The sequence below is a fragment of the Rhodococcus quanlei genome, from assembly GCF_055231015.1.
In genome coordinates this window covers 115,343-217,900 of sequence record NZ_JBUYWD010000002.1, presented here as the reverse complement: position 1 = coordinate 217,900, position 102,558 = coordinate 115,343, and the positions used below count along the sequence as shown (strand labels likewise).

Genomic DNA, 102,558 nt, shown 5'->3' with positions numbered 1-102,558 from the left:
CGCCCCGCGGGGGCCCCCACCCCCTCCTCCCCCCCCCCCCCGCTTCGTGTTCGAGTCCTACTTCATCGGTGAGCCCGAACGGGTTCACCCGGGCTGACTGTCAGACGAGCTCTTCGTTGTCCGAGACGACCGTTGCATTCATCTCGCGAAGGCGATCCGCGTGCTCGTTGGCGTGGTGATTGCAGAAGAGCAATTCGCCTCCCGTGGGAAGAACCGCGCGTACGCGGGCTCCGGCTCCGCACCGGTCGCACCGGTCGGCTGCAGTCAACTGGGGGGTGGTCAGTGTTCCGGGCATGACTCCTCCGTACTGGCTCTGGGCGTTCGCCTGTTGCCTGGGGCCTTGGTCCGCCGTGCCGGGGTGGCACGGTAGATCTACTCTGTCAGACGTTCGGGCTTCACGCGTTGTTCCCGTCGGCGTTTCTCTCCGTTCCCACTGTATGGAAACTCGCAGTACAAACGAAAATGCGACGAGGTGCGTTCGCTCACAGCTGATTCGCAGCGAACCGGGACCGCTACAGTGCATGTGTGAACCAGCGCACAGAAGACCGGTCCGTCCTTCTGCACATCTGCTCCGATGTGGAGTGGGCGGAGGCGGCCGAGTCGGGCACGCGCGTCCCTTCCTCGTTTGCGACGGAAGGTTTCGTGCACCTTTCCGCGCCGTCACAGGTACACCTGCCCGCCAATCGGTTGTTCTCCGGACGGACCGATCTCGTGCTGTTGCGGCTCGACCCGGACCGGCTCGGGGCGCCGGTGCGTTGGGAACCAGGAGTGCCGAGTGACCCCGATTCGATGCGCTTTCCCCACCTGTACGGCCCGCTGCCGGTCGACGCGGTGACATCGGTGGAGGAGTACCGGCCGGACTCGTCCGGCCGGTTTCCTGCCTGGTCCTGAAACGACGTTCGCCCCACCGACAGATCGGCGGGGCGAACGGGTGACGTGCTGGTCGACTCCTAGTCGAGGTAGTCGCGCAAGACCTGGGAACGACTCGGATGACGGAGCTTCGACATGGTCTTCGACTCGATCTGACGAATACGTTCACGTGTGACGCCATAGACTTGCCCGATCTCGTCGAGCGTGCGTGGCTGACCGTCGGTCAGGCCGAACCGGAGGCGAACGACACCTGCCTCACGTTCGGAGAGTGTTTCGAGGACCGACTGCAACTGGTCTTGGAGCAGCGTGAAGGACACGGCGTCGACAGCGACTACGGCCTCGGAATCCTCGATGAAGTCACCGAGTTGGCTGTCGCCCTCGTCACCGATGGTTTGGTCGAGAGAAATGGGCTCACGGGCGTACTGCTGGATCTCCAGCACCTTCTCGGGTGTGATGTCCATTTCCTTCGCCAGCTCTTCGGGAGTCGGCTCGCGGCCGAGATCCTGCAGGAGCTCACGCTGGATGCGGCCCAGCTTGTTGATGACCTCGACCATGTGAACCGGGATACGGATGGTGCGGGCCTGGTCGGCCATGGCGCGGGTGATCGCCTGCCGGATCCACCACGTCGCGTACGTCGAGAACTTGTAGCCCTTCGTGTAATCGAACTTCTCGACTGCGCGAATGAGACCCAGGTTTCCTTCCTGGATCAGGTCGAGGAACGCCATACCGCGTCCGGTGTAGCGCTTGGCCAGCGACACCACGAGACGGAGGTTGGCCTCGAGCAGGTGGTTCTTGGCGCGGTTCCCGTCGCGGCAGATCCAGCTGTAGTCGCGACGCTGGGCTGCGGGGAGCTTCTCGCCTGCGTCCGCGATCTCCTGCATCCGCTGAGTGGCGTACAGACCGGCCTCGATGCGCTTCGCGAGCTCGACCTCTTCCTCCGCGTTGAGGAGCGCGACCTTGCCGATCTGCTTGAGGTAGGCGCGCACGGAGTCGGCGGAGGCGGTGAGCTCGGCGTCCTTGCGTGCCTGACGCAATGCCTCGGATTCTTCTTCGTCCCAGACGAAGTCTCCGGAGGCCTTGTCCTTCTCGGTGGGCTCGGACGTGCCGTCTTCCTCGTCCTCACCGACGGCAACAACTTCCACGACATCGGACGCGGCGGCCGCCAGATCGCTCTCGCTGGCGTCCACGTCCTCGATGTCGGTGTCGGCGCCCTCGGCATCGGGTGCGGCCTTCTTGGCGGGTGATTTCTTTGCAGCAGCCTTCTTGCCGGCTGCCTTCTTGGCCGGCGTCTTCTTCGCTGCCGCCTTCTTGGCGGGGGCCTTCTTTGCCGCCGCCTTCTTGGCAGGTGCCTTCTCGGCTGGGGCAGTACCGTTCACCGCGCCTGCGGTAGGTGAATCCGGCACTGACTCGGCGGAGTCAGCAGACTGACGTGTATCCGTGGCTGCCACGTACGCCCTTTCGTGACGGTGTCGTGCGGCGTCACGCCAGAGTGATGATCCGGCGGAGAGGTCTGTTGGTTTCGCCGGCGCGGAGCCGGGCCCCACCATTGTAACGACCGAATCGAAATAGTTAGGGGGCGATACCCTTATCTGCTGCCATTGCCGCTCCGACAATGCCTGCGGTGTTGAGCAGAGCAGCAGGTACAACCTCGGTTCGATTCGTCAGATGCGGAATCCATTTTTCGTGTTTGCGGCTGATTCCACCGCCGGCGATGAAGAGGTCCGGCCACAGCAGTGCCTCCATTCGCTCGAGAACTCGCGTCACTTCCCTCGACCACGCCTTGTAGCCCAGATTCTTCGCGACTTTGACCGACGACGCGGCGCGGTGCTCCGCTTCTTCGCCGTCGACCTCGAGGTGACCCAGTTCGGTGTTGGGCATCAGGTCGCCGTTGTGGAGGACGGCGGATCCGATTCCTGTGCCGAAGGTCAGCAGGATGACGACACCGTCGACGTCTCGCCCTGCTCCGTGCGCATCCTCGGCGATACCAGCCGCGTCGGCGTCGTTGAGAACGACGATGTCCCGGTCGCCGAGTTGCTCGGAGAACAGTGCTTTCGCGTCGGTGCCGATCCACCCTTTGTCCACGTTGGCGGCGGAGAATGCCACGCCGGACCGCACGACGCTGGGCAGGGTGATTCCGACGTCTCCGTGCCAGCCGCCGCGATCGACGATCTCTGCGACGATCCCGGCGATGGCCTCGGGTGTGGACGGCGTCGGTGTGGCGATCTTGATGCGGTCGCCGATCAGCGCACCGGTGGTGAGATCGACGGTGCCACCTTTGACGCTGCTGCCGCCCACGTCGATCCCGAAGCCTGTTTTCGTCATGTAGTGCGCTCCTCGTCGTTCGAACGGATCGTCGCGGCAGATCTGTTGCGTGCAACCCTAGCCCGCTCGACCGTGCCCGGTGGGCGGACGGGAATCGGGAACTCCATCGGTGGTGAAGATCGCGATGTGTGTGTTGCGATGGACGGGTGAAGGGACAAGAGAGCGTCGGCAACAATGTGGAGAGCGTCTCGGCGGACGCCGTCGGAAGTGGCGTGGTGGAGGGTGTTGCTGATCCGGTGGATGCGGAAAAACTGCTCGAGGTGGCGCTCGCCATAGCGTGGGAGGCGGCCGGGTACGTGCGGTCTCGCCGTCCAGAGGTGTTCGGCAGCGTAGGCGCGTCGGCGGAGGCGAACGAATCCGTCGAGTCGAAGAGCACGCTCACCGACCCGGTGACCGTTGTCGACACGGAGACCGAGCACTTGATACGTGATCGGCTCGCGCAGTTGCGCCCGAACGACGCCTTTCTGGGCGAAGAAGGCGGGGGAGCGTCGGAACGGGTTGCCGGTGTGCGCTGGGTGGTCGATCCGATCGACGGCACCGTGAACTTCCTGTACGGAGTTCCCGCCTATTCCGTTTCCATCGCGGCCCAAGTGGACGGCGTGTCGGTGGTAGGCGTGGTGGCGGACGTCGCCGCGGGTACCTGCTATCACGCCGTACAAGGGCAGGGAGCATCGTTGACGGACTCACTCGGAATCGTGCATCCGTTGAGATGTAATCCGGTGTCGAGTGCATCGATGGCTCTGCTTGCCACGGGTTTCGGGTACGCCACTGAGCGGCGACGAACTCAGGGCCGTTTGATCGCCGAGATTCTGCCGCAGGTGCGGGATGTGCGACGCATCGGTTCGGCTGCACTCGACTTGTGCATGGTGGCGGCCGGGCGCGTCGACGCCCACTACGAGCACGGGCTCAACCCATGGGACTGGGCCGCCGGTTCACTCATTGCGTCCGAGGCCGGAGCCCGGGTTCGGGTGCCTGCTGCGGATTCGGACGGCGATATCGGTGAGATCGTGGTGGCCGCCGCGCCGGGTATCGCAGACGAGTTCGATGCGATTCTCGGCCTCGCAGGTGCACTCGAGCCGATCCCGGAAGGCTGATCGGCGACTTTCTCGGAGCAGACCTGGTCGACCGACGTGTTTCAGCAGGCTGCGGTGCGCGCAGCCTCGAGGAGTTCGATGTCCAGTGCGGCAGGGTCGGCGCCGGGAGCGGTGTCTCGGAGAGAACGCAGCACTTCCTCGGCGTCCGGGTTCGGTGAAATCGACCGGAAGTAGGTGCCGAGCGCCAGGTCGACGGTGGTATCCGTGCGTTCGTCCTGGATGAGTTCCGTGCACGGCGCCACCAGCCAGACCGCGCTTGCGGCGGCCAAGCCGTTCGGTCCGAACCGGAGTTGACCCACACACTGCATGTTCTGGTCGACGTACACGGGATCGTTACCGGCCTGAACGTCGGGGGCGCTCGCGAAGCCGTAGTCGTTCAAGCGTGCGGCGACTTGTGTCGCCTGACCGGATTCGCCGTTCGCGTTGAAGACGCGGACCTGTGCATTCGACAGCGCGGCAGGTTCCACGTCTTGTAGTACATCGCTGTCGACCTTGTCGCCGAGCGGCGCGGGAGCGGGGTTGTCGTCCTTCGGGTTGTCCGCTGGTGGCTCGTTGCACGCGACCGGTGCCGCCGTGCCTTCTGTCTGGGCCAGCACACCGATCCAGACGAACGTCCCCAACAACGCGAGAACAGCGAGAACTACGATGATCGGCATCGATCGGCGTCGGCGGAACGGACGTCCGCGGTCATCGGTGGAACTACCGTCGGTGATCAGTGAAACCACGGGTGCCTCGACCTCTCCTGCTGCGCCTGCAATTCGTGCGCACCGAATCGTGTGATCGCGTATCGGTGTCCGGCCACAGCCTATGCGGCCCAGATTCGCGACTCAGCCTAGAGGGCCTGTGCCCGACTGCGCGCAGACGCACCCGGATGAGGAATGTCACAGCTTGCTGTGTTGTTGGTGACAATTAGCAGACAATTTGCGCGATCCGCCGATTCGGTTACCGAAATTGGCCTTCTTTCGGCTACTGTCTGGCGGCCCGAGTCGTTCGGCACCGTGTACGGCGAGGGTGGATCGACGAGACGAATGAGGCGTAGATCATGGTATCCGGATTCGATTTCGGGCACTTTTTCGGCAGCTGAAGCGTTGAGCAGCGACAGGGTGTGGTCTGCACCGAAGGCGGTTTCGTGCGGGTAGTCGACCGACTGACGGATTCGATGCCCGCGCAGGCCGGGTTACACGGAAGAAGATGAGGGGAAGACGAGATGGCTACTGATTACGACGCACCGCGTCGGACGGAGTCGGACGAGGTTTCGGAAGATTCGCTGGAGGAGCTGAAGGCGCGGCGCAACGAGGCGCAGTCTGCTGTTGTCGACGTCGATGAGTCGGACACCGCAGAGTCGTTCGAGCTTCCCGGTGCCGATCTTTCCGGCGAGGAGTTGTCTGTTCGGGTCGTTCCGAAGCAGGCGGACGAATTCACCTGCTCGAGCTGCTTCTTGGTCCATCACCGCAGCAGGCTCGCCAGCGAGGCCGGCGGACAGCCGATCTGCTTGGATTGCGCCGCCTGATTTCGATCGGCGCGAGCCGATACGAGTACGTCAGGCAGGGGGGCGTGCGTGACCGAGCGCGGCGAGGAGTTCAGCAGGACGCCGCGTGCTGACGAGCCAGTAGGGGGTTGGGTCGTCAGGGTCGTCGAGCACGAGGAGGACCATCGTCTTGACCCAGGTTCGGTGCTGCACGAAGGCGGCCGGATCGAGCTGGCGACCGAGCGCGGCACTCTTGGCCGAGGCCGGCACTTCGGCGGCCCGGGCGATGACGTCGACGGGCAGATGCGCATCGCCGACATGGAGGTGCCGCCCATCTGCTTCGTCGACGACCTCAACCCTAAGTCGAGACAACCAGATCATTCCCCAGATCGGCAGTGGCAGCAGCAGTAGATAGGGGAGCCAGGCTCGCAGGCCGGGAGCGCCCATATGGATCTCGGCGGCGAGCAAACCGGCCACGAACAAGCCGGGCAGCCACCACCACATCGGCACCCACAACCGCTCGGAATGGACGGTTGTCGGGGTGCTGCTGGTGGGCATGACTTCGGGGCTCGGTGATTGTGGCACTCACCCAGGATAGTCCTAGGTCGCCCGTGTGGAGCTGAGAGTAGGCTCGGTGCACGTGACGGACGTATCTACCACTTCCCTGCACCCCGACGGTCGACACTCGTCCATGGTGCAGTCCATCCCACTTCAGCGGCTTGATCCGGGCCTTCCCGTACCTGTGCGTGCGCACGAGGGTGACGCGGGCGTGGATCTGTACAGCGCTACCGATGTGACGATCGCGCCGGGCAGGCGCACGCTGGTCGGTACCGGAATCGCGGTAGCGCTTCCGGTCGGGACCGTGGGCCTCATCCACCCCAGGTCGGGTCTCGCGGCAAAGTCGGGGCTGTCGGTGGTGAATACGCCTGGCACGATCGATGCCGGTTATCGGGGTGAGGTGAAGGTGTGCCTGATCAATCACGATCTGGATCAGACGATCGACATTCGCCGGGGTGACCGCATCGCCCAACTCCTCGTACAGCGAGTGGAACTGGTTGATTTCGAGGAAGTGGACTTCCTTGACGAGACGACCCGCGGTTCCGGGGGATACGGATCGAGCGGGGGGCACGCGAGTCTTGCCGAACACACCACAGAAGGAGCGTGATCATGTTCGGACGCCGAAAGAAGAAGGACGCGCACGAGGGTTACGCCGAGGGTGGTTTCTTCGGCGACGAGTCGGGTTCGGACGAGGACCACTACGCCGATGGTGATTATGCCGACGGCGGCTACGCAGACGCCGACTACACCGATGGTGACCATGAGGATCTCGACTACGTAGAGGATTCGGACGCCGGTCCTTACGACAGTGGGGACTTCGAGCCCGACGCGGACCTGTCGGTGGGAGTGAACGGACAGCGACTCGACCTCGGTTCGGTGCTCGTACCGATGCCGCCCGGGTCGCAGTTGCAGGTCGAGATGGCACCGAACGGAAGCCCTCAGGCGGTGCACGTGGTGACGCAGCACGGCCGGGTGACCGTGGCGGCCTATGCGGCCCCGAAATCTCCGGGCCAGTGGCGCGAGGTTGCCGGTGACCTGGGCGAGTCGCTGCGGGGCGACAATGCAAGCGTCACGATCGAGAACGGTCCGTGGGGGCGCGAGATTCTCGCGGTGACCCCCAACGCCGACCTACGATTCATCGGCGTCGACGGATACCGATGGATGGTCCGCTGCGTGGTGGCCGGACCCAGCGGGTCGAATGCAGCAGACTCGTCGCTGGTGGCAGCCGCCCGGGAGATCTTGCAGGACACCGTCGTCAAACGTGGGTCCGATCCGCATCCAGTGCGGACTCCGCTGCCGGTTGTGCTCCCGGACGCTCTTGCCGAGCAGTTGGCGCAAGCCCAGCAACAGCAACAGATGGCCCAACAGCAGCCTCAGTCGCAGATGGGGCAGCAGCCTCAACAGCAGGGAGTTCCACCGCAGCAGCCCCAGCAGCAGCAGCGGCGTGGGGAGTCCGGTTCGGCAATGCAGCAGCTGGGGTGATCCGCTAGATCAGGTCGGTGAGTGCGTCCAGCGCAGCCCTTCCCAGAGTGGAAGGGTCGGAACCTATCTGGTCGAGCGTCAGGCGGGACAAAGCCGCTCGGGGAATCCGGGCGGCCCACTCCTGCGCCACACTCAACGGGTGGACGGCGTCGTCCACGGCGGCGGAGATCCCCACAGGGACCCCGACGTCCGCCAGTTCGGCAGCGTCGAGGGCGAAGTAAGCGGCGGCTTCGTCCAACGCGCTGGGCAGGTGAGGCCACTGTGACTTCCAGGATTTCGCCAGTTCGTCTCCGAGCCACGACGGGCTCGATTCGGTCATCTCAGCGGTCACGGCGTCCAGCCCGAGTTCACGTAGTCGCCCGGCTGTGAACGCGGCGCTCGCCGCGGCCGGAGCATTGTGCGGTGAGCCCGTCCAGGCCGGTAGTGCCGCGAGCACACCGACGGTGGTGTGCGGGTGTTGCCACGCCCACTTCAGGGCCACAGCGGCGCCGATGGATACGCCGCCGACGAGGATGGCCCCCGAGCGGGCAGTCGCGGTGCGCATCGCGTCGCGGTAGCTCTCGACGACTCGGAGCGGGTCGGGTTCGACGGCGATCACGTGGACTCCGGCAGCAGCGAGCGACGGAGTGAATGCTCGGGCGACGAAGTCGGAGTCCGAGCCTGTTCCGGGCAGTACGACAGCAGTGGACGGCAAGGGCGACGTGGGCGGAATATCAGGCGGCGATGTAGACACGAAATCGATCTTGCCGGGTGTTGCAGATCACGTGTGCGCGGGGAGGTTGATCGTGCCCACGGCAGTGTGGTTGTCGGCGACCAATGGGTCTACAGTGGCGATCAGACAAGCCCCTACGACGCGGCGCGAACACTCGTACCGCACTTGCTCCAGGAGCGCGCAATGGCATCCGCCACGGCAGGATATTTCCGTCGGCTCACTCGCAGGTTGACCGAGGACCTCGAGGAGCTGGACGCCGAAGAACTGGTCGAAACCTCGCAGGCATCGGGCGCCCAGCACGCCTGTGACTGCAGTCGCGGCGAAGAGGTGACGATGGTCGGCCGGCTCCGGAGCGTCGAAGCCTGTCCCAAGTCGGGAAATGCCAGCATCGAAGCCGATTTCTTCGACGGAACCGAAGAAGTGCAGTTGGTCTGGATAGGCCGTCGCCGCATTCCCGGCATCGAGACCGGAAAGACGCTTCTCGTGCGCGGCCGCATCGGTGACCGCGGTGGCCGCAAAACGATCTTCAACCCCTACTACGAGCTGCGCGAAGAGTCGTAGCCTCGATGTGTGGCACCCTTTATGGGTGACCGAAAAGAAGAACGAATCGATCCTCGAACAGATGGGTGGGTTGAGCGGGCTCGCCTATTCCACGCTCCCCATCCTGGTGTTCGTGCCGGTCAACAGCATCTGGAATCTGACCGTCGCCATTTGGGCCGCGCTCGGCGTGGCCGGGGCGATCCTGGCGTGGCGACTGATCCGGCGGGAACCGATTCAACCCGCGATCTCCGGATTCTTCGGGGTCGGCATCTCCGCGTTCATCGCCTACCGCACCGGTGACGCCAAAGGCTACTTCTTGTACGGCATCTACATGAGCCTGCTCTACGGTGGCGTGTTTCTCGTGTCGATGTTGGTTCGATGGCCGCTGGTGGGCGTCATCTGGGGCTTTCTCAACGGTCACGGCAATGCGTGGCGGCAACATCGCGGTGCCGTCCGTGCGTACGACATCGCCACTGCCGCCTGGGCCGTGGTGTTCGCGGCGCGGTACGTGGTGCAATCCCAACTCTACGACTCGGATCTGACGGGCTGGCTGGCCTTCGCTCGGATCGCGATGGGCTGGCCCCTCGCAGGTGCGGCATTTCTGGTCACGGTGTGGGCGGTGCGGCGCGCGGACCGAATCACTGCTCCGCATACGGTCGACCACGCCGATGCCGACGCCGATAACGGCACCGAGAGCGCCACCGAAACCGAGGGAGTGTCAGGCAAGGCCGACGGCGGCGCGTAGTTCGTCCTCGACCTCGACGGATGCAACGAACAACAGTTCGTCACCGCCTTCCAGAGGGTCGTCCTGCTGAGGCACGATCACCCGGCCGCCGCGCAGGATCGTCACGAGGGCAACGTCTCGGGGGAGGCTCAGTTTCCGAACGGGTTTTCCTGCCAGCCCCGTGTTGTCGGGGAGGGTCACCTCTACGAGATTCGCCTGGCCTTGCCGCAGCGTCATCAGTCGAACGAGATCGCCGACCGACACCGCCTCCTCGACCAGGGAGGCCAACATCCGGGGTGTCGACACTGCCACGTCGACGCCCCACGATTCGTCGAACAGCCATTCGTTGCGGGGGTCGTTGACGCGCGCGACGACTCGCCGTACGCCGAACTCGGTTTTGGCGAGAAGGCTGAGCACCAGATTCGCCTTGTCGTCGCCGGTGGCGGCAATCACCACCTCGTACGTCTGAAGCTCGGCGTCCTCGAGATTGGTCAGTTCACAAGCATCTGCGTGGACCCAGTGCGCTTCGGGTACGGATTCCTGTTCTACATGTTCGAGTTTGCGCTCGATCAACATGATCTCGTGGTCACTACGGACGAGTTCGCGCGCTATGGAACGGCCGACGGCACCGGCTCCGGCGATCGCAACTCTCATGGGATCGTTCCCCCTGCAGTTCGGTAGGTGGGGTGGAAGGTGGGTGTTCGTCCGGTTCAGTCGTCGCTCGGCGGAGGATTACTCGCCAACGCCAGTGCTTCTGCCACCGTCCCGGACACGGCCGCGATGTATACCTGATCATCGGCCTGGATGACCGTCTTGCGATCGGGGAGTACGCCGGAGCCGAATCGGATGATGAAGGCGACACGCGATGCGGTAGCCGACTCGAGTGCGGTGACGGGCTTGCCTGCCCACTCTTCGTGGAGATCCAGTTCGGCCACGGCAACGGTCCCGGAAGGGTCCCGCCACTTGGCGGTCTGGCTGTCGCGCGTGAGGGTGTTCAGGAATCTGTCCGTCGACCACGGCACGGTTGCGACGGTGGGGATTCCGAGTCGCTCGTACACTGCGGCTCGCTTCGCATCGTAGATCCGCGCGACCACTCGCTCCACGCCGAACGTCTCTCGTGCCACGCGGGCGGCGATGATGTTCGAATTGTCTCCGGACGAGACAGCCGCGAACGCATCTGCCCGCTCGATGTCGGCCTTGACCAGAACATCTCTGTCGAATCCCATGCCGACGACTTTCTTCCCGGAGAAGTCGGCGTCGAGACGCAAGAACGAACCGGCATCGCGGTCGATGACCGCGACCTCGTGCCCGATCCGCGTCAGCGCGCTCGCCAGGGCTGCGCCGACCCGCCCGCATCCCATGATCACCACATACACCTGTGCACTCCATTCTCGATGGGCGATACCGGGAAGAACGCTACCGGCCCGAAGGGAAAGGACAAGCATGGTCCGGCCGTGAAGGCGACATTCCGTCGCCCGTCGAGTTGTTCGGCAAGGAGACGGATACGCTTTGTCGGTGTCCAAGCTCTCGACCGCCACAAAGCGGCTATTACTGGGCAGACCGTTCCGGAGCGACACGCTTGGGCAGCGGCTGCTGCCCAAGCGGATTGCACTACCGGTCTTCGCGTCCGATGCGATTTCGTCGGTGGCCTATGCGCCCGAGGAGATCTTTCTCGTGTTGTCGGTGGCGGGGATCTCGGCATTTGTCTACGCGCCGTGGGTGGGGCTGGCTGTCGCTGCGGTGATGATCGTGGTCGTCGCCAGCTATCGGCAGAATGTACATGCGTATCCGTCCGGCGGCGGCGACTACGAGGTTGCCACAGTCAACCTCGGCCAGTCGGCCGGCCTTACGGTGGGCAGCGCGTTGATGGTCGATTATGTGTTGACGGTGGCCGTGTCGATTTCGGCTGCCGCATCCAACATCGGATCGGCGATACCGTTCGTGGCCCATCACAAAGTGCTGTTTGCGGTCGTGGCGATCGCGCTGCTCGCGGCTGTGAATCTGCGGGGAATCCGCGAGTCGGGGGCGGCATTCGCGGCGCCCACGTACGCATTCATCGGTGGCATGGCGGTGATGCTCGGCTGGGGCTTCTTCCGCATCTACGTCCAGGGAGAAAACCTGCAGGCCGAGTCCGCGAGCTTCGAACTGCACGCGGAAGATACGCATCTGTACGGAATCGCGTTCGCCTTCCTGATCGCGCGCGCGTTCTCGTCGGGGTGTGCCGCACTCACGGGCGTCGAAGCAGTCAGCAACGGAGTTCCCGCATTCCGTAAGCCCAAATCGAAGAACGCGGCAACGACGCTACTCATGCTGGGTGCGTTGGCGATCGTTCTGCTGATGGGCATCATCATGTTGGCCCAGAAAGTGGGGATCAAGTATGCGTACGATCCGCAGTCGCAGCTGTCGAACACCCCGGAGGGCTATCAGCAGAAAACTCTGATCGCGCAGCTGGCGGAGACGGTGTTCGGTGGATTTCCGGCCGGGTTGTACTTCATCACCGTGGTGACTGCGCTGATTCTCGTCCTCGCGGCGAATACTGCGTTCAACGGTTTCCCGGTCCTGGCTTCCGTGTTGGCGCAGGACCGTTTCCTGCCACGCCAATTGCACACGCGTGGTGACCGACTTGCCTTCAGCAACGGGATTCTGTTCCTGGCGGGTGCGGCAATCGCCTTCGTGGTGATCTTCGGTGCCGAGGTGACCCACCTGATTCAGCTCTACATCGTGGGGGTGTTCGTCTCCTTCGTGCTCAGTCAGACAGGCATGATCAAACACTGGACCCGACACTTGAAATCGGAGACTGACCCGGATCAGCGATGGAAGATGACACGTTCACGAATCATCAACTCCATAGGGTTGGGAATGACCGGAGCGGTATTGATCATCGTGCTCGTCACCAAGTTCGCTGCGGGGGCGTGGATCGCGATCGTGGCGATGATCACGATCTTCGCGGTGATGAAACTGATTCGCAAGCATTACGACAGCGTTGCCGCCGAACTCGAGAAAGCGGAATGGGACGGGGTATTGCCGTCCCGCACTCATTCGATCGTTCTCGTCTCCAAGCTGCACATGCCCACCCTGCGGGCACTCGCGTATGCGCGGGCCACGCGACCGGACACGCTCGAGGCCATCACCGTGAACGTCGACGAGCCCGATACCCGAGAGTTGGTGCGTGCCTGGGAGAAGAGCGATGTCACCGTGCCATTGAAGGTTGTGGAGTCGCCGTATCGTGAGATCACCAAACCAGTCCTCGATTACGTGCGCCGAGTGCGTCGTGACTCGCCGCGGGACGTGGTGACCGTCTTCATTCCGGAATACGTCGTCGGGCATTGGTGGGAACAGATCCTGCACAACCAGAGCGCGCTGCGTCTCAAGAGTCGCCTGCTGTTCCAACCAGGGGTGATGGTGACGAGCGTTCCGTGGCAGTTGAGTTCGTCGGAGAAGACCAAACCGTTGACTGTCGATCACACTGCGGGATCCACCCGTCGCGGGTACGACGCGAACGATATGTGAGGCGAAAGTACGGTGAGTGAGAACTGGCTGGGGGAGACGTTCGAGATCGATCTCGGCAAGCCCGGACACGGGGGCTTCGTCGTCGGCCGTCACGAAGGCCGTGTCGTGTTCGTCCGGCACGGGCTTCCCGGCGAGCGGGTGCTCGCCCGAGTGACCGAGGATCGCGGAGCCTCGTTCTGCCGCGCCGACGCCGTCGAGATCGTCTCCGCCTCGGCTGATCGGGTGCCACCACTGTGTCCGCAATCAGGACCACACGGAGCCGGATGCTGCGATTACTCCCACGCTTCACTACCCGCGCAACGAGCGATGAAGTCGGCTGTCGTCGAGGAACTGCTCAGCAGGATCGGGAGTGTCGAGCGAACGGTCGCGGTCGAGGAGTTGCCGGGGACCGGAAACGGGAGTGGATGGCGTACCCGCGTTCGGCTCGCGGTGGACGCCGACGGACGGCCGGGCTTCCACCGCCATCGCAGTGCCGAGATCGTGACCGACCTTTCGTGCCCGCAGATGGCGGCGGAGGCGTACGTCGGATTGAGGGGCATGGACTTTCGTCCCGGAGCCGAGGTGGCAGTCGTGATGGATTCTGCCGGAGACCGGCACGTCGTCGAGATCGCGCCACCGAAGATGTCGAAGGCCGGCAGGTCGAGCGGCGGGCGGCGCGGTGCCATGGCACGCCGGGCAGCCCGTGGCGGACCGCGTGGGGAGCGGGTGGTCTCGGGGACGGGGCGTCCGGTCGAGTACGTCGGCGACCGGGCATGGACACTGTCGGCGACCGGTTTCTGGCAGGCGCACCGCGGCGCGGCGGGCACGTACTCCGATCTGGTGACGGAATGGGCGCGAGTGTCGTCCGGCGACGTTGCCTGGGACCTGTACGGGGGCGTGGGAGTGTTCGCCTCCGCGCTTGCGGATCGCGTCGGTGTCGACGGTCTGGTGGAGTCGGTCGAGTACTCGGACGGTGCAGTCGTCGACGGCCGCGCATCGCTGAGCGGCCTCACGCAGGTTCGTTTCCGCGCCGGGCGAGTGGAGCGAGTGCTCGGCGAGTTGCGGACAGGCGCGACTGTGGCGGTTCTGGACCCGCCGAGGGCCGGCGCCGGACGAGAAGTGGTGCACACAGTTTCTGCATCGGATGTTCCCCGGGTCGTCCACGTCGGCTGCGATCCGGCGTCGTTCGCCCGTGACCTGGCGCTCTACCGTGAGTGCGGATACGAAGTCGAGGAAGTGCGGGCATTCGACGCGTTCCCCTTGACGCATCACGTCGAATGCATGGCTCTGCTCACCCGTTGATTCCCTGCGCCTCCGACGCTGCAAAATAATTGCTTAGCGAATGCAACTAGGTATATAGTTGCTTGCTGCAAGTACTTATATGCCCGGCAGGGAGTCGCGTTGTCCGTTCAGCCAGATACAACCCAAGCGCTCGTCGACGCCGTGTTCATGTTGGGTCGATCGTTGCGGAGCCTCCTTGTTCACGAGGGGGGTGCAGTGTTGCCCTCTGCGCTGATCGGCGTGCTCGTCGTTCTCGCGCGCAGGGGGGAGTGCCGGCAAAACGAACTGGCATCGGAGTTGTTCGTGAGTCAATCGTCGCTCAGTAGGCAGATCTCCGAACTCGTCGAATGCGGATACGTCATCCGGGAAACGGACCCGGAAGACAGACGTGCGTCCAGAGTGCGGGTGTCAGCCACGGGGACCGAAGTCCTCCGGGCAACCAAAGAACGTCGCGCAGCGCGTCTGCGCGAGATGCTCGAAGGCTGGTCGCAAGACGACGCGAAAGCGGCCGTGGATGCGGTCAACCGACTCAACGAAACCTTCAGCGCCGCTCAGCATCCACGTGAGTTCGCACACCACACAGATCTCGGGAGATAACCGCTCATGTCAGTGTCCACTGGACAGAATCCCAACGAGGACGCGGTGGCCGGAGAGGCCGGCGCAATGAGTCACCGCGAGATCCTCGAAGCCCTCACAGGATTGATCGCGGCACTCTTCACGGCCCTCCTGAGCACGACCATCGTTGCCACCGCCCTGCCGACGATCATCGGTGACCTCCAGGGCACCCAGACGCAGTACGCGTGGATCATCACCAGCACGTTGCTGGCGACCGCAGCGTCGACGCCGATCTGGGGCAAGCTTGCCGACCTGTTCAACAAGAAGACGTTGGTGCAAACCGCGATCGTGATCTTCGTTGTCGGTTCGATGCTCGCCGGACTGTCGCACAACGTGTCGCTGCTGCTGTTCGCGCGCGTGATCCAGGGCATCGGCATGGGTGGCCTGACGGCCCTCGTCGTCGCCATCATCGGCAGCATCATCCCGCCACGTGACCGTGGTCGATACCAGGGGTATACGGGTGCGGCCATGGCCGTTTCCATGTCGGGTGGGCCGATTCTGGGCGGGATCATCGTAGACAGTCTCGGTTGGCGTTGGACCTTCTACGTCTGCGTCCCACTCGCGGTGATCGCACTGGTCCTGTTGCAGCGCACTCTGCACCTGCCGACCGTGCGCAAGAAGGATATCTCCATCGACTGGCTCGGAGCCCTGCTGCTCACCGCTGGTGTCAGCATCCTCCTGATCTGGGTGTCGTTCGCGGGGAAAGCCGACTACTACGCGTGGGCTTCCAAAGAAACCGCCATGTTGGTCGGCGCAGGAGTCGTTCTGCTCCTGTTGACCGTGCTCGTCGAATCCAAGGCGAAAGCACCCATCATGCCGCTGAATATCGTCACCGAACGCACCACCGGCCTCGCGATCATCGCATCGATCTCGGTGGGCATCGGACTGTTCGGTGCTACGACCTTCCTCACTCAGTACTTCCAGACGGCTCGCGGTCACACTCCGACCTCCGCGGGTCTCCTCACTATTCCGATGGTGGCGGGCATGCTGATCGCGTCTGTGGTGTCCGGGCAGTTGATCTCCAAATTCGGAAAGTGGAAGCCGTTCATCATCGCCGGTGCGATTCTCCTGGTTGGCGGATTCGGACTGCTGTCGACGGTCGATCACGCAACGAATCTGGCCTTGGTGGGTGTGTTCATCGCGATAGTGGGACTCGGCACCGGCATGTTGATGCAGAATCTGGTCTTGGCCGTACAGAACACGGTGAGTGTCTCCGATGTCGGGGCAGCCAGCAGTGTCGTGGCGTTCTTCCGCACCTTCGGTGGCGCAATCGGCGTCTCGGTACTGGGGTCGATTCTCGCGACGCGTGTCACCGAACTGTCCGCTCGGGGTTTCGCCGAACTCGGCATCGACCCCAGCGAGTCCGGGGGCGGCAGCCTTGACCTCGAGGCCCTTCCCGGGCCCGTTGCCGAGGTAGTGCGCTTCAGCTACGGCGATGCCACCGGCCGAATCTTCTTCGTTGCCGCGCTGGCTGCGCTCGTCACTTTGGTCGCCGTACTCCTCATTCCGAATCGCCCGCTCCGCACGACGATCGACATCGAGAAGGCTCCATCGGCCGATGCGCAGACGCCGATCGAACCAGGGAAGTAGAGGTCACGACTTTCGGTTGTACAACCGCATGGTGAGGGGGCCGAAGATCAGGATGAATCCTGCGCACCACACGAGCACCAGCATCAGCTGATCGGAGTCGATGACGCCGTCCATCAGACCTCGGATCGTGGTCACCAGATTGCTGATCGGATTCACGTCGACGAAGGCCTGCAGCCACCCGGGCATCGTGGCGGGATCGACGAAGATGTTGCTGGCGAACGTGAGCGGAAACAAGATGAACATCGACACACCCATGACGGCCTGCTCGGTGCGCATGAGCATTGCGAACATCGTCCAGACCCACGACAGGCTGAACGAGAACAACAGCAGCAGGGCGATCGACACAACTACTCCGACCGGGCCACCAGAGGGGCGGAACCCGATGATCAGGCCCAAGATCAGCACGATGATCGACGCGATCGTATAACGGACGACATCGCCGAACAGTGCACCCACGAGCGGTGACGGTCGCCAGATCGGCAGCGACCGAAACCGATCGAAAACGCCCTTCTCGATGTCCTTGTTCAGCGTGAGGCCCGTGTACATGGTGATCATCACCACGGTTTGCACAAGAATTCCGGGGAGGAGGAACTGGATGTACGCATCAGTCGAGCCTGCCAGTGCGCCCCCGAACAGATACGTGAACATGAGGGTGAACATGATCGGAAACATCGTCACGTCGAACAATTGCTCGGGTACGTGCTTGATCTTCAACAGTGCACGCCACCCGAACGACAACGAGGTCGACAGTGCAGACGGCCGCGAGGGGCGCGGTCCCGGCAAGTGCAGCACATCGGCGACGGCGGGTGCCGGATCCTCCGTCCGGTCTGCGGTGGTACTCATGCGTCCTTCTTCTCGGTGGGTTGTCCGGTCAGGGAGAGAAACACCTCGTCGAGGCTGGGTTGTCCCAGTGCGAAGGTGCTGATCGAGATGCCGGCCTCGTCGAGTGCCGGTAGGGCGCGGCTCACCTTCGCTGTGTCCTCGATCCGTGCAGTGAGAGCGGTAGGGTCCGATTCTTCGATGACCGGAACACCGAGCACCTGTCGGAGCACGAGCGCCGCATCGGAACGCACTGCCGCATCTGGCACGCGCACATGCAGTGAACCCGCGCCGACCGAGGCCTTGAGTTCGCCCGGCGTGCCTTCGGCAATGGTCCGGCCTTTGTCGATGACCGCGACACGATCGGCCAGCTGGTCGGCCTCGTCGAGGTACTGCGTCGTCAGCAGAACGGTGGTGCCGCCGGCGACGAGCGATCGGACGATCTCCCACACCTGGTTGCGGCTACGTGGATCGAGCCCGGTGGTCGGCTCGTCCAGGAAGATCAGTTCCGGCGTCACGATGATGCTCGCAGCGATGTCGAGTCGGCGGCGCATGCCACCCGAAAAATTCTTCACCTGACGGTTACGGGCATCGTCGAGCCCGAACGCCGCCAGCAGTTGATCCGAGCGGCCGCATGCCGCGGCGCGCGAGTACCCGTAGAGGCGACCCAGAAGCTGCAAGTTCTCCGTTCCAGTCAGATCCTCGTCCAACGAAGCGAACTGTCCGGTCAGCGCCACCTTTCCGCGCACGGCATCAGGGTCGGCAGCCACGTCGTGGCCGAGTACGGTTGCGGACCCGCCATCGGGCGGCAGCAGCGTTGCCAGCATCCGAATCGCTGTGGTCTTGCCGGCACCGTTGGGGCCGAGTACGCCGTAGACGCCACCGCTCGGCACTTCGAGATCGAGTCCGTCCACGGCAAGTGTGCTACCGAATCGTTTGACCAGTTGGTGGGTTCGAATCGCCAAGGACGCGTCTGTGCGCATAATGCCTGCTTCCGATCTACCGGGTCGCTGCCGGTTCAAGAATGACCGACTCCGCGGCAGCGAGCAAGTGATTTCAGCGAGCTCCGGCCTGGACCAACGTGCGCATGGTGAGCTCCATCTGCTCGTATGCGCCGGCGGCGATACGCTCGATGAGAGCGAGTTTGAGGTCGGGACTGCGCGTCGCGAGATTCGCATACTCGTCGCGCGTCAGGACCGCCGCTGTGACAGGAGTGTCGGCGCGGAAGTCGTTCAGGAACCGAGTTTCGAGAAGCAGAGTCATCTCGCCGAAAGTCATTCCGGGAGAGAGCGTCATGATTCTGTGAGTGACTCCGGTGGAGTCGGGCAACACGGAACTGACCCGACCGCTGAGTATGAGGAATAGGCCGACTGCCTGGTCCCCACGGCGCACGATGTACTCGTCGCGCCCGAATTCCCGGATCGCGAGGCTGTCGGTGATCTGCTCGAGTTCGGCAGCTGTCAACTCTTCGAGTACCGGGTGCTCGTGCAATTCGACCGAAGCCGACGAACCGAAAGTCGGGCAATGCATTTCGAGGAGGACATCTTCGCACCACTGCAGCGCGGAATCGAGGTCGACGAACACCCTGCCGTGTCTCCCGGAGAGGTCGGATTGCGCGTTCCCCAGGAGCCCGGACGGGTCGACGAGCGCGACCGCGCAGCTGTGATCCGACAGATCGCTGCGCAGCATTTCCAGCATCCGGCGGGCAACGTTGCTGACCTCGTCCACTTTCCTGACGTCGATGACAACGACTTCGACGCCGTCCTCGATGGCGCCGATCTCGCGCACCGCAGTTTCGGCACCTGCGAACAGCAGGTCGCCGTGCAGTTCGTACACGCGGCTGTTCTTGGCTACCTCGTCGAGGACCTCGCGCTCGGCTTTGGAACGCCGCAGGCGAGAGGGTGCCTCGGAGACGCTGTATGCCGCGCGGACGGCAGCCCGCGCGGCGCGTGGCACGTGCAGGAAGTGGAGTTCGAGTTCCTTGGACAGCGCCACGCATGCTGCTGTTCCACGCACACTGTTTCCGTGCGGGTCGAGGCGCGGTGAGAAGACTGCGATACCGATCTGGCCGGGAAGGACTGCCAGAACGCCGCCGCCCACGCCACTCTTGGCCGGTAGTCCGACGTCTGTCAACCATTCGCCCGCGGAGTCGTACATCCCGCACGTGGCCATCACGCTGAGGACGTGTTCCACGAGCTCCGGCTCCAGCGCCTGCTCGCCGGTCACCGGATTCGTGCCGTTGTTCGCAAGGGTGGCCGCCATGACGCTCGAGTCTCGACACGTGACATCGAGGGAGCACTGCCGAAAATACAGGTCGACGACGTCGTTCGGACTGTCCGTGACGATGTCGACGGACCGCAGCATGTGCCCGATCGCCCGGTTACGATGGCCGGTTCGGGCCTCGGACCGGTAGACGGCGTCGTTGAACGCGAGGTCGCGTCCGGCGTACGCGGAGTATGCCGCTCGAATCTTGTCGAAACGGGTGGCGACGTCGTTGCCGGGGATCAACGAGGCCGCTGTGATGGCGCCGGCGTTGATCATCGGGTTGCGTGGACGTTCCGTGTCCGGGTCGAGGCTGATCTCGTTGAACGGCTCGCCCGACGGTTCGACATCGATCTTCTCGGACACTGCGGGGATGCCTCGTTCCTGGAGTGCGAGGGCGTACGTGAACGGCTTCGAGATCGACTGGATCGTGAAGGGGACGTCGGTGTCACCGATCTCGTAGATGTGTCCGTCCACGGTCGCGACACAGATTCCGAAGGAGTCGGGGAGTACCGCAGCCAGCTCGGGTATGTAGTCGGCGACCTGTCCGCTCAGATCGTGACGTGTTTCGTCGAAGACTTTCCGGATCAAGGCGCTCACCACATCGACCATGGTTCAACCGTAGAGGTCGGTTCTCCTGTCGGGTGTGTAACGAGGGTCTGTCATGTGTCTATGTCCATACGGTGTGACGTTCGATCCGATCGCTCCGTAGACTGGTCGGGTCGGTTCGCCTCGAAACCGCACCGGTTGCTCGAAGCATGGTTCGTTCGATGCACGGTTTGTCCGAAATCACGGAGGGAGCGATCTCGTTGGGTGTTCTTGCCCGAGTCCAGACGCCTGACGATCTGCGGTGCCTGAGTCCTGTCGAGATGAAAGAGCTTGCGGGCGAGATCCGCGAATTCCTGGTCCACAAGGTCTCGGCCACCGGTGGGCACCTCGGTCCCAATCTGGGCGTGGTGGAGATGACGCTGGCATTGCATCGCGTCTTCGATTCGCCGAACGATCCGATCATCTTCGACACCGGGCATCAGGCCTACGTGCACAAGATCCTCACAGGGCGGAAGGGCGAGTTCGATTCGCTGCGCAAGCGGGGCGGCCTGTCGGGTTACCCGTGCCGCGGGGAAAGTGAGCACGACTGGGTCGAGTCGTCACACGCTTCTGCGGCCATTTCGTATGCGGACGGGTTGGCGAAGGCCTTCGAGCTCACCGGTCAGGACCGGCACGTGGTGGCGGTCGTCGGCGACGGTGCCCTCACCGGCGGAATGTGCTGGGAAGCACTCAACAACATCGCAGCCGGGCGTGATCGCTCTGTGGTGATCGTGGTCAACGACAACGGGCGTTCGTACGCGCCGACGATCGGCGGGCTGGCAGACCACCTGGCTGCGCTGCGCATGCAGCCCGGTTACGAGCGGGTGCTCGACAAGGGGCGCCGCATCGTCAAGAAGCTTCCTGGCGTGGGTCGTGCCGCGTACTCGGTACTGCACGGCATGAAGGCCGGCCTCAAGGATGCGGTGAGCCCTCAGGTCATGTTCACCGATCTCGGTATCAAATATCTCGGGCCGGTCGACGGACACGACGAAGTGGCGATGGAGGCCGCCTTGCGGCGGGCGAAAGCATTCGGCGGTCCGGTCATCGTCCACGCTGTGACCAGGAAAGGCATGGGCTACGCACCCGCCGAGAATCATGTCGCAGACCAGATGCATGCAACGGGTGTGATCGATCCCCTGACGGGGAAGGCGACCACCGTGTCGGTGCCGGACTGGACGTCGGTGTTCACGGCGGAACTCATCGAGCAGGCCGCCGAGCGGAAGGACGTCGTCGCGATCACCGCGGCGATGGCCGGTCCGACAGGGCTGGCCGCGTTCGGCGAAAAGTTCCCCGACCGGCTGTACGACGTGGGTATTGCAGAACAGCACGCAGTCACCTCCGCGGCCGGACTGGCTCTGGGTGGGCTTCATCCCGTCGTCGCCATCTATTCGACCTTCCTCAACCGCGCGTTCGACCAGCTGCTCATGGACGTGGCGCTGCTCGATCTTCCGGTCACGCTCGTTCTCGACCGCTCCGGTATCACCGGTTCCGACGGCGCGAGCCACAACGGAATGTGGGACATGTCACTCCTCGGCATCGTGCCGGGTATGAGAGTTGCGGCGCCCCGTGATGCCGTCACGCTCCGCGAAGAGCTGGGCGAAGCTTTGGCCGTGAAGCACGGGCCGACCGCCATCCGGTACCCGAAGGGTGCCGTGTGTGGCGATCTGATCGCCCTGCGCAGGCTGGGCGACGGTGTGGACGTGCTGCGGGACGCGAGCGAGGGGGCCAAAGATGTTCTGATCGTCTCGGTCGGCGCGTTCGCGGAGTTGGCGCTCGCGACTGCCGACCGTCTCGAGCAGCAGGGAATCTGCGCGACTGTAGTGGACCCCCGTTGGGTGCTGCCGGTCGCGGACTCAGTGGTCGAGTTGTCCCGTGAGTACTCGATGGTCGTGACGATCGAGGACAGCGGGCTGCACGGTGGTATCGGCTCGACCGTTTCTGCTGCGCTCCGATCTGCAGGAATAGATGTTCCGTGCCGCGATGTCGGAGTCCCGCAACAGTTCCTCGATCACGCGTCGCGGTCCGAGATTCACGCAGAACTCGGGCTCACAGCACAGGACGTGGCCCGCCAGATCACGGGATGGGTTGCCGGCATCGGCGCACCCGATGCGGGAGCGGTGGACCGCGCGGACGAAGTCGAGAAGTCCGGCGCGGACGAAGTCGAGAAGTCCGGCCGCTGATCAGCCCGCTTCCTCGAGCGTGCGTCCTTTGGTCTCCTTCACGAACTTCGTCACGAATCCGACGGACAGCAACGCCATCGCCGCGTAGAGGCCGTAGGTGAGCGACAAGTTCCAGTCGGCGAGCGCCGGGAACGTGGCGGACACGACGAAGTTCGACAACCAGTTCGCGGCAGTGGCAACACCCACAGCGACAGCGCGGATGCGGTTCGGGAACAGTTCGCTGATCAAGACCCACACCACAGGGCCCCACGACAGGGCGAAGAAGAAGACGAACGCGTTGGCGGCGATCAGGGCAATGGTGCCGTTGGTACCGGAGAGTGTCGCCACCGATTCGCCCTCGGCGTTTCGGGTGATCTCGGCCGAATGGAAGCACACGGCGGCAGTGCCCAGTGAGATCGCCATGCCGACCGAACCGATCAACAGGAGTGGTCGACGACCGATTCGGTCGATCACGGCAATTGCCACCAACGTGCCCACGATGTTGACGACGGCACTCACCACGCTGATGAGCAGGGACCGGTCCTCGCCGAAGCCCACGGACTGCCACAGAGTGCTGGAGTAGTAGAAGATCACGTTGATTCCGACGAACTGTTGAAGGGCCGCCAACCCGATTCCCACCAGCACCAGAGGCCGGACCCCCAGTTGCTTCGAGAAAAGCGTCTTCAGACTGGGACGGGTGCGGTCTTCGCCGAGAGATGTGCGGATTTCGTCCATTCGCTTCGTGACGACGTCGTCCGATCCGCCCTCGAGGTCTGCGATGATCCGGCGCGCTTCGGGTACGCGATCGTTGGCCACCAGAAAGCGGGGTGATTCGGGAATCGTCACTGTCATGACGAGATAGAGGAGGGCGGGGATCGCGGCCACCGCGAGCATCCACTGCCATGCTTCGACGCCGAACAGGTCGTTTCTCGCACCGCCGGCAGCAGCGGACAGTGCATAGTTCACCAGTTGCGACACCGCGATTCCGAGAACGATCGCCAGTTGGTACATCGATCCGAGCCGCCCTCGCATCGACGCGGGTGAAATCTCTGCGGTGTAAGCGGGGGCGATGACGGACGCGAGTCCGACTGCGATGCCGCCGACCACCCTCCAGAGGGTGAGATCGACGATTCCGAACGGAAATGCGGACCCGAGCGCCCCGATCATGAACAGGACTGCGGCAATCCTCATCACCCGGATGCGTCCCAGCTTGTCGGCGAGGCGTCCCGCCAGCCAGGCGCCGGCAGCGGCACCGACCAATGTCAGCGAGACGGACAGGCCGGTTGCGCCGGCACCGATGTCGTACCGGTCGCGGATCGCGCCGACTGCCCCGTTGATGACGGCGGTGTCGTACCCGAAGAGGAATCCGCCCAATGCCGCAGTGGCCGCGAAGAGGACCGCGTGTGCCACATCGGCGTTTGCTGAACTCGGACCGATTTCTCGTGATTCACTGAACGCCATCGTGTCTCCGTATCCCGCTGTTGGGCGCTACCTCGGCAGCCAAACGGGACGCTACGCCCCATCAGTCGCGCACACGGGTATTTACGCAGAGATGTGTCAGGCGCCGGAATGTGTCAGGCGCCGGCCTTCTTCGCGGCTTCCGACAACCGTGGAGTGATCTTGTCGAGGACCCACGGTGTCGCTAGGACACTGGTCTGGCTCAGCCCGGCAACGACCTGAGTGTCGGTGAGGGGAACCACCGTGCCCCGTTCGAGTGCACCGAGGTTCCTGTACGCAGGGTTCGAAGTCAGGGTGGTCTCGTTCGGAACGAACGCCACGACAACGTCGGCGTCGATATCGGCAATGTTCTCGACCGAGATGTCTGCGAAGAACTTGCCGCCAGCGTCCTCTGCCAGCTTCTCGACCCCCGGAGCGTTCTCGAAACCCAATTCGGTGAGTGTCTGCACGCGGGGATCAGTGGGCATGTACACGCTCACCGTTCCGGTATTGGGGTCGATGCTGACCACAGAAATGGTCTTCCCCGTGAACTCCGGGTGTTCCGCACCGGTATCGGAGAGCGTCTGCTCGAGTTCTGCGACGAGTTGATCGGCCTCGGCGCTCTTGCCCAACGCCGCGCCGACGATGGTGGTCTGATCCTGCCACGTCGTCTGCCACGCCTTGTCCGGGTACGCGACGGTGGGCGAAAAGGCGGACAGTTGATCGTAGGTGTTCTCGTCGAACCCCTCGTAGGGGGCCAGGATGACGTCCGGCGCCAACTCGGCGACCTGCTCGACAGGCACCGACGTCTCAGCGTCGAGCAATGTGGTTTCACTGGGATCGAAGTGGTCTTGGAGCCACGGCATGACGCCGTTCTCCTGCGCGCCGTAGGTGTAGCGGGGCATGCCGATGGGGGTTTCACCCAGTGCATACACCACGTCCTGGGCGTTCCAGCCGAGTGTGACGATACGCTCGGGCGCCGACTCGATGGTGGTGGAGCCGAAGGTGTTCTCGATGGTCACGGGAAACCCTTCGCCCGACGGTGAAGTGTCGGAATCGGACTCGCCGTTGGAGGAACATCCGGCCAGCACTGTCGCCGCCGCGATTGCGATTGCTGCGGTGCGTTTGGTTGCTGCTCTGGTCACGATTCGACTCCTCGACTGCCCGAAAACTAGTTGAAGGTGAGCCTAACCTACCGGCATTTTCGTGCCACCCCGAAACGACGAATGTCACATCGGTTCGGCGCAGCCGAACCGATGTGACATTCGTTAGAAGCGGGAGGGGCTTACTTCACGCTGGCGACGCCAGGCTCGAGGAAGCGCTTACCGTTGACGGCCTCCGAGGTGCCGGTGCGGTCCAGGTACGGGGTGATGCCGCCGTTCCAGAATCCGAATCCACCACCGAGGATGAGGCACAGGTCGATGTCCTCGGCTGCCGCGACCACACCCTCGTCGAGCATGATCTGGATCTCCTCTGCGAACGCGCGACGCGTACGCTCGAGAACTTCCTCGGCGGTCGAGGGCTTGTCGCCCTGCTTCCACAGGGCCGCGACCTCGGGGTCGACTTCCTGCTTGCCGCTGTCCCAGCTCCAGACCGCCGACTTCTTGGCCTCGACGAGTGCCTCGAGTCCGGGGGAGTTGTGGAACCGCTCCGGGTACGCCTCGGCGAGCGTCTCACCGGTGTGCAGCGCCACGGCCGGACCGACGAGTCCGAGAAGCGAGAACGGCGTCATCGGCATGCCGAGGTCGGCGATCGCGTTGTCGGCGACCTCGAACGGGGTGCCCTCGTCCACCGAGTTCATGACCTCACCCAGGGTGCGGATCAGGAGACGGTTGAACACGAAGCCGGGCAGGTCGGCGGAACCGACAGCCGACTTCTTGAGGGCCTTGGCCGTCGCGAACGCGGTTGCCAGGGTCGCGTCGTCCGTCTTCTCGCCCTTGATGACCTCGAGGAGCGGGAGAACAGCGACCGGGTTGAAGAAGTGGAATCCGACGACCCGCTCGGGGTGCTTCAGGTCGGCAGCCATCTTCGTGATCGACAGCGAAGAGGTGTTGGTCGCCAGGATGGTCTCCGGGGCGATGAACTCCTCGAGCTCGGCGAAGATCTTCTTCTTCAGATCCAGGTTCTCGAAGACGGCCTCGATGACGAAGTCGGTCTTCGCGAACGCGGACTTGTCCAGCGAGCCGGAGACGAGACCCTTGAGGCGGTTCGCGGCGTCGGCGGACAGCCGGCCCTTGCCCTGAAGCTTGTCGATCTCGGAGTGGACGTAGCCGACACCCTTGTCGATGCGCTCCTGATCGATGTCGGTGAGGATCACCGGCACCTTCAGCTGGCGCACGAACAGCATGGCGAGCTGGCTGGCCATCAGGCCGGCACCGACGATGCCGACCCCGGTGATCTTGCGGGCCAACGACTTGTCCGGCGCACCGGCAGGACGCTTGGCGCGCTTGTTCACCAGGTCGAAGGCGTACAGGCCGGCGCGGAGCTCGTCCGTGAGGAGCAGGTCGGCAAGTGCCTCGTCCTCGGCGGCGAATCCCTTGTCCAGTGAAGCGGAATCCGTGATATCCGTGTTCTTGGCCAGCTCCAGCAGTTCGACGGTCTTGACCGGACCTGGAGCAAAGTTCTTCGTCTTGCCTTCGACGACGGCCTTCGCGCGGACGATCGCGTCGTCCCACGCCTGACCCTTGTCGATCTCGGGACGTTCGGGGGTGATCTCACCGGCGAGAACCTTGGCTGCCCAGGCGAGGGACTGCTCGAGGAAGTCGGCGGAACCGAACACGGCGTCGACGACACCGAGCTCGAGGGCCTTCTTCGGGGCCAGCGTCTTGTTCTGGTTCAGCGAGTTCTCGATGATGACCGTGACCGCATTGGACGCGCCGATCAGGTTGGGCAGCAACTGAGTTCCGCCCCAGCCCGGTACCAGACCGAGGAAGGCCTCGGGCAGTCCGAGTGCTCCGGCACTGGACGACACCGTGCGGTAGTGGCTGTGCAACGCGACCTCGAGGCCACCACCGAGGGCGACGCCGTTGACGAACGCGAAAGTCGGGATGGTGGACTCACGCAGGCGCCGGAAGACCTTGTGGCCCAGCTGCCCGAGTTCGAGCCCCTGCTCGCGGCTGGTGATGCTGGGCACACCCTTGAGGTCCGCGCCGGCGGCGAAGATGAACGGCTTTCCGGTGATCGCGATGGCGGCCGGCTTCGCGTCGAACGCCTCGTCGAGGGCCGCGTTCAGCGACTCGAGTCCGGCGGGTCCGAAGGACGACGGCTTGGTGTGATCGAACCCGTTGTCGAGGGTGACCAGTGCAACCTGGCCGTCGATGCCGGGTACGGAGACGAGCTTGGTGTACGCGTTGGTCACCACTTCGTCGGTGAATGCATTGGCGATGTCGGACATGGTTACTTGGCTCCCGAGTTGTAGTCGGCGTGGTTCGGGTTCTCCCAGATGACGCTGCCGCCCATGCCGAGACCGATGCACATGCTGGTCAGGCCGTAGCGGACGTCGGGACGCTGCGCGAACTGGCGTGATAGCTGGGTCATCAGGCGTACGCCCGAGGACGCGAGCGGGTGGCCGCATGCGATGGCACCGCCCCACTGGTTGACGCGCGGGTCGTCGTCGGCGATGCCGTAGTGCTCGAGGAAGGCGATGACCTGGACGGCGAACGCTTCGTTGAGCTCGAAGAGTCCGATGTCCTCGATCTTCAGGCCGGTGCGGGCCAGCAGCTTCTCCGTGGCCGGAACGGGTCCGTACCCCATGACCGCCGGGTCGACACCCTGGTAGGCGAAGCCGACCATACGCATGCCGATCGGGAGGTCGAGCTCCTTGGCGGTGTCCTCGCCGGCGAGGATCGCGGCGGTCGCACCGTCGTTGAGACCTGCGGCGTTGCCTGCGGTGATGCGGCCGGCGGGACGGAACGGCGTCTTCAGGCCGGCGAGGTTCTGGGCGGTGGTGCCAGGGCGGGGCGGCTCGTCCTCGGTGGCGAGTCCCCAGCCTGCGTCGGAGCGAGTGGCAACGGGCACCAGTGTGTCGGCGATGTGGCCGGCCTGCTTGGCGGCGTCGTACTTGTTCTGGCTGTTCACCGCGTAGGCGTCGGTGCGTTCCTTGGTGATGCTCGGGAACCGGTCGTGCAGGTTTTCGGCAGTGTTACCCATGACGAGAGCGCTCTGGTCGACCAGGCGGTCCGCAAGGAAACGGGGGTTGGGGTCGGCGCCCTCGCCCATCGGGTGGTGGCCCATGTGCTCGACGCCGCCGGCGACGACGACGTCGTACTGGCCGAAGCCGATGCCGGACGCGGTGGTGGTGACAGCGGTCATTGCGCCGGCGCACATGCGGTCGATGGCGAAGCCGGGCACGGTCTCGGGCAGGCCGGCGAGAATTCCTGCGGTACGGCCGATGGTCAGGCCCTGGTCACCGGTCTGAGTGGTGGCAGCGATGGCGACCTCGTCGATGCGGGCGGGGTCGAGCTGCGGGTTGCGGCGCAGCAGTTCGCGGATGGTCTTGACGACCAGGTCGTCGGCGCGGGTCTGCGCGTACATGCCTTTCGGGCCGGCCTTGCCGAACGGCGTGCGGATGCCGTCGACGAAAACGACGTTGCGCTGGGTGGATGAAGCCACGCGAATTCCTCCTGGTGGAGCTGATTTGGTTCCGGATCACGGCTAGGCGTCCGGCCTCTCGGCTCAGACTACTCCTTGCATTACCCGTGGGTAACTTAACGGTCGTTCTCGGACGACGACGGTCCGACTCGCCGCCGTGGCCAGGAGACTCGGCTCACGCCGTGGCGAGTGCAGCGCTCAGGCGTGACACGGTCAACTCGCGCTGCCAAGGCCGGGCACCGCCTGCAGTCAGGATGTCGTCGATCAGCGAGTCGGCGGCACCGTCTTCGGGTGACGGCCAATCCCAGCACAGACGGCGTACCAGTTCGGGGGTCACCAGATTCTCCACCGGTACCGCCACCTGTCCGCTCAGGTCGGTGAGCGCGGCGCGAGCAGCGGACAGACGTTCCGACGCCTCGGGATCCATCCGTGCCCATTTGTTGGCCGGCGGCGGGCCGGTGATGGCGGGCCGCTTGGTCGGTAGTTCGTCATAGGGCAGTGCACGTGCGGATTCGAGCGCATGCAACCAGTGCCGTGAATGCCGCCGTTGCCGTGGGCCGCCGAAGACCGGCAGTGCCCGCAATTGCTCGATGGTGACGGGATTCTCGCGCGCGGCGGCGATGATGGCCGAATCGGGAAGGACCCGACTGGGGGAGATGTCACGTTTGCGTGCGAGGTCTTCGCGCGCCTGCCACAGCGAGCGTGCGAGTGCGAGCTGGCGCGTGTTTCCCAGGCTGGTGATGTGCGAGAGTCGGCGCCAGCGGTCGGGCTTGGGTTTGGGTGGACCGGCAAGGCGGACGTGTTCGAACTCCTGGGCCGCCCACTCGGTCTTGCCTTGGCGCTCGAGCTCCGCGGTCATTTCCGTGTGTAGTTCGACCAGAACTTCCACATCGAGGGCCGCATAGTTCAGCCACGAGTCCGGAAGCGGCCTTTTCGACCAGTCCGCGGCGCCGTGCCCCTTGCGTAATTCCAATCCCAACGTGCGTTCCACGATCGCGGCCAGGCCCACCCGATCGAATCCCGCCAGCCTGCCGGCGAGTTCGGTGTCGTACAGGCGGGTCGGATGCAAGCCGAGTTCGGCAAGGCAGGGGAGGTCTTGGTCGGCAGAGTGCAGGATCCACTCGAGTGGGTTGATTGCGGCCGCAAGCGGTGTGAGGTCGGCGGTTGTAGGAATCGGGTCGAGTAGAACCGTGCCCGACCCGGCGCGACGCAGTTGGACCAGGTAGGCGCGCCCCGAGTAGCGAAATCCGGAGGCACGTTCGGCGTCCACCGCCAAGGGGCCTGTTCCCGCGGTCAGCGCGGCAGCGGCTTTGGTGACGCCCTCGGCCGTGCTCACCACGTCGGGCACACCGTCGCGAGGAGACAGGAGGGGGGTCGCGGCGGGGGTATCTGGGTCTGCCGGAACATCTGGGTCGTCGGTGGCTTCGGGCATGGTCACCGACTCTACGTCCGTCTGCGGTGGTCGGAGGAACTGAAGCGCCGGAACACCGCCAATCGGTTGCGGGCTAATTGAAATATGTTCTAATAATGCGTTCCTGCGTCCGAAACATCGCATTCACCGAGGAGTGTCATGAGCCTTGCGCCCGTTGGCGAGCTTCCCGAGGGGCGGATGGTCGACCTGCCGGGGCGTGGCAGCACTTTCGTGGTTGATACCGGACCACGAGAAGGGCCCACGCTGGTCCTTCTGCATGCCCTCGCGTGCACGGGGAGGCTCACGTGGTACCCGGCATTGACAGAACTTGCCAAAAAGGCGCGCGTGGTGGTGTTCGACCAGCGATGGCACGGGCGAGGTATCCGCTCCACTCGGTTCGAACTCACCGATTGCGCCGACGACGTCGTGGCTCTTGCGGACGCACTAGGTGTCGACCGAGTCGTGCCCGTGGGATATTCCATGGGTTCGCTCGTGGCCCAGTTGGCGTGGAAGCGCCATCGCGACCGTGTGGATGGATTGATTCTCTGTGCCGCGACGGCGCATTTTCAACGGGCTTCCCGAGAGAAGGTGGCCATGACGGCGATCAACGCCGGAATGGGTGCGCTCCGCCCGAAAGCAGGCCCCGTACGGGAGCGCACCGACTCCCGAAGTGACCGTGTGTGGGCACTCCGGGAGTTCACCTCCACGAGTTACGGCGCGATGGGCAGGGCCGTTGCCGAGATAGGCAAGTTCGACTCGACGCACTGGGTGGGTGATATCGACGTCCCCACCGCAGTCGTCGTGCCGTCCCGTGACCGCATCATCGCGCCGCGTCGTCAACGCTGGCTCGCACGCCAGATCGACGGCTGCGCCACCTACGAAATCGAGGGTGGCCATTCGGCGTGTGTGATGCAGGCTCGTGAGTTCACCGAGGGCCTTTCGGCAGCGACGACGTCGGTGCTCACGCGCATACGCTCGGCGGACAGGCCCAGCGAAGTGCAGTTATGACTCTGCGTTCGCTTTGGCAGCCTGGTGCAACTCGTCGAGGGCCTGAGGGAAAGAATCCGCGAGATCCCACAGTTCGGGGACCAGTTCGCGGCAACCGACCAGGCCGACGTCGAGCTTGCCGTCGAGCGACATGACGGAGATGTTGAGACCGGCTCCGTGGAACGCTGGGCCCAGCGGATACATCCCGGTGATGCGCGCGCCCAGGAAATACAGCGGGACCGGGGGTCCTGGAATGTTCGAGATGACGAGGTTGTGTACCACGGGATGCCGCTCGGCAAGACCCAGTGAGGCGTACAGACGCATCGCAGCACCGAACACCGCTGGGCCGGCGAACTGTGACCAGTCCTGCAGCAGGTTCGCGCCGAGCGCCTCGTTGTGTTTCTTGACGATCGGGTTCCGCTCGCCGATGGTCTTCAGTCGCTCGACAGGGTCCTCGATCTGAGTAGTGAGTTCGGTGAACATCCCGGACACCTGGTTTGTGCCCGGACGGTCGGATTTGCTGTGAACCGACACAGGCACCATCGCCACCAACGACTTGTCCGGAAGTTCGTCGCGGCTGTGAAGGTAATCGCGGAGAGCCCCTGCACACAGGGCCAGCACCACATCGTTGACCTTTACGCCGAATGCGTTTTTGACGTCCTTGACCTTCTCGAGATCGAGCTGCGCGTAGGCAATGTTGCGGTGGCCGGTGATCGTGCCGTTGAAGGACGTGCGGGGTGCTGTGAACGGCGCAGGCATGGCTTCTCCGCGCCGCGCTCGGCTGATCCACTCGGGGAGAACGGCGAGGCTGCCGGGAACGAGACGCGCAAGCCGCGCGGGGCGCGAAGCGACGGCGAGCAGTCCGCCCAACGCGATGTCGAGGCTGCTCGCCTTACCCGCTCCCTCCGGGGCGTCCGCGGGGTCGCTCCGCGGCGCATCGGGTTCGAGACCGCACAGTTCCGACATCATGTTTGCGCCGGTGACACCGTCGACCCCTGCGTGGTGCATCTTCGACATCACTGCGACGCGACCGCTTTCCAATCCTTCGATCACCCACATCTCCCACAACGGGCGGGAACGATCCATCGGTTGGCTGGCGATGTGTCCACACAGGTCGGCAAGAGCTTCGCGTCCGCCAGGTGCAGGGACAGCCACGAGGTGGCAGTGTCGATCGATGTCGAAATCCGAGTCCTCGACCCACACAGGATGGTCCAGATTGAACCGTGAATCCTGCAGTTTGCGACGGAATGCCGGCATCGCCTTGGTGCGTGCCGCGAGTTCCGTTTTGAGTTTGTCGAACTGGTATCCGCCGGGCATGGTGGATTCGTCGAGTTCGATCAATCCGCAGACATGCATGAGTTGGCTGGAAGTTTCCAGGTAGAGGAAGGTGGCGTCGAGACCGCTGAGTCGCTGCATGAAACCGATACTAGAACACGTTCTAGTATCTTGGGAATGTGAACGAGAAATTCACGTGGTTCCTAGTGGAATGGAGTTTCGCACATGACTCGATCTTTCGTGCTCAGGCAGGCCGCGGGCGTGTTGCTGGCCGCCAACGCCGTGCGCCCGATTCCGGGTATGCCGCTGTCCGTACCTGTGTTCATGTCCGGATGGCTGACGACGGAACTGGCCCCGCAGTTGCTGGCGCTCACTGCCGCGGATGCGGCCACACACGTCGCGCGCAAGGGCGTCGGCTCGCGCAGTACGAAGGTCGGGATGGCTTTGTCCGCTGCGTCCGTTGCGGCATTGGCAAGTGTTGTGGCTACCGGACGAGGTGCAGGTCGCGAAGCCGAAGCGGCATTACAGCAGTCACTGGGGGAGGACTACGCGCAGCGCGACCGTGGGATCGTCGCTGTGGGCCGTCCGGTGTGGAGACAGATACTCGATCCCTTCTGGATGCGGCGCAAAGGTGTGACGCAGGTTCGCAACGTCCGGTACGCACCAGGAGGCCGACGGTCTCGGTTGAACATCTACCACCGGGAAGACACACCGGCAGATGCGCCGGTCCTCTTCCACGTTCACGGTGGTGGCTGGGTCATCGGTAACAAGGATCAGCAGGGCATTCCCTTGATGCTGGAGATGGCGTCCCGCGGATGGGTCTGCGTGTCCGTGAATTACCCGTTGTCACCGCGCGCGGTCTGGCCCGAGCACCTCGTCGCACTGAAGCAGGCGTTGGCGTGGGTTCGGAAGAACATCGGTACCTACGGCGGCGACCCCGGTTTCGTGGCGGTCACCGGTGGTTCCGCGGGAGGTCATCTCACGGCGATGTTGGCACTGACAGAGAACGACCCGGAACTGCAACCGGGATTCGAGGAAATGGACACGTCGGTGCAGGCGTGTGTCCCGCACTACGGCGTCTACGACATTGCGGGGGATACCGGAATCAAACCAGTTCTACAGCGAGTGCAGTCGGGCATCATGCCCATGCTGCTCGGCAAGGGGGCGAAGTTCCCCGAGGCCTACCGCAAAGCTTCCCCGATGGCGCACCTGCGTTCCGACGCGCCACCGTTCTTCGTCATTCACGGGCGCAGCGACTCGCTGATTCCGGTGGCCGAGGCGCGCGCGTTCGTGAAGGCGCTGCGGGAAGTGTCGAACAATCCGGTGGCATATGCCGAATTGCGGGGAGCGCAACACGCGTTCGACGTGTTTCCGTCGATTCGCAGCGTAGCTGTCGTTGCGGCGGTTGGACGTTTTCTGGAGTGGGCGCATCGAGGCCCTACCGAGGTCGGAGTTACCGAGCGTTCAGTCACCGAGGCTGTGTAGCGCGGTCACGCCGGCCGGTGGGAGGCCGGCCGCGTAGCCCAGCACCTCACAGAACGCTTCGACATGATCGGTGAGGTCGGACGACGTCGCAGTCCAGGAGGCGCGCAGTTCGAGTTGATGTGCGCGTGGCGGACCGGCGATGTCGCCGTACCGCACAGAACTCGTCGCCGTCACGGTTCCACCGAGCGCAGTGACCGGCTCCGGTCGTGCTTCGAGCGCGTCCACCAGCCAACTCCACGCCACCTCGGGCAGCAACGGGTCCCCGGCCACCGACGCATCGAGGTCGGCTTGGATGTACGCGACCAACCGCATCGTGCCGTTCCAGGCTTCGTCGCCCTCGGGATCGTGGAGCAGGATGAGGCGGCCGAACGCATCGCCTTCCGAGTGCTCGGGGATGCTTGCCGACTCGTCGTGCGTCACCTCGGCGCCGATGGCATAGCTGTAGGGGGCCAATCGCTGGGGCGGACGAATGGGGCCGAGGTCGATGTCACCACGTACCCGCGCCGCACCCATCGAATCGACGGCGGCACGGAACTCTGCAGGCGCTGCAGTCGATCCGGAAGTCGTCACATTTTCGGACGGTAGACCCGAAATCGGACAAGTCGGCGGAGGCGCGCCGAGGTGCCGAACCGGAGCTGCTTGTGGTCATGGCAGCATGAAGGACGGTCCGAACTAGCCCGTGGGAGTGCAACAACTGATGAGCGGTATGGAGAGTACGAACGCAGGTATGCCCGAGCGGGTCGGCTACGCCGCCCGGAGGGTGTTGGCGGATGCACCGTTGCTGGCGGCGGCGGCGGGGCGCGAGCCGGCGCACCGGCCGGTGTGGTTCATGCGTCAGGCAGGCCGCTCCCTACCCGAGTATCGCGAGATCAGGTCCGGAATCGGAATGCTCGAGTCGTGTTTCGACCCGGGGCTCGTGTGTGAGATCACCATGCAGCCCGTGCGCCGTCACGGCGTGGACGCTGCGATCCTCTTCTCCGATATCGTGGTTCCGCTGAAGGCAGCCGGTATCGACCTCGACATCGTGCCGGGCACTGGTCCGGTGGTGGAGAATCCGGTCCGGTCCATCGCGGATGTGCAGGGCCTGCCGCGATTGGGGGCGGAGGAGGTCGGCGCCATCGCGCAGGCGGTGCGGTTGCTCACGGCCGAGCTGGGTGACACCCCGTTGATCGGCTTCGCGGGAGCCCCGTTCACGTTGGCCTCTTATCTCGTGGAGGGCGGACCCAGTCGCAATCACGAGCGCACCAAGGCGTTGATGCACTCGGACCCCAAGACATGGCACGCATTGCTCGGAACGCTCGCCGACACGGCGATCACCTTCCTGCAAGCACAGCTGCATGCGGGCGTCGACGCTGTGCAACTGTTCGACTCCTGGGCCGGAGCGCTCACGCTCGCCGAGTATCGGGAGTTCGTGCTCCCGCACTCCGAGCGTGTGTTCGCCGAGGTGCAGAATGCCGGCGTGCCACGCATCCACTTCGGAGTCGGCACCGGCGAACTGCTGGGGGCCATGGGGGAGGTCGGCGCCGACGTGGTGGGGGTCGATTGGCGCGTCCCGCTCGACGAAGCTGTGCGCCGAGTCGGCCCCGGCAAGGCGCTGCAGGGCAATCTCGATCCGGCTGTGCTGTTCGCCGGCCCCTCAGCGGTCGAGAAGCACACCCGCAGGATCGTTGCCGAAGCAGATCGGGCGCTGGCCGCCGGTGCCACCGGCCATATCTTCAATCTCGGACACGGAGTGCTGCCCGACACCGACCCTGGTGTGCTCACGGGAGTAGTGGACCTGGTGCACTCGTTGTGACCGTGCGCGTCGCCGTCGTGGGCGGTGGGATCAGCGGACTGGTCGCGGCGTATCGACTTCGGCAGCAGCTCGGCCCGGACGCCGAGATCCTTCTCGTGGACGCGTCAGGCCGCCTGGGCGGGAAGCTGCGCACGCTCGATTTCGCTGGTGGCGCGTTCGACGTCGGCGCAGAAGCCTTCATCGTCCGGCGCCCCGAGGTGCCGGCGCTCGCGGCCGAACTCGGCCTGTCGGATCATATCGTTCATCCGGGTGGGCGTCGGCCACTGATCTGGTCGGGTGGGCGAGTGAACGCGCTGCCGCAGGGAACGCTGATGGGTGTGCCCGCCGATGCCGATTCGGTCGCCGGTCTGGTCGACGACGCGACAATGGCAAAAATCGGCGCCGAGCAGACGCGAAGCTTCGAATGGGTGCGGGGCTCGGACACCTCCGTTGCCGAACTGGTCGCCGATCGTTTCGGGGAACAGGTGGTGCGCCGGAGTGTGGACCCGCTGCTCGGGGGCGTCTATTCCGGCACCGCCGAGACGATCGGAGTTCGTGCTGCTCTGCCCGCCCTCGCTGCGGCGCTGGACGATGGAGCGCCGAGTCTCTCGACAGCGGTGCGCAGCGCGCTTCCCGCTTCGAGTGATGGGCCAGTGTTCGGTGCTTTCCGGGGCGGCTACGCAGAACTGACCGACGCGCTGCTGACCGCCACGGCCCCTCGGATCGTGGAGGCCCGTGCACACGGTCTACGGCGGGATGGCAGTCACTGGCATCTCGATCCCGTCGGTCGCCTCGACGGGGTGGTTCTTGCCGTGACCGCCCAGACGCTCGCCGAAATCCTGTCCGACGTCGCGCCCACCGCGGCGGACGGCGCCGGACGTATCGGCACCGCAGCGTCTGCGGTCGTGGCACTGTCGTTCCCGGGGGAGACGGACCTACCGGAGAACTCGGGCATTCTGGTCGCAACCGACGAGCCTCTCGAGGCGAAGGCTTTCACCTTGTCGAGCCGGAAGTGGCCCCACCTCGCGGACCGGTCCGTTGCCACGGTGCGAGTGTCGTTCGGGCGTTTCGGCGATACCGCAGCGGTGCAGTCGTCGGACGCGGATCTCGTCGCGGCGGCGCGACGCGACCTGGCGACGGTCTGTGGAGTCGATGACACGCCACTGGCAGCTGTCACCGCGCGCTGGCGCGACGGTCTGCCACAGTACGGCCCAGGCCACGTTGAGCGGGTTGCGCAGATCGAAGCGGACCTCGCCCGATGTGACGGGCTCGAGATCGCCGGAGCGATGCTGCACGGCGTCGGGGTGCCAGCCTGTGTGGGGGCAGCGACGGCGGCGGCGACACGACTGGTGAGGCAAGTGGCAGGATAGGGTCATGGCACGCCTTGACTACGAAACCCTGAACTCCGAAATCCGCTACTTGATGTTCTCTGCCTTCCAGGTGGAGCCGGGAGCCCTCGGCGACGACCGTGATGCCGCGATCAAGGAGGCGAAAGCCTTCTTCGAAGGTCTCGAGGACAAAGGGGTCGTGGTCCGCGGCCTGTACGACGTTGCCGGTTTGCGCGCCGACGCCGACTTCATGTTCTGGAACCACTCCGGCAGCATCGAGGCCCTACAGGCCGCGTATGCGGATTTCCGGCGGACGACGGCTCTCGGCCGTGCCAGTGCCCCGGTATGGAGCAACGTTGCCGTTCACCGGCCGGCCGAGTTCAACAAGAGTCACATCCCGTCCTTCGTCGCAGGGGAGGAACCCGGCGCGTACATCTGCGTGTACCCGTTCGTCCGCTCGTACGAGTGGTACCTGCTGCCCGACGACGAACGGCGCAAGATGCTCGTCGACCACGGCAAGGAGGCGCGCGGGTACCCCGAAGTCCGTGCCAACACCGTGCCGGCGTTCGCGCTCGGGGATTACGAGTGGATCCTCGCGTTCGAGGCCCCGGAGTTGCACCGCATCGTCGATCTCATGCGGGATCTGCGCGCTACCGAAGCCCGCATGCATGTTCGTGAGGAAGTGCCGTTCTTCACCGGCCCACGGGTCGACGTGGAGAAGCTCGTGAACTCACTGCCCTGAGAACTCACTGCCTGACTCGGTGTCGTATCAGGCTTGCGACTCTTCCAGGACGAGGCTGATCGAGTTGATGCAGTAGCGCTGATCCGTCGGTGTGGGGTAGCCCTCACCTTCGAAGACGTGGCCGAGGTGGCTGTGGCACTTCTTGCACAGCACCTCGACGCGTCGCATTCCCATCGACGTGTCCTCACGGACGATCACCGCGTCGGAATCGGCCGGATCGAAGAACGACGGCCATCCGCAATGCGAATGGAACTTCTCGGTGCTGCGAAACAGTTCGGCATCACAGGCTCGGCAACGGTAGACCCCCGCTGTCTCGGTGTCCGTGTACTTGCCGACGAACGGACGCTCGGTCCCGGCTTGACGGAGTACCGCATACTCCTCGGGACCGAGTCGCTGACGCCACTCGTCCTCGGTGCGGACGATCTCGGGTTCTGTCTGCTCGGGGCGTGTGCTCATGTTTCCACGCTAACCGTTCCGTTTCACTTCGGCTGCTACGACTTCGCGGCAGCCACCTCTTCGGGCTTCTCGGTGTCCGTCGTGGACCGTCCGGCGGAGCTGTCGGCTGCGGTTGTGGCCAGGAACGGTGGATCGATGCTGACACCTTCCCGCAGCGTGCCCGCACGGCGCGCGAGCAGGTAGCGGTAGGCGAGGACGCAGAAGATCACGATGAGGAGCAAGCTCCAACCGAGGGTGGTCTTCATGTATTCCGCGGCGCGCCCGGCGGTGATGAATCGGTTGGAAATCCAGCTGTCGTAGCTCAAGAAGCCGTAGACCGCCAACCATGCGGGCCAGTTTCGCATCACGGAGTTCTTCAGAACCACTGACATCAGAAGCGGGAACAGCATCATCGAGTAGTACATCTGGCCGAGCGAACCCAGAAGGAACGACGCGGTCAGTACGAGCCCGGTCGTGGTCGCGACGAAGAACAACTCGTCGTTGCGGTAATACCGGTACAGCAACCACAACGACGCCAGCACGATGGCAGCGAACCCGAGACGCATCGCCCACACCAAACCGGTGGGCAGTCCGTAATACATGCCGTTTCCGACGATCGCGCTGTTGAAGTAGTCACGAGACTCGGCCAGATAGGGGACCGTCTGGCGAACGAAGTCCATCGGGTCGGCGGACAGCGGCCATGCAATTACTGTCAGGACGAGTGGAATACCGATTGCGGTGACGAACACCTTCCACTGTCCGCGCACCAGCGGAAGGATCAACAACGGCGCGAGAATGGGTTTGACGGCAAACGTGAGCCCGATCGCGGCACCGGACCAATAGTCCCGGCGACGCAGCAGCAAGGTCAGGAACGCCATCTCGCCGAGCAGAACGAGCCCGTTGATGTTGGTGAAAACCAATGTGTTCGTCACCGTTTCGGAACTGAACGCGGCCAGTAGCAGAATCGGCGCGGCAACCGACTTGATACCCAGGTCGAACATTCGCAGCAGCAGGTACAGCGCGATCAGAATGGCGACGGCGTTGGCGATGATGAACAACCAGCGGGACTTCTCGGGATCGATGATCGCGATCGGCGCCATCAACAGTGTGCCCGACGGCGGATACAGATAGTGCGGATCAACCCAATTGAAGTTCGCCGTATACACCGGCCGGCCGTTGAGGAACGCGAGGGCGGCGTTGTACACCGGACGGTAATCGTCCGTGATGTACCCATTGACGGCCTTGACGACCACGCGGTGCAACACCGTCATGATGGCAATCGGCCACAACGCGAAGTTGATGACCTCTGAGGTGGTGATGCCGGTGCGCGGCTCGAGCTGTCGAAGGAACACTACGGCACGGTACACCGAAACGTCGGTGCTGGTGAGCGGCGACCCACTGTACGAGTCAGGCGGGGCAGGCGTTGCCGTCGGCGGGTAAGGCTCCGGTGTCGACATACGCGGCGATCGAATTGCGTGCGCACGAGGTGCTCGTGACCGGATGGCCCGCGCCCTGCCATGTGACGGTGGCCGTCGGCGCCCCGGCCGCCTCGAGCGCGCCTGTTGCGGAATCGACGGCGCCGTTACCGGTGACCGGGTCCGCCACGCCGGTCAGAACGAGCACGGGGAGCGACATGTCGGTCGGCAGGGGAAGGGGTGGCGTTGCCGGCCAGGCGCCGCACGCCAACATGCCGACGGCGCCGGCTGCGCCGAAGAGGGGGTAAGCCTCTCCCCAGCTCTGCTCGAGTTCTCGTACGTGCGCCGGTGCGGGCCAGTGCTGCCCGTCGGAGCATCGGGCGATGAGCTGGCCGTCGCGGTGAACTGTGGAATGCGATTCGGATGCCAGCCGCAGGAGCGGCACTACATCGCCCTGGGCCGCCGCCGACACAGTGTCCGCCAGAGCCTGCACTCGCGCAGCGTCGTCGGACGTGGGCGAACCGAGAGTGGTCGCTATTGCAGTCAGAATGTCGTTGGCGGAGAGCTCGGGAACATCGCCGGCACGAGCTCGGTTCACGAGGTCGATGATTGCGGCGCGGGGATCGGCACCCAATGAGCAGTTCAAGGCTGTGCATTGGCGCGCGAAGGCGTCGACGGCAGCCTCACGGCCGCGAACGCGGTCCTCGGTGACCGTGACGGCGTCTCCATTCGGTGCGGTGGGCGAATCGAGCACGAGCCGTCCCAGGCGGTCCGGGTACTGCGCGGCGTAGCTCATGGCCACGGCAGCTCCGTTTCCGGTTCCGAGAAGACCGATGGTCGGCACGTCCCACAGCTCGCGCAGCGCCTCGATGTCGTCTGCCGCATGCGCAGCATCGAACGCGAGTTCTTGTGGCTGTAGATAATCGGTGCACGCAATGGTCACTTCACGGCCCATCGCAGCCATCTTGTCGATGCGATCGCCCTCGCCGACGGAAGGATTCAGGGTGTTCAGACTTCTGCGTTCCAGGTCGGTGAGGCAATCGATCTCCAGTGAGGTGCCGATTCCTCGACGGTCGACGGCAACCACCGGCCTCGTCGACAACAGGTCGCCGATGTCGCTGACGACGAGCGCGGCCAGTTGAGCCGTGGACGCGCGATCCGACCCGGAAGTGAAGACGAGGGGAGCCGCATCCGCAGGAGTGCGATCGTTGCGTGCCCGCAGCGCACCGACCTGGAAGGTTCCGGGCACCCCACCCGACTTGTCGATGGGTGCCTCGTAGTGTCCGCACTCGAGTACGGCTCCTGCCGGAACCGGGCCGAGTCCGACTCGATCGAGGGTCGTCTGAGTGCACTCGGTCCAGTTGACGTCGGACTTCGGGGGTTCGAGTGGTGGGGGCGGCGCGTCCGGGTGGGGGACCTCGGTGGATGTAGGTGCGCTTCCTCCTCCTTCATGCTCCACAGCGACGTGTGGCCGCGTGGACGGCCCGGCACCGCACGCAGTGCACACAGCGAGAACGATCGCGAGCAACCCCAGTCTGCGCATGCCGCACAGCCTGCCAGGTACACGTGACAGGCGGCACGCGTGGGCTCATCCCGGCTGCGATCGCACCCAACGGAACAACAGTGTGCCGTCGTCCTCTGCGAGTAGATGCGCGCGAGACATGGGAACGAGATGCGGCGATGGGGACGTCGAGATCCGCGGCGCAGCTCCACCGACCAATACCGGGGAGAGGGTCGTGCAGAGTTCGTCGATCCCGTCCTCGGCGCACAGGCGTCCGAACAGCCCTGGACCGCCCTCGCACAGGATTCGGTGCAGACCTCGTTGCGCAAGGATTTCCAACAGTGCGGCGGCGGTCACCTGTGGACCGGCGGTTCGAACGACGTCGGCGCCTGCCGACTCGAGATCGACCAGCCGTTTCGTGTCGGCGTTCGCGCCGGTCACCACGATGGTGGGGACGTCCGTTTCCGTAAAGAGTCGGGATCGGAGATCGAGGTCGCCGTGGCCGCTGACCACCACGACAGGCGGGGTGTGCGCCCTTCCGTCGTTGCGTCGGCGCGCTCGTGCTTCGTCGTCGAGTGCGACACCACCGTAATCCTCGGTGCGCGCGGTACCCGCACCGACGACGACCGCGTCCGCGAGCTCTCGGAGGATCCGGAACACTCTACGATCGGCCGCGCTGCCCAGGCCGCCGCTTCTTCCGTCCACAGTGGCGGCACCGTCGATGCTGGAAACGAAGTTCGCGCGTACCCACGGCCGGTCGGAGGTGGACGGATAGCTGTACAGCCCGCGTAGGTCGCCGTCCGTAAGGGCTGGTTCCACCAGTTCGTTCGACTCTGCGGATGTGAAGTAGGTCCCATTATCGACACGGCGCACATGAGACATCACAACACGTGGATACCCTCGATGCATGTTTGAGCGTCTCGTCGATCGAAGCCCCGTGGTGCCTGCCGACCAATTGGTGGATCAAATGGTGCCCCCGGCGATGTTCGACGAGGTGAGTTTTGCGTCGTACATTCCCGATCCTGCCGAGCCCAGCCAGGCTGCTGCGGTCCAGAAGGCAGAGGAATTCTCCAAGAAGGTCGCGAAGATTCGAGGCGGCGGTCGTCGCGGCCTGTTCGGTAAGAAGGCACCTTCGACGGGTATCGGCCTCTACCTCGATGGTGGGTTCGGTGTGGGCAAGACGCACCTTCTCGCATCGATCTATCACAGCGTGCCTTCGCCGAAGGCGTTCGGAACCTTCGTCGAGTTGACGCACGTCGTCGGTGCGCTCGGCTTCAACAAGGCCGTCGAACAACTGTCCAGCCACAGTGTTCTCTGTATCGACGAATTCGAACTCGACGATCCCGGCGACACGATGTTGGTTTCTCGGCTCCTGTCGGAACTGTCGGCTCGTGGTGTCTCGATCGTTGCCACGTCCAACACCTTGCCTGGACAGCTCGGTGAGGGACGATTCGCGGCGCAGGACTTCCTGCGCGAGATCAAGAAGCTCGGCTCCATTTTCGAGACGCTGCGCGTCGACGGACCCGACTACCGCCATCGTGACTTGCCGCCGGCCCCCGACCCGATCTCCTCGGATGCGCTGAAAGAGCGTGCCGAAGCGGTGTCCGGCGCGACACTCGACAACTTCGACGAACTCTGTGCACATCTGAGCACCTTGCACCCGTCGCGCTACAACAAGTTGGTCGAGGGGGTTACGGCAGTGTTCCTCGACGGGGTGCACCCTGCGGAGGATCAGTCGGTCGCGCTGCGGATCGTCGTTCTCGCAGACCGTCTGTACGACGCGAGCATTCCGGTGACTGTCTCGGGATCGCGACTGGACGAGATTTTCACTCAGGAGATGCTGTCCGGCGGGTACAAGAAGAAGTACCTGCGTGCGATGTCACGTCTGCTGGCACTTTCGCGTTTCGAAGTTGCGGCCTGAGACAACTGTCGTAGTCGCCTACTGCGCGCGTAGATCGCGGTGCATGACGAAATCGTTGTGTGACTGCGCACCCACCGAGAACGTTCTCGTACCGACCTGCTCGAAGCCGTGCTTGATGTAGAAGCGCTGGGCACGCTGGTTGAGTTGGTTCACCCCGAGCCACAGGGATGCGCGCCCGTCGACGATCGCGCGCTCGACGATGGCTTCGAGCAACGCCGACGCCACGCCGGTTCCGTGTTTACCCGGAATGACGTAGAACTTGCTGATTTCCGTCGTCGGGCGGAGCGGCAGAAGCTCAGCCAGTTCGGGATCGTTCGGTTTGCCGTTCACCAACATTGCGTATCCGACGATCGCACCGTGGTTGGTGACCTTCAGGACGGTGCGGGACGGGTCGGTGAGGTATTCGGAGAATCGCTCGGCCGACAGGACCTCGTCGATGAACGTAGCGATGTCGTCCCGCGTGGCATGAGGAGGACACGCCAACGGGAAAGTGGCGGCGGCGACATCTGCGATCGCTTCCGAATCCCAGATCCCAGCGGGATCCACCTGCACAGTCATGTGTGTCTCACCGTGCCTTTCGTCTGTCGCATCAGATCGTGTCGTTCGACATCCGTGCCTGCTTCTCATTGTCCTCATGCCGCACCGGTGAACGGGTGTGATCGGCAGGACTTCGTTGGGTCGATGTCGTGTCCCCGGAAGGTCGGGTTACGAAGATCGGCGCCAGTGCGAACAGCGCAACAGTGAAGACGAGCGGTAGGACGAAGGCGATTCGGAGATCGGTGAGCGCCGCGAGAGCCCCGACGACGCCGCCGCCGACGAGTGTTCCGAGGTAGTTGAACAGATTGATTCGGGCGATCGCCGCGTCGACATGGCCGGGAGTCGCCCGGCTGCCTACCGCACTGAAACACAGGGGCGCCACCACAGCCACACCGAACCCGACGACGAGGAAGCCGCTGATCGCGGTGGCGGGGGACTGGGCAATTACGACCAGTGTGAGACCCGCCGTACCGATCAATGCGCCTGCTCGCACCACCGTCTTCTCGCCATGTCTGCGCACCCACCAGTCGCCGGTGGTGCGCGAGAGCAAAGCAGCACATTGGTAGGCGGCGATTCCGAGTGCTGCCGTTCCCGCGTCCGAGAGCAACACATTCGTGAGATAGAGGGCGGACCAGTTCCCCACGCTGAAGTCGACCGCGTAGAACATTGCCATCGCCGCACCGAGCGCAAGGAGTGCGCGCGCCGGAACGGTGGAACCGCCCGACGCACCTGCCTGGGCAGGTGAGCCCGGGGCGGCACCGCTGGTAGTGGGCAGAAACCTCGGCGCGATGACCGCAAGGGTACCGGCGACTACGAGCCCCGCCGCGACCTGTGTCGCCGTCAGTGACATTCCCAGTCCGACAGCCGCGGACACGAACAGAGCGCCGATGATGGCGCCCGCACTCCACGCTGCATGGAACGACGACAGAATGACCCGTCCGTACGCGTGCTGAATGGCCACTGCCTGCATGTTCGCAGCTGCGTCGATGATTCCGACGCCGAGCCCGTAGAGGCCGAGCAGTACGAAGAACGTCGGTGTCGACTGTGCGAGGCCGATTGCCCCGCCTGCACTCGCAATCACGACGAGGCCGGTCACGAGCGCAGACTTGCTCGAACTCCTCCGCACGATCTGTTCGGCCAGAATGCTGCCGCCACCGGCGATCAGGGACACGGTGACTACAGCGACTACGATGAGACCGGCTGCGAGTTGGAAGCGGGATTCGTAGCGCGGAAGTTGTGCGAGGAGTGCGGCGAGCATAAAGCCTTGCGCGGCGAATGCCACGGTGACGGCGGTGCGAGCGCGGCGCTGTGGGGTGAGGTCGGTCATGTTCCTCGGTATTCGACTCGGCGGTGGGCGGTCCGGGATGATTCTCCGCTACACTTAAGCACTATGTCGCGCATTCTCGTAGTTCGCCGCCGTAGCGGGGTCTGATTCGGACCGACCCCTCGCTGCGGGTCGAGCTACGCGTTGGTCCTCCCTTACTACGGAAGACCACTTCGATGAGCACTACGACTCTGGCGCGCACCTTTCCAACCCGGCACCGTTCGATGGCCGGAATGTACTGGTCCGAACCCGGCACTGCCTACGCATCGCCGTCGGGCCCGGTTCGGCTTCGAAGCTTCACGTCGCGACGAATCGGACTCGGTCGTTTCGAATTCAGCGCCACCCTTGCCGTTGCACACGCGATCCGTCAGTGCGTGGTCGAAGCGACCGGCCCCGTCTCGGCAATGACCCAGATGCTCGCCGACGCCGGCATCAATCTCGAGATTCGCGAGTTCCATCAAGTCCCTGCCGATGCCGGAACGCGAACTTTCGTCATGATCGAACGCGCCGGGGGTGGGAGTGCAGGTGAGCGGAGCTACTGGGGAATGGGTACCGGTGCAGACGCCACCGAGTCCGTGTGCCGGGCGATGATCGCCGGAGCAAATCGCGCGATGGAAACGACCCCATCCTGAAACGACGAGAGAGGCACCGCTCCGATAGTCGGGACGGTGCCTCTCTCGTGTGAAAGTGGTGCGCGATACTGGGATTGAACCAGTGACCTCTTCCGTGTCAGGGAAGCGCTCTCCCGCTGAGCTAATCGCGCGGGATGGAGACGAATCTCCTGCATCGAATGGAGCGGACGACGGGATTCGAACCCGCGACCCCAACCTTGGCAAGGTTGTGCGCTACCAGCTGCGCCACGTCCGCGTGTGAAGAGCTTGTATCTGGCTCTTCGGGTAAAACTGCAATCTTGGTGCGCGATACTGGGATTGAACCAGTGACCTCTTCCGTGTCAGGGAAGCGCTCTCCCGCTGAGCTAATCGCGCGAGGTGGAGACGGGAATCGAACCCGTGTGCACGGCTTTGCAGGCCGTTGCCTCACCACTCGGCCACTCCACCGTGAAGGTTGAGTCCAACCTCTCGAGCGGACGACGGGATTCGAACCCGCGACCCCAACCTTGGCAAGGTTGTGCGCTACCAGCTGCGCCACGTCCGCATGCACCAACTGCTCGGAGCAATTGCTCTCCGTGGTGCGGTTGAGAACACTAGCGGACCATGACGGATAGTTACAAATCGGCAGGTCAGTAAGCGCCTGGGTGAACAACACCTGAAAGGCAGCGATGTGAGTCGGACCGTTCCGTGCTCGGGTATTGCCCCGGCCAGGCTTCGGGAGAGGTGCGTTCGCGAATGCCAGGTAGGTGATTCGTGTTCGCTGCTCGAGTCGTGTTAGTGTTCCAACTCGTTCGAGCAACGATCCAGGTTGCTCGACGGTCCCGTGGCTCAGTGGAAGAGCGTCCCGTTCACACCGGGGAGGTCGCTGGTTCGATCCCAGCCGGGACCACCAGCAACCCCTCTCGTCTGCATCAGTGCAGCGGAGGGGTTTTCGTTTCTCCGCAGGCGACAGGGGAGAGTCGCCGGTAGTCTGAATTCGTCGGTCGACCATGGATACGGAACGGAACAGGTGGGCGCCCTGAGTACCGAGGAGATTCACTCCGAAACGGCCGGAGAGGACAAGTCCGAGACGAACCGGTTCGCCGTCGTCGCGGATCGCTGGCGCCGGTCTCGTGAGCGCATCGCCGAGAACAAGCATCTCGAACTCACCTATCGCATCGTGGTAGGAGCGGTCGGAGGGTTCGTCCTCGCCGCAGGGATCGTCGCCATTCCCTACCCGGGTCCGGGGTGGTTGATCGTGTTCACCGGACTGGGCATTCTCGCGTCCGAGTTCGAGTGGGCACACCGACTGCTGCGCTGGGTCCGGGTCCGGTACGACGCCTTCATGGCCTGGTTCGGCCGGCAATCCATCTGGATTCGGTCTCTCGGCGCGATCTTCACATGTGCCGTTGTCCTGACCACACTCTGGGTTCTGGGGGCGATAGGGCTGTTCGCCTCCTGGGTGGGCCTCGACCAGGAATGGCTCCAAGGTCCGTTCTGAGCAGCGCCCGTTCCGGCCGGTTCCGGACCGGCGCGAGTCCGCGCGTGCGGACACGTGTTCGTGGAAGAGAGCCCGGCCGATAGCATGGTCGTGCACACCTGTCCGTCGGCAGAACATCCGGCCGGTACCACCTCATCTCATCTAGGAGCACATCGCCGTGACCACGCCCGCACCCGAAGCCTCAGCCGCGCTCCTCAGGGTGCCAGCAGGGACGACGGCCGGTACCGCGGTCCGCGAGGCCGGCTATCCATCGAAGGGCCCCGATGTCGTGGTCGTGGTCCGTGATGCGGAAGGGCAGCTGCGTGACCTGTCCTGGACACCCGACGCAGACGCCGAGGTCGAGCCGGTTGCCGCCGGCACCGAGGACGGCCGCAGCGTGATCCGGCACTCGGCCGCCCATGTGTTGGCGCAGGCCGTGCAGCAGGAGTTTCCCGATGCGAAGCTCGGTATCGGCCCCCCCATCAAGGACGGTTTCTACTACGACTTCCAGGTTGCCGAGCCGTTCACCCCGGAGGATCTGGCGCGTCTCGAGAAGCGGATGAAGAAGATCGTCAAGGACGCGCAGCGGTTCTCTCGCCGTGTCGTGGAGAGCATCGAGGACGCCCGCACCGAGCTGGCGGAGGAGCCGTTCAAGCTCGAACTCATCGATGACAAGTCGGGCATCGACGATCCCGAGGTCATGGAAGTCGGCGGCGGCGAGTTGACGATCTACGACAACCTCAACCCGCGCACCGGTGACGTGGTCTGGAAGGACCTGTGTCGAGGTCCGCACATCCCGACGACCAAGCTGATCCCAGCCTTCAAGATCACCCGCAGCTCGGCCGCGTACTGGCGAGGAAATCAGGAGAACGCGCAGCTGCAACGTGTGTACGGCACCGCCTGGGAGTCCAAGGAGGCTCAGGACGAGTACCTGGAGTTGCTGGCCGAGGCGGAGCGTCGCGATCACCGGAAGCTGGGGTCCGAACTGGACCTGTTCAGCTTCCCGGACGAACTCGGCTCCGGGCTTCCCGTTTTCCACCCGAAGGGCGGAATCATTCGCCAGGAGATGGAGGACTACTCGCGTAAGCGCCACGTGGAGGAGGGGTACGAGTTCGTCAACACCCCCCACATCACCAAGGGGCATTTGTACGAGGTTTCCGGCCACCTCGATTGGTACCGTGACGGAATGTTCCCGGCGATGCACATCGACGAGGAACTCGGCGAGGACGGCACCGTGCGCAAGCCGGGCCAGGAGTACTTCCTCAAGCCGATGAACTGCCCGATGCACAACCTGATCTTCCGCACTCGTGGTCGCTCGTACCGGGAGTTGCCGTTGCGGCTTTTCGAGTTCGGTTCGGTGTATCGGTACGAGAAGTCGGGGGTCGTTCACGGCCTCACCCGTGTGCGCGGCATGACGCAGGACGATGCCCACATCTACTGCACCCGCGAGAACATGCGCGAGGAGTTGACGCGGACGCTCCGGTTCGTGCTCGGGTTGCTCGCGGACTACGGCCTCGACGATTACCACCTCGAGTTGTCGACCAAGAACCCCGACAAGTACGTCGGTGACGACGCGACGTGGGAGGAAGCAACCAACACACTGGCGGAAGTTGCGCAGGCTTCGGGACTGACGTTGGTGCCGGACCCGGGCGGGGCCGCGTTCTACGGACCGAAGATTTCGGTGCAGGTGCAGGATGCGTTGGGTCGTAGTTGGCAGATGTCGACCATCCAGCTCGATTTCAACCAGCCGGAGCGATTCGAACTCGAGTACACCGGTAGCGACGGCGCCAAGCATCAACCGGTCATGATTCACCGGGCCTTGTTCGGTTCGATCGAGCGGTTCTTCGGGGTGCTCACCGAGCACTACGCGGGTGCGTTCCCGGCGTGGCTGTCGCCCGTGCAGGTCGTGGGTATCCCCGTGGCCGAGGCGTTCGAGGATCACCTCTTCGGTGTGGTGAAGCAGCTGAAAGCTGCCGGAGTGCGCGCGGAAGTGGATGTCAGCGACGATCGGATGCAGAAGAAGATCCGGACGCACACCACGCAAAAGGTGCCCTTCATGTTGCTCGCCGGCGAACGTGATGTCGAGGCAGGCGCCGTCAGCTTCCGCTTCCGCGACGGGACTCAGGTCAACGGCGTTCCCGTCGACCGGGCGGTCTCGATCGTGACCGAGTGGATTGCGAAGCGGGAGAACATGTCTCCGACGGCAGGCGCGTTCGCGTCGGAAGAGGCGTGAGCAGATGGCCGATTCAGAGGACGCGTCGGATTCGCTCGTGGACCGTGGACCGGGCGCTCCTGACCATTTGCAACGTATCTGGTCGCCGCATCGGATGTCGTACATCGCCGAAGCACCCCGGACCCAGGGGGCGACCGGTGAGCCGTTCATCGACATTCCGAAGATGTCGGACGAGGACGGGCTCGTCGTTGCGCGCGGCGAGCATGTCTACGCGGTTCTCAATCTGTATCCGTACAACCCCGGACATCTCATGGTGGTGCCGTACCGCAAAGTGGCCGCTCTCGAGGATCTGACCGACGGCGAGAGCAGCGAACTGATGGCCTTCACCCAGCAGGCGTTGCGTGTCGTCAAGGGCGTGTCGAACCCGGACGGTTTCAACGTCGGGCTCAATCTCGGCGCGGCGGCAGGTGGATCACTGGCCGAACACCTGCACCAGCACATCGTGCCGAGATGGGGTGGTGACGCCAACTTCATCACCGTCCTCGGTGGTGTGAAGGTCATGCCCCAGTTGTTGCGCGAAACGCGCGCGCTGCTCGCGAAAGCTTGGCATGCGTGAGGAGCCGGGAAGGGCGCAACGGCGCCATCCACACGGAATCGATGAGATGAGCTGCGAATCTTCGCAGCCGAAGGGGGCAGGTCGGTGCTGAGCATCTTTGGTCGTGACGCGGTGTCGAAGGTGACCGCGCCGATGGGTCACGCGCTCGTCAAGACCGGGCTGACGCCCGACGCGGTGACAGTCATCGGCACGGTCGCGACCATCGCCGGTGCGGTGACGTTGTTTCCGACCGGCCATTTGTTCATCGGGACGTTGTTCATCTGGCTTTTCGTGATGTTCGACATGCTCGACGGTGCGATGGCGCGGGCCCGCGGTGGGGGTACGCGGTTCGGTGCCGTCCTCGACGCCACGTGTGACCGTCTCGCGGACGGTGCCATCTTCGCCGGGCTCGGATGGTGGGCAATCTTCCACGAGGAGAACCGGCCGTTGTTCGTGGCCACCATGATCTGCCTGGTGACCTCACAGGTCATCTCCTACGCGAAGGCCCGCGCAGAGGCGAGTGGGCTTTCCGCGGACGGCGGCCTGATCGAGCGACCGGACCGGTTGGTCATCGTTCTCGTGGGCGCAGGTCTGACTGGACTCGGTTTGAGCTGGGCCATTCACATAGCGATGTGGGTCCTGGCGGCGGGCAGCGTCGTCACGGTGTTCCAGCGCGTTCTGGCTGTCCGGTCCTCCCCAGGGGCGCGGGATCTGATTCCGACGTCGAAGACGACGGGCGACGGCGAGGCGACGCGGTCGTGAGCCTGTCCGCGCAGATGAGCGACCTCGGCTATGCCGCCGGTTGGCGCCTGGTACGCGCACTTCCGGAAAGCGTTGCCACCGCGCTGTTCGATCGCGGCGCAGATTTTGCCGTACGTGACGGGGGGCCGGAACAGTTGCGCTGCAACCTTGCCCGCGTGCTCGGAGTGGCCCCGGCCGAGGTTCCGGACGAGTTGATGCGTGCGTCGATGCGCTCGTATGCGCGGTACTGGCGAGAGGCATTCCGGTTGCCCTCCATGGATCTCGTGGAGACCGCACGCAGCCTCGATGAACTGATCGAGGGGCGTGGGCATCTCGAAGAGGCGATGGCGGCGGGCAACGGCGCGATCCTGGCATTACCGCACAGTGGCAATTGGGACATGGCAGGCGTGTGGTGTGCCCAGCGGTGGGGCAGATTCTCCACCGTCGCCGAACGATTGAAACCCGAATCGCTGTACCAGCGTTTTCTTGCCTACCGCGAAGGTCTGGGGTTCGAGATTTTTCCCTTGAGCGGTGGCGAACAGCCACCGTTCGTCGAGCTGGCGGCGCGGCTGCGAGAGAACAAGGTCGTGTGCCTGCTCGGGGAACGCGATCTGGCTCGCAAGGGAATCCCGGTCACGTTCTTCGGAGAGCAGACCCGTATGCCTGCCGGCCCCGCGAAGCTGGCGATCGAAACGGGTGCGGCGCTTCTACCGGTCCATTGCTGGTTCACCGACGGCGGATGGGGATTCCGGGTCGATCCGCCTCTCGACACCACGGATGGGGTGGACGCGACGACGCAACAGCTGGCTCACCGGTTCGAAGCGAACATCGCCGAACACCCTGCGGATTGGCACATGCTGCAACCGTTGTGGCGCTCGGATCTGTCGGAGGAACGGATTTCCCGTATGGAGGGTCCGTGAATATCGGCATGATCTGTCCCTACTCGTTCGACGTGCCCGGTGGCGTCCAGGCTCACGTGGTGGATCTTGCCGAGGTGCTGATCGAGCGTGGACACCGAGTGAGCGTGCTGGCGCCGGCGTCGGAGGGCGTCGAATTACCCGACTTCGTGGTCTCGGCGGGAAGGGCGCTTGCTATTCCGTACAACGGGTCCGTGGCACGGCTGAGCTTCGGTCCGACCGCCAGTGCGCGGCTGCGGCGCTGGATCGCGAACAACGACTTCGACGTTCTCCATATCCACGAACCCAATGCCCCGAGCCTGTCGATGCTGGCGCTGCGTGTGGTGCAGGGGCCGATCGTGGCGACCTTCCACACCTCGACCACCAAGTCGTTGGTGCTCAGTACCTTTCAAGGTGTCCTGCAGCCGTACCTCGAGAAGATCAGCGGCCGTATCGCTGTCTCCGAACTCGCCCGACGATGGCAGATGGAATCGTTGGGCTCGGACGCCGTGGAGATCCCGAACGGCGTGGACGTGGCTGCTTTCGCCCATGCGCAGCCGTTGTCCGGCTACCCGCGTTCCGGTCCGACGATCTTGTTCCTCGGTCGCTACGACGAACCGCGCAAGGGAATGGCCGTTCTGATCGGGGCGCTGCCGAAACTGACCGAGAGGCACCCAGACCTGGAAGTGCTTGTCGTCGGCCGTGGGGACGAGCAGCGACTGCTCCGTGACGCCGGTGATCTGGCGTCGCATTTCCGGTTGCTCGGTCAGGTCACCGACGAGGAGAAGGCTTCGGCGCTGCGCAGTGCCGACGTGTACTGCGCCCCCAACCTCGGTGGCGAGAGCTTCGGCATCGTGCTGGTCGAAGCGATGGCGGCGGGAACGGCGGTGGTCGCCAGCGAACTGGACGCGTTCCGGAGGGTGCTGCGCGATGGTACGGCCGGTGAACTGGTTCCCGTGGACGACTCCGTTGCGTTCGGTGACGCGGTGTTGCGGCTGCTCGACGATCCCGAGTACCGAAACAGACTCGTCGACGCAGGCACTGCAGTGGTCGGCGAGTACGACTGGCCGGTCGTCGCGGAGCAGATTCTGAGGGTGTACGAAACCGTCACCGTGGGAGCCGGTCGCGTTCGAGAGGTGCGGTCGTGACCTTCTCGGCGTTGACGATCTTCGTCATGGCGATGGTCGCTGCCGTTCTGTTGGTCGTCGGCCTGTGGGCGTACAGCACGGCGAATCGTCTCGATCGCCTGCACGTGCGTTCCGATCTGTCCTGGCAGGCTCTCGACGCCGCACTGGCACGCAGAGCCGTGGTGGTTCGCGCAATCGCGGCGGGTCTCGAATCTCGAGATTCACGCCGTCTGGTCGCGCTGGCGGACCGTGCGGAACGCGCTGACCGAGTTGCCCGGGAGGTTGCAGAGAACGCTGTGTCCGGAGCTCTTGCAACGATGGATTTCGACGACGTGCGCCCACAGTTGCTGGCCGAATTGGCCGATGCCGAGGCGAGAGTGCTCATCGCCCGCAGATTCCACAACGACGCTGTTCGGGACACGCTTGCCTTGCGCACCCGGCGCCCGGTGCGATGGTTGCATCTGGGTGGTACAGCTCCGCTACCGACATACTTCGAAATCACGGAACGCACCACCGCTGCGGCGATGTCGGACGGGGTCAGTCTCGACGCGACGCGGACTTCGGCCCGTGTGGTGATCCTGGACCACGACGGACGGGTGCTGCTTCTGCGTGGACACGATCCGGCAGACCCTGGCACGCACTATTGGTTCACGGTCGGCGGCGGAGTCGAGAAGGGTGAGAACCTGCGTGCCGCTGCGGTACGTGAGGTGCGCGAGGAGACGGGACTGACGGCGCAGGAATCTGCGTTGCGGGGTCCGATGTGGCGGCGGGTGGCAACCTTCTCGTGGGACAACCGAATGATCCGCTCGGAGGAGTTGTTCTTCGCACTCGGCACCGACGGATTCGAACCCCACGGTGACGGGTTCACAGAACTCGAAAAGCGCACGGTGACGGCACACAAGTGGTGCTCTGCGGCCGACGTCGAGGCGTTGGTGGTTGCAGGAGAAGCCGTATACCCCCAGGATCTGGCAGTCCTCCTGGTCGAGGCCGGGGAGATTTGCGCCCAGGCGCACGAACCAGAGGTACGCGCGATCCGGTGACGGCAGGCCGGCAAAGCTGGCGGCCGCCCGACGAACCTGACGGGCAGGCCAGCAAATCCGGACTGGCTACGGCGGCGGTAGACGCGTCGTCATAGAATCGATCATTGCAACGCGGGCAGTTGGCCTGCGTGTGCGAGTTTCACGAGTCATATTTCAGCCACTACCCAGGAGTTTGCTGTGAGCACCCCCGAGACCACCCCCACAACCGGTACTGCGCGCGTGAAGCGTGGCATGGCCGAGATGCTCAAGGGTGGGGTCATCATGGACGTCGTCACTCCCGAGCAGGCGAAGATCGCCGAAGACGCGGGCGCGGTGGCGGTCATGGCGCTCGAGCGTGTTCCGGCCGACATCCGTGCGCAGGGCGGTGTCTCTCGGATGAGTGATCCGGACATGATCGACGGCATCATCTCGGCAGTGAGCATCCCGGTCATGGCCAAGGCGCGCATCGGGCATTTCGTCGAGGCGCAGATCCTGCAGAGTCTCGGTGTCGACTACATCGACGAGTCCGAGGTTCTCACGCCTGCGGACTACGCGAACCACATCGACAAGTGGAACTTCACCGTGCCGTTCGTGTGCGGCGCGACCAACCTCGGCGAGGCGCTGCGCCGCATCACCGAAGGTGCCGCGATGATCCGTTCGAAGGGTGAGGCCGGAACCGGAGACGTCTCCAACGCCACCACGCACATGCGGACCATCGGCGGTGAGATCCGCCGGTTGACATCGTTGAGCGAAGACGAATTGTATGTGGCGGCAAAGGAACTGCAGGCGCCGTACGACCTGGTGGTCGAGGTGGCGAAGGCAGGAAAGCTACCCGTCACGATGTTCACCGCGGGTGGAATCGCCACACCTGCAGATGCTGCGATGATGATGCAGCTCGGTGCTGAAGGCGTCTTCGTCGGCTCGGGCATCTTCAAGTCGGGCAATCCCGCCGAGCGTGCCGCGGCGATCGTGAAGGCGACCACGTTCTTCGACGACCCGGACGTGCTTGCGAAGGTGTCGCGCGGCCTCGGTGAGGCAATGGTCGGCATCAACGTCGACGACATCCCCGTACCGCACCGCCTTGCAGAACGCGGTTGGTGAGCCGGCGCCTGCGTGAAGCAGGAGGTCCGCCCCGAATGCCGGACCGCCGACCGCTAACCTGGATCCACTAGCGGAGGAGGATCCATGGCGCGTATCGAGGACGTTCTCGAATTGGAGTCGCTGGAGAGAGATATCTTCAGAGGCGCCGTACACCCGACCATTTTGCAGCGAACGTTCGGCGGCCAGGTCGCCGGTCAATCGTTGGTCTCGGCTGTACGGACGGTCGACGACGCGTTTCGGGTCCATTCACTGCACGGCTACTTTCTTCGGCCGGGCAATCCGACGGAGCCGACGGTCTTCGTCGTGGACCGCATTCGGGACGGCCGGTCGTTCTGCACTCGCCGTGTCACGGGAATTCAAGACGGCAAGGCAATCTTCACGATGTCGGCCTCGTTTCACACGAGCGATGAGGGAATCGAACATCAGGACGCCATGCCGAAGGTGGCTGCTCCGGAAGACCTTGCGGACACCCGCGATTCGGAAGAAGTCGCGAACAGCGAGTTCTATCAGGAATGGAAAGAATGGGACGTTCGCATCGTGCCGGACGACGACACCCGGAAAATACCGGGCGTCGCGGCGCAGCAGCGTGTCTGGTTCCGGTATCGAAACGCGCTGCCGGATGACCAGGTGTTCCATATCTGCACGCTGGCGTACATGAGTGATATGACATTGTTGGGCGCGTCGAAGGTCCCGCATCGTGGTGTCGTGACGCAAGATGCTTCGCTCGATCATGCGATGTGGTTTCTGCGTCCGTTCCGTGCTGATGAATGGTTGCTGTACGACCAGACCTCGCCGTCGGCAGGTCTCGGTAGAGCGTTGACGCAGGGTCGGATCTTCGACCGGAACGGAAACCTGGTTGCCGCAGTGGTGCAAGAGGGACTCACACGCCTACCGCATCAACCTGAATCGAGCGTGAACGAGACGGGAAAGAACGCATGACACGCCCGCTGATCGGTGTGCTTGCGCTGCAGGGAGATGTGCGCGAGCACCTGGCCGCATTGAACGATTCCGGTGCGGATGCGATCGGAATCCGTCGGCCCGAAGAACTCGAGAAGGTGGACGGGATCGTCCTACCCGGTGGCGAGTCCACCACGATGAGCAAGCTCCTCGAGATCTTCGAACTGTTGACGCCACTCCGCGAGCGTCTTGCGGACGGCCTACCAACCTACGGTTCGTGTGCCGGAATGATTCTGCTTGCGAGTGAGGTGCTCGACACGAGACCGGACGCGAGGCATCTGAACGCGATCGACATGACGGTGCGGCGCAATGCTTTCGGACGACAGGTGGATTCCTTCGAATCCGACCTGGAATTCGCGGGAATCGACGGAGACCCGGTGCGGGCGGTCTTCATCCGTGCGCCGTGGGTCGAGCGAGTGGGTGACGACGTCGAGGTGCTCGCTCGCGTTCCACACACGGCCGGCGCTGCCGCGGACCGGATCGTCGCGGTGCGCCAGGGTTCGGTGGTGGCGACATCGTTCCACCCGGAGGTCACCGGGGATCGGCGGGTTCACGGATTGTTCGTGGACATGGTGCACGAGCGATCCTGACCGCCTCGTCAGTCGAGGGGACTCAGATGGACGAGCCCGTTACCGTCCACGGACCAGCCGGGGTTGTGGCAGATTTCCCACAGGACTCCGTTCGGATCGGCGAAATGCCCGTGATAACCGCCGAAGGCGGCCCGCTGCGGCCGCTTGACGAGACTCGCTCCAGCCTCGACTGCGTTTGCCACTACCGTATCGACGGCCTCGGGGGAATCGACGTTGTGTGACAGGGTGACTCCGGCAACCCCAGTCGGGGCGGAGGGGGCCGTATCGGGTGAGTCGGTGGTCGCCGGATCCTCGAGATCGCGGCCGAACTCGAGTGCATCGAACAGTGCGAGTACCAACCCCGGACCCACCTGGAAGAAGATGATCTCCCCAGGAACGTCGGCGAGGGGAGTCCAGTCGAGCCCATCTCGGTAGAACCGACGCGCAGCGGCCAGGTCCGGTGTCGCGAGCGTGATGAAATGCAGCCGCTGATTCTCGAATGTGTCCGCACTTTCGAATCGACCTGTACTCATGGGTCCGAGTATGTCGGTTCGACCTCCGTCAGTGCGCCGATTCGGCCGCTATCAGCGAGTTGAGCAGAGCCGCGCCGGTACTCGCGGAGTCGACGGTGACGGCGAACGTGCGACCGCCGCGTTTGGTCATGACGATGCCTTCGCCGGAGCGAACCAGAATTGCGGTCCCCTGGGGTGAGGCTCGGTAGCCCCACCCTCCCCAATGTGCGGGACTGATGTGATCTGCCGAGGCCGTGGCGATCGTGTTCAGCGGCACCAGTTTCCAGCGCACGCCCCAGGACGAGATGGACAGCCCACGCCGGTCGATTCGAACCGTGATCGCGGTGAACGCGCCACCGACAAATACCAGGGCTGTGAACAGCACGGTCATCCACCAGGCTCCCATGAGGCCGGACACCGTCGCGGCCAGGGCCATCGGGAGGGTGAGTGCGCCCGCCCAACGACCGTGTACGTGGCCGGTCCAGACGGCGCGTTCGGTGGTGGACAGGGGAGTGGCCAAGACCGGAACTGCAGCGTCCGAGGTCTGTGCGGGACGCGGCGCATACTTGTACGCCGTTGCCGCCAAGGGGATCCCGAGCAGCGGGATGAGGATCCATGCTCCGATTCGTGCGTCTTCCGGTCTGCCTGCGTTCTGGGTGAGTGCGACGCTCAGTATCCAGGTCGACGCCATGGTCCACGAGACCATCACAGCGGCAGGGAGCCAGAGTGCGGCGTTCGTGCTCGACCGAGCGGCCACTACCGCCGCGGCGACGGTGGCGAACAGGGACACGCCGAGTGCGAACCAGAAGTATGTGTTCGGGCTGCCATAGCGGTCGGGTTCCGCGCCCGACCAATGCACCGCCATGGACGGAGGTAGGGTCTCTGCCCAATTCACGCGGGCGAGTATCAATGCGAGCAACGGTAGTGCGGTCAGCGTGGCAATCGTGATCAGGCGGTTTCGGGGGGTCATGATCCAGCGGTCTCCCTTATCGTCTCGAGCATCGTGTCGGTGTCGAGGCCCTGTCTTCGGGCTTCGCGCACGAAAGCTTTCGCAGTCTCGGCGAGCGCCGTGCGAGCAGAGTTGGTGTCGGTGCGGATCACAGCACCGCGGCCACGGCGCAACTCGATCAGACCCTCGTCTCGAAGCACGGCATAGGCGCGCAGGACCGTGTGAAGGTTCACGTCGACCGAGTCCGCCAGCGCGCGAGCAGAGGGCAGACGGTCTCCCGGCTTCACGTCGCCACGTATTAGCGCTCCTCGAACGTTCGCGGCGATCTGCTCGCCCAATGGGACGTTCGAACCGTGGTCGATCCGCATCAACATGTTTGCATTATATGCAAACAAATGCTGCAACTGATCAAGTGGGGGTAGACGTGCGTCCAGGCGGCACCTTCGTACGCGCTGAAAGTGCGGGTAGCATCAACAAGTCTGTAAACGCGCATACGGCGTGTGGAACACAGCGGGAAAGGGGCTTGAAACGCATGAGCGGCCACTCCAAATGGGCCACCACCAAGCATAAGAAGGCCGCAATCGATGCCAAACGTGGCAAGGCATTCGCGAAGCTGGTCAAAAATATCGAGGTGGCGGCTCGTACCGGCGGTGGCGACCCGGCGGGCAATCCCACTCTGTACGACGCCATCCAGAAAGCGAAGAAGACGTCGGTCCCCAACGACAATATCGAGCGGGCGCGCAAGCGTGGTGCAGGTGAAGAAGCCGGCGGTGCCGACTGGCAGACCATCATGTACGAGGGCTACGGACCCAACGGCGTCGCGGTACTCATCGAGTGCCTCACCGACAACCGCAACCGTGCGGCCGGCGAGGTTCGCACCGCGATGACGCGCAACGGCGGCAACATGGCCGACCCGGGCTCCGTCGCCTACCTGTTCACCCGCAAGGGGGTCGTCACCCTGGAGAAGGGCGAGCAGTCCGAGGATGATGTCCTCGGCGCAGTTCTCGATGCCGGCGCGGAAGAGGTCACAGATCTCGGTGAGAACTTCGAGATCGTGAGCGAGCCAGGCGATCTCGTCGCAGTTCGGACGGCGCTGGTGGAAGCGGGCATCGACTACGACTCCGCTGAGGCGGACTTCAGGGCCTCGGTGGAGGTTCCCGTCGACGTCGACGCTGCCCGTAAGATCTTCAAGTTGGTGGATGCCCTCGAGGATTCGGACGACGTCCAGAACGTGTACACGAACATCGACCTTTCCGACGAGGTGCTCGCGGAGCTCGACGAGGACTGATCTCGATGTGCGAGCGGGTGGATCGCTGGGCGGTTCACCCACTCGCCGCTCCGGCCTCGGCTGCATCGTCGGTGGCCGCGTGTTGATTCACGATATGGTCCGACCCCACCGCTAGGCTGTCGAACAACTGTTCGGAGTCGAGAGGGGTTCGTGTGCGAGTGTTCGGGGTCGATCCTGGACTGACGCGGTGCGGCTTCGGTGTCGTCGACGGTGGCAAGGGCCGAACCGTTTCGCCGGTGGCCGTCGACGTCGTCCGGACACCCGCCGATCTCGACCTCGCTGTGCGGTTGCTGCGGATATCCGAGGCCGCCGAGTCGTGGATGGACCGATATCAACCCGATGTGGTTGCCGTGGAGCGGGTGTTCTCGCAGCACAACGTCCGGACGGCGATGGGCACGGCACAAGCTGGCGGCGTAGTGGCACTGGCCGCGGCGCGCAGAGGGATCCCGGTGTGCTTTCACACCCCGAGCGAAGTGAAAGCCGCCGTGACCGGAAGTGGTTCCGCTGACAAGGCGCAGGTGACTGTCATGATCACGCGGATTCTCGAGTTGGAGACGGCGCCGAAACCGGCGGATGCTGCCGATGCTCTGGCTCTGGCAGTCTGTCATTGCTGGCGCGCGCCCATGATCGAACGGATGGCGAGGGCGGAAGCCGCTGCGGCCGAACAGAAGCGTCGTTATCAGTCACGGCTGGCCCAGGCACGCACTCGAACGAAGAAGGCAGGTACACGATGATCGCCTCCGTACGGGGAGAGGTGCTCGACATCGCTCTCGACCACGTGGTGATCGAGTCGGCGGGTGTCGGGTACCGAATCAACGCCACCCCCGTCACGCTCGGTTCGCTGACGCGCGGGTCCGAAACCCGGCTCGTCACCGCGATGATCGTGCGCGAGGATTCGATGACCCTGTACGGGTTTGCGGACAGTGAGTCGAGAGAGCTCTTCGGCCTACTGCAGACGGTGTCGGGTGTCGGTCCGCGGCTGGCGATGGCCACGCTGTCGGTTCTCGAACCAGACGCGCTCCGCGCGGCCCTTGCCGAAGGCGACGTGTCGGCGTTGACGCGAGTGCCGGGAATCGGCAAACGCGGTGCCGAACGAATGGTGGTGGAGTTGCGTGACAAGGTCGACGCACTCGTTCGGTCCGACGGGTCCGCTACTTCCGGCGGGCCGGTTCCGTCCGGGGCGATCACACCTGGGTCGGTTCGTGAACAGATTGTGGAAGCACTCGTCGGGCTCGGCTTCACCCTGAAGCAGGCAGAACCGGCAACAGACGCCGTGCTCGCGAACGAACCGGAAGCCGATACGTCCCGTGCCCTGCGCTCGGCCCTGTCGTACCTGGGTAAGTCGCGATGAACGTACCGGCCGAAGAACCCGACGCGTCCGCGAGCGAATCACAGGTCTCACCGGACCTGGTCCCGGGAGACGGGGACATCGAAGGCAGTCTGCGCCCGAAGTCTCTCGGCGATTTCATCGGCCAACCGCGAGTGCGTGAGCAATTGCAACTCGTCCTGTCCGGCGCAAAGCAGCGCGGCAGTGCTCCCGACCACATCCTGCTGTCCGGTCCGCCTGGCCTCGGCAAGACGAGCATGGCGATGATCATTGCCGCCGAACTCGGCACCTCCTTGCGGCTGACCTCCGGTCCGGCGCTCGAACGGGCTGGTGATCTCGCAGCGATGCTCAGCAATCTCATGGAGGGCGACGTGCTCTTCATCGATGAGATTCACCGCATCGCGCGGCCTGCCGAGGAGATGCTGTACCTGGCCATGGAGGATTTCAGGGTCGACGTCGTGGTGGGCAAGGGGCCGGGTGCGACGTCCATTCCGCTCGAGGTCGCACCCTTCACGCTCGTCGGTGCCACCACCCGGTCGGGTGCATTGACGGGGCCGTTGCGTGATCGTTTCGGTTTCACGGCCCACATGGATTTCTACGAACCGACCGAATTGCAGGAGATTCTGCTTCGGTCGGCGGGAATTCTCGGGGTCGAACTCGGAGACGCCGCCAGTTCGGAGATTGCCGGTCGATCCCGTGGCACGCCCCGTATTGCGAATCGCCTGCTGCGACGGGTACGCGATTACGCGGAGGTTCGCGCTGACGGCGTGGTCACCCGCGAGGTGGCGCGTGCCGCTCTGGCCGTCTACGACGTCGATCAGCTCGGTCTCGACCGCCTCGACCGGGCAGTCCTGAGTGCATTGGTGCGCAGCTTCGGGGGTGGCCCAGTCGGTGTCTCGACGCTGGCGGTGGCCGTGGGGGAGGAGCCGTCCACGGTGGAAGAGGTATGCGAGCCGTTTCTGGTTCGGGCAGGGTTGGTGGCCCGCACGCCACGGGGTCGGGTGGCCACCGCCGCCGCCTGGTCGCAGCTGGGTCTCACCCCGCCTCCGGACGCAACAGCCAGCGGAATCGACGTCCGTGTCAACGAGCCACAAGCACCGTTGTTCTGAGGGATGGCACACTGGTGTACTGCGTCGGTCCATCCGGGACCGAAGTGGCGACGATTTCCGCGACTCTCCTGAGGTTGACACAAAGATGGACTATCTTTTCCCGCTCCTGATCCTTGCCCTGCTCGTACCGATGTTCCTGGGCATGCGCCGGCAGAAGAAGGCGATGGCCGAGGCCGCCGAGCTGCAGGATTCGCTGCAGGTAGGCGATCGGATTCTCACCACAGCAGGCCTTCACGGGACGGTTGCAGGATTGACCGACACCACGATGGACCTCGAGGTAGCTCCAGGCGTGGTCACCACGTGGTCTCGAGCCGTCGTCCGCGAGCACCTGGTGGACGAGGACTCCGACGAGCAGGACGGTTCGGACCCACAGACCGGCGCCGTCGTCGAAGAGAACGCCTCGTCGGCCCTGGAACACGGTTCCGACGTAGGAAGTTCGCGCTCGGCGAAGGAATGATCGACTCGGGCCCGTAGTGGCCTGACCCCTCGATAGACGGGTAAGTCCCGCTAGACGCGTAATTTCCATCGAACTGTAAGTACCGAGGAGACATAGAGATCGTGGCACCTTCCAGCGGATCGGTGCATCCCGCCCGGTACCTCACCGTTTTTGCGGTGTTGATCGCGGCGTTGTATGCCCTGGTGTTCTTCACTGGCGACAAATCCCCGACGCCGAAACTCGGCATCGATCTGCAGGGCGGAACGCGTGTCACGCTGACCGCACGCACCCCTGACGGGAGCGCTCCGACAGAGGAGAGTCTTCGCCAGGCGCAGCAGATCATCGAAACACGTGTGAACGGTCTCGGCGTCAGCGGATCCGAGGTGGTGATCGACGGTGACAACCTCGTGATCACGGTGCCGGGCGACGACGGCGACCAGGCGCGAACTCTCGGCCAGACTGCGCGGTTGTACGTCCGGCCTGTGCTGTCGGTTCGGGCTCCCGGTACGGCGGCGCCCGCTCCAACTCCGGCACCTGCGCCTGGCGGAGCACCCGCGCCGGGCGAAGCACCCGTACCCGGCGAAGCACCTGCACCGGCCGCCGAAGCTCCTGCACCCGAGGCTGGGGGAGCGGATGCGCCGCAACCACAGAATCGTCCCTTCCCGGCGCAGGACCCGAACACCCCGGAGCCGAGCCCCGCACCAGGGGACGAGCAGGCGACGGGTGAGCAGGCGACGGGTGAGCAGACGCCCGATGCGTCCGACGAAATATCGCAGGCACGCGAACTGCGCCAGAGCACCGATCCGGCGGTTCAGCAACAGGCCATGGCCTCACTGGACTGCTCGGTTCCCGATCCGCTGCGAGGCAACGACGATCCCGAGCTTCCGCTCGTCGCCTGCGACACGGAAGGGACAGCGGTGTACCTGCTCGGCCCGTCGATCATCGACGGTCAGCAGATAGACGACGCCAGCTCCGGATACAACATGCAACAGTCGAGGCACGAAGTCAGCCTGTCGTTCGATTCGGCGGGAAGTGAGACCTGGGCGAAGTTCACCCGGGAGAACATCGGGAAGCAGGCTGCGTTCACGCTCGATTCCAAGGTCGTCAGTGCGCCGCAGATTCAGGGAGCAACTCCCGTGGGCAGTGCCACCTCGATTACCGGTACGTTCAACGCAGATGAGGCCAGGGAGCTGGCGAACACGCTGAAGTACGGCTCGCTGCCACTGTCCTTCGCGGCATCGGAGGCCGAGACCGTGTCGGCAACACTGGGGCTGGCATCGCTCGAGGCCGGTCTCATCGCCGGGCTCGTGGGGTTGATCTGCGTCTTCCTGTATGCGCTCTTGTATTACCGGATGCTCGGTGTACTCACAGCGTTGTCGTTGGTGCTGTCGGGACTCGCGGTGTACGCGATCATGGTGTTGCTCGGCCGTTACATCAATTTCACCCTGGATCTGGCGGGCATCGCCGGCCTGATCATCGGTATCGGTATGACAGCAGACTCGTTCGTCGTGTTCTTCGAGAGGATCAAGGACGAGATGCGTGAGGGTCGCAGCTTCCGCTCGGCCGTTCCGCGCGGCTGGGCGCGAGCCCGGCGGACGATCCTGTCCGGTAACGCGGTGAGCTTCATCGCCGCAGCCGTTCTGTACGTACTGGCAGTCGGACAGGTTCGCGGGTTCGCATTCACACTCGGCCTCACCACGATCCTCGACGTCGTCGTCGTGTTCTTGGTGACCTGGCCGCTGGTCCATCTCGCGTCCCGCTCCGCGTTCTGGTCGAAGCCGGGAGTCAACGGGCTGGGCGCAGTGCAGCAGGTTGCCAGGGAACGCAAGGTTGCCGGCGCGTCGGCGAAGGAGTCACGAGCATGAGCGAACCGACCACGACAGAGTCCGGAAACGGCTCCGGGTCCGTCTTGACGGATACCGGTGTCGACCAGCGGTCCATGCCTCGACACAGTGTGCTGTCTCGCCTGTACACGGGTACAGGAGCGTTCCAAGTAGTGGGCCGACGGCGCTTCTACTACCTGTTGACCGCCTCGATCGTGTTGATCGCGATCCTCGGCATCGCGATCCGCGGATTCACCCTGGGAATCGATTTCGAAGGTGGGTCGCGGATCCAGTTCCCGGCCGGTGACGATATCGACACCAGCCAAGTCGAATCGGTGTTCTCGGACGCGCTCGGCTTCGAGAGCGAGGCCGTGCAGGTGGTGGGCTCAGGAGCCACCGCGACCGTGCAGATTCGGTCCGAGACACTCGACAACACTCAGATCCGCACACTGCAGGACGCGCTGTTCGCAGAGTTCGAGCCCGAGGGCGTCGACGGTGTGCCCGACAAGAACTCGATCAGTTTCGCCGACGTCAGCGAAACCTGGGGTGGCCAGGTCACCGACAAGGCGCTGATCGCCCTTCTGGTGTTCCTCGTCATCGTGAGTGTGTACATCGCGATCCGATTCGAACGCGACATGGCGATTGCGGCGATCGCGGCGTTGTTCTTCGACATGATCGTCACTGCCGGTGTGTACGCGATCGTGGGTTTCGAGGTCACTCCCGCCACCGTGATCGGCCTCCTGACCATTCTCGGCTTCTCGCTGTACGACTCGGTGGTGGTATTCGACAAGGTCGAGGAGAACACGAGAGGGATCTTGCACTTGCACCGTCGCACGTACGCGGAGCAGGCCAACCTCGCGGTGAACCAGACGTTGATGCGTTCGATCAACACCACGGTGATCTCGGTTCTTCCCGTCATCGCGTTGATGGTGGTGGCGGTGTGGATGCTGGGTGTGGGAACCCTGAAGGACCTGGCTCTCGTGCAGTTGGTCGGCATCGTCGTCGGCGCGTACTCGTCGATCTTCTTCGCTACCCCGTTGCTGGTGTCGATCAAGGAGCGGTGGGGGCCGGTGGCAGGTCACACACGGAAGGTGCTCGCCAAACGAGAAGCGGCGAGCGCGGCGTCACCACTGGCATCCGATTCGGTAGCAGTGGCAGGGCACGGGCCGTTGCCCTCTTCGGGCGCACCCTTACCGGGTGCGCGACCAACCGGGAAGCGACACAAGAGAAGGCACTGATACATGCCCGAATCACAGGTCGAGCCGACCCCGGCCACCGATTGCCGACGCGGGCGGCGGATCGCAGCGCCGGCGGTCGGGGTGTTGGCGACAGCACTCGTTGCGAGCGCGGTCGTGTCGTGTTCGTCGGAAGGTGAGCAGATTCCGTCGATCGGCTACGCGATCGACAACACCATCACGACGTACAACGCGGGCACCGTCGACGGCGCTGCTTCGGGCGCCAGGCAGGCGTTCGGGCGGGTCCTTCCAGGGTTCACGTTCACGGGCCCCGAAGGTGGACCGATCGCGGACACGGACATCGGGACGGCCAGACCGGTCCCCGGCGAGACCCTGACCGTCTCGTACACGATCAACAAGTCAGCCGTGTATTCCGATGGCGTGCCGTTGACGTGTGACGACCTTGTGCTCACCTGGGCAGCGAACAGCGGAAACTTCACGGCGGACGGACAACAGTTGTTCGACGCTGCGAGTACGGCTGGTTACTCGGATATTCAGCGTGTCGACTGCCGTCCTGGTGCGAAGGAAGCCTTGGTGGTGTTCGAACCGGGTAGGTCGTTCGTCGATTGGCGATCGTTGTTCGGTGCCACCGCGATCATGCCCGCGCACGTGGTGGGTACTGCGACGGGAACCGATGTGGTCGCCGCCGTCCAGAACTCGGACATGGAGGCATTGGCGAGGATTGCCGACTTCTGGAATACCGGGTGGAACCTCGTCCCGGGTGAGCTGGACCTGGCGCTGTTTCCTTCGTCCGGTCCGTACGAGATCGAGTCCTACAGCGAGGACGACGGTCTGGTGCTGACCGCGAACGAGCTGTGGTGGGGAAACAAGCCCGAGACGTCACGCATCGTCGTGTGGCCCAAATCCGACCAGCTGAAGTCCCACATCGACAACGGTGACGTGCACGTGGTCGACGTTGCCGCCGGTTCGGTCGACGGACTCGATCTCGACGGATTCGACGTGATCGAAGTGGTGTCCCGGAATCTCGAGCAGTTCGTACTCTCGACCGAGGGGGACCTCGCGTCGGCTGCGGCACGGCGTGCATTCGCAGCGTGCATTCCGCGCGACGACCTCGCCGCCGACTTCGGTTCGCCGGCAGGTGCCGAAGAACTGAAGATGCGGGTCGACGGCCCTGTCGATGCGCGCTTCACAGCACCCGACACGCTGATCTATCCCGCGGTGGCGGCGACTGCCGGAGGTCGGTATCGACAGCCCGATCCCGACGCGGTGCGCAGAGAACTCGATTCGGCGGGCCTCGACGGTATGACCGTTCGTGTCGGATACCTCGCGCCGGATGCGCGCAGGGCCGCAATCGTCGAGGCCGTTTCCGCAGCATGCGGTCCGGCCGGCATCACAGTCGAGGATGCGAGCTCTCCGGACTTCCGTCCCACCATGTTGCGGGAAGGACTGGTGGACGCGGTACTCGGCGGAACGGCGGGGGTGCAAGGTGCAGGTGGTACGGCTGCGCCGACGACCGCTGCCTACGCGCTGCGTACCGGGAGCGGATCGAACTTCGGGGGATACGGAAACGGGCGGATCGATCAGATCGTCGACCAGTTGGCCGTGGATGGCGGCACCGAAACGCGACTGAACATTTCGACCGAAGCCGAGAACATTCTGTGGAACGAGGTTCCGACCGTTCCTCTGTTCGAGCAACCGAGAATCAATGCCTTCGGGAACGGTATGAGCGTGGTGCTGCCCAATGGAACGCGAGCGGGCGCCGGGTGGAACATGGACAGATGGGTGCTGCGCGGATGAGTGAGTATACGGCGGGACGCACCACCACCACCGCCGCCGAGGCGGTCCGCCGCTTGACCCACTGGGTCGACGACTTCCCCGACGCAGGGGTACGGTTCGCCGACCTCACGCCGGTGTTCGCGAACGCCGACGCATACAGGTCGGTCGTGGACGAGTTCGCCGCGTGCGCTTCGCAAGTTGATGCGATCGCCGCGATCGACGCCCGCGGATTTCTGTTGGGCGGCGGCGTCGGCCTCGCGTTGGGTGCGGGCGTCGTGGCCGTACGAAAGTCAGGCAAGCTGCCACCACCGGTTATCGCGGAGTCGTACTCTCTCGAATACGGATCGTCCACCCTCGAGATTCCAGCCTCTGCGGTCGACTTGCGGGGTAAGCGTGTCCTCGTCGTCGATGACGTGTTGGCCACCGGAGGAACCCTGGCTGCCACTGCTCGCCTGGTCGAATCCGCAGGTGCACAGGTGGTCGGTGTGTGTGTCGTCCTCGAGATCGCTGCGCTCGGTGGACGTCGACACCTCGAAAAGTATCCGCTGTTCTCCGTGTCGACAGTGTGAGTATTAATGTTGATTCCGTAAAACGTCAGCGGTAGCACGAACGCGCCGGAGCCATTCGTGTGGAGGAGGTGACGGTATGGCCCACAACCCCGTGTCGCAGAACCGGGATTCGCGCGAGACCGAACCCCGGAACGGGGCTGCGTCGAAGCCACCTGGCTCGGCAGAGAACTCGAACGCCGACGTGGCGAAAAGTGGTCAGAGTGTAAGTGTGTCCACATCGGCTTCGCGACGTGTTCGGGCCAGGTTGGCGCGCAGAATCACAGGTCAGCGCAACACCACGATCCGTCCGGTGCTCGAGCCGCTCGTCAGTTTGCACCGCGAGTTGTATCCGAAAGCGGATCTTGCGCTGCTCCAGCGTGCGTACGATGTAGCCGAGGAGCGGCACGCGAGTCAGCGACGCAAGTCGGGCGACCCGTATATCACTCATCCGCTGGCGGTGGCGAGCATCCTCGCCGAGCTCGGCATGGACACCACCACGTTGGTGGCGGCATTGCTGCACGACACCGTCGAGGACACCGGATACTCGCTCGACCAGCTGACGCGTGAATTCGGCGACGAGGTCGCCCATCTCGTCGACGGTGTCACGAAACTCGACAAGGTGGTCCTCGGTAATGCGGCCGAGGGGGAAACCATCCGCAAGATGATCATCGCGATGGCACGCGATCCGCGGGTGCTGGTGATCAAGGTTGCCGACCGTCTTCACAACATGCGAACGATGCGTTTCCTGCCGCCCGAGAAGCAGGCCCGAAAAGCACGCGAAACGCTGGAAGTGATCGCGCCGTTGGCTCATCGTCTGGGCATGGCGACGGTCAAGTGGGAACTCGAAGACTTGTCATTCGCGATCCTCCACCCCAAGAAGTACGACGAGATCGTGCGTCTGGTCGCAGATCGGGCGCCGTCGCGTGATACCTACCTGGCAAAGGTTCGAGCCGAGATCAACACGACCCTCAGCGCTTCCCGCATCAGCGCGGTCGTCGAGGGGAGGCCGAAGCACTACTGGTCGATCTATCAGAAGATGATCGTCAAGGGGCGGGACTTCGACGACATCCACGACCTCGTCGGAGTTCGGATTCTCTGTGACGAGGTGCGGGACTGCTACGCCGCGGTCGGCGTCGTGCATTCGCTGTGGCAACCGATGGCAGGACGCTTCAAGGATTACATCGCGCAACCCCGCTTCGGTGTGTACCAGTCGCTTCACACCACGGTGGTGGGGCCCGAGGGAAAACCACTCGAGGTGCAGATTCGTACCCACGAAATGCATCGCACCGCCGAGTTCGGCATCGCAGCGCACTGGCGGTACAAGGAAACCAAGGGCCGTCATTCCGGTGACGTCGCCGAGGTCGACGACATGGCGTGGATGCGGCAATTGCTCGACTGGCAGCGCGAGGCCGCGGATCCCGGCGAATTCCTCGAGTCCTTGCGGTACGACCTGGCAGTCAAGGAGATCTTCGTCTTCACACCCAAGGGCGATGTCGTCACCTTGCCGACCGGCTCCACACCGGTGGACTTCGCATATGCGGTGCACACCGAAGTGGGGCACCGGTGTATCGGTGCGCGTGTGAACGGCCGGCTCGTCGCACTCGAACGGAAACTCGACAACGGCGAAGTGGTCGAGGTGTTCACGTCGAAGGCGGCGAACGCGGGCCCGAGCCGTGACTGGCAATCGTTCGTGGTCTCTCCCCGCGCCAAGACCAAGATTCGGCAGTGGTTTGCGAAGGAACGGCGCGAGGAAGCGCTCGAGCACGGTAAAGAAGCAATTGCAAAAGAAGTGCGACGTGTCGGCCTGCCGTTGCAGCGGCTGATGAGTGCGGAGTCGGTGGCGTCGATTTCCCACGAGCTTCGATATGCGGACGTGTCTGCGCTGTACACCGCGGTGGGCGAGCATCATGTTTCGGCGCAACACGTCGTGCAGCGTCTCGTGGCGCACCTCGGCGGAGTCGGTGACGTCGAAGAGGAGTTGGCGGAGCGTTCCACCCCCTCCACGGTTCCGATGCGTCCGCGCACGCCAGGTGATGCGGGCATACTCGTACCGGGAGCGCCGGGCACCGTCGCCAAACTCGCCAAGTGCTGCACGCCGGTGCCCGGTGACGAGATCATGGGATTCGTCACCAGGGGCGGATCCGTGAGCGTGCACCGCACGGACTGCACCAACGCCGATTCGCTGCAAGAGCAATCCGAACGCATCATCGAGGTCGAGTGGGCGCCCTCACCGTCGTCGGTGTTCCTGGTGGCCATTCAGATCGAGGCACTCGACCGGCATCGACTGCTGTCCGACGTGACCAAGGCGCTCGCCGACGAGAAGGTCAACATCCTGTCGGCATCGGTGACCACCTCCGGTGATCGAGTGGCGGTCAGCAAGTTCACGTTCGAGATGGGCGACCCGAAACACCTGGGGCATGTCTTGAACGTGGTCCGGAACGTCGAGGGTGTGTACGACGTGTACCGCGTGACGTCCGCAGCCTAGGTCAGCGCACCCTGCTGGACACCACGACCGCAGCGACGAAGGGCTGCCTCCGATGGTCTCGGAGGCAGCCCTTCGTTTGGGATCAGGCGTGTCGGGGTCAGGTGACCGTCACCGTCTCGATCTGGACGTCCATGTTCGGCTTGCCGCCTCCGGCCGCCATCGACCCGTCGTCGCCCTCTGCTGCGACCTTCTCTATGGTTGCCAATCCGGCTTCGTCGATGGTGCCGAACACCGTGTAGGTGGGCGGAAGGAACGAATCAGCGTAGACCAGGAAGAACTGGCCGCCGTTGCTGCCGGGTTGCCCGGTGTTTGCCATTGCGATGGTGCCACGCGGGTAGACCACGGGCTGTCGGAGCTGGGGGTCACCGGCCGCAAATGCGGTCTCCGGGTACTCGGTGTCGTACTGGTAGCCGGGGCCGCCGGTACCGGTGCCCGTCGGGTCCCCGCACTGCAGCACCTGGAGACCCTGCCCGGTTACCAGGCGGTGACACGGGCTGTCGTCGTAGTAGCCCTGCTCGGTGAGAGAGACGAAACTGTTGACCGTGCACGGCGCCTGGTCCCGCGACAACTCGAGGCCGATCGGTCCCACGCTCGTGGCGAGATTGATGTTCACGGTGCCTTGCGCGGCAACATCGGCGGCAGGCGGGGGAGTGACGTCGCGAGCGGGCGGTGCACCCCCGGTGGCGTAGTCGCACGAAACCGTGGCAGCAGCGGGCTCCGGAACCGGTGGTAGCGAGCCGAACTGCGACTTGTCGATAGCCGGTTGCTCGGCCGCACTCGGCGTGGTCGACGCGGGTGTGGTGCTCGACGTGTTCGCCGCCGAATCACTGGAATCGTCGGAACAAGCGGTCAGAGCCAAGGCCAGGCCGAGGCCGGCAGCTAGGAGGGCGGTGCGTTTCATCAGTCCATCCTTACAGAGGTGATGTCGATCGGAAGGTTGGGTTTACCGCCTCCGGCCGCCATCGACCCGTCGTCGCCGGCCGCCGCGACCTTCTCGATCGTGGCGAGCCCGGTGTCGTCGATCGTCCCGAAAGTCGTGTACTGCGGCGGAAGCTGCGAATCCCCGTACACGAGGAAGAACTGACTTCCGTTACTTCCCGGCTGGCCGCTGTTGGCCATGGCAATGGTCCCGCGTGGGTAGGTGACGGGTTGCTGAAGGGCCGGATCGGACGGCTCGTACTGATCGGTCGGGAATTCGTTGTCGAACCCGTATCCCGGCCCGCCGGTGCCGGTGCCGGTCGGGTCACCACACTGCAGCACTTTCAGGCCGCCGGTGACCAGACGATGGCACGGAGTGTTGTCGAAGTACCCCTGGCCCGCAAGACTCAGAAAACTGTTGACCGTGCACGGGGACTTGGCGTTGTCCAGGATGAGGCCGATATTTCCCTGTGTGGTCTCCATGCTCACACTGACCTCTTCGACGGTGGTGTCGATACCTTCGGTGCGCGGCGGGTCGACCTCCTTGGCGGGCGGTTGCCCGGAATCCGGGTACGAGCACGAGACCGTCTCGGGTAGCGGCTCCGCCCGACTGGTCGGCATCACGCCCGCCTCAGGAGAAGCGGACACGGTCTGCTCGGAATCGTCACCGCGAGTGAGTGTGAACGCAATGGCGCCGACGGCGACGACGACGACAACGCCCACCACAGACCCGGCAATGGCCAACTGTTTGCGCTTGCGTGTGCGTTGAGCCCGGTGCTCGAGTTGCCGCTCGAGTTTCCGTTTGGCGGCTTCCCTGCGTTGCTCGTTGCTCGGCACTACGCGGTCCTCCCATGATCGCTCGGTGTCAGGTGTTCGGGTTCTGCGCCGACCCCGGCACATTCGCCGTCCGAGTCTGCCATCCGAACCTGAGAACCGGTTCTGCGGGCGGCAGCATAGGCTGTATCGACGGTAGAACAACCGACCACGAAGACGATCTAGGAGCGACGCTGGTGCTCGTCACAGGATTTCCGGCCGGGATGTTTCAGACGAACTGTTACGTCCTCGCGCTACCGAACGCCGCGGAATGCGTGGTCGTCGATCCAGGCCAGGATGCGACGGAACCGCTGGTCGAGTTCCTGACGCAGTCGAATCTGACGCCCACTGCCGTGCTCTTGACGCACGGACACCTCGACCATGTGTGGTCCGTGAAACCTGTCTGCGACAAATACGGGGTTCCGGCCTACATTCATCCGGAGGATCGCTACATGTTGTCCGATCCCGGCCGTGGAATCGGGCCGACGATGAAGCAGTTCATCGAGGGTGTCGAATTCACCGAACCGGATACGGTTGTCGAATTGCGGGATGGGGATCGGCTCGAACATGCGGGTATCGATTTCGATGTAGCTCATACGCCTGGGCACACCGGTGGTTCGGTGGTCTTCACGACCGTGGCACATACCGAGGACGGACCACTGGAGGTGGCATTGACCGGCGATACGCTGTTCCAGGGGTCGATCGGCCGCTCCGACCTCCCGGGTGGGAATCATGCGCAGCTGCTCGAGTCGATCGCCGAGAAGTTGCTGCCGTGCTCCGATGCCACAGTGGTCCTGCCCGGGCACGGCGGTTCGACGACCATCGGTGCCGAGCGGCAATCGAATCCGTTTCTGCTCGACCTTCAGACCACAAACTCGACATTCAGACCAAGAACGAGGGGAAACTAGGCGATCGTGAGCAAAGCCAGCACCTTTTCTGCGCCCAAGGGCGTTCCGGACTACGTTCCGCCTCTCTCGGCCGAGTTCGTGGCCGTACGTGACGGTCTGACTCGCGCAGCGCGGCTCGCAGGGTACGGGCACATCGAATTGCCGATCTTCGAGGACACCGGATTGTTCGCGCGCGGTGTCGGTGAGTCGACCGATGTGGTGAGCAAGGAGATGTACACATTTGCCGATCGGGGAGATCGTTCGGTGACGCTGCGCCCGGAGGGTACTGCGGGCGTGATGCGTGCCGTCATAGAGCACGGCCTCGATCGCGGACAGCTACCGGTGAAGCTCAGCTACAACGGTCCCTTTTTCCGGTACGAGCGGCCGCAGGCGGGCCGCTATCGCCAGCTTCAGCAGGTGGGTGTCGAGGCGATCGGGGTGGACGACCCAGCGCTGGACGCCGAGGTCGTAGCGGTCGCCGATGCAGGTTTCCGGAGTCTGGGACTGGAAGGCTTTCGGCTCGAGATCACTTCCCTCGGAGACGAAACTTGTCGTCCGCAGTATCGCGAACGACTGCAAGAGTTTCTGTTCGCGCTGCCGCTGGACGAAGAGACGCGGCGGCGTGCCGAGATCAACCCGCTGCGGGTACTGGACGACAAACGTCCCGCGGTGCGTGAGATGACTGCCGACGCCCCGCTGATGCTCGACCACTTGTCGGATTCGGCGAAAGGCCACTTCGACGAGGTTCTGGCGCATCTGGATGCCTTGGGTGTCCCGTACGTGATCAATCCGAGAATGGTGCGCGGCCTCGACTATTACACGAAGACGACCTTCGAATTCGTGCACGACGGCCTCGGTGCACAATCCGGAATCGGCGGTGGCGGCCGTTACGACGGATTGATGGCGCAACTCGGAGGGCAGGAGCTCTCCGGTATCGGGTTCGGGTTGGGCGTCGACAGGACCATTCTCGCGCTCGAGGCGGAAGGGAAGTCGGCCACCACAACGGCTCGCTGCGAGGTGTTCGGAATCCCACTCGGATCCGACGCCAAAGCCGAGCTCATGGTGATCGCGCACCGGCTGCGCTCCGAGGGAGTTCGGGTGGATCTCGTCTACGGAGACCGCAGTGTCAAGGCAGGAATGAAGATCGCCGATCGTTCGGGCGCGCAGATCGCGCTCGTGCTCGGCGAGCGGGAACTGACAGAGGGTGCAATCGTTCTCAAGAACCTCGGCACGGGTGAACAGCACACGAGCGCACTCGCCGACGTGGTCGGCGAGGTGAAAGCGATCCTCGGTGGTTGACGGGAGCGATCAGGTCTCCCTCGACCTGGTGCCGATGTCGCTGATCGCCCCACGGCTGAAGAAGGTAGCCGTGGGGGCGGTGCTCCTCGGTGCGGCGATCGGCGCGATTGTGGCACTGTTCACTCAGCCGTGGGTTGGGATCTCCGTCGGCGTGATTGTGGCGTTGCCCACGGCCTTGCCTGCCGTCATTGCGCTTCGGCGGGGAATTACGCTGCAGGATAACGTGATCCGATCGACCGGAGGTTTTCGTTCACGGCATGTCGACGTGGCGGCAGCGATCGGTGCCGAACTTCACGTACGGAGTGGGCGAGTGAGCGAAGTGAGCGTTCGCGTCACCGATTCCGAGGGTTCCGTTGCCGTTCCTCTTGCGTTGTACACGAATGACGGCGGGCGTGAGCTCGAGATCCTCGGACTCCGTGGCCTCGCAGATGCGTTGTCGCGCAGTGAATCGGTGCCTGCCGTTTCGATCGCTTCGGCGCTGATCGAACAATTGCGGGCCGAAGCGCGCGATGCCGCGCTCGGAGAGCGGCCGCTGTACCGGGCCGTCGACTTGGTGAAGTCGACGGGTGGTTCGTCACGGGCGGTTCTGACGGATCACGAGGTGGCCGAGCTGACCGAGTGAGCAATCGATGGTAGGCAACGAAACATTTCGTTGCCTACCATCGATTTGCCACTCGGCTCAATGGTCAGGACGGGGCGCTGAAGGGGTCCTCGTCTTGATCCTCGCCGCCGATGACTGCCGGCGTGACCATCGGCAGGTCACTGACGAAAGCGTTCTCGTCAACGGCGTTCACAAGGTAGTTCGGCGTGCTGCGGCCTGATTCGTCGTCTCCACCGCCGCGTGCTCCCGCACCCATGGCGCCCATGCCTCCCATCGGTACACCACCCATTGTCCTGCTGGTCGCACCGCTGGTGATCGGTCCGCCTGCAGGGGTCGAGGATGCACCGGCAACCGGTGCGGCAGCGGCCGGTGCTGCGGGTGCGGAGGGACCGCGAAATGCTGCGGCTGCGCCGCCGGCGATCACGCCGCCGCCGATGCCGCCCAGGGCACCACCCGCCGAACCGCCACCGCCAACTCCGGCGGACGACGGGGTTGTGCGCGACAGTCCGTCGGCACCGGTCGGCAGATCCGCCGACACGCCCGCGGCGTGGGTGCTGGCTATGTCCTCGATACCGCTGGTAATGGTCGAGACCATTGGTTGGCCGACCTTCTCGATCACCGTGCTGGCGAGGGCGAACGGCGATTGTCCACCGATGGCTCCGGGAACCGCGGGTGGTGGCGGTACGGGAACCTCGGCAGCGAGCCCGTTCATCGTGAGTGTCTGCTCGCTGAGTTCGGTTCGCGTGTTGGTGACGACGCCGATAGCAGCTTTGAGATGCTCAGCAGCCGAGGCCAGGAGCATGGCTTGACCGGGCGGGGTCATGATCATCGGGGCGGCAGCAGTGGCAGTGGCTGCAAACGATTGGGAAATCGTTGCCAGATTGGCGTTTCCGCGCGCAACGGATGCCGCGGCGCTCTGTGTCGTGGTGGAGATCTGGTCTCCGCGTTCACTGAGCTCTGCCCCGGAGACCTGGGCTTGCCGGCCTTGTGCCTGGGCCGATTGTGCTGCGTCGCTCTCCCAGACTTGGTCGAGGACCTTGAGTCCGGTCATGCTCAACGACATGGCCTGATCGATCATTCCGGAGGATGCGGTGAGAATCGCTGTCGGATCGAACGCTCCCAGTGAGCCCGTGCCGAACGAACCGGCGAGATCCGTCAACGGTTTGAACAACTCGTCGATTCCGGGCAATGCCGGTATGGGCAGCCCCTGAAGGATTGCCTCGATCGGGTTGGGCGGGAGAGGTGGCAGTTGCGGCAGCGGCGGCAACTCCGGTCCGGCAGGGAGCCCGGCACCGTCGACTGGTGTGTCGAGCAGAGGGCCCAGCGGCGAGTTCTGTAGCGCTTCCATGGGAGTGGCGGGCAGCGGCGTGTTCAATGCCTCGCCGACAGGGCTTCCCTGAAGAAGGTCCATGACCGTCTGCGGAGGGGCCGAATACGGATCGCTCATGCTGTGCCTCCGGTTCCCTGTGTTGCGTCGAGACCCTGGCCGACCGTACCCAATGCGGAGGATGTGGCTCCGTCGGTGGAATCGTATGATTCGGCGGTCGCGTGGGCGGCGGCAGCGGTTTGTCCGTAGTGATGGGCAAGTGCCGCAACCTGTTTCGCGTGAATGGTCTGCGCATTTGCGAACGAGGCCAGGAAGTCGGCGCCGATCGGCCCGAGAACGGGTGCGAGTGCAGCCATATTGGCGGCAAGGTCTATGGCGCCTGCGCTACCGACCTGCTCTGCTGCCTGCGCGGCCGTGTTGCCGTAATCCCGAATGCCGTCAGTGACGACGAATAGTTCGCTCAAGTTCATCCCCCCGAGGTGGAAAGCGTGCCCCGTGACTCTATCGCACTCGCCTCGGATCGGTACGGGAGTACCGCACGGCGTGCCGCATGTTCATGGCCGCTCGCCGGTGACATGCGAGGTCGAGGAGATGTTCCCATCGGAAGTGGACTTCCTGTACGTCTGGCGATTTCCGATCACCGGAACGGTTTGATCGTGTGCTGTTCGCGAGATCTTCGTCGACGCCTGTCCGGCCGTGGGCGAGAGCTGCAGTGCCGCTGGATTGGGTCGGACGCGTACACCGAGAGCTGCGCATGGAGGGTGTCGCTACGCGACATCTGCTTCTGCCCTGTTGCGCTCGAATCCGGACCTCGGCCGGGTCGATCCCAAATTTCAACGAGTCATTGACTCGAACGGGTGTTCGATTTAGGGTGTGTGTATGGGGTCGGGGGATGCACGCCACGGGGTAGACGAGCAGTTGCGGGCGGATGCGCTGCGGTTGGCGACGAATGCGCCGGAGTCGTGGCAGTTGGCGGATCGGCAGTTGTGTGAGTCGGTGTTGGAGTTGTCGGCCGAGATTGCGCGTTTGGAGGCGCGTCGGGTGCGTCTGGTGGCGGAGGTCGGTGCCCGCTGTGAGGTGGATGTGCTCGGGTATCGGAGCACCACAATGTGGTTGGCGTGCAACACGTTGTTGGAGGTGGGGGCGGCAGGGAGGTTGATCGCGTTGGGGGCGGCGTTGCGCGATCATCGGGAGGTCGGGGCCGCCGTGGATGCGGGGGAGATTTCGCTTGCGCATGCGGGGTTGATCGTGCGGTTCTGTGAGAAACCGCCGGCCGCGATGCCGGCGGAAGCGTTACCGGCGTGTCGGGATGCGTTGTTGGCGGCGTTGTCGGGGTTGTCGACACCGCGGCCCGCCACTGATGGCACCCGGGATGCGCGGTCTCCGGCGCGCCGTCGGGCGGATGGGTTCGCCGAGCTGCTGCGCCGGTATCTGGCCTCCGGTGCGGGACCGGTCGAGGGTGGGCAGAAACCGCACATCAGTGTGACCGTGAAGGCTGCGGATCTGGCCGGGCACCCGGCCCCGGAACAGGAAGCATCAGACCGGTCGGCATCAGACCGGTCGGCATCAGACCGGTCGGCATCAGACCGGTCGGCATCGGACCCGCCACCGGACGAGAGCGCGTATCGGGATCTGTTCGCCGATTTGGATCGCGATCATGTGGGGTGGGCGTCGTGGATGGGCCCGATCACGGTGAACACGGCACGCCTGTTGTCGTGTGATTGTGTGCTGTCCGCCGTGGTCGTCGACCCGCATGGTGCACCCCTTGATCTGGGGGACGCGGTCCGCACGGTGACCGGTAAACAACGCCGTGCTTTGGTGGCCCGTGATCGTGGGTGCGCGTTCCCGAATTGTGGGGCACCACCGTCGTGGTGCGAAGGCCATCACATTGTTCATTGGGTCGATCACGGGCCCACCGATATGGACAATCTGGTGTTGTTGTGCGGATTTCACCGTGTGTCCTGAATACGAGAGTGAGGTTCTGATGTAGAAGCTGAATCTTGCTGTTGTAGTGCTGTATCGAAGATGAAGGAAGGTCCTTCGGGGTCGCCCGGCAGAGGGTGGTTCCAAACCGCCATGAGCTGCTGCGGTGAATGAGCCGTGGTGGTGAGCGTCATGGAAAAGTCGCCGCAATGACGGCGGCAGGTGAGGGTCGAGAAGGCGAACGTGAGTGAACCACTGACGACGTGTCGTAACGCATGAGATGACATCAAAACCGGAAACTGGTGATTTTTCCGGGATGAGCCAAGGGGTCATCTGCCTCCTGCCTCGGTGGTGTCCGGCATATAGGTGGCGCGAGCTCGACCAGACGGCTTCGATACGGAACAGGAGAACTCCTCGCCCCGAACCGGCGAACGTATTGCGTTCGGCGAGAAGGACACAGTCAAGACGTGAAGAGCGTTGAGGCGGTCGGTGATACCGACCTGCGGGGCAGGAGGGCGGACCGGCTCGTAGTAGTGGTGAAGCGCCTGTAATGGGAGTGGAGCGAAGGGGTCGGGTCGTCGTGTGTCGATTACTGATCAACCAGCTGTTGTTGGGAGGAATCCGATGATCGAGACAAGGTCTGGGGGCAAGGCGTTTGATATTTCCAAGCACCTGGTCTGGGCTGCATATCAGAAAGTGAAGGCCAACAAGGGGGCTGCTGGGATCGACGGGCAGTCACTGGCAGATTTTGCGCAGGACGAGAAGGACAACCTGTACAAAATCTGGAATCGGATGTCGTCGGGATCTTATTTCCCGCCGCCGGTCAAGGCGGTGGAGATCCCGAAGGTAGGTGGGAAGGGTGTGCGGGTGCTCGGCGTGCCGACGGTCGCGGACAGGATTGCTCAGACGGTGGTGACCATGACGCTCGAGCCGGAGGCGGAACCGGTGTTCCACCCCGACTCGTATGGCTACCGCCCCGGGCGGTCTGCGTTGGACGCGGTCGCAACCTGCCGTCAGCGGTGTTGGGAACAGTCCTGGGTGATCGATCTGGACATTCAGGGGTTCTTCGACAACGTGCCGCACGAACCGATCCTGAAGGCGGTAGAGCATCACACCGACCTGCCGTGGGTGCTGTTGTATGTGCGGCGGTGGCTCACGGCACCGATTCAACAGTCGGACGGGACGTTGGCGTCCCGGGATCGCGGGACCCCACAAGGATCTGCGATTTCCCCGTTGTTGTCGAACCTGTTCATGCACTATGCATTCGACCGGTGGTTGCATGACGGCCAGGACCGGGTCAGGTTCGAGAGGTACTGCGACGACGCGATCGTCCATTGCGGCAGCGAGAAGCAAGCGAAGTTCATACGCAACCTGATCGCTGCCCGGTTGTGGAAGTTCGGGTTACGACTACATCCTGAGAAGACTCGGATCGTGTACTGCGCCCAGGACGGGAGACCTCGCATCGCTGGTGCGTTGGTCGAGTTCACGTTCCTCGGCTACACGTTCCGCCCGCGGTATGCGCGCATCCATAGCGACGGTTGGAAGGTCGGTTTCCTTCCGGCGGTCAGCAAGGCTGCGTGCAAGTCGATGGGTTCGGTTATTCGTGGGTGGCGTCTGGGTCGCCGTACCGACCTCTCTTTCAAGCAGGTCGCGCGAGGATCAATCGAGTGGTGGCGGGCTGGATCAACTACTACGGGCGCTTCTACAAGTCCGCGTTGATCGGCTTCCTGGCCGAAGCACTCAACCGCCATCTGGTGAGTTGGGCGTGCCGGAAATACAAGCACCTGCATCGCTACAAAGCGAAAGCGCGACGCAGGTTGGCGGAGATCGCCTCCGAGTATCCGGGCATGTTCGTCCACTGGCGACACGGGGCATTGCCCTCAGGCTCGACGTCGGGAGCCGTGTGACGGGAGACTGTCACGCACGGTTCTGAGAGCGCCGGGGGGTGAAATTCCCCCCGGCGACTCACCACCGGTTGTTGCATCACTCCGGGTGGGACGTTCGGATGGGTACCGATCGGCATCCCTGGTTCCTGCCGCCTTCACCGTTTGGGACGCGACCGCAGCCGCTGCCGTCGAACCACCGCGCCACCGTCAGCAAACGCGCCGGCCCCCAAGCGGCCTGACCGTGCCTGACCCGAGTAGCGCCGACCACCAGCACCACAGGCCGGCGCTACTCGGCGCGGCGTTGTTCAGGCATGAGGGGCCAGTGCATTGACAGGCATTAGAACGTATGTTCGCATTAGGTCATGCGATGGAACGGGCAAGCGATCGGCCTCGACGATGGTGCGTTGCCCGGTCTCGATCGTTCCGGTTTGGTGCAGACCGTGCGTACCCCCGATTTCGACGGGGTCACCTTCCACGAAGTGCTGTGCAAGAGCGCGCTCAACAAAGTTCCGGACGCAGCAGCCCTTCCATTCCATTTCACCGTCAACACATTTCGAGGCTGCTCGCACGCATGCAAATACTGCTTCGCGCGGCCCACGCACGAATATCTCGATCTCGATGCAGGGTCGGACTTCGACAACGAGATCGTGGTGAAAACCAACGTGGGCGCGGTGCTCCGGAGGGAACTCTCCCGGAAGTCGTGGCAGCGTGACCACGTCGCGCTGGGGACGAACACCGATCCCTACCAGCGTGCAGAGGGCCGCTACCGATTGATGCCAGGAGTGATTCGAGCACTCGTGGAATCGGGCACGCCGTTCTCGATACTCACCAAAGGGACGCTGCTTCGCAGGGACATCCCGCTTCTGTCGTTGGCCGCGCAGCAGGTTCCGGTGAGTATCGGGGTGTCACTCGCGATCCACGACGAGGACCTGCAGAAGTCCCTGGAACCCGGGGTCCCGTCCACACGCGCGCGACTGGACCTGATTCGCGCCCTGCGTGATGCCGGCCTGCCGTGCAATGTCATGGTCGCGCCCGTCATCCCGTTTCTCACCGACTCCGAACGGCACCTCGACGGACTACTCGGTGCCATTGCCGACGTCGGTGCCGATTCGGTTACCGCGTTTCCGATGCACCTGCGGGGGAGTACCAAGGGGTGGTTCCTGACGTGGCTGGCAGCGGAACACCCCGCCCTGATTCGGCAGTACCGGCAGCTGTACGGTCGCGGCGCCTACGTCAGTACCGAATACAAGGCGTGGTTGAAGCGGCGCCTCGATCCATTGATCGTCAAGCACGGACTCGTGCCCAGCGTCGAGTCGGAGGCGCCAGCACAGCGGCAGCGTGCTGTGGAGGGCGCTGGCGCACCCGGCCCACGGGGCGCACAATCTGCCCGTGCCGAGACACTCACGTTGTTCTGACGTCCTTGGCCGGTACGAGAATCCAGGTCCACTCAGGAGTCGCTGAGTGTGTTTAGGTACTCGGCGAAATCCGCGATGGCCTGAGGATTCTGTGGGCCTTCGGTCAGTTGCGGGTACGTAAGCACGAAGAAGTTGCCGTTCTCGACTGCCGTCGTGCTCGCCATCAGCGGGTGGCTTCGAAGGAATTCTTCTTTCTGCTCTGCAGAAGTACTGCCGTAGTCGTTGATCAGTATCACGTCAGGATTGCGGTCGGCGGCCGCGGCGAAGGAGACATCGGTCCAGCTGTCGTCGATGTCATCGAAGATATTCTTGCCGCCCGCGCGTGTGATGACGTCATGTGCCGCTGCGTTGGTACCGACAGTGAGTGGCTGAGTAGTGCCGTCGTCGTACAGGAATACCGTGGGTGCCGGCCTGTCGGCGGGGATTGTCGCGCGGGCATCGGAGATCGTCTTCTTGTAGTCGGCTATCAGCTGGTCGGCCCGCTCGGGTACCCCGAAGATCGTTCCGAGGTTGTCGATGTCGGTGTAGAGCGCTTGGATCGGATCCATGATGCCGCGAGCGGTACTGTCGCCTTGGCGGCAAGACTCGGTGAGAACGTAGCTGGGGATGCCGACGTTCGCCAGCACGTCCGGTGTGACACCACTGGATTCGGTGAATCCGTAGTTCCAGCCCGCGAAAACGAGGTCGGCACTTGCGCCCTGGACGAGTTCCTTGTTGATCTTGGTGCCGAGCAGCGGCACCGCTTCGAAACTGTCCTTCCATGGGGACGCGGCGGCATTACCGTCCTTCGAGTCGCTGAGAATGTAGCCGGCCATGTGGTCTTCGAGGCCCAGCGCGAACATCATCTCCGTCATGTTGATGTCGTTGACCACCACGTTGTCCGGTGGCGCGTCGAAGGTCTTCTCGACACCGCAGTTGGTGACTGTGACCGGATATCCGGCCGCTGCCTCGGTGGAGGTGTCATCGATCTGGGCGCCGCATCCGGCAAGCAGGACGGCGGACACAGTGAGCGCGGAGCAGGTCAACGCGTTGCGGATTCTCATGCGGTGGTGATCTCCTCGAGATGGGTGGCAGGGTCGTCGGACATCGTGTTCGGCGAGTACAGAAGTTGCGGTGCACCGGTATGGGGATGAGTGATCACGTGCGCTTCGACGCCGAATACGTCGCGTACGATGCTCGGCACCAGCACTTCACGTGGGGTTCCGGAGGTGACAATGGTGCCCCGATCGAGGACATAGATCCGGTCGCAGAACATCGCTGCGAGGTTGAGGTCATGCAGCGCAGCGAGCACCGTGATTCCCAGGTCGCGGACTTTACGTAGAACGTCGATCTGATGCTTGATGTCAAGATGGTTCGTGGGCTCGTCGAGAACGAGGACCTGCGGTTGCTGGGCGAGAGCTCGGGCGATCAGGACGCGCTGCCGTTCGCCACCGGACAGCTCCAGGTAGGAACGCGACGACAAGTGGGCGGCCCCAGCAGTTCGCAGAGCCTCGGCGACGATCGCGTGGCAATCGTGGCTGTCGCGACCGAGCGCGCTGGTGTGCGGCAGGCGGCCGGTGGCCACGACCTCGTCGACGGTGAATCCGAATTCGACTGTCGCCTGTTGACTCAGCGCGGCGAGGCGCAGGGCGCTCTGTTTCATCGTCATGCTCTGTACGTCGGCGCCATCGAGCAGTACACGGCCTGCAGTGGGCCGCAGAGCGCGGTATGCGCACCGAAGGATTGTCGACTTGCCACTGCCGTTCGGTCCGACGAGTCCCACGAGTTCGCCGCGACGTGCCGCCAGGTCCACGCCCCTTATCAAGGTGCTCGCGGCGACCTCGACGGTCAGGTCCTCGATCGTCAAGTCCATGCGGAAGGTTCCTTCTGTCGGCATCGTGGTTCAGTCGACGTCTGTGTGTCGGTGGGGGTCGTTATGCGGCGGCCAAGCCCCGTCGTCATGTGTTGCCGAACGTGTAGCGGCGGGCACGCATGAGGAGTACGAACGTCGGGACACCGACAAACGCGGTGATCGCGCCGATGGGGAGCTCCGAGGGTGCGACTACGACGCGGCTGATCACGTCGGCCCACACCATGAAGACGGCTCCCAACAGAGGAGCAATGATGAGCACTCTGGTGTGGTCTGCGCCGACGATCATGCGTGTCACGTGCGGAACGACGAGGCCGACGAATCCGATCGCTCCGACGATCGCGACAAGAGTCCCGGTCATGGCCGCGCACACGACGAACAGCTGCACACGGAACCGCTGCGCATCCAAACCGAGGCCGCTGGCCACATCGTCACCCATGACCAAGGCATTGAGCTTTGTGGACCACACGAGGAGCAATATCGCACCCATGACCACAACGCCGGTGGTGACAGGTAACGCCGACCATCTGGCCGGCGCCAGACTGCCGAGCAACCAGAACATCACCGACTTGGCATCCTCGCCGCGCGGGGAGACGAACACCATGACAGTGGTGATCGCGGAGAACCCGTAAGCCAAGGCTGTACCGGTGAGCACAAGACGCAGGGGCGACAGACCCTCGCGGGTGCGTGCAGCGACATAGACGAGCACGGTCGCCACCAGGGCGCCGATAAAGGCGGCTAACGAGATTGCGGCGATTCCCATCGCGGCGAACACCCCGAACAAGATCACCGACGTCGCGCCGACCGCAGCGCCGGAGGAAATGCCGAGCACAAAAGGGTCGGCGAGCGCATTGCGCACCATTGCCTGGACCGCCACACCCACCATGGACAATCCCGCACCGACCACGATCGCCAGCAGGACGCGGGGCAGCCGTGTATCGGCGATGATGCGATAGCGGGTGACCTCGTCAGGCTCGATGACACTGCCGGTGACGTAGGCGGACAGGTAGTGCACGGTGTCCGACCATGGGATCGGGACCGTTCCGATCCCGACCGCGACCAGTGCGGAGACGACCAGCACGGCGGTGACGCCCGCAGCGATCACGGTGGTGCGGACGAGTGGTGCAGTGGACGCGGCACGTATGGGCCCACGCACCGCTTGTGGCGCTGTGTCGAGCGTGTTCATCGGTGTCCTCGCCTGTTGAGGACCTCGAAGGGGCACTCAGGCACCGCGCGGAAGGCGCACAGTAACGCACCATCGGCGGGGACCCTGGCTTGTGCCTCGAAGCCGTCGGTCACCACACGCATCTCTCGTGTGGTGTGCTGGCAGGTCTTCGGACTTACGGGCGTGTGCGAAGGCACTGCCTACTGGTCGCCGCTTCCCGGGTTCACCCGCACATACGCGGATGTGTACCCAGTGCTGTTGACGACGGTCGTTCCCGAATACCGCTGCGGGCCAATTCCGGATTCTCACCGGATTCCCTGTTACCCCACCATTCCGCGCAACCGAAGAAGGGTGGACCAGCAACAACCCGGATGCTAGCAGTAGCGCCGGATTCCGGGGCAGGTGCAGCAGGATGCCGTCGAAACGCCGACTTGTCGGCGAGCCCGGAGACCACGGACCATAATCGGGTGGGCGTTTCCGATCGCGCCGTACGTCTCCGTAGGATCACAGCCGAAGAAGTAGCTTGCTCCACGTTTCGAAAGGAATCCCGTGCTACGCACACATCTCGCCGGTTCTCTGAGAGCCGAGCACGCCGAGCAAACCGTGACCCTGACCGGTTGGGTTGCCCGGCGCCGCGATCACGGTGGAGTGGTGTTCATCGACCTGCGCGACGCTTCCGGTGTCTCGCAGGTCGTGTTCCGTGAAGGACCTGCGGCGGAGCAAGCGCATCGACTTCGTGCCGAGTACTGCGTGAAGATCACGGGCACGGTGGAGTCTCGACCGGAAGGTAACCGGAACTTCGAGATTGCGACCGGCGCCATCGAGGTGAACGCCACGGACCTCGAGGTGCTCAACGAAAGCGCGCCGTTGCCGTTCCAGCTCGACGATCAGGCAGGCGAGGAAGCGCGACTCAAACACCGCTACCTCGACCTCCGTCGCGAAGGCCCCGGCCAGGCCATTCGTTTGCGTTCGAAGGTCAACGCCGCAGCGCGCGGGGTTCTGGCCCACCACGAGTTCGTCGAGGTGGAGACACCCACGCTGACTCGTTCCACCCCCGAGGGTGCTCGCGACTTTCTGGTGCCCGCCAGGCTGCAACCGGGGTCGTTCTATGCGCTCCCGCAGAGTCCGCAGTTGTTCAAGCAGTTGCTGATGGTCGGTGGAATCGAGCGGTACTACCAGATCGCTCGCTGCTACCGCGACGAAGACTTCCGGGCAGATCGTCAGCCCGAGTTCACTCAGCTCGACATCGAGATGAGCTTTGTGAACCAGGACGATGTGATCCTCCTCGCGGAGGAAATTCTCGCTTCGGTGTGGCGTCTGATCGGCCACGAGATCGCCGAGCCGATCCCTCGGATGACCTACGCGGAAGCCATGCGTCGGTACGGTTCGGACAAGCCTGACCTCCGATTCGACCTCGAGTTGGTCGAGTGCACCGAGTACTTTGCGGAGACACCGTTCCGTGTGTTCCGCGCGCCGTACGTCGGTGCGGTCGTCATGCCCGGTGGAGCGAGTCAGCCACGCCGCCAACTCGATGCTTGGCAGGAGTGGGCGAAGCAGCGCGGAGCGAAGGGGCTCGCCTACGTTCTGGTGGGCGAGGACGGCGAGCTCGCCGGACCGGTCGCAAAGAACCTTTCGGCGGACGAGCGTGCGGGCCTCGCCGCGCACGTGGGCGCGAAGCCGGGCGATTGCATCTTCTTCGCCGCCGGCCCCACCAAGGCGATGCGGGCGTTGCTCGGCGCTGCACGCGGTGAGATCGCCCGTAAGCAGGATCTCATCGACGAGAACGCGTGGGCGTTCGTGTGGGTGGTCGACGCCCCGATGTTCGAACCTGCAGCGGACGCCACCGCCAGCGGGGACGTGGCACTCGGCTGGAGCGCGTGGACCGCGGTCCACCACGCGTTCACCTCTCCCAAGCCGGAGTCGCTCGATACCTTCGACACGGATCCCGGATCGGCTCTGGCCTATGCGTACGACATCGTCTGTAATGGCAACGAGATCGGCGGTGGCAGCATTCGTATCCACCGTAAAGACGTGCAGGAGCGTGTATTCGGTGTCATGGGTATCTCCGAGGAGGAGGCCCGGGAGAAGTTCGGGTTCCTCCTCGACGCGTTCGCGTTCGGTGCACCGCCGCACGGTGGAATCGCCTTCGGTTGGGACAGGATCACCGCACTACTCGCCGGAGTCGATTCGATTCGCGAGGTGATCGCCTTCCCGAAGTCGGGCGGCGGCGTCGACCCGCTGACCGATGCGCCGGCGCCGATCACGGCAGCGCAACGGAAAGAGTCCGGAATCGATGCCAAGCCGGTACCGAAGGAACAAGCGCCGAGCACCGAAACGGGAGATGCTGGACCCACTGAATCGGCATCCGCGAAGGCAGACACAGGCGAAGGTGCGGCGACCGGCAAGTGACGTGAACTGATCGATCGCCCACGTCCCGGATGTGAGTCATGTCACATTCGTGGCGGTGGTCGACGATCCGAACTGGGAATCGATCGCCCGCGCCTGACAGGCCGACGGGGAAGGTCGATGACGTGCGTCACCAAAAGGTAGGTTGGTTACCGATGATCGCAATTTTGGCAGACCCCGTTTCCGAGGTAGTTGCCGCAGCCGAGAAGCTGCTCACCCGGCGCACCGGCGCACCCGTGACCCTCGTGGATCCCGTCGATCTCGGGGGTAGTGGCCCCACCATCGTGCTGCGGGTGAGAGTCGCCGAGAATCCGTTCTCGCTGCCGAGAACTCTCGTCGTGAAGCAAGTGCGAGACGGGGGTCATACCGACTCGTGGATGCCCGACGGCGAGGGGCCGCCCGATGATTCCCATACCGCCTTTCTGCGGGAGGCCGTCTCTTACCAGTTCGCCACCGCACTGCACACCGATGTGCGGCCGGGTGCCGAGCTGTTGGCATCCGACCTCGACGCGCGCATCCTCGTGTTGAGTGATCTCGGCGATGCGACATCGATCAGCTCGCTGCTCGAACATTCCGATACGGACACGGTCACGAACACACTCATGGCGATGGCGCAGGCTCTGGGGCGGATGCACGCTGCGACCGTCGGACGCGAAGAGGACTTCACCGCATTGCTTCGCAGGGCGGAGGTCGAGCAATGCGACGACTTCGTGGCCGGCCAGGTGGGTCGGGCCGTTGCCGAGGTGCCCCGACTCTTGCAGGATCACCTCGGAATCGAGGTTCCCGCCGATGCGGTCGAACAAGTCACGCAGGCCGAGAAATTGTTCGACAGCGGACGATTTCGGGCGTTCAGTCCCTCGGATCTGTGTCCGGACAACATCATCGTCAACGACGAGGGTGTTCGGTTCCTCGACTACGAGTGGGGTGGATTCCGGGACGCGATGCTCGATATCGCGTACGCACTCGTGTCGTTCCCGGGCTGCTTGTGCAGCATCGACCTCTCCGAGGACAGAGCACAGGCGATGACCGAAGCCTGGCGCGCCGAGGTTGTCGGCATGTGGCCTGCCTTGGCCGATGACGAGTTCCTGGATGCTCGCATCGTCGAGGCCCAGTTGGTCTGGGTGTGGATCAGCACCTACCTGTTCTTGCGCGACGATCACACGTTGATCTCGGAGGTTCGCGAACACGCTCTCTCCGCTCCGCGAACGGTGGCACTGAGTCGCCGTTGGGAGCAGCTGGCACGTGCGGCGCAGGGGGCCGGAAACGCCGTCATCGCCGAACACGCGGAAGCGGTTGCGGCCAAGCTGGCGAGTCCTGCTGGCTGACCTCCAGACCATCAGCCGGCTCGAACGTCAACGCTGGTTGAATGCTTGCATCAGGGCTTTTCCATCCCAATCGCCTGTCGGAGCGTTCAGGCCGAACAGGGTGGCAACAGTCGGTGCGACGTCGATGGTGCGGGCCGAACCGGCAACCGTCTGTCCTCTCCGCACGAGGGGACTACCCCCGCTGACGAAGAAGGGGATCGGCATCGTCGCGCTGTGCCCGTGGTTGCCGGGAATGGGGTTGGACAGCGGTGTGGGGTCACTGAACCGCCACCCGGGTCGACAGAATGCGACGACGTCGCCGGCACGGTCTCCGAGGTCATGGTCGGAGGCTGGTACGGCGGTGTCCACGCCGTCGATGCCGGCGACGATCTCGCGGATTCGTGCTACGGCGGCACCGCGGTCCGCGGGGGCACCGGTCCAGTAGACAAGGTCGGCGCCACCGTTCTGGCATACCTGCACCCGACCGGCAAGCGTGGGGTCGGCGTTGAGGGGATGGTCCAATCCGATCAGCTTTGCGGGCTCCGACCAATCCATCGAATGATCGGCGAGCACGATGACCACCGAACGCGACCACGCATCAGTGTTCTGGAGGTGGTGCACGAATCGTTCGACCTGCCGATCGGTGTTCCGCAGAGCCGCGTTCCGGGCAATTCGCAGGGAGACACCCGACAGGTCGATGTGCCCGACCCGGTCCACGTCACCCAGGTTGGTGAAAGTGAACCGCGGGGAATGATCCTCGATCGTCCGGATCAGCGCATCCATCGTGAAGGTGTCGGGTGCGTGTTCGGTGCCGGGAATCAGGGGTGCAGGTTCCCAGACCACGGAAGCTCGCGATCCGAACAGTCCGTGCAGATATTCTTTCGACAGCACGCTGGCCGTGACGAATCCCAGCTCGTCGCGGATCCGATCGAGCATGGTCGGCGCCCACAGGTCCGTCGGTCGGTCGAGGTCACGGGTCCCGCCTTCCGCTGGGTCGAAGATCGCATTCGCCGGCACCCCGTTTCGCGACGGCAGAACACCCGTCATCATCGCCGCGTGGTTGGGGAGGGTCTCGGCAATGGTGATAGCCGAGGCGTCCGTGAAGGTGGTGCCCGCTGTCGCCAGACGCGTGAGCGTCGGAGTGAGGTCCGTCGTCAGTTCGTCAGGCCTCATACCGTCGACCACGACGACATGAACATCGATTCCAGGATCCGCAGGCGCGGCAAATGCGCGCGATGCAGCCGCACCTGTCATCGCGGTGGCGGTAAGGGCAACCGCGCCGCCGACCAGGACCTGGCGGCGAGTGGGCTGGAGCGAGTTCATGTGTTATCCGTTCACCGATTCGGGGAGGGCCGGTCAGGGGAGTGGGGGTGCAGGCTCGACGTGGCCACCGTTCGCGGCTGTCCGGTAGCCCGCGGCGCGGTGTACGCCCGTGGCCGGGTCGGTCCGATCGTCGAGAAAGTACCAATCCATCTGGGTCGCCTGTCGATCTATGGCGAGCACGGCATAACCGTGGGAATCGAGTTCGTTGTAGCGGATGTGATGGTTGGTCGCTCGGATCGCTTCCTCAGCGGCCAGCGTCGCGGTCCGGGGCGGTGTTCCCAGGATGTCGTCGATGTTGTTGGAGGTCACCGAGGGCACGACGAGTTCGGTGCCGACGATAGGACTACCTGGGTATGCCGCGGGATTCACCGGAAGGTCGCACGCCCAGGAAGAGTGAATGTCACCGGTGATGAAGACCGTGTTCCGGACGTCGTTCGCGAGCAATGCGTCGAACAGGCGTGTGCGGTCGGCGGTGTACCCGTCCCACTGGTCGACGTTGTACGGGATGCCGCTGGTCGGCACACCGAGCAGTTCGGTCAGTGCGGCCGTGGTGCGCGGCTCGAGGGGCGGAAATACAACCGGTGTGATCATCACCGGGTTCCCGACGAGTTTCCATTGCGCATCGGACGACACGAGTCCCTTGCGGAGCCAGTCCATCTGCTCGGCCCCGGTGATCGATCGGTCCGGCGAGGCGGCTTTGCGTGAGGTCATCGATACCTGTCGACTGCGGTAGGTGCGTAGATCGAGCATCGAGAGTTCGGCGAGGGTTCCGAACTGGAACCGGCGATAGAGACGAGGCTCGGACTGAGTGCCGGCGGAACGGACAGGCATCCATTCGAAATAGGCCTGCGTGGCAGCTGCGCGGCGATCGTGCCAGGAGCCCTCGGTGGCCGGTTCGTGATTTTCGGCGCCACCCGAGTACGCGTCATTTGCCGATTCGTGGTCGTCCCACGTGACAATCCACGGCATCTTTGCGTGGAGAGCGGTCAGGTCGGGATCCGTCTTGTACTGCGCGTGCCGGATTCGGTAATCGGCCAGCGTGACGATCTCGTGGACCGGGTCGTGGGTGCGCACAACACCGGTGCCTGTTCCGTATTCACCGGTTTCGTACTCGTAGAGGTAGTCACCGAGATGAATGATCGCGAACAGATCGTCGCGCCGGGCGAGATGACGATAGGCGCCGAAGTATCCGGACTCCCAGTTCGTGCACGAGACGACTCCGAACCGGAGGCTGTCGATGTCGGCGTCGAGAGCCGGTGCGGTCCGAGTGGAGCCGATCTCGGAAACGACCCCGTCGAACTCGAAGCGGTACTGATACTCGGTGTTCGGCGACAGTCCGGTCACATCGGCTTTGACGGTGTGGTCGGATGCTGCAGTGGCGCTCGCGCTGCCCGAGCGGACGATGTTCGAGAAGCCGCGATCGGTGGCCATTTCCCAGCTGACCGTGACGGCCGGGCCACGGCCCGATCCGGGGACGGCGTCCGCGGTGGGGGTGACTCGGGTCCAGATGATGACAGCGTCGGGAAGTGGATCACCGGACGCGACGCCGTGCGCGAACGGGTCGCCTCCGGCGGCTCGAGCTCCCGCAGCACCGGCGCCGATCAAACCTGCCCCGGTAGCGACTCCGACCCCGGTCAGAGTGGCACCGGCCCGCAAGACGGTGCGTCGGCGAACGGAGGGTCCGGAGGGCGTAGGTGACGAGGGCATGTCGGAGATCACGGGTCCATATAAGAGGTCGACCAAGTCGTTTGTCCAATTCGGCGCGCGGCGTGCACGGAACGTTTGCCGATTGTTCAGATCGCAGCATGTGGAAGCGGATGTATGTTCCCCGCAGCGCCGGATGCGAGGCGAAACGTTGTAGCGTCGAACGCGTGAGCGATCTGTTCGGTTCGGTGGCGGGCGATGACGAGACACTCGGTGGCAGTGACAGTGGACCTCTGTCCGCCGACGCAGCCGCTCGGAGTCGCGTTTCTCACGATGCGCCGCTGGCAGTACGCATGCGCCCGCGCACCCTGGGCGAAGTCGTCGGCCAGCAACACCTGCTGGCACCGGGGACTCCGCTGCGACGTCTGGTCGAGGGCTCTGGCGCCGCGTCGGTCCTCCTGTACGGTCCGCCCGGAACGGGCAAGACCACGCTCGCGTCGCTGATCTCGGGGGCAACCGGCCGAAGGTTCGAAGCTCTGTCGGCGTTGTCCTCTGGCGTCAAGGAGGTGCGCGGGGTCATCGAACTCGCCCGGCGCAGACTCCTGGTGGGCGAACAGACTGTGCTGTTCATCGACGAGGTCCACAGGTTCTCCAAGACCCAACAGGACGCGTTACTCGCTGCCGTCGAGAACAGAATCGTGCTCCTCGTTGCCGCGACGACCGAGAATCCGTCCTTCTCCGTGGTGTCGCCGTTGTTGTCGCGGTCGTTGGTTCTGCAACTGACGTCGCTGACAGCCGAGGAAATCCGGGATGTGATCGAACGGGCTCGTATCGAGGAACGCGGGTTGGATGGGGCGGTCACGATCACGGAGGATGCGCTCGACCATCTGGTGCGCCTCGCGAGTGGCGACGCACGCCGTGCTCTCACCGCGCTCGAAGCTGCCGCCGGTAGCGCTCTGGATCGGGCCGAACGCGATGCGCAAAGCGGACCCGCCGTCGTTGATCTGGACACCGTGGAAGCGAGCGTCGACAAGGCTGCCGTGCGCTACGACCGAGACGGCGACCAGCACTACGACGTGATCAGCGCCTTCATCAAATCAATACGCGGTTCGGATGTCGACGCTGCATTGCACTATCTGGCCCGCATGATCACCGCCGGCGAGGACCCACGATTCATTGCGCGCCGACTCGTGGTGCATGCCAGTGAGGACATCGGTATGGCCGATCCGACGGCGTTGCAGACGGCCACTGCTGCCGCTCAGGCCGTGCAGTTGATCGGCATGCCGGAAGCGCGACTGGCCCTCGCTCAGGCAACCATTCATCTGGCCACCGCACCCAAGTCCGGCGCCGTGATCGCGGCACTCGGGGCGGCGATGAGCGATGTCGCGGCGGGGAAGTCCGGCCTCGTTCCGCCACATCTGCGCGACGGTCATTACCAGGGCGCGCAGGCGTTGGGTAACGCAGTCGGTTATCGGTATCCGCACGATCATCCGGACGCAGTCATCACCCAGCAGTACGCTCCAGACGATTTGGTCGGCGTGAACTACTACGAGCCGACCACCCACGGCGGCGAGCGTGAACTGGCCGGTCGTGTACCGAAGTTGCGACGCATCGTGCGGGGTGGAAGGGACTGATCAGGCACGTACACAGCGGCCTATAAGCTTGTGAGCGGCTGGCGTGGCGAAACCGCGGCGCTGCCGGTTGCCCCGACCGTCCATATGTGAAGGACCCAAGACGTGCAGACTCACGAGATCCGCCGGCGATTCCTCGACCATTTCGTCAAGGCCGGCCACACCGAGGTGCCCAGTGCCTCGCTGATTCTCGACGACCCGAATCTGCTGTTCGTCAATGCCGGCATGGTGCAGTTCGTCCCGTTCTTCCTCGGGCAGCAGACGCCTCCGTACTCGACGGCGACGAGTGTGCAGAAGTGCGTGCGAACCCTCGACATCGAGAACGTCGGCGTCACGACCCGTCACAACACGTTCTTCCAGATGGCCGGCAATTTCTCCTTCGGCGACTATTTCAAACGCGACGCCATCAAGAGTGCGTGGTCGTTGCTGACCGGCAGCGTGGGCGCCGGCGGCTACGGGTTCGATCCGGAACGTATCTGGGTCACCGTCTACCTCGACGACGACGAGGCGCGCGATATCTGGCGCGACGAGGTCGGGGTGCCGGAATCACGCATCCAACGACGTGGGATGGCCGACAACTACTGGTCGATGGGCATTCCCGGCCCCTGCGGTCCGTGCTCGGAGATCTACTACGATCGCGGACCCGAGTACGGGGTCGACGGCGGCCCCGAGGCCGACGAGGATCGGTACCTCGAAATCTGGAATCTCGTTTTCATGCAGAACGAGCGCGGTCTCGGAACCAGCAAGGACGACTTCGAGATCCTCGGCCCGCTGCCGAAGAAGAACATCGATACCGGCATGGGTGTCGAGCGTGTGGCGTTCCTTCTCCAGGGGGTCGACAACGTGTACGAGACGGATCTCGTCCGGCCGGTGATTGCGAAGGCCGAGGAGCTCACCGGCCGCCGGTACGGGGTCGGTGTTCACGAGGAGGACGTGCGTTTCCGGGTCATCGCCGACCACGCGCGCACGGCAGCCATGCTGATCGCCGACGGTGTGAACCCCGGCAACGACGGCCGGGGGTACGTGCTCCGTCGCCTGCTGCGCCGCATCGTGCGTTCCGCGAAGCTGCTCGGTGCCGACAAGCCGACCATGCGCGAGTTCATCACCGTGGTGCGAGAGACCCTCGCTCCGTCGTATCCCGCACTCGACACCGATTTCGAGCGCATCGAAACCGTCGCGGTCGGGGAGGAGTCGGCGTTCCTCAAGACCTTGAGCTCCGGATCGAAACTGTTCGAAGGCGCCGCTGAAGCGGTCAAGTCCGAGGGCAAGACCGTCATCGGTGGTGAACAGGCGTTCGCTCTCCACGATACCTACGGTTTCCCGATCGACTTGACCCTCGAAATGGCGTCGGAGGCGGGATTGTCCGTCGACGAGGACGGATTCCGCTCGTTGATGGCCGAACAGCGTCAACGTGCGAAAGACGATGCTCAGGCGCGCAAGCAAACGCACGCCGACCTGACCGTCTACAAGGAGCTCCTCGATCGCGGACCGACCGAGTTCACCGGGTTCGGTGAGCTGGTGTCCGAGGCGCACGTGCTCGCCGTGATCTCCGACGGTCGACGGGTTCCCATGGCAGCCGCGGGTCGCAACGTCGAAATCGTGCTCGATCGGACACCGTTGTACGCAGAGGCGGGCGGTCAGATCGCCGATCTCGGTTCACTTTCCGCCACCGGCATGCGGGCGAAGGTCGACGATGTGCAGAAGATCGCCAAGCAACTGTGGGTTCACAAGGTGAGCGTCGTCGAAGGCGAGATCACCGAAGGCGACGTCGTGCTCGCCCAGGTCGACCCCGCCTGGCGTAAGGGCGCCACGCAGGGCCACTCCGGAACACACATGGTGCACGCCGCACTGCGCCAGGTACTCGGGCCCAACGCCGTTCAGGCAGGCTCCCTCAACAAACCGGGCTACCTGCGCTTCGACTTCTCCTGGCAGGGTGCCCTCACCGACACTCAGAAGCAGGACATCGAGGCAGTGGCGAACGAAGCCGTGGCCGAGAACTACGCGGTGAACACCTTCGTCACCGATTTGCAGAAGGCGAAGTCCATGGGTGCCATGGCGCTGTTCGGGGAGAACTACGGAGACGAGGTTCGCGTCGTCGATATCGGTGGGCCGTTCTCCATGGAACTCTGCGGAGGCACTCACGTCGAGAGTTCGGCGCAGATCGGCAACATCACGCTGCTCGGCGAACAATCCGTCGGCTCGGGTGTGCGCCGTGTCGAGGCGTACGTCGGTCTCGACTCCTACCGGTACCTGGCAAAGGAGCGGGCACTTCTCGCCGGCCTGTCGTCGAGCCTGAAGGTGCCGTCGGAAGAAGTGCCGGCACGCGTGGAGGCCTTGGTTCAGCGGCTGAAGGTCGCCGAGAAGGAACTCGAACAGTCGAAGGCACAGGCCGTACTGGCGGCGGCCGGCTCCTACGTCGACGCGGCACGTCGGGTCGGTCCGGTGCTGTTGGTGGCCGAATCGGCTCCTGCGGGTGTCGGTGGAAACGACCTGCGTTCGCTTGTTCAGGACGTGCGGGGCAGATTCGGAAGCCAGGCTGCCGTGGTGGTCCTGCTCGGCGACGTCGACGGTAAGGTTCCGTTCGTCGTGGCCGCCAACAAGGCGGCGCAGGAAGCAGGCGTGAAGGCAGGGGAGCTCGTCGCCAGCTTCGGTCCGGCGATCGGTGGCCGCGGTGGTGGCAAGGCAGACATGGCCCAGGGCTCCGGCTCGGACTCCAGTGGAATCGCGACTGCCCTCGACTCTGTGCGCAGTCGGGTCGCGGAGTTGGTGGGCAACAAGTAGTGGTGGCCGCTGCAGTGCGTGGTCCGGATCGACCCGGTGCAGACGACCCGGGGCGCGGCAGGCGCATCGGAGTCGATGTCGGAAGTGTCCGGATCGGGGTCGCCTCGTGCGACCCCGACGGCATTCTGGCCACTCCGGTCGAGACGGTTCCGAGGTCGAAGGAACGCGGTCCCGACGCGCCCGACATCAGGCGTATCGCGGCCATTGTCGCCGAATACGAGGCAGTGGAGGTTATCGTCGGGCTGCCCCAAACATTGAGAGGCGAACGTGGAAAGGCCGCCTCGATTGCTGTGGCCTTCGCGAAACGACTGAGTCGGCAGGTGGATCCGACTCCGGTTCGGCTGTCGGACGAACGTCTGACCACCGTGACCGCTGCACGAGCGCTTCGCGACAGCGGTGTAGGTGCCAAAGCGCAGCGACCACTGATCGACCAGGCGGCGGCTGTGGCGATCTTGCAAGGTTGGTTGGACGAGCGGAACAGATCGGGGATGTCTACGGATGCAGTCGGGGATGCGACGTCGGAGGTCGACGAGTGAGTGATCGCAGACCTCCGTTCGGTGACGGAGGATTCGGTGACGAGCGGACGCACGACGAGCGAATCGGGGGCGCGAAGTTCGGCGACGACGGATTTGTCACCAGTCGCTTCGCTGCACCGCGCTTCACGCAATCGCCGTACGGCGACGGCGGCCCAGAGCAGGGCGGTAACCAGTGGGAAGACGGCTACGCCGGTGATGGGTACGAACAGCAGTACTACGATGACTCTCAGTACGACCCCCGGTATCACGACCAGCCGTACGACGAGTCGGAGTACGGCGACCAGGCGGGGTATGACCAGGCGGGGTACTACGACGAACAGTCCGACCGGGTCGCTCCGGAGGAGATTGCCGCAGGCGCCGGTCGCCGCAGCGGTTCCGGTCAGCGACGTGCGCGACGGGGGAAGTTGTTCGGTCTTGCCGCAGCTGCGGTGATTCTGGTGGTCCTCGCTGGGCTGGTGGTGGTCGGCGGCAAGGCGTTGTTCGGTGGCCCTGGCCTTCCCGATGATTATGCAGGTCCGGGCGGGCCCGATGTCGTCGTTCAGGTCCACCCGGGCGACACGGCCGAGCAGATCGCCGAGGAGATGCTGGACAAGGGCGTGGTGGCCAGTACGGCCGCGTTCTACAACGCCGCAGTACAGAACCCCAAGATGAACACGATGCATCCCGGGTTCTACGGCATCTCGAGCGAAATCTCGGGGGTCGACGCCGTGACCCAACTTGTCGACCCTGCGTCCCGGGTGGGTCACATGGTGATCTCGGAGGGGCGCCAGTTGCACGATGCCAGCGACGTCAAAACGGGCGCGGTGAAAAAGGGTATTTACACCCTGATCTCCGAGGCGAGCTGCATGGGGACCGAAGGCAGCGAGTCGTGCATCAGCTACGAGGAACTCGACCAGGCAGGTGCCAGCTCCGACTTGGGCTCGCTCGGTGTCCCGGACTGGGCGAAGAGCGAGGTGGCCCAGGTTCCAGATGCCACGCGGCAGCTCGAAGGCCTGATTGCGGCGGGTAGCTGGAACTTCGACCCGACAGCGAGCGCCACCGCGATCCTCGAGCACCTCGTGAGCGAAAGTGCTGTCAGGTACGAGGAGACCGGAATCGAAACGGCGGGGGACCAAGTCGGACTTACTCCGTACGAAATGCTGATCGCGGCGTCGCTGGTCGAGCGGGAAGCTCTGCCGGCGGACTTCTCGCGAGTCGCGCGGGTCATCGTGAATCGATTGGCCGTCGACATGCCGCTGCAATTCGATTCGACGGTGAACTACTCACTCGACACGACGGAACTCGCGACCACGGACGCGGACCGTGCTCGAGTCACGCCGTGGAACACGTATGCAAGCCCGGGATTGCCGGCTACTCCGATCGCCTCACCGAGCATCGCGGCACTCGAGGCGGTCGAATCCCCGGAGCCGGGAGATTGGATCTATTTCGTGACGATCGACGCGCAGGGCACGACACTGTTCACGAAGAGTTACGACGAGCACCTGTCGAACATCACCCTGGCGCTGAACAGTGGAATTCTGAACAGTGGTCGTTGAGCACGCCCGCAAGGCAGCGGTTCTGGGCAGTCCGATCGCGCATTCCAGGTCGCCTCAACTACATTTGGCGGCGTACCGCGCGCTCGGTCTGACCGAATGGACGTACGAGCGGGTCGAGTGCACAGGCGAGCAACTCCCGGACTTCGTGAGAGGGCTCGGGCCCGAGTGGGTGGGGCTGTCGGTGACGATGCCGGGCAAGATCGCCGCCCTCGAGTATGCGGTCGAGAGGACCGACCGGGCGGTGTCCGTGGGTTCGGCGAATACGTTGGTTCGGATCGAGGGCGGATGGCGAGCGGACTGCACGGATGTCGACGGTGTTACCGGGGCATTGAACGGCGGCGGTGCCGGTGACCTCACCGGCGCGAGCGCTGTGGTCGTCGGGGCCGGTGGGACTGCCAGGCCGGCGCTGGTCGCGTTGGCGGACATGGGCGTTCGGGCCGTGACGCTGGTGGCGCGTAGCCGAGAAAGAGCGACGGGTGCACTGCAGTGCGGCGAGGCGGCGGGCCTGGACATGCATTTCGCAACATTCGACGACCCGGGGCTCGACGACGTCGCAGGGAACTCCTGCGCTCTGGTGAGCACTGTGCCTGCTGCAGGCGCCCAGCCGCACGCGGTGGCACTCGGACAGGCACCATTCGTGCTCGACGCGATCTACGACCCGTGGCCGACACCCTTGGCGGACGCCGTGACCGCCGCAGGCGGAACCGTGGTGGGAGGCCTGGAGATGTTGCTCAATCAAGCTTTCGGGCAAGTGGAGCAGTTCACCGGCCTGCCTGCACCCCGCGATGCGATGCGCGCCGCAGTGGCGTAGTTGTCCACACAGGGCGGGTTGATCCCCAACCCACTTGTCGGTACAGGTCGGCGTGCGCCGATGCAGCTGTCTTCGGGCCATGCTGTCTGCTCATGGGGTGGATTCAACTGTGCGGCATCATATGGGGATCGGGCTTGGGTTTCCTGATCGGTGACTCGGCTCGCAGAACAGCGTCGCATCTCGTGCGGCCGTGCCGCGTGCGACGAGGGTGGTGCCAAGCTACTGGTGCCGCGATCTGCGGAGCAGTCGGCTGGTGGGGCGCCTCCCATCAGGTCACGCAGGCAGGGTTGACAACCATCGTCGGATTACTTTTCCTGGTCTGGTGGTTGCTGGCCGCGACGGCGGCAGACGTGACAGCGCGACGGCTACCCAACGCGCTCACGCTTCCGGGCTTCGCGGCGATCATCGGGTACGGGGCCGCCACGGACCGAGCGATGATTCCACTCATCGGTGGGGCGCTGCTGGCGGCGATCTACGCGGTTGCGTTCGTATCGGCGCCGCGTTCGATCGGCGCCGGTGACGTGAAGTTGGCTCCCGGTGTCGGCGGCGCCGCGGCATTCGGCGGTGGTGGATGTTGGCTGCTGGCCGCCGTGGCGGCAATCGTCGGTGTGGCGGTCCGATTTCGAGGGGGATCGGACCGTTTGCCACACGGTGCGGCGATGTGTGGCGCGACCGTACTTGCGTTGTCGATTGCGCTCACCTGATACCGAGGCGCACAGAGTGGCGTACCGGCGTCCACGTCCGGGGGAGCGGCATGGAAGGATACGGGTGTGCTGCGCTGGATAACTGCTGGAGAGTCCCATGGTCCCGCCCTCGTTGCCATGCTCGAGGGGATGGTTGCGGGCGTCGAGGTGACTTCCGAGGACATTTCGACCCAACTCGCTCGCCGTCGTCTCGGATACGGTCGTGGCGCGCGAATGAAGTTCGAAGCCGACAAGGTGACGATCGTCGGAGGTGTCCGTCATGGACGCACTCTGGGCGGTCCCGTTGCGATCGAGGTGGGCAACACCGAATGGCCGAAATGGGAAACCATCATGTCGGCAGACCCCGTCGATCCGGCCGAACTCGAAGACCTGGCGCGTAACGCTCCGCTTACCCGGCCACGTCCGGGCCACGCCGATTACTCGGGAATGCTCAAATACGGTTTCGACGACGCCCGTCCTGTCCTCGAACGAGCGAGCGCGCGTGAGACTGCGGCACGGGTGGCCGCGGCAACGGTCGCACGTGGCTTCTTGCGACAGGTGTTCGGCGTAGAGGTGCTTTCGCATGTGATCTCGATCGGGGCGTCGGACCCATATGTCGGGCCCGAACCGGCCGCTGCCGATCTCGAGGCGATCGATGCCAGTCCCGTGCGCGCATTCGGCAAGGCTGCCGAGGCGTCGATGATCGCGGAAATCGAGGCGGCGAAGAAGGATGGCGACACGCTCGGCGGTGTCGTCGAGGTCGTGGTGCACGGTCTTCCCGTCGGCATCGGTTCGTTCGTTTCCGGGGCCGAACGGCTCGACTCGCGTCTCGCCGGAGCTCTCATGGGAATCCAGGCCATCAAGGGCGTGGAGGTCGGCGACGGTTTCGAGACGGCACGTCGCAGAGGGAGCGAGGCTCACGACGAGATTCTCCCAGGATCAGACGGAATCGAGCGGTCCACCAACCGCGCGGGTGGTATCGAGGGCGGCATGACGAACGGTGAGGCACTCCGGGTGCGGGCCGCCATGAAGCCGATCTCCACTGTGCCGCGCGCCCTGGCGACCGTGGACATGTCCACCGGCGACGAAGCCGTTGCCATCCACCAACGTTCGGACGTGTGTGCCGTTCCTGCTGCAGGTGTGGTCGCCGAGGCGATGGTGGCACTCGTGGTCGCGCAGACGGCACTCGAGAAGTTCGGTGGCGACTCGATCGCGGAAACGGCGGACAACTACCGCCGTTACCACGAACGTATCGCCGCCCGTCCGCCGCGCTAGACCATGGCTCCTACCGCGGTGCTCATCGGCCCACCCGGCGCCGGAAAATCGACGATCGGTCGACGACTCGCGCAGGCATTGGACCGTCCGCTCTTCGACACCGATTCGGCTATCGAACAGGAGTCCGGGCGCACGATCAAAGAGATCTTCGACAGCGACGGCGAGCCATTCTTCCGGGCAATGGAGGAAGAGGTCGTGGCCAGGGCGATCGCGAACGAGACCGGCATCGTGTCGCTCGGTGGCGGAGCGATCCTGTCGTCGCGCACGCGATCGCTGCTGCGGGGGCACACGGTGATATATCTGGAGATCAGCGTCGGGGAAGGCCTCAAGAGGACCGGAAACAACACCTCTCGCCCACTGTTGACCGGGGCGGACCCGCGGGCCAAGTATCAGGAACTGATGCGCCGTCGCCGCCCTCTGTATCGCAGTGTGTCGACGATCCGGATCAGGACCGACGGACGCAGCCCCGCACGGGTGGTGCAACAGTTGGTGACGAAGCTCGGCAGATGACTGGCCGAACAAACTACGGAGCGGAGCAAAGTGAAGTGACCGAACCGGTACGTGTGGAAGTACGAACAGCGAATCCTTACCCGGTCGTGATCGGACGGGGCTTGCTGGGCGACTTGGTGAACGAACTGTCGGGCACCCGGACGGTGGCGATATTTCACCAGCCGCCGTTGGCAGCAACCGCAGAAGCGGTGCGTGAGGCACTGGCCGAAGAAGGTGTCGATGCCCATCGCATCGAGATCCCCGACGCCGAGGACGGCAAGGATCTCGCGGTCGCGGGATTTTGCTGGGAGGTGCTCGGCCGCATCGGCCTGACCCGTAGTGACGCCGTCGTGAGTCTCGGTGGAGGTGCAGCCACCGACCTCGCCGGATTCGTGGCGGCTACCTGGATGCGTGGCGTGCGAATCGTTCACGTGCCCACGACCCTTCTCGCGATGGTGGACGCCGCGGTGGGTGGAAAGACGGGCATCAACACCGAAGCCGGCAAGAATCTGGTCGGCTCGTTCCATGAGCCTTCGGCCGTCTTCGTCGATCTGGCGACGCTCGAAACGGTGCCGCGCAACGAGATCGTTGCCGGCATGGCGGAAATCATCAAGACCGGTTTCATTGCGGACCCGGTGATTCTCGATCTCATCGAAGAAGATCCCGAGGCCGCTCTCGACCCGACCGGAACCGTACTGCCGGAACTCATCCGTCGTTCCGTGGAGGTGAAAGCCGGCGTCGTTGCCGCCGATCTGCGTGAATCGGATCTGCGTGAGATTCTCAACTACGGTCATACACTCGGTCACGCCATCGAGCGCCGGGAGCGGTACCGCTGGCGGCACGGCGCTGCCGTAGCCGTGGGCCTCGTCTTTGCCGCCGAACTGGGGCGGGTGGCCGGCCGTCTCGACGATGGCACCGCCCATCGCCACAAGAGCATTCTCGAGTTGGTGGGGTTGCCGACGACCTACGACGCCGATGCGTTCGGACAGCTCCTCGAAGGCATGCAGACAGACAAGAAGAACCGCGCCGGTCTGTTGCGTTTCGTCGTGCTGGACGGATTGGCGAAGCCGGGACGGCTCGAAGGTCCCGACCCGTCACTGTTGGCCGCTGCCTATTCGGCAATCGCACGCGACGAACCGACACCGGCAGGTGGCGGCATCCTTCTCTGAGTCACACCTGCCGGGTGTCGGGCCCGATGTCAGCGGGACTTGGGCTCGTCCCCGGTGTCGGAGATTGCGTCGAACACCGTGGTGTCTGCATCCGGGTCGCCGGAGTCGTAGTTCGAACCCGTGTAGTCCTGGCCGGTGTACTCCTGGGCGTACGGATCGCCCTGGTGCTGCTGGTCGAGGCTGAGAACTTCGGTGCCCAGGCCGGAGTCGGACTCTGCTGCCGCGGCGGCAGGCGCGCCGACGTGCGCGGTGTCGGAGGTATTCGTGTCATCGGAGTTGTCCGACTTCGTGCGGTTCTGCAGCAGTCGGGCGACCATGACTGCCACCATCGCAGGCACGAAGATCAAAAGCACGGTGAAGGCGGCACCCGATGTCAGCTCGAAGAAGAGTGGATTCTCGGTGGCGTTCACGAAGAAGTCGGCAAACCAGGTCCCCAGGCCTGCGAGAAGACCACCGAGGACGGCTGCCTTCAGCCAGCGCATGGTGAGGTCGGCGCCGAATTCCGGGTCGGGATTCTCCTTGCGATCCCGCTTCGCGTCGAACCACCCCCAGAGCACAGCGGCGATGATGACGAGCACCAGCGCAATCATCCGCAGCGCACTTCCCTGGAGCGGCCACTGAGTGATCGCAATTCCGAGGAGCGAACGAAGAACAACATGTATCAGGGCCATCCCGAGGCCGCGCACCACCCACGCATTCATGTGGCACAGCGTAGCCAGAGGGCTACGGCGGCGTGTGTCCTACCCCACAGGAACCGTAACGACGGCCCTCTATGGGTGCCGGGAGGGAAGTGACGAGGGGGATTCGGGCGGTAGGTTGGGGAACATGTCTGTCGACCACTCTTCCCGGCGCGCAGCGCTGCGTGACCTGTTGATTTCCGACGGTGTTCCGGCGCTTCTCGTGACGGATCTGCTGAACATTCGATACTTGACCGGATTCACCGGTTCCAACGCGGCGTTGCTCGTCAGTGCCTCCGATGACGCGAGTTCGGAGAATGGCACCGTCATCTGTACGGACGGCCGTTATGTGACACAGATGGCCGAGCAGGTTCCCGATCTGCGCGTCGAGATCGACCGCTCCAGTGCCCGCCGCTTGATCGCTGCGTCGACGTCGACGCAACTCGGCTTCGAAAGTCACGTCGTCACCGTTGCGGAGCACGACGGCTGGTCGGAGATTGCGCCTGCGGTGCGCTTGGTGCCGACCTCCGGCCTCGTCGAGCGTTTGCGCATGGTGAAGGACGAGCACGAGGTGAACCTGCTTCGGTCCGCCTGCGTGGCCGCTGATGCCGCGCTCGCTGCGCTGATCGACGAAGGTGGTCTCCGTCCGGGACGGACAGAGCGGGAAGTTGGGCGCAGGCTGGAATCGCTCATGCTCGATCATGGTGCTGACGGCGTTTCGTTCGAGACGATCGTGGCTGCCGGTGCGAACTCGGCCGTCCCGCATCATCGACCGACCG

The 102,558-nt window shown here is 64.2% G+C and carries 95 protein-coding genes, 6 tRNA genes and 1 riboswitch (1 of these 102 running past the window's edge); of the genes, 59 read left to right on the top strand and 42 right to left on the bottom strand.

The features are described from left to right. Window positions 1-100: 100 nt before the first annotated feature. The gene (locus ACZI8Q_RS01795) at window positions 101-295 is read right to left on the bottom strand and encodes a DUF7455 domain-containing protein (protein ID WP_463371774.1); all 195 of its coding nucleotides are present in this window, start codon (window positions 293-295) and stop codon (window positions 101-103) included. Window positions 296-525: 230 nt separating this feature from the next. Here ACZI8Q_RS01795 and ACZI8Q_RS01790 point away from each other — a divergent pair, with 230 nt between their 5' ends. Further along, on the top strand, window positions 526-891 hold the full coding sequence (locus tag ACZI8Q_RS01790) for a DUF952 domain-containing protein (RefSeq protein WP_463371773.1): 366 nt from the start codon (window positions 526-528) through the stop codon (window positions 889-891). 59 nt (window positions 892-950) lie between these two features. Here the strand turns inward: ACZI8Q_RS01790 and ACZI8Q_RS01785 are convergent, their stop codons facing one another. Further along, window positions 951-2,318 (bottom strand): RNA polymerase sigma factor, encoded by a 1,368-nt coding sequence (locus ACZI8Q_RS01785; protein WP_463371772.1) that lies wholly within the window; start codon window positions 2,316-2,318, stop codon window positions 951-953. Between the two features lie 121 nt (window positions 2,319-2,439). Beyond that, entirely contained in the window at window positions 2,440-3,192 is a 753-nt protein-coding gene (gene ppgK / locus ACZI8Q_RS01780; protein ID WP_463371771.1) for a polyphosphate--glucose phosphotransferase, read from the bottom strand. A 215-nt stretch (window positions 3,193-3,407) separates the two neighbouring features. Between ppgK and ACZI8Q_RS01775 the strand changes: the two genes are divergently transcribed. Next, a complete protein-coding gene (locus ACZI8Q_RS01775; RefSeq protein ID WP_463371796.1) occupies window positions 3,408-4,286 on the top strand; it encodes an inositol monophosphatase family protein in 879 nt (292 codons plus the stop codon). A 41-nt stretch (window positions 4,287-4,327) separates the two neighbouring features. Here ACZI8Q_RS01775 and cei read toward each other — a convergent pair whose 3' ends face one another. Continuing rightward, window positions 4,328-5,011: an envelope integrity protein Cei gene (gene cei, locus ACZI8Q_RS01770; protein WP_463371770.1), complete on the bottom strand. Its 684-nt coding sequence runs from the start codon at window positions 5,009-5,011 to the stop codon at window positions 4,328-4,330. Between the two features lie 482 nt (window positions 5,012-5,493). On the opposite strand from cei, the gene ACZI8Q_RS01765 reads away from it, so the two are divergent. After that, a complete protein-coding gene (locus ACZI8Q_RS01765) occupies window positions 5,494-5,796 on the top strand; it encodes a DUF4193 domain-containing protein (protein WP_463371769.1) in 303 nt (100 codons plus the stop codon). A gap of 30 nt (window positions 5,797-5,826) precedes the next feature. Here ACZI8Q_RS01765 and ACZI8Q_RS01760 read toward each other — a convergent pair whose 3' ends face one another. Next, on the bottom strand, window positions 5,827-6,312 hold the full coding sequence (locus ACZI8Q_RS01760) for a DUF3093 domain-containing protein (RefSeq protein ID WP_463371795.1): 486 nt from the start codon (window positions 6,310-6,312) through the stop codon (window positions 5,827-5,829). Window positions 6,313-6,445: 133 nt separating this feature from the next. Here ACZI8Q_RS01760 and dut point away from each other — a divergent pair, with 133 nt between their 5' ends. Further along, entirely contained in the window at window positions 6,446-6,919 is a 474-nt protein-coding gene (gene dut / locus ACZI8Q_RS01755) for a dUTP diphosphatase (RefSeq protein ID WP_463371794.1), read from the top strand. Window positions 6,920-6,921: 2 nt separating this feature from the next. Further along, window positions 6,922-7,794, top strand: a complete 873-nt coding sequence (locus ACZI8Q_RS01750) for a DUF3710 domain-containing protein (RefSeq protein ID WP_463371768.1) — start codon at window positions 6,922-6,924, stop codon at window positions 7,792-7,794. Window positions 7,795-7,798: 4 nt separating this feature from the next. Here the strand turns inward: ACZI8Q_RS01750 and ACZI8Q_RS01745 are convergent, their stop codons facing one another. Then, window positions 7,799-8,527: an alpha/beta hydrolase gene (locus ACZI8Q_RS01745; protein ID WP_463371767.1), complete on the bottom strand. Its 729-nt coding sequence runs from the start codon at window positions 8,525-8,527 to the stop codon at window positions 7,799-7,801. 162 nt (window positions 8,528-8,689) lie between these two features. Between ACZI8Q_RS01745 and ACZI8Q_RS01740 the strand changes: the two genes are divergently transcribed. Together ACZI8Q_RS01740 and ACZI8Q_RS01735 are read left to right on the top strand one after the other, a co-directional pair. Then, window positions 8,690-9,067, top strand: coding sequence for an OB-fold nucleic acid binding domain-containing protein (locus ACZI8Q_RS01740; protein ID WP_463371766.1), 378 nt, complete (start codon window positions 8,690-8,692; stop codon window positions 9,065-9,067). A 25-nt stretch (window positions 9,068-9,092) separates the two neighbouring features. Next, on the top strand, window positions 9,093-9,791 hold the full coding sequence (locus ACZI8Q_RS01735) for a DUF3159 domain-containing protein (RefSeq protein WP_463371765.1): 699 nt from the start codon (window positions 9,093-9,095) through the stop codon (window positions 9,789-9,791). Here the strand turns inward: ACZI8Q_RS01735 and ACZI8Q_RS01730 are convergent. Beyond that, window positions 9,765-10,424 (bottom strand): potassium channel family protein, encoded by a 660-nt coding sequence (locus ACZI8Q_RS01730; protein WP_463371764.1) that lies wholly within the window; start codon window positions 10,422-10,424, stop codon window positions 9,765-9,767. The genes ACZI8Q_RS01735 and ACZI8Q_RS01730 overlap by 27 nt on opposite strands. 56 nt (window positions 10,425-10,480) lie before the next feature. Then, entirely contained in the window at window positions 10,481-11,146 is a 666-nt protein-coding gene (locus tag ACZI8Q_RS01725; RefSeq protein ID WP_463371793.1) for a potassium channel family protein, read from the bottom strand. Between the two features lie 139 nt (window positions 11,147-11,285). Here ACZI8Q_RS01725 and ACZI8Q_RS01720 point away from each other — a divergent pair, with 139 nt between their 5' ends. The 4 genes from ACZI8Q_RS01720 to ACZI8Q_RS01705 all read left to right on the top strand — a co-directional run bounded on the left by ACZI8Q_RS01720 (window position 11,286) and on the right by ACZI8Q_RS01705 (window position 16,745). Continuing rightward, complete coding sequence (locus ACZI8Q_RS01720; protein WP_463371763.1) at window positions 11,286-13,280, top strand: APC family permease; 1,995 nt, start codon at window positions 11,286-11,288, stop codon at window positions 13,278-13,280. Between the two features lie 12 nt (window positions 13,281-13,292). Next, the gene (locus ACZI8Q_RS01715) at window positions 13,293-14,561 is read left to right on the top strand and encodes a class I SAM-dependent RNA methyltransferase (RefSeq protein WP_463371762.1); all 1,269 of its coding nucleotides are present in this window, start codon (window positions 13,293-13,295) and stop codon (window positions 14,559-14,561) included. A 99-nt stretch (window positions 14,562-14,660) separates the two neighbouring features. Then, window positions 14,661-15,137 carry a MarR family winged helix-turn-helix transcriptional regulator gene (locus ACZI8Q_RS01710; protein WP_463371761.1) on the top strand — a complete coding sequence of 159 codons (477 nt, stop codon included), beginning with the start codon at window positions 14,661-14,663 and terminating at the stop codon, window positions 15,135-15,137. Window positions 15,138-15,143: 6 nt separating this feature from the next. After that, window positions 15,144-16,745, top strand: coding sequence for an MDR family MFS transporter (locus ACZI8Q_RS01705; RefSeq protein WP_463371760.1), 1,602 nt, complete (start codon window positions 15,144-15,146; stop codon window positions 16,743-16,745). A 3-nt stretch (window positions 16,746-16,748) separates the two neighbouring features. Here the strand turns inward: ACZI8Q_RS01705 and ACZI8Q_RS01700 are convergent, their stop codons facing one another. From ACZI8Q_RS01700 to glsA, 3 genes are all read right to left on the bottom strand, one after another. Then, window positions 16,749-17,588, bottom strand: a complete 840-nt coding sequence (locus tag ACZI8Q_RS01700; RefSeq protein ID WP_463371759.1) for an ABC transporter permease — start codon at window positions 17,586-17,588, stop codon at window positions 16,749-16,751. Next, entirely contained in the window at window positions 17,585-18,547 is a 963-nt protein-coding gene (locus ACZI8Q_RS01695; protein WP_463371758.1) for an ATP-binding cassette domain-containing protein, read from the bottom strand. The genes ACZI8Q_RS01700 and ACZI8Q_RS01695 overlap by 4 nt, the downstream gene beginning before the upstream one ends. Window positions 18,548-18,620: 73 nt before the next feature. Beyond that, window positions 18,621-20,438: a glutaminase A gene (gene glsA, locus ACZI8Q_RS01690; RefSeq protein WP_463371757.1), complete on the bottom strand. Its 1,818-nt coding sequence runs from the start codon at window positions 20,436-20,438 to the stop codon at window positions 18,621-18,623. A 197-nt stretch (window positions 20,439-20,635) separates the two neighbouring features. On the opposite strand from glsA, the gene dxs reads away from it, so the two are divergent. After that, the gene (gene dxs / locus ACZI8Q_RS01685) at window positions 20,636-22,594 is read left to right on the top strand and encodes a 1-deoxy-D-xylulose-5-phosphate synthase (protein WP_463371792.1); all 1,959 of its coding nucleotides are present in this window, start codon (window positions 20,636-20,638) and stop codon (window positions 22,592-22,594) included. Here the strand turns inward: dxs and ACZI8Q_RS01680 are convergent, their stop codons facing one another. The 5 genes from ACZI8Q_RS01680 to ACZI8Q_RS01660 form a co-directional block, all read right to left on the bottom strand. Next, window positions 22,595-24,034 (bottom strand): sugar porter family MFS transporter, encoded by a 1,440-nt coding sequence (locus ACZI8Q_RS01680; RefSeq protein WP_463371756.1) that lies wholly within the window; start codon window positions 24,032-24,034, stop codon window positions 22,595-22,597. Window positions 24,035-24,147: 113 nt separating this feature from the next. Further along, a complete protein-coding gene (locus ACZI8Q_RS01675; protein ID WP_463371755.1) occupies window positions 24,148-25,155 on the bottom strand; it encodes an iron-siderophore ABC transporter substrate-binding protein in 1,008 nt (335 codons plus the stop codon). 140 nt (window positions 25,156-25,295) lie between these two features. Next, window positions 25,296-27,404 carry a 3-hydroxyacyl-CoA dehydrogenase NAD-binding domain-containing protein gene (locus ACZI8Q_RS01670; protein WP_463371754.1) on the bottom strand — a complete coding sequence of 703 codons (2,109 nt, stop codon included), beginning with the start codon at window positions 27,402-27,404 and terminating at the stop codon, window positions 25,296-25,298. Between the two features lie 2 nt (window positions 27,405-27,406). Next, window positions 27,407-28,627, bottom strand: a complete 1,221-nt coding sequence (locus ACZI8Q_RS01665; protein ID WP_463371791.1) for a thiolase family protein — start codon at window positions 28,625-28,627, stop codon at window positions 27,407-27,409. A gap of 148 nt (window positions 28,628-28,775) precedes the next feature. Continuing rightward, entirely contained in the window at window positions 28,776-30,032 is a 1,257-nt protein-coding gene (locus ACZI8Q_RS01660; protein WP_463371753.1) for an HRDC domain-containing protein, read from the bottom strand. Between the two features lie 138 nt (window positions 30,033-30,170). On the opposite strand from ACZI8Q_RS01660, the gene ACZI8Q_RS01655 reads away from it, so the two are divergent. Then, the gene (locus ACZI8Q_RS01655; RefSeq protein ID WP_463371752.1) at window positions 30,171-31,019 is read left to right on the top strand and encodes an alpha/beta fold hydrolase; all 849 of its coding nucleotides are present in this window, start codon (window positions 30,171-30,173) and stop codon (window positions 31,017-31,019) included. Here ACZI8Q_RS01655 and ACZI8Q_RS01650 read toward each other — a convergent pair. Continuing rightward, a complete protein-coding gene (locus ACZI8Q_RS01650; RefSeq protein WP_463371751.1) occupies window positions 31,014-32,414 on the bottom strand; it encodes a WS/DGAT/MGAT family O-acyltransferase in 1,401 nt (466 codons plus the stop codon). The genes ACZI8Q_RS01655 and ACZI8Q_RS01650 overlap by 6 nt on opposite strands. A gap of 84 nt (window positions 32,415-32,498) precedes the next feature. Between ACZI8Q_RS01650 and ACZI8Q_RS01645 the strand changes: the two genes are divergently transcribed. Next, window positions 32,499-33,758, top strand: a complete 1,260-nt coding sequence (locus ACZI8Q_RS01645) for an alpha/beta hydrolase (RefSeq protein WP_463371750.1) — start codon at window positions 32,499-32,501, stop codon at window positions 33,756-33,758. On the opposite strand, the gene ACZI8Q_RS01640 is transcribed toward ACZI8Q_RS01645, so the two are convergent. Next, window positions 33,738-34,328 (bottom strand): DUF3000 domain-containing protein, encoded by a 591-nt coding sequence (locus ACZI8Q_RS01640; RefSeq protein ID WP_463371749.1) that lies wholly within the window; start codon window positions 34,326-34,328, stop codon window positions 33,738-33,740. The two genes, ACZI8Q_RS01645 and ACZI8Q_RS01640, sit on opposite strands and share 21 nt — an antisense overlap. A gap of 157 nt (window positions 34,329-34,485) precedes the next feature. On the opposite strand from ACZI8Q_RS01640, the gene hemE reads away from it, so the two are divergent. From hemE to hemQ, 3 genes are read left to right on the top strand one after another with little or no spacing between them, the layout of a single operon-like run. Further along, entirely contained in the window at window positions 34,486-35,553 is a 1,068-nt protein-coding gene (hemE, locus tag ACZI8Q_RS01635; RefSeq protein WP_463371790.1) for a uroporphyrinogen decarboxylase, read from the top strand. 2 nt (window positions 35,554-35,555) lie between these two features. Continuing rightward, on the top strand, window positions 35,556-36,902 hold the full coding sequence (locus ACZI8Q_RS01630) for a protoporphyrinogen oxidase (protein ID WP_463371789.1): 1,347 nt from the start codon (window positions 35,556-35,558) through the stop codon (window positions 36,900-36,902). A 4-nt stretch (window positions 36,903-36,906) separates the two neighbouring features. Then, complete coding sequence (hemQ, locus tag ACZI8Q_RS01625) at window positions 36,907-37,602, top strand: hydrogen peroxide-dependent heme synthase (protein WP_463371748.1); 696 nt, start codon at window positions 36,907-36,909, stop codon at window positions 37,600-37,602. Between the two features lie 27 nt (window positions 37,603-37,629). On the opposite strand, the gene msrB is transcribed toward hemQ, so the two are convergent. The 4 genes from msrB to ACZI8Q_RS01605 are packed head-to-tail and all read right to left on the bottom strand — an operon-like array spanning window position 37,630 to window position 41,835. Then, the gene (msrB, locus tag ACZI8Q_RS01620) at window positions 37,630-38,058 is read right to left on the bottom strand and encodes a peptide-methionine (R)-S-oxide reductase MsrB (RefSeq protein WP_463371747.1); all 429 of its coding nucleotides are present in this window, start codon (window positions 38,056-38,058) and stop codon (window positions 37,630-37,632) included. A gap of 35 nt (window positions 38,059-38,093) precedes the next feature. Then, the gene (locus ACZI8Q_RS01615) at window positions 38,094-39,389 is read right to left on the bottom strand and encodes a glycosyltransferase family 87 protein (protein ID WP_463371746.1); all 1,296 of its coding nucleotides are present in this window, start codon (window positions 39,387-39,389) and stop codon (window positions 38,094-38,096) included. Between the two features lie 55 nt (window positions 39,390-39,444). Further along, window positions 39,445-40,995 (bottom strand): alpha/beta hydrolase, encoded by a 1,551-nt coding sequence (locus ACZI8Q_RS01610; RefSeq protein WP_463371745.1) that lies wholly within the window; start codon window positions 40,993-40,995, stop codon window positions 39,445-39,447. Between the two features lie 45 nt (window positions 40,996-41,040). Beyond that, window positions 41,041-41,835 (bottom strand): pyrimidine reductase family protein, encoded by a 795-nt coding sequence (locus ACZI8Q_RS01605; protein WP_463371788.1) that lies wholly within the window; start codon window positions 41,833-41,835, stop codon window positions 41,041-41,043. Window positions 41,836-41,860: 25 nt separating this feature from the next. On the opposite strand from ACZI8Q_RS01605, the gene zapE reads away from it, so the two are divergent. After that, complete coding sequence (gene zapE, locus ACZI8Q_RS01600) at window positions 41,861-42,874, top strand: cell division protein ZapE (protein WP_463371744.1); 1,014 nt, start codon at window positions 41,861-41,863, stop codon at window positions 42,872-42,874. A gap of 18 nt (window positions 42,875-42,892) precedes the next feature. Here zapE and ACZI8Q_RS01595 read toward each other — a convergent pair whose 3' ends face one another. Together ACZI8Q_RS01595 and ACZI8Q_RS01590 are read right to left on the bottom strand one after the other, a co-directional pair. Next, window positions 42,893-43,432: an N-acetyltransferase family protein gene (locus ACZI8Q_RS01595; RefSeq protein WP_463371743.1), complete on the bottom strand. Its 540-nt coding sequence runs from the start codon at window positions 43,430-43,432 to the stop codon at window positions 42,893-42,895. Between the two features lie 31 nt (window positions 43,433-43,463). Then, window positions 43,464-44,738, bottom strand: coding sequence for an MFS transporter (locus ACZI8Q_RS01590; RefSeq protein ID WP_463371742.1), 1,275 nt, complete (start codon window positions 44,736-44,738; stop codon window positions 43,464-43,466). A gap of 173 nt (window positions 44,739-44,911) precedes the next feature. On the opposite strand from ACZI8Q_RS01590, the gene ACZI8Q_RS01585 reads away from it, so the two are divergent. Then, window positions 44,912-45,367 carry a 2-isopropylmalate synthase gene (locus ACZI8Q_RS01585; protein ID WP_463371741.1) on the top strand — a complete coding sequence of 152 codons (456 nt, stop codon included), beginning with the start codon at window positions 44,912-44,914 and terminating at the stop codon, window positions 45,365-45,367. A gap of 56 nt (window positions 45,368-45,423) precedes the next feature. Here the strand turns inward: ACZI8Q_RS01585 and ACZI8Q_RS01580 are convergent. The 5 genes from ACZI8Q_RS01580 to ACZI8Q_RS01560 all read right to left on the bottom strand — a co-directional run bounded on the left by ACZI8Q_RS01580 (window position 45,424) and on the right by ACZI8Q_RS01560 (window position 45,890). Beyond that, a tRNA-Val gene (locus tag ACZI8Q_RS01580) sits at window positions 45,424-45,498 on the bottom strand. A 28-nt stretch (window positions 45,499-45,526) separates the two neighbouring features. Further along, a tRNA-Gly gene (locus ACZI8Q_RS01575) sits at window positions 45,527-45,602 on the bottom strand. A gap of 44 nt (window positions 45,603-45,646) precedes the next feature. Further along, a tRNA-Val gene (locus tag ACZI8Q_RS01570) sits at window positions 45,647-45,721 on the bottom strand. A gap of 1 nt (window position 45,722) precedes the next feature. Then, window positions 45,723-45,793: transfer RNA gene (locus ACZI8Q_RS01565), tRNA-Cys, on the bottom strand. A gap of 24 nt (window positions 45,794-45,817) precedes the next feature. Next, window positions 45,818-45,890 (bottom strand) — tRNA-Gly (locus ACZI8Q_RS01560). A 273-nt stretch (window positions 45,891-46,163) separates the two neighbouring features. On the opposite strand from ACZI8Q_RS01560, the gene ACZI8Q_RS01555 reads away from it, so the two are divergent. From ACZI8Q_RS01555 to pdxT, 11 genes are all read left to right on the top strand, one after another. Further along, a tRNA-Val gene (locus ACZI8Q_RS01555) sits at window positions 46,164-46,238 on the top strand. A 117-nt stretch (window positions 46,239-46,355) separates the two neighbouring features. Beyond that, window positions 46,356-46,826, top strand: a complete 471-nt coding sequence (locus tag ACZI8Q_RS01550; protein ID WP_463371740.1) for a TIGR02611 family protein — start codon at window positions 46,356-46,358, stop codon at window positions 46,824-46,826. A gap of 157 nt (window positions 46,827-46,983) precedes the next feature. Further along, window positions 46,984-49,038 carry a threonine--tRNA ligase gene (gene thrS, locus ACZI8Q_RS01545; protein WP_463371739.1) on the top strand — a complete coding sequence of 685 codons (2,055 nt, stop codon included), beginning with the start codon at window positions 46,984-46,986 and terminating at the stop codon, window positions 49,036-49,038. A 4-nt stretch (window positions 49,039-49,042) separates the two neighbouring features. Then, window positions 49,043-49,594 carry an ATP adenylyltransferase gene (locus ACZI8Q_RS01540; RefSeq protein ID WP_463371738.1) on the top strand — a complete coding sequence of 184 codons (552 nt, stop codon included), beginning with the start codon at window positions 49,043-49,045 and terminating at the stop codon, window positions 49,592-49,594. Between the two features lie 84 nt (window positions 49,595-49,678). Then, entirely contained in the window at window positions 49,679-50,335 is a 657-nt protein-coding gene (gene pgsA / locus ACZI8Q_RS01535; protein WP_463371737.1) for a phosphatidylinositol phosphate synthase, read from the top strand. Then, window positions 50,332-51,234, top strand: coding sequence for a phosphatidylinositol mannoside acyltransferase (locus tag ACZI8Q_RS01530; RefSeq protein WP_463371736.1), 903 nt, complete (start codon window positions 50,332-50,334; stop codon window positions 51,232-51,234). The genes pgsA and ACZI8Q_RS01530 overlap by 4 nt, the downstream gene beginning before the upstream one ends. Beyond that, entirely contained in the window at window positions 51,231-52,358 is a 1,128-nt protein-coding gene (locus ACZI8Q_RS01525; RefSeq protein ID WP_463371735.1) for a glycosyltransferase family 4 protein, read from the top strand. The genes ACZI8Q_RS01530 and ACZI8Q_RS01525 overlap by 4 nt, the downstream gene beginning before the upstream one ends. Next, window positions 52,355-53,377: an NUDIX hydrolase gene (locus ACZI8Q_RS01520; protein ID WP_463371734.1), complete on the top strand. Its 1,023-nt coding sequence runs from the start codon at window positions 52,355-52,357 to the stop codon at window positions 53,375-53,377. Before ACZI8Q_RS01525 ends, ACZI8Q_RS01520 begins: the two co-directional genes overlap by 4 nt. 177 nt (window positions 53,378-53,554) lie before the next feature. Continuing rightward, window positions 53,555-54,457: a pyridoxal 5'-phosphate synthase lyase subunit PdxS gene (gene pdxS, locus ACZI8Q_RS01515; protein WP_463371733.1), complete on the top strand. Its 903-nt coding sequence runs from the start codon at window positions 53,555-53,557 to the stop codon at window positions 54,455-54,457. 84 nt (window positions 54,458-54,541) lie between these two features. Beyond that, window positions 54,542-55,396, top strand: coding sequence for an acyl-CoA thioesterase (locus ACZI8Q_RS01510; RefSeq protein ID WP_463371732.1), 855 nt, complete (start codon window positions 54,542-54,544; stop codon window positions 55,394-55,396). Further along, window positions 55,393-56,004 (top strand): pyridoxal 5'-phosphate synthase glutaminase subunit PdxT, encoded by a 612-nt coding sequence (gene pdxT / locus ACZI8Q_RS01505; protein WP_463371731.1) that lies wholly within the window; start codon window positions 55,393-55,395, stop codon window positions 56,002-56,004. The genes ACZI8Q_RS01510 and pdxT overlap by 4 nt, the downstream gene beginning before the upstream one ends. Window positions 56,005-56,012: 8 nt before the next feature. Here pdxT and ACZI8Q_RS01500 read toward each other — a convergent pair whose 3' ends face one another. From ACZI8Q_RS01500 to ACZI8Q_RS01490, 3 genes are read right to left on the bottom strand one after another with little or no spacing between them, the layout of a single operon-like run. Further along, the gene (locus ACZI8Q_RS01500) at window positions 56,013-56,516 is read right to left on the bottom strand and encodes a VOC family protein (RefSeq protein ID WP_463371730.1); all 504 of its coding nucleotides are present in this window, start codon (window positions 56,514-56,516) and stop codon (window positions 56,013-56,015) included. A gap of 28 nt (window positions 56,517-56,544) precedes the next feature. Beyond that, on the bottom strand, window positions 56,545-57,465 hold the full coding sequence (locus ACZI8Q_RS01495) for a hypothetical protein (RefSeq protein ID WP_463371729.1): 921 nt from the start codon (window positions 57,463-57,465) through the stop codon (window positions 56,545-56,547). Further along, window positions 57,462-57,818: a GntR family transcriptional regulator gene (locus tag ACZI8Q_RS01490; protein WP_463371728.1), complete on the bottom strand. Its 357-nt coding sequence runs from the start codon at window positions 57,816-57,818 to the stop codon at window positions 57,462-57,464. The genes ACZI8Q_RS01495 and ACZI8Q_RS01490 overlap by 4 nt, the downstream gene beginning before the upstream one ends. 158 nt (window positions 57,819-57,976) lie before the next feature. Here ACZI8Q_RS01490 and ACZI8Q_RS01485 point away from each other — a divergent pair, with 158 nt between their 5' ends. The 10 genes from ACZI8Q_RS01485 to ACZI8Q_RS01440 all read left to right on the top strand — a co-directional run bounded on the left by ACZI8Q_RS01485 (window position 57,977) and on the right by ACZI8Q_RS01440 (window position 69,432). Beyond that, window positions 57,977-58,732 carry a YebC/PmpR family DNA-binding transcriptional regulator gene (locus ACZI8Q_RS01485; RefSeq protein ID WP_463371727.1) on the top strand — a complete coding sequence of 252 codons (756 nt, stop codon included), beginning with the start codon at window positions 57,977-57,979 and terminating at the stop codon, window positions 58,730-58,732. Between the two features lie 152 nt (window positions 58,733-58,884). Further along, the gene (ruvC, locus tag ACZI8Q_RS01480) at window positions 58,885-59,466 is read left to right on the top strand and encodes a crossover junction endodeoxyribonuclease RuvC (RefSeq protein ID WP_463371726.1); all 582 of its coding nucleotides are present in this window, start codon (window positions 58,885-58,887) and stop codon (window positions 59,464-59,466) included. Further along, a complete protein-coding gene (gene ruvA / locus ACZI8Q_RS01475; protein ID WP_463371725.1) occupies window positions 59,463-60,083 on the top strand; it encodes a Holliday junction branch migration protein RuvA in 621 nt (206 codons plus the stop codon). Before ruvC ends, ruvA begins: the two co-directional genes overlap by 4 nt. Then, window positions 60,080-61,168 carry a Holliday junction branch migration DNA helicase RuvB gene (gene ruvB, locus ACZI8Q_RS01470; RefSeq protein ID WP_463371724.1) on the top strand — a complete coding sequence of 363 codons (1,089 nt, stop codon included), beginning with the start codon at window positions 60,080-60,082 and terminating at the stop codon, window positions 61,166-61,168. Before ruvA ends, ruvB begins: the two co-directional genes overlap by 4 nt. Window positions 61,169-61,253: 85 nt before the next feature. After that, on the top strand, window positions 61,254-61,625 hold the full coding sequence (gene yajC / locus ACZI8Q_RS01465) for a preprotein translocase subunit YajC (protein ID WP_463371723.1): 372 nt from the start codon (window positions 61,254-61,256) through the stop codon (window positions 61,623-61,625). Window positions 61,626-61,726: 101 nt separating this feature from the next. Next, window positions 61,727-63,469, top strand: coding sequence for a protein translocase subunit SecD (gene secD, locus ACZI8Q_RS01460; protein ID WP_463371722.1), 1,743 nt, complete (start codon window positions 61,727-61,729; stop codon window positions 63,467-63,469). Further along, window positions 63,466-64,665: a protein translocase subunit SecF gene (secF, locus tag ACZI8Q_RS01455; protein ID WP_463371721.1), complete on the top strand. Its 1,200-nt coding sequence runs from the start codon at window positions 63,466-63,468 to the stop codon at window positions 64,663-64,665. Before secD ends, secF begins: the two co-directional genes overlap by 4 nt. 3 nt (window positions 64,666-64,668) lie before the next feature. Beyond that, entirely contained in the window at window positions 64,669-66,420 is a 1,752-nt protein-coding gene (locus ACZI8Q_RS01450) for an ABC transporter substrate-binding protein (protein ID WP_463371720.1), read from the top strand. Then, window positions 66,417-66,968, top strand: a complete 552-nt coding sequence (locus ACZI8Q_RS01445; protein WP_463371719.1) for an adenine phosphoribosyltransferase — start codon at window positions 66,417-66,419, stop codon at window positions 66,966-66,968. The genes ACZI8Q_RS01450 and ACZI8Q_RS01445 overlap by 4 nt, the downstream gene beginning before the upstream one ends. A gap of 76 nt (window positions 66,969-67,044) precedes the next feature. After that, window positions 67,045-69,432, top strand: coding sequence for a RelA/SpoT family protein (locus ACZI8Q_RS01440; protein ID WP_463371718.1), 2,388 nt, complete (start codon window positions 67,045-67,047; stop codon window positions 69,430-69,432). Window positions 69,433-69,529: 97 nt separating this feature from the next. On the opposite strand, the gene ACZI8Q_RS01435 is transcribed toward ACZI8Q_RS01440, so the two are convergent. Together ACZI8Q_RS01435 and ACZI8Q_RS01430 are read right to left on the bottom strand one after the other, a co-directional pair. Further along, window positions 69,530-70,333 carry a peptidylprolyl isomerase gene (locus tag ACZI8Q_RS01435; protein ID WP_463371717.1) on the bottom strand — a complete coding sequence of 268 codons (804 nt, stop codon included), beginning with the start codon at window positions 70,331-70,333 and terminating at the stop codon, window positions 69,530-69,532. Continuing rightward, the gene (locus tag ACZI8Q_RS01430; protein ID WP_463371716.1) at window positions 70,333-71,187 is read right to left on the bottom strand and encodes a peptidylprolyl isomerase; all 855 of its coding nucleotides are present in this window, start codon (window positions 71,185-71,187) and stop codon (window positions 70,333-70,335) included. The genes ACZI8Q_RS01435 and ACZI8Q_RS01430 overlap by 1 nt, the downstream gene beginning before the upstream one ends. A 173-nt stretch (window positions 71,188-71,360) precedes the next feature. Between ACZI8Q_RS01430 and ACZI8Q_RS01425 the strand changes: the two genes are divergently transcribed. The 3 genes from ACZI8Q_RS01425 to ACZI8Q_RS01415 are packed head-to-tail and all read left to right on the top strand — an operon-like array spanning window position 71,361 to window position 73,971. After that, window positions 71,361-72,071 (top strand): MBL fold metallo-hydrolase, encoded by a 711-nt coding sequence (locus ACZI8Q_RS01425; RefSeq protein WP_463371715.1) that lies wholly within the window; start codon window positions 71,361-71,363, stop codon window positions 72,069-72,071. Between the two features lie 6 nt (window positions 72,072-72,077). Beyond that, window positions 72,078-73,349, top strand: coding sequence for a histidine--tRNA ligase (gene hisS / locus ACZI8Q_RS01420; RefSeq protein ID WP_463371714.1), 1,272 nt, complete (start codon window positions 72,078-72,080; stop codon window positions 73,347-73,349). Between the two features lie 34 nt (window positions 73,350-73,383). Continuing rightward, window positions 73,384-73,971: a hypothetical protein gene (locus ACZI8Q_RS01415; protein WP_463371787.1), complete on the top strand. Its 588-nt coding sequence runs from the start codon at window positions 73,384-73,386 to the stop codon at window positions 73,969-73,971. Window positions 73,972-74,035: 64 nt separating this feature from the next. On the opposite strand, the gene ACZI8Q_RS01410 is transcribed toward ACZI8Q_RS01415, so the two are convergent. Then, entirely contained in the window at window positions 74,036-75,397 is a 1,362-nt protein-coding gene (locus ACZI8Q_RS01410; protein ID WP_463371713.1) for a hypothetical protein, read from the bottom strand. Next, window positions 75,394-75,747 (bottom strand): type VII secretion target, encoded by a 354-nt coding sequence (locus ACZI8Q_RS01405; protein ID WP_463371712.1) that lies wholly within the window; start codon window positions 75,745-75,747, stop codon window positions 75,394-75,396. The genes ACZI8Q_RS01410 and ACZI8Q_RS01405 overlap by 4 nt, the downstream gene beginning before the upstream one ends. Window positions 75,748-76,156: 409 nt before the next feature. Between ACZI8Q_RS01405 and ACZI8Q_RS01400 the strand changes: the two genes are divergently transcribed. The 4 genes from ACZI8Q_RS01400 to ACZI8Q_RS01385 all read left to right on the top strand — a co-directional run bounded on the left by ACZI8Q_RS01400 (window position 76,157) and on the right by ACZI8Q_RS01385 (window position 80,501). After that, entirely contained in the window at window positions 76,157-77,242 is a 1,086-nt protein-coding gene (locus tag ACZI8Q_RS01400; protein ID WP_463371711.1) for an HNH endonuclease signature motif containing protein, read from the top strand. Between the two features lie 582 nt (window positions 77,243-77,824). Further along, window positions 77,825-78,919 (top strand): group II intron reverse transcriptase/maturase, encoded by a 1,095-nt coding sequence (gene ltrA, locus ACZI8Q_RS01395; protein WP_463371710.1) that lies wholly within the window; start codon window positions 77,825-77,827, stop codon window positions 78,917-78,919. Then, complete coding sequence (locus ACZI8Q_RS01390) at window positions 78,871-79,107, top strand: group II intron maturase-specific domain-containing protein (RefSeq protein ID WP_463371709.1); 237 nt, start codon at window positions 78,871-78,873, stop codon at window positions 79,105-79,107. The genes ltrA and ACZI8Q_RS01390 overlap by 49 nt, the downstream gene beginning before the upstream one ends. A gap of 341 nt (window positions 79,108-79,448) precedes the next feature. Next, complete coding sequence (locus tag ACZI8Q_RS01385) at window positions 79,449-80,501, top strand: Rv2578c family radical SAM protein (RefSeq protein ID WP_463371708.1); 1,053 nt, start codon at window positions 79,449-79,451, stop codon at window positions 80,499-80,501. A gap of 32 nt (window positions 80,502-80,533) precedes the next feature. Here ACZI8Q_RS01385 and ACZI8Q_RS01380 read toward each other — a convergent pair whose 3' ends face one another. The 3 genes from ACZI8Q_RS01380 to ACZI8Q_RS01370 all read right to left on the bottom strand — a co-directional run bounded on the left by ACZI8Q_RS01380 (window position 80,534) and on the right by ACZI8Q_RS01370 (window position 83,536). Then, the gene (locus ACZI8Q_RS01380; protein WP_463371707.1) at window positions 80,534-81,544 is read right to left on the bottom strand and encodes an ABC transporter substrate-binding protein; all 1,011 of its coding nucleotides are present in this window, start codon (window positions 81,542-81,544) and stop codon (window positions 80,534-80,536) included. Next, window positions 81,541-82,353, bottom strand: coding sequence for an ABC transporter ATP-binding protein (locus tag ACZI8Q_RS01375; RefSeq protein ID WP_463371706.1), 813 nt, complete (start codon window positions 82,351-82,353; stop codon window positions 81,541-81,543). Before ACZI8Q_RS01375 ends, ACZI8Q_RS01380 begins: the two co-directional genes overlap by 4 nt. Before the next feature lie 85 nt (window positions 82,354-82,438). Further along, entirely contained in the window at window positions 82,439-83,536 is a 1,098-nt protein-coding gene (locus tag ACZI8Q_RS01370) for a FecCD family ABC transporter permease (protein WP_463371705.1), read from the bottom strand. A gap of 122 nt (window positions 83,537-83,658) precedes the next feature. Further along, window positions 83,659-83,891, bottom strand: a riboswitch (cobalamin riboswitch). 173 nt (window positions 83,892-84,064) lie between these two features. Here ACZI8Q_RS01370 and aspS point away from each other — a divergent pair. Together aspS and ACZI8Q_RS01360 are read left to right on the top strand one after the other, a co-directional pair. Next, a complete protein-coding gene (aspS, locus tag ACZI8Q_RS01365; RefSeq protein ID WP_463371704.1) occupies window positions 84,065-85,924 on the top strand; it encodes an aspartate--tRNA ligase in 1,860 nt (619 codons plus the stop codon). Between the two features lie 152 nt (window positions 85,925-86,076). After that, window positions 86,077-87,246: a phosphotransferase family protein gene (locus tag ACZI8Q_RS01360; protein WP_463371703.1), complete on the top strand. Its 1,170-nt coding sequence runs from the start codon at window positions 86,077-86,079 to the stop codon at window positions 87,244-87,246. Between the two features lie 27 nt (window positions 87,247-87,273). On the opposite strand, the gene ACZI8Q_RS01355 is transcribed toward ACZI8Q_RS01360, so the two are convergent. Then, window positions 87,274-88,548, bottom strand: a complete 1,275-nt coding sequence (locus ACZI8Q_RS01355) for an alkaline phosphatase family protein (RefSeq protein ID WP_463371702.1) — start codon at window positions 88,546-88,548, stop codon at window positions 87,274-87,276. 33 nt (window positions 88,549-88,581) lie between these two features. Further along, window positions 88,582-90,255 (bottom strand): alkaline phosphatase D family protein, encoded by a 1,674-nt coding sequence (locus ACZI8Q_RS01350; protein ID WP_463371786.1) that lies wholly within the window; start codon window positions 90,253-90,255, stop codon window positions 88,582-88,584. 164 nt (window positions 90,256-90,419) lie between these two features. Between ACZI8Q_RS01350 and ACZI8Q_RS01345 the strand changes: the two genes are divergently transcribed. From ACZI8Q_RS01345 to aroB, 9 genes are all read left to right on the top strand, one after another. Next, the gene (locus ACZI8Q_RS01345) at window positions 90,420-91,826 is read left to right on the top strand and encodes a replication-associated recombination protein A (RefSeq protein ID WP_463371701.1); all 1,407 of its coding nucleotides are present in this window, start codon (window positions 90,420-90,422) and stop codon (window positions 91,824-91,826) included. Between the two features lie 102 nt (window positions 91,827-91,928). Continuing rightward, window positions 91,929-94,604 carry an alanine--tRNA ligase gene (gene alaS, locus ACZI8Q_RS01340; protein ID WP_463371700.1) on the top strand — a complete coding sequence of 892 codons (2,676 nt, stop codon included), beginning with the start codon at window positions 91,929-91,931 and terminating at the stop codon, window positions 94,602-94,604. Between the two features lie 2 nt (window positions 94,605-94,606). Continuing rightward, the gene (gene ruvX / locus ACZI8Q_RS01335) at window positions 94,607-95,140 is read left to right on the top strand and encodes a Holliday junction resolvase RuvX (RefSeq protein ID WP_463371699.1); all 534 of its coding nucleotides are present in this window, start codon (window positions 94,607-94,609) and stop codon (window positions 95,138-95,140) included. Continuing rightward, entirely contained in the window at window positions 95,137-96,675 is a 1,539-nt protein-coding gene (locus ACZI8Q_RS01330; protein ID WP_463371698.1) for an endolytic transglycosylase MltG, read from the top strand. The genes ruvX and ACZI8Q_RS01330 overlap by 4 nt, the downstream gene beginning before the upstream one ends. Then, window positions 96,665-97,486 carry a shikimate dehydrogenase gene (locus ACZI8Q_RS01325; protein WP_463371697.1) on the top strand — a complete coding sequence of 274 codons (822 nt, stop codon included), beginning with the start codon at window positions 96,665-96,667 and terminating at the stop codon, window positions 97,484-97,486. The genes ACZI8Q_RS01330 and ACZI8Q_RS01325 overlap by 11 nt, the downstream gene beginning before the upstream one ends. Before the next feature lie 287 nt (window positions 97,487-97,773). Beyond that, window positions 97,774-98,190 (top strand): prepilin peptidase, encoded by a 417-nt coding sequence (locus ACZI8Q_RS01320; RefSeq protein ID WP_463371696.1) that lies wholly within the window; start codon window positions 97,774-97,776, stop codon window positions 98,188-98,190. A 66-nt stretch (window positions 98,191-98,256) separates the two neighbouring features. After that, complete coding sequence (gene aroC / locus ACZI8Q_RS01315) at window positions 98,257-99,444, top strand: chorismate synthase (protein WP_463371695.1); 1,188 nt, start codon at window positions 98,257-98,259, stop codon at window positions 99,442-99,444. Window positions 99,445-99,447: 3 nt separating this feature from the next. Beyond that, window positions 99,448-99,954, top strand: a complete 507-nt coding sequence (locus ACZI8Q_RS01310; protein ID WP_463371694.1) for a shikimate kinase — start codon at window positions 99,448-99,450, stop codon at window positions 99,952-99,954. Window positions 99,955-99,989: 35 nt separating this feature from the next. Further along, on the top strand, window positions 99,990-101,102 hold the full coding sequence (gene aroB / locus ACZI8Q_RS01305) for a 3-dehydroquinate synthase (RefSeq protein WP_463371785.1): 1,113 nt from the start codon (window positions 99,990-99,992) through the stop codon (window positions 101,100-101,102). 29 nt (window positions 101,103-101,131) lie between these two features. On the opposite strand, the gene ACZI8Q_RS01300 is transcribed toward aroB, so the two are convergent. After that, window positions 101,132-101,803 carry a B-4DMT family transporter gene (locus ACZI8Q_RS01300; RefSeq protein WP_463371693.1) on the bottom strand — a complete coding sequence of 224 codons (672 nt, stop codon included), beginning with the start codon at window positions 101,801-101,803 and terminating at the stop codon, window positions 101,132-101,134. A 124-nt stretch (window positions 101,804-101,927) separates the two neighbouring features. On the opposite strand from ACZI8Q_RS01300, the gene ACZI8Q_RS01295 reads away from it, so the two are divergent. Then, window positions 101,928-102,558, top strand: partial view of a M24 family metallopeptidase gene (locus tag ACZI8Q_RS01295; protein ID WP_463371692.1) — the 5' portion only. The gene runs 464 nt beyond the window's last position; the window shows 631 of its 1,095 coding nt (coding positions 1-631); its start codon is at window positions 101,928-101,930; its stop codon lies beyond the right edge, outside the window.

Coding starts and splice junctions, on each gene's coding strand:
- ACZI8Q_RS01795 (WP_463371774.1), bottom strand. CDS start 295: ATGCCCGGAACACTGACCACCCCCCAGTTGACTGCAGCCGACCGGTGC.
- ppgK (WP_463371771.1), bottom strand. CDS start 3,192: ATGACGAAAACAGGCTTCGGGATCGACGTGGGCGGCAGCAGCGTCAAA.
- ACZI8Q_RS01765 (WP_463371769.1), top strand. CDS start 5,494: ATGGCTACTGATTACGACGCACCGCGTCGGACGGAGTCGGACGAGGTT.
- ACZI8Q_RS01760 (WP_463371795.1), bottom strand. CDS start 6,312: ATGCCCACCAGCAGCACCCCGACAACCGTCCATTCCGAGCGGTTGTGG.
- dut (WP_463371794.1), top strand. CDS start 6,446: ATGGTGCAGTCCATCCCACTTCAGCGGCTTGATCCGGGCCTTCCCGTA.
- ACZI8Q_RS01750 (WP_463371768.1), top strand. CDS start 6,922: ATGTTCGGACGCCGAAAGAAGAAGGACGCGCACGAGGGTTACGCCGAG.
- ACZI8Q_RS01740 (WP_463371766.1), top strand. CDS start 8,690: ATGGCATCCGCCACGGCAGGATATTTCCGTCGGCTCACTCGCAGGTTG.
- ACZI8Q_RS01730 (WP_463371764.1), bottom strand. CDS start 10,424: ATGAGAGTTGCGATCGCCGGAGCCGGTGCCGTCGGCCGTTCCATAGCG.
- ACZI8Q_RS01705 (WP_463371760.1), top strand. CDS start 15,144: ATGTCAGTGTCCACTGGACAGAATCCCAACGAGGACGCGGTGGCCGGA.
- ACZI8Q_RS01700 (WP_463371759.1), bottom strand. CDS start 17,588: ATGAGTACCACCGCAGACCGGACGGAGGATCCGGCACCCGCCGTCGCC.
- ACZI8Q_RS01695 (WP_463371758.1), bottom strand. CDS start 18,547: ATGCGCACAGACGCGTCCTTGGCGATTCGAACCCACCAACTGGTCAAA.
- glsA (WP_463371757.1), bottom strand. CDS start 20,438: ATGGTCGATGTGGTGAGCGCCTTGATCCGGAAAGTCTTCGACGAAACA.
- ACZI8Q_RS01680 (WP_463371756.1), bottom strand. CDS start 24,034: ATGGCGTTCAGTGAATCACGAGAAATCGGTCCGAGTTCAGCAAACGCC.
- ACZI8Q_RS01670 (WP_463371754.1), bottom strand. CDS start 27,404: ATGTCCGACATCGCCAATGCATTCACCGACGAAGTGGTGACCAACGCG.
- ACZI8Q_RS01660 (WP_463371753.1), bottom strand. CDS start 30,032: ATGCCCGAAGCCACCGACGACCCAGATGTTCCGGCAGACCCAGATACC.
- ACZI8Q_RS01655 (WP_463371752.1), top strand. CDS start 30,171: ATGAGCCTTGCGCCCGTTGGCGAGCTTCCCGAGGGGCGGATGGTCGAC.
- ACZI8Q_RS01650 (WP_463371751.1), bottom strand. CDS start 32,414: ATGCAGCGACTCAGCGGTCTCGACGCCACCTTCCTCTACCTGGAAACT.
- ACZI8Q_RS01645 (WP_463371750.1), top strand. CDS start 32,499: ATGACTCGATCTTTCGTGCTCAGGCAGGCCGCGGGCGTGTTGCTGGCC.
- hemE (WP_463371790.1), top strand. CDS start 34,486: ATGCCCGAGCGGGTCGGCTACGCCGCCCGGAGGGTGTTGGCGGATGCA.
- hemQ (WP_463371748.1), top strand. CDS start 36,907: ATGGCACGCCTTGACTACGAAACCCTGAACTCCGAAATCCGCTACTTG.
- msrB (WP_463371747.1), bottom strand. CDS start 38,058: ATGAGCACACGCCCCGAGCAGACAGAACCCGAGATCGTCCGCACCGAG.
- ACZI8Q_RS01610 (WP_463371745.1), bottom strand. CDS start 40,995: ATGCGCAGACTGGGGTTGCTCGCGATCGTTCTCGCTGTGTGCACTGCG.
- ACZI8Q_RS01605 (WP_463371788.1), bottom strand. CDS start 41,835: ATGTCTCATGTGCGCCGTGTCGATAATGGGACCTACTTCACATCCGCA.
- zapE (WP_463371744.1), top strand. CDS start 41,861: ATGTTTGAGCGTCTCGTCGATCGAAGCCCCGTGGTGCCTGCCGACCAA.
- ACZI8Q_RS01595 (WP_463371743.1), bottom strand. CDS start 43,432: ATGACTGTGCAGGTGGATCCCGCTGGGATCTGGGATTCGGAAGCGATC.
- ACZI8Q_RS01590 (WP_463371742.1), bottom strand. CDS start 44,738: ATGACCGACCTCACCCCACAGCGCCGCGCTCGCACCGCCGTCACCGTG.
- ACZI8Q_RS01585 (WP_463371741.1), top strand. CDS start 44,912: ATGAGCACTACGACTCTGGCGCGCACCTTTCCAACCCGGCACCGTTCG.
- ACZI8Q_RS01540 (WP_463371738.1), top strand. CDS start 49,043: ATGGCCGATTCAGAGGACGCGTCGGATTCGCTCGTGGACCGTGGACCG.
- ACZI8Q_RS01510 (WP_463371732.1), top strand. CDS start 54,542: ATGGCGCGTATCGAGGACGTTCTCGAATTGGAGTCGCTGGAGAGAGAT.
- pdxT (WP_463371731.1), top strand. CDS start 55,393: ATGACACGCCCGCTGATCGGTGTGCTTGCGCTGCAGGGAGATGTGCGC.
- ACZI8Q_RS01500 (WP_463371730.1), bottom strand. CDS start 56,516: ATGAGTACAGGTCGATTCGAAAGTGCGGACACATTCGAGAATCAGCGG.
- ACZI8Q_RS01495 (WP_463371729.1), bottom strand. CDS start 57,465: ATGACCCCCCGAAACCGCCTGATCACGATTGCCACGCTGACCGCACTA.
- ACZI8Q_RS01490 (WP_463371728.1), bottom strand. CDS start 57,818: ATGTTGATGCGGATCGACCACGGTTCGAACGTCCCATTGGGCGAGCAG.
- ACZI8Q_RS01485 (WP_463371727.1), top strand. CDS start 57,977: ATGAGCGGCCACTCCAAATGGGCCACCACCAAGCATAAGAAGGCCGCA.
- ruvA (WP_463371725.1), top strand. CDS start 59,463: ATGATCGCCTCCGTACGGGGAGAGGTGCTCGACATCGCTCTCGACCAC.
- ruvB (WP_463371724.1), top strand. CDS start 60,080: ATGAACGTACCGGCCGAAGAACCCGACGCGTCCGCGAGCGAATCACAG.
- yajC (WP_463371723.1), top strand. CDS start 61,254: ATGGACTATCTTTTCCCGCTCCTGATCCTTGCCCTGCTCGTACCGATG.
- secF (WP_463371721.1), top strand. CDS start 63,466: ATGAGCGAACCGACCACGACAGAGTCCGGAAACGGCTCCGGGTCCGTC.
- ACZI8Q_RS01450 (WP_463371720.1), top strand. CDS start 64,669: ATGCCCGAATCACAGGTCGAGCCGACCCCGGCCACCGATTGCCGACGC.
- ACZI8Q_RS01445 (WP_463371719.1), top strand. CDS start 66,417: ATGAGTGAGTATACGGCGGGACGCACCACCACCACCGCCGCCGAGGCG.
- ACZI8Q_RS01440 (WP_463371718.1), top strand. CDS start 67,045: ATGGCCCACAACCCCGTGTCGCAGAACCGGGATTCGCGCGAGACCGAA.
- ACZI8Q_RS01435 (WP_463371717.1), bottom strand. CDS start 70,333: ATGAAACGCACCGCCCTCCTAGCTGCCGGCCTCGGCCTGGCCTTGGCT.
- ACZI8Q_RS01415 (WP_463371787.1), top strand. CDS start 73,384: ATGTCGCTGATCGCCCCACGGCTGAAGAAGGTAGCCGTGGGGGCGGTG.
- ACZI8Q_RS01410 (WP_463371713.1), bottom strand. CDS start 75,397: ATGAGCGATCCGTATTCGGCCCCTCCGCAGACGGTCATGGACCTTCTT.
- ACZI8Q_RS01405 (WP_463371712.1), bottom strand. CDS start 75,747: ATGAACTTGAGCGAACTATTCGTCGTCACTGACGGCATTCGGGATTAC.
- ACZI8Q_RS01400 (WP_463371711.1), top strand. CDS start 76,157: ATGGGGTCGGGGGATGCACGCCACGGGGTAGACGAGCAGTTGCGGGCG.
- ltrA (WP_463371710.1), top strand. CDS start 77,825: ATGATCGAGACAAGGTCTGGGGGCAAGGCGTTTGATATTTCCAAGCAC.
- ACZI8Q_RS01385 (WP_463371708.1), top strand. CDS start 79,449: ATGCGATGGAACGGGCAAGCGATCGGCCTCGACGATGGTGCGTTGCCC.
- ACZI8Q_RS01380 (WP_463371707.1), bottom strand. CDS start 81,544: ATGAGAATCCGCAACGCGTTGACCTGCTCCGCGCTCACTGTGTCCGCC.
- ACZI8Q_RS01375 (WP_463371706.1), bottom strand. CDS start 82,353: ATGGACTTGACGATCGAGGACCTGACCGTCGAGGTCGCCGCGAGCACC.
- ACZI8Q_RS01370 (WP_463371705.1), bottom strand. CDS start 83,536: ATGAACACGCTCGACACAGCGCCACAAGCGGTGCGTGGGCCCATACGT.
- ACZI8Q_RS01360 (WP_463371703.1), top strand. CDS start 86,077: ATGATCGCAATTTTGGCAGACCCCGTTTCCGAGGTAGTTGCCGCAGCC.
- ACZI8Q_RS01355 (WP_463371702.1), bottom strand. CDS start 88,548: ATGAACTCGCTCCAGCCCACTCGCCGCCAGGTCCTGGTCGGCGGCGCG.
- ACZI8Q_RS01350 (WP_463371786.1), bottom strand. CDS start 90,255: ATGCCCTCGTCACCTACGCCCTCCGGACCCTCCGTTCGCCGACGCACC.
- ACZI8Q_RS01310 (WP_463371694.1), top strand. CDS start 99,448: ATGGCTCCTACCGCGGTGCTCATCGGCCCACCCGGCGCCGGAAAATCG.
- ACZI8Q_RS01300 (WP_463371693.1), bottom strand. CDS start 101,803: ATGAATGCGTGGGTGGTGCGCGGCCTCGGGATGGCCCTGATACATGTT.